This window comes from Pseudomonas fluorescens group sp., assembly GCF_020093335.1.
Lineage (GTDB): Bacteria > Pseudomonadota > Gammaproteobacteria > Pseudomonadales > Pseudomonadaceae > Aquipseudomonas > Aquipseudomonas petroselini.
Genome location: NZ_JAIOKW010000018.1, coordinates 1 through 105,601 on the forward strand (window position 1 = coordinate 1; position 105,601 = coordinate 105,601).

Genomic DNA, 105,601 nt, shown 5'->3' on the forward strand with positions numbered 1-105,601 from the left:
CCGATGCCCCGATGGCGCTGAATCAGTCACCTGATGAATCGACTGACACACCGCTATCGGGGGCAAGCCCCCTCCCACATTTGCATCGCGGTCTAACCGTTAGATGCCGCTCGGCTGTCAGGCCGCCAGCGGGAAAATGATCAGTGGTTGTAGGCCCGCTCGTTATGCTCGGCCAGGTCCAGCCCCATCTCCTCCACCGACTCATGGGCACGCAACCCGACCAGGGCATTGACCACCTTGAGGATGATCCAACTGATCACAAAGCAGTACACCGTGGTCAGCAGCACTCCCTTAAGCTGGGCAACCACCTGCCCCCCCATGGTCACACCTTCCACCAGGCCCCCCATGGACGGTACGCAGAACACACCGGTCAACACCGCGCCGATCATGCCGCCGATGCCGTGCAAGCCGAACACGTCGAGGCTGTCGTCGTAGCCAAAGCGCCGCTTCAACACCGTCACGCTCAAGTAACAGAACACCCCGCACAGCAAGCCGATGGCCAACGCACCGCCGACGCCCACGTAGGCACACGCCGGGGTGATCCCCACCAGGCCAGCCAACGCGCCGCTGGCCAGGCCGAGGGCACTGGGCTTGCCGACCTTGAACCACTCGGTGAACATCCAGCCAAGAATCCCGGCGCAGGCGCCCAATTGAGTGTTGAGCATGACGATGCCCGAGGTGCCGCTGAGGCCGCCACCGGAGCCGATATTGAAGCCGAACCAGCCGACCCAGAGCATCGCCGCGCCGGCCATGGTCAGGCTGAGGTTATGCGCAGGCATTGGCGTGTTCTGGTAGCCCTTGCGCTTGCCGAGGATCAGGCACGCGGCCAGCGCGGCCACACCGGCATTGATGTGCACGGCGGTACCGCCGGCAAAATCAAGCACGCCCCAGTTATGCATCAAGGCCCCCGAACCGCCCCAGACCATATGCGCCACCGGGGCATAGACCAAGGTGAACCAGATGGCCATGAACAGCAGCGCCGCCGAGAACTTCATGCGTTCGGCAAAGGCGCCGGCGATCAGGGCCGGGGTGATGATGGCGAACGTCATCTGGAAGGTCACGAACACCCCTTCCGGAATATCCCCCACCAGGCTCTCCGGGGTCATGCCCGCCAGGAAGGCGCGGCTGAGGCCGCCGACAAAACTGTTGAAGGTCACCTGCCCTTCGACCATGCCGGTGGTGTCGACCACCATGCTGTAGCCGTAGATCACCCACAGCACACCCACCAACCCGGCGATGCCGAAGCACTGGGTGAACAGCGAAAGCATGTTTTTCGCACGGACGAGGCCGCCGTAGAACAGCGCAAGCCCCGGCAAGCACATGAACAGCACCAGCACGGCGGCGGTGACCATCCAGGCGGTGCTGCCGGTGTTCAAGGTGGGTGCATCAGCGGCGTACGCCAAGGGTGCAAAGGCACCGGCCACTAATAAACCGAAGAGGGATTTGCCAAGAAGACGATTGACCATGTTCAAAGCTCCTGCAAAAGAAATGGGAAGTACCTGGGTGTAGTGAGCGGGCTTGCCCCGCGCTGGGTGGCGAAGCCGCCCTTAAACCAACCGCCGCATTTCTACCTCAATGAATGCGGCGGCTTTATTGGGGCGGCTTTGCCACCCGGCGCGGGGCAAGCCCGCTCACTACAGGGGCCCGCTAGTAACCGGAGCCCGGCACCCAACGGGTCCCCGCCAGCGGTACCCGGGCCATGGCGGCCGACTCCACGGTCAGCGCCACCAAGTCCTCGGGGTCGAGGTTGTGCAGGTGCGATTTGCCGCACGCACGCGCCATGGTCTGTGCCTCCAGCACCATCACCCGCAGGTAGTTGGCCAACCGCCGCCCGCCTTCCACCGGGTCAAGGCGCTTGGACAGCTCCGGGTCCTGAGTGGTGATGCCCGCCGGATCGCGGCCGTTCTGCCAGTCGTCGTAGAAGCCGGCGGCCGAGCCGATCTTTTTCAGTTCCGCGTCCAGCCGTGGGTGGTTGTCGCCCAGGGCAATCAGCGCCGCCGTGCCGATGGCCACCGCGTCCGCGCCCATCGCCATGGCCTTGGCCACATCGGCACCATTACGAATCCCGCCCGACACGATCAACTGGACCTTGCGGTGCATGCCCATCTCTTGCAAAGCCTGTACCGCTTGCGGGATGGCCGACAAAATCGGGATGCCCACATGCTCGATAAACACTTCCTGGGTCGCGGCAGTACCGCCTTGCATGCCGTCGAGTACGATCACATCGGCACCGGCCTTGACCGCCAGCTTCACGTCGTAATACGGCCGGCTCGCGCCGATTTTCACGTAGATCGGTTTTTCCCAATCGGTGATTTCACGCAGCTCGGCAATCTTGATCGCCAGGTCATCCGGGCCGGTCCAGTCCGGGTGGCGACAGGCGCTGCGCTGGTCCACGCCGATCGGCAAGGTGCGCATGCCGGCCACACGCTCGGTGACTTTCATGCCGAGCAACATGCCGCCGCCGCCGGGCTTGGCGCCCTGGCCGAGGACAATCTCGATGGCGTCAGCCTTGCGCAGATCATCCGGGTTCATGCCGTAGCGCGACGGCAGGTACTGATACACCAGGTGCTGAGACTGGCCGCGCTCTTCCGGGGTCATGCCGCCGTCACCGGTGGTGGTGCTGGTGCCGGCGATGGTCGCGCCACGGCCCAGGGCTTCCTTAGCGTTGGCCGACAGCGCACCGAAACTCATGCCAGCGATGGTCACCGGAATCTTCAGGTGGATAGGCTTCTTGGCGAAGCGATTGCCGAGGATCACATCGGTGCCGCACTTCTCGCGATAGCCTTCCAGCGGGTAGCGCGACACGCTGGCGCCGAGCAGCAGCAAGTCATCGAAGTGCGGCAGCTTGCGCTTGGTGCCGCCACCGCGAATATCGTAGATGCCCGTTTCGGCGGCACGCTGGATTTCCTGGATGGTCAGGCGGTCGAAGGTGGCCGACTCGCGCAGGACCGGAGGGGTTTGTTCAGTCATGGTGGAGCTCCTGATCAGTACGCGGAGGCGTTATCGACTTTGAAGTTGTAGAGTTGACGGGCCGAGCCGTAGCGCTTGAAATCTGCCGCCTGGTGGGCAAAACCGGCGCGGTCGAGCAGTTCCTGCAGCTCGTGCAGGTGTTCGCTGCGCATCTCTTTTTCGACGCAGTCCGAGCCCAGGGACTCCACCGTGCCTTTCACGTAGATGTGGGTTTCGTAGAGCGAATCGCCCAGCGCATCGCCGGCGTCGCCGCACACCACCAGACGCCCGGCCTGGCCCATGAAGCAGCTCATATGGCCGATGCTGCCGCCGACGACGATGTCGATGCCCTTCATGGAAATCCCGCAACGCGCGCCCGCGTCGCCCTCGATCACCAGCAGACCGCCATGGGCCGTGGCCCCGGCCGCCTGGGACGCGCTGCCTTTGACGCGCACCGAGCCGGACATCATGTTCTCGGCGCAGCCCACGCCGACATTGCCGTGCACGGTGATCGAGGCCTGTTGGTTCATGCCTGCGCAGTAATAACCGGCGTGGCCCTCGATATCGATGGACACGGCCTGGTTCACGCCCACGGCGAGGTTGTGCTTGCCGTTGGAATGGGTCACGCGCCACTCGTTGTCGATGGCCTGGGCGTGCAACGCCTGGTTGAGGTCACGCACGGTGGCGGTGGAAAGATCGATAGTTTTCATGTGTGCGCTCCTTAAGCTGCTGACTCGCGTTCCCAGATGTACAACGTGGCCGGTGCCGGCTCCCAGATCCGCGCATTCTCGATGCCCGGCAGGCTCGACAGCGCCTGGTACTCGGAGGCCATGGCGACGTAGTCGTCGGTCTCGGCGAGGATCGCCGGCTTGCACGCAATCGGGTCGCGGATCACCGCAAAGCCGTTGCGCGTGCCGATGGCGAAGGTGAAGAAGCCGTCGAGGTCTTCCAGGGAATGGTCCAGCGCCTCTTTGAGCGAATCACCCTGTTGCAGGCGCCAGGTCAGGTAGCCGGCGGCAACTTCGGTGTCGTTGTCGGTTTCAAAATGGATGCCTTCGCGCTTGAGTTCCTGGCGCAGGCGGAAGTGGTTGGACAGCGAGCCGTTGTGCACCAGGCACAGGTCGGCGCCAGTGGAAAACGGGTGGCTGCCTTCCATGGTCACCGCGCTTTCCGTGGCCATGCGCGTGTGGCCGATGATGTGGCTGCCCTGCATGTTTGCCAGGCCGAAGCGCTGGGAAATCTCCTGGGGCAGGCCCATGCCCTTGAGGATCTCGATACTCTGCCCGGCGCTCATGATGCGCACGCTCGGCGCCAGTTCGGCCAGGGCCAGGCGTACCGGGGCTTCATCGGCGTGGATCTTAAGTACCGCGGCGCTGGCGTTCTGGAACCAATCCAGGGAACAGCCGAGGCGCCCTTCCAGCTCGCCCATCAAGCCTTTCCAGTCGAAGGCTTCGGTGGTGGCTTGCAGGGTCAGCTTGACCCAGCCATCGGCGACTTCATCGCCGTAGATGGCGAAACCGGCGCTGTCCGGGCCACGGTCGGTCATGGCTTGCAGCATGGGTTCAAACAGCTTGCCGAGCTGGGGTTCCAGCTGCGGATTCTTCAGGTACAGGCCTACGATTCCACACATAACAAGTCTCCGTCACACGGTGTCAGAAAAATTCGGTATAGCGCTGGATTTCCCAGTCGCTCACATGGCGGCTGTACTCCACCCACTCCATGCGCTTGAGCTTGATGAACTCGCCCACGATCTGCGGGCCAAGCACTTCGGCGAACAGCGCGTCGGCTTCCAGCGCGTCGCAGGCTTCCTTGAGGGATTGCGGCAGGGTCTTGATGCCGCGCTCGGCGATCTGCTCGAGGCTCAGGCTGTAGAGGTTTTCGTTGCAGACGTGGTCGATTTCCAGCTGGCGATCGATACCGTCCAGGCCCGCGGCGATGATCGCGGCGCTGACCAGATAGGGGTTGCAGCCTGCATCCGGCAGGCGAAATTCCAGGCGACCGTACGGCACGCGCACCATGGCCGAGCGATTGTTGGCGCCAAACGCGATAAAGGCCGGGGCCCAGGTGGCGCCGGACAACGAGTTGCCGACCACCAGGCGCTTGTACGAGTTGACCGTGGGCGCGGCGAACGCACACAGCGCCGGGCCATGGGCAAGCAAGCCGGCGGCGAAGTGATAGGCAAGTGTCGACAAGCCCATGCCGCTCGGGTCGCTGGCGTCATGGAACAGGTTTTTGTTCTCGGCGCTGCTGATCGACAGGTGAAAGTGCATGCCATTGCCGGCGCGTTTCGGGTCGGGCTTGGGCATGAAGGAGCAGATCATGCCCAGGTCATTGGCGATCTCGCCGGCGGCCATGCGGAAGAAGGTGAAACGGTCGGCGGACGTCAGGGCGTCGCTGTAGGTGTAGTTGATCTCGAACTGGCCGTTGGCGTCTTCGTGGTCGATTTGATAGACCTCGAAATCCACCGCCTGCAAGGCTTCGGTCAGGCGTTCGAGGAACACCCGCGAACGCGACAGGCCCTTGTAGTCGTAGCAAGGCTTGTCGAGGTTGTCGCTGGGGTCGACCAATTGCAACGTGCCCTGCTCGTCACGGCGCATCAGGTTGAACTCGGGTTCGAGGCCGGTGTTCAGCGTCCAGCCCTTGTCCTGCAGGCGCTGCACTTGTTGCTGCAACACGTAGCGGCTGTCGTAGGGGTGGGGTTTGCCGTCGACATGGCCGACACACACCACACGCCCATAACCTGGCTGCCAGGGTACCGGGGTCAATGTCGACAGATCGCCGCGCGCCATGAAGTCCGGACCGTGGGGCTCCATGCCCATGCCGCTGATGGCAAACCCGGCAAACCCCGCGCCCTCTTCGGCCACTGTCTTGAGCCCGCAGATGGGCACCGACTTGGTCTTGGCCGCACCGTGTATATCCACAAACTGCGCAAGCACGTACTTGATCCCGTGCTTGTCGATGATGCGCTGGGTTTCTGCTGGCAACATTGCGTGTCACTCCTCGCGAAAGGCAAAACCGTGTGGGTGGGCCTAGGCTGTCTTTTTATTCCTAAAAAGAAAGTTAGTTTCCCTACAGGAATGCAATACCCTTGCCAGATTCGCGGACGGCTGTTTGATGTGCCGGTGAAAGCGCTTTTGTGCTGTATATATGGGAAAATTCTTTTCCCTGCAGGAATACGTACAGCGGGGTGGCCTTTAAGCGCCAGACTTTGCACTTTCCCAGTGCGAAAATAATATTACTGAACGGAAACCGTGCAGGAGCCGATGATCATGTCCACCGAAACCGCCCCGCGCCTCAAGCTCGAGCAATACCTGGGGCTGCAGATCAAACGCCAGCGCCAGGCCCAGGACCTGAAGCTATCTGACGTGGCAAAAATTGCCGATATCAGCCAGGGCATGTTGAGCAAGATCGAGAACGCCCAGGTCTCTACCAGCCTCGATACCTTGAGCCGCCTGTGCGATGTGCTCGGGCTGCCGCTCTCGAAATTATTCAGCGAATACGACCAGCAGGATGGCAGCGCCTTGCTGGTCAAGGCCGACCAAGGCATGGAAGTGGTGCGCCGGGGGACGGAGAAGGGGCATACCTATCACCTGCTCAACCATACGCGCGGGCCGAAGAAGAGCTTCGAGGCGTACATGGTGAGCATGGATGACGCCAGTGAGGAGTTTCCGACGTTTGCGCACCCAGGGACCGAGTTTCTGCACCTGCTTGAAGGGGAGCTGATTTATCGCCACGGCAACCAGCTGTATCGCATGGAGGCCGGGGACAGCCTGACGTTTGAGGGCGAGATTCCCCATGGGCCGGAGGAGTTGGTGCGGGTGCCGATTCGGTTGTTATCGATCATGAACTACGGCAACGACAAAGAGTGATGCACGAACGGCGCATGAGCACCTTGTAGTGAGCGGGCTTGCCCCGCGCTGGGCGGCGAAGCCGCCCCAAACCAGGCGACTTGGTCTTATCTGGAACTCGGCGATGTCTTTATGGGGGCGGCTTCGCCGCCCAGCGCGGGGCAAGCCCGCTCACTACAGTTTTGCAGAGACCTGTGACCAGCGCAGGCAAGCCAGCGCCCACCTTTGATCGCATTCGACCTTCCCGTCGCCCCCGAAAAAAATTCCCCCCAGTTAAAAATCTTTCCCAAAACCCCTAGACGCCCCGCCCTCATTCCCCTATAAAGCCACTTCAGGAATATTTTATTCCCCACAAGAAAACGCGCTCAAGGAATGAGCCTGCTGTCCTCAGACATTTTTTCGCTATGCGATGAGCTGCCGCCATCATCCCGAGGACGTGTCATGCAACACGAAAAAAACCATTTCATCATCAAGGTCACTTGTCCCGCGGTGTCCGGCATTGTCGCTGCCGTCACCACTTACCTGGCGGACAAGGCGTGCTACATCGGGGAGATGGCGCAGTTCGACGATGACTTCAGCGGCCGCTTCTTCATGCGTGCGGTGTTCCGCTTCAACGATGGCCATGCGGGCAACCTGCAAGAGATCAGAGACGGTTTCGCCGATGTCGCCCAGGCCTTCGACATGCAGTGGGAGCTGCACGACACCCGCGAGCCAATGCGCGTGATGCTGATGGTGAGCAAGTTCGACCACTGCCTCACCGACCTGCTCTACCGATACCACAAGGGCGAGATGGACATGACCATCACCGCCATCGTCTCCAACCACCTCGATCTGCGGCCGATGGCCGAGCGCGAGGGCATTCGCTTTATCTACCTGCCGGTGTCCAAGGACAACAAGGCCGCGCAGGAAGCCGAGTTGATGAAGATCGTCGACGACACCCGCACCGAACTGGTGGTGTTGGCGCGCTACATGCAGATCCTCTCCGACGACCTGTGCCGGCAACTGTCGGGGCGGGCGATCAATATCCACCATTCGTTCCTGCCCGGTTTCAAGGGTGCCAAGCCCTATCACCAGGCTTATCAACGCGGCGTGAAGTTGATCGGTGCCACCGCGCACTACGTGACCAGCGACCTGGATGAGGGCCCGATCATCGAGCAGGAAGTGCAGCGCGTCGACCACGTGTACAAGCCTGACGACCTGGTCGCCATCGGTCGCGACACCGAAACCGTGGCCCTGTCCAAGGCGGTCAAGTACCACCTGGAGCACCGGGTCTTCCTCAATCAGGACAGAACGGTGGTGTTCCGGTGAACGCGCATAAACTGATCGACGGCAAAGCCGCCGCCGCACGGGTGCTGCTGCAAGTGCGCGAAGACGTGGCGCGCCTGCATGGGCAGGCTATTCAACCGGCGCTGGCGGTGATCCTGGTGGGCAACGACCCGGCCAGCCAGGTGTATGTGCGCAACAAGATCCTGCGCGCCGAAGAGGTGGGCATCCGCTCCGTGGAGCATCGCCTGCCCAGCGATACCAGCACCGAACAATTGTTGATCCTGATCGGCCAATTGAATGCCGACCCGGCGATCCACGGCATCCTCCTGCAATTGCCGTTGCCGGCGCAGATGGACGAACTGCGCGCCCTGGAGGCCATCGCGCCGGACAAGGACGTCGACGGTTTTCACAGCCAGAACGTCGGCGGCCTCAGCCAGGGGCGCGCGGTGCTCACGCCGTGCACGCCGAGCGGTTGCCTGTACCTGCTGGAACACACCTGCGGCGACCTGCGCGGGAAGCACGCGGTAGTGATCGGCCGTTCGAACATCGTTGGCAAGCCCATGGCCGCGCTGCTGCTCAAGGCGGATTGCTCGGTGACCGTGCTGCACTCACGCAGCCACGACGCCCAGGCCCTGTGCCGCCAGGCCGATATCGTGATCGCTGCCGTGGGCCGCGCCCGCTTGATTGACGCGAGCTGGTTGAAACCCGGCGCAGTGGTGATCGATGTCGGTATCAACCGCATCGACGACGACGGCCGCAGCCGCCTGGTGGGTGATGTCGACTTCGACAGCGCCCTGCCCCATGTCGCCGCCATCACCCCGGTGCCCGGCGGTGTCGGGCCGATGACCATTGCCTTCCTGATGAAAAACACCGTGGCCGCCGCCCAGGCGCAACACCACGCCCTACGCAGCCAATCGGAGGCCGTATGCCATTCAATCTATTGAAATACGGGCTGAGTTCCGAGTACCCGGTGGAGGTGGATTTGCCATCGCCCAAGGCTCTCAAGTCGAGTTACGACGTGGTGATCATCGGCGCCGGTGGCCATGGCCTGGCGACGGCCTACTACCTGGCCAAGTACCACGGCATCACCAATATCGCGGTGCTGGAAAAGGCCTACCTGGGCGGCGGCAATACCGCGCGCAATACGGCGGTGATCCGCTCCAACTACCTGACCAGCGAAGGCGTTCGTTTCTACGCCGAGTCGGTGAAGATGTTCCAGTCGCTGTCCAACGAATTCGATTTCAACATCATGTACTCCGAGCGCGGCCAACTGACCCTGGCCCACACCGACGCCACCGTGCGTTCGTTCCGCCAGCGCGCCGAGGTCAACAAGCACTTCGGCGGGCGTACCGAGATGATCGATCGCCAGCAGATCCGCGAGCTGGTGCCCAGCCTTAACCTCGACCCCGGCCACTTGCCGGTGATTGCCGGGCTCTGGCATATCGACGGCGCCACCGCGCGCCACGATGCCGTGGCGTGGGGCTACGCCAAGCAGGCAGCCAAGCGCGGCGTGGAGATCCACCAGCTCACTGAAGTGCAGGACCTGATCATCGAAAACGGCGCCATCACCGCGGTGAAAACCAATCGCGGCACCATCAAGTGTGGTTGCGCGGTGCAGGCGATTGCCGGGCACAGCTCGCTGCTGATGGCCAAGGCCGGCATCCGCTCGCCGATCCAGACGTTCCCGCTGCAGGCCATGGTCACGCAGCCGTTCAAGCCGTTCCTCGATCCGCTGGTAAGTTCCTCGGCGCTGCACTGCTACGTGCAACAAACCAGCCGTGGCGAAGTGGTGTTCGGTGGCGGTTCCGATCCCTACCCGCTGTTCAACACGCGTTCGACCCTGGACCTCAAGGAAAGCCTGCTGGCCCATGCCATCGAGATGTTCCCGTTCCTGGCCAACGCCAAGTTGATGCGCCAGTGGGCCGGGATCACCGACATGACCCCCGACTACAGCCCGATCATGGGCCTGTCGCCGGTGAAGAATTACTACCTCGACGCCGGCTGGGGCACCTGGGGCTTCAAGGCCACGCCGATCTGCGGCAAGACCATGGCCGAGCTGGTCGCCAGCGGCGGCAAGGTGCCGGACTTGATCAAACCCTTCGGCCTCGAGCGCTTTTCGACCTTCCAGCAAGTCAACGAAATGGGCGCCACAGCGGCCAGCCACTGACGGAGAGCAGACGATGAAAATCATGATTTGCCCGCTCAACGGGCCGCGCAATATCAGCGAGTTCACCTACGGCGGTGAATTCAAACCGATGCCCGACCCGCTGACCTGCAGCGATGCCGAATGGGCCGACTACGTGTTCAACACCGACAACCTTGCCGGCGTGGTGCGCGAATGGTGGATGCACACGCCGTCCAGCTACTGGTTCCTCGCCGAGCGCCACACGGTCACCGACGAGATCGTGCGCACCTTCGATCCGCGCGAAGTGTTCACCACCCGCGTCGACTTCACCACCGCCAAGGAGATCGCCGGATGAACCGCCTCCCCGCCCCCATGGGCCTGCTGATCCAACGTGACCAGCCACTCGACTTCAGCTTCGACGGCCTGCCCTACCAAGGTTTGCAGGGCGACAGCATCGCCAGCGCCCTGCTCGCCAACGGGCGCTTCCTGATGTCGCGCTCGTTCAAATACCACCGCCCACGCGGCCCGTTGACCATGGCCGGCCAGGACGCCAACAGCCTGGTGCAACTGCCTCGCGAACCCAACGTATTAGCCGACGCCCACGCGCTGTCCGCCGGCTTGGCGGTGACGGCGCAGAACGTCAACGGCTCGCTGGACAACGACAAGGACGCCTACCTGGGCAAATTCTCCAAGTTCATGCCGGTGGGCTTCTACTACCGTTCGTTCTACAAGCCCAAGGGCATGTGGAAAGTCTGGGAGCCGATCATTCGCAAAAAGGCCGGCCTGGGCGTGCTCGACCTGACGTTCCAACCCGAGTACTACGACAAGGCCTACCTGTTTACCGACCTCGCCGTGATCGGCGCCGGCCCCGCTGGCTTGCAGGCCGCGCTGACCGCCGCGAATGCCGGCGCCAAGGTGCTGCTGATCGAGCAGCAACCGATCCTCGGCGGGTCGCTGACCTACGCGCGCTTCGATATTGCCGGCACCCGTGCCGACACCCTGCGCCGCGAGTTGCTGGGCGCGGTGCAGCAACACGCGAATATCCAGGTGCTCACCGACGCCACCTGCAATGCCTGGTTCACCGACAACTACCTGCCGGTGATCCAGGGCAAGCGCCTGTACAAAGTGCGCGCGCAGCAGTGCCTGGTGTGCAGCGGTTCGTTCGACCAACCGGTGGTCTTCCGCAACAATGACCTGCCGGGGGTGATGCTCACCAGCGCGGCGCAACGCCTGATGAAGCTGTATGCGGTCAAGCCCGGCAAGCGCGCGGTGGTGCTCACCGGCAACGATGACGGCTACCTGGCCGCCCTCGACCTGCATGACCAGGGCGTGGACGTGGCCGCCGTGATCGACCTGCGTCACGCCCCGGCGGACAAAGCCCTGCCGAGTGCCCTGGCCCAGCGCAAGATCGCGTGCCTGAGCAACAGTACGGTGTTCGAGGCCCTGCATGAAAAAGGCCTGCGCCATGTGAAGGGCGTCGACGTGCGCCAGATCACCGGCCAGGGCCAGGTCAGCGCCAGCGGGCAAGTGATCGACTGCGACCTGCTGTGCATGTCGGCCGGTTATATGCCGGTCTATCAGTTGCTGTGCCAGGCCGGTGGCAAGCTGGCCTATGAAGACTCGCGGGCGGAGTTCAGCCTCAGTGGCCTGCCGCGCAATCTGGGCGTGGCCGGTTCCGTACACGGTCGGCATCAACTGGACAATGTGCTGGCGGATGCGACCAACGCCGCCGCCGACAGCCTGCTCGCCCTCGGATTGAACAGCACCAGCCCGCCTGCAGCGCTGCGCCCTGAAGCGCAGGTCAACTTCCATTGGCCGATCTTCCCGCACCCCAAGGGCAAGGATTTCGTCGACTTCGACGAAGACCTGCAGGTGGCGGACATCGTCAACGCCACCCGCATTGGCTACCGCGATGTGCAATTGGTGAAGCGCTATTCCACGGTCGGCATGGGCCCGTCCCAGGGGCGCCACTCGGCGCTGCCGACCGCACGGCTGGTGGCCTGGGCAACCCAGCGCACTATCAGCGAAACCGGGGTCACCACCGCACGGCCGCCGTTCGTGGCGGAGAAACTCGCGCATGTCGCGGGACGCGCCTTCGACCCCTACCGCCAAACGCCGATGCACGCGCGCCATGTGCAAGCCGGGGCGAAGATGATGCCCGCCGGTATCTGGCAGCGCCCGGCCTATTACGGCAAGGCCCAGGACCGCGAAGCGTGCATGCAGGCCGAAGCGCTGCACGTGCGCAACAAGGTCGGGATGATCGATGTGTCCACACTGGGCGGCCTCGACGTGCGCGGCCCGGACGCCGCCGAACTGCTTAACCGCCTCTACACCTTCGCGTTCCTCAAGCAGCCGGTGGGCCGTTCGCGTTATGCGCTGATGACCAACGAACACGGCGTGGTGATCGACGACGGCGTGTGCGCGCGGCTGGCCGACAACCACTTCTACGTCACCGCCACCACCAGCGGCGTCGATCGTATTTACCAGCAGATGCTCAAGTGGAACGCGCAGTGGCGCCTGGACGTGGACGTGACCAACGTCACCGCCGCGATCTGTGCGGTGAACGTGGCCGGGCCGGACTCGCGCAAGGTGCTGGCGCAGGTGTGCAGCGATCTCGACCTCAGTGCCGAAGGCTTCCCCTACCTGGGCGTACGCCAGGGCACAGTGGCCGGGATCAAGGCACGCCTGCTGCGGGTGGGTTTCGTCGGCGAACTGGGCTATGAAATCCACGTACCGGCACGCCACGGCCTGGCGTTGTGGGACGCGTTGATGACGGCCGGCAAGGCCTTTGACATTCGCCCCTTCGGCGTCGAGACCCAGCGCCTGCTGCGCCTGGAAAAAGGCCACGTAATCATCAGCCAGGACACCGATGGCATGACCCACCCGGCGGAAATCGACATGGGCTGGGCGGTCAGCCGCACCAAGCCGTTCTTCGTCGGCCGCCGCTCGGTGGACATCCTCGAAGCCCAGCCGCTGAAACGCAAACTGGTGGGCTTCAGCCTGCCCAAGGGCAGTGTGCAACCGCTGGAAGGCCATCTGGTACTCAACGGCGCGGACATCAGCGGCAACGTCACCTCCTGCGAATACTCCACCAGCCTGGGCCGCATCATCGGGCTGGCCTACGCCGGGATCGACCAAAGCACACCGGGGCAGCGCATTCCGATTCGCGTCGAAGGCGGCATCGTCGTCCAGGCCGAGGTGGTGCAACTGCCGTTCTTCGACCCCACTAACCAACGCCAGGAGGGTTAAGCCATGACCAGTCTGAAGGCCCACGAACTGTTCACGCCGCCCTGCCAACTGCAGGACCAGACCGACCTGCCCCGGGTCGGCTTTCGCGGCGCACAGAGCGCCGAGTACCTCACGGCGCGCGGCTTCACGTTGCCGGGCGGGCCCAACCAAGCCTGCGCGCAAGCGGACGGCAGTTGGGTGGCGCGCCTGTCGCAGAACGAATACCTGGTGCTGGGCAGCCCGCAGGATCAGGGGCAACGGATTGCCGATGAAGAAGCGCGTTGGGAACTGGACCACCGCGCCAACTACCTGCTGCCGCGCCAGGACAGCCATGCCTGTGTGCGGCTCAGCGGGGAGGTGATTGCGCAGGTGATGGCGAAGCTGTGCGGGGTGGATCTCAGTTTCCCGGCCTTCAAGCCGGGGATGGTGGCGCAGACCTCGGTGGCGCGGGTCAATGCGATTGTCATCCACACAGGCAGTGGGGAACTGCCGGCGTTTCATATCCTCTGGGATCGCGCCTCGAAGGCATACTTCGAGGGCGCGTTGCGGGATGCGCTGGAGGAGTTCGGCGGGGTGGGTCAGTCGGTGTAGCCCAACCGCGCCGCCCTGACCTTTTGGGTGTGTTGACGTGTCGCCAGGCAGTAATACAACGGGCACGTCACCACCAACCCCACCAGCCACGACAAGTCCGCGCCTTCCACCAGGTTGGCCCACGGCCCCACATACAGCGACGTATTGGCAAACGGCAGTTGCACGATGATGCCGATGAAGTACGCCACGATCGCATGCAGGTTGAAACGCCCATACACCCCGCCATCGGCCTGGAAGATCGAGGCAATGTCATAGACCCCGCGCTTGATGATGTAGAAGTCGATCAGGTTGATTGACGCCCACGGCACCAACACCAGCAACAGCGCGAGGATCAGGCCGATAAATTGCGAGATGAAGTCCGCCGACGCGCCCAACGCCACCACGCAGCAACCGGCCAGGACCACGCCCGACAGCGCCACGCGCACCTTGATGCTGGGGGTCCAGTGGCTGGCGAAGGTCTGGACCGAGGTGATGATCGACAGCACCGCGCCGTACAGATTCAGGGCGTTGTGGCTGATGATATTGAGCAGGAACAGCACCATCAGGATCGGCCCCAGCCAGCCGGTGGCGTGCTTGACCGCGACCATGGCTTCGGTGCCTTCGGGCGTGGCCAGTGCAGCGACCAGGCCAAAGGCGAAGGACAGGATGGTGCCGAGGGTCGCGCCCAGGTAGGTGGCGAGGAACGGCCGGGTGATGCCAATGTCCGCCGGCAGGTAGCGCGAGTAGTCGCTGGTGTAGGGCGAAAAGCTGATCTGCCAGATCACCCCCAGCGACACGGTAGCCAACCAGCCCGCCGCGTTGAAGCCGCCACGGGTAAGGAAATCTGCCGGCAGGTCATGGGCAAAAATGTAGATAAAACCGGCCAGCAAAGCGCTGCCCATCACCCAGGTGCCGATGCGGTTGAGGGTATGGATAAAGCGGTAGCCGATCACGCCGATGGCAGTGGCGCTGAGGGCGCCGATCAGGATGCTCGCCGGCACCGGCACCGACGGCACGATGCCGACGATGGACTTGCCGGCCAGGACGATATTGGAGATGAAAAAGCCAATGTAGATCAGCGCGGCGAAGAACACGATCAGCAGCGCGCCGTAACGGCCGAACTGGCCACGGCTCTGCACCATCTGCGGGATGCCCATGCGCGGGCCTTGGGCCGATGCGAGGGCAATCACGATGCCGCCGAGCAGGTGCCCGAGGGCAATCGCCAGCAGCCCCCACGCCAGATTGAGATGGAACACCTGGGCCACCATGGCGCCCGTGACGATCGGCAGCGGCGCGATGTTGGTGCTGAACCATAAGGTGAACAGGTCGCGGGCCTTTCCATGGCGCTCTGCGAGGGGGACGTAATCGACCGTGTGATGCTCGATCAGGGGGTCTTGCCGGGACATCTGGGGCATGGAAATGAACTCGCGTTTGTCTGATCTTATAGTTGTTTGACGCCAAACCGGGGGAGCTCTTTGGCCGCCCCTCAGATGAACACCATATTATGGTATTCCAACATTTTCACAAGACTGATCCGTAGTCTTAGCGCGCATCTGATCCGCAAGTGTGCCACAGCGCACTCCGTTATTTCCCGCCATAGCTCCCGTATTTATGGGTGATAAACCCGAGAATTGACGTTCATCGGGCGATTGAAAAAGCGGTTGCATCGACTGTATTACGGTATACCATCAGACCTACAAACTCATAAAAACCGCTTTACCGCAGAGGACCGTCCCATGATCGATGCCGCTATCTACAAACAAGTGATGGGTTCGTTTCCGTCCGGTGTCACCGTGATCACCACGCTCGATGACGAGGGGCAAATCGTCGGGTTGACCGCCAGTGCCTTCAGTTCACTGTCCATGGACCCGGCCCTGGTGCTGTTCTGCCCCAACTACAGCTCCGACTCGTACCCGGTGTTGATCAAGAACAAGCGCTTTGCCATTCATGTGCTTTCCGGTGGGCAGCAAACCGAAGCCTATGCCTTTGCGCGCAAAGGCAAGGACAAGGCCCAGGGCATCGAATGGACGCTCAGTGAGTTGGGCAACCCGATCCTGGCCAATGCCACGGCGGTGATCGAGTGCGAGTTGTGGCGCGAATATGAAGGCGGCGACCACGCGATCATGGTCGGCGCGGTGAAGAACCTGATCGTGCCCCGGCAGAACGCCGGGCCACTGGTGTATTGCCACGGCAAGATGGGTGCCCTGCCACTGCCGGCCTGATCCCCGACACCGTTCTGAAAACACCGAAGATCAAATGTGGGGCTTGCCCTAATGCCAGTCAGTTAAGGCAAACACTGTACCTGTGGCGAGGGAGCTTGCTCCCGTTGGGCCGCGAAGCGGCCCCAGCTCTTTGTTTAAAACGACTGGGACTGCTACGCAGTCCAACGGGAGCAAGCTCCCTCGCCACAGGTTACTTTTCGCTCTTGCTGCTTCTTAGCTGACTGGTCTTAGGGCTTGACCGCTCCCTCATTCGAACGTCCCCCAAAGGGCTGCGGTGCCAGTTAAGTGCGGAAGCGGATGACCAGCTGATTCAACGTCTGCGACAACGCCGTCAATTGCTGCGCATCCTGGCGTGTAGAGTCGGCCAGGCTTGCCACTAATTGCGCATCCCCATGAATCTGGCTGATATGCCGATTGATGTCTTCGGCCACCTGGTGCTGCTCTTCGGCGGCGGTGGCGATTTGCGTGTTCATGTCGCGGATCACGTCGACCGACTCACGGATCAGGCCAAAGCTGGCCCGTGCGTCGTTGATCGACACCACCGTTTCCTGGGACACCTCCAGGCTCGCATGCATCTGCTTGCCCATCTGGTGAGTGCGGCGCGCCAGGTTGCCGAGCAGCCCGTCGATTTCACCGGTGGAGTCCGAGGTGCGCTTGGCCAGCGCGCGCACCTCGTCCGCCACTACCGCAAACCCACGGCCCTGCTGGCCCGCCCGCGCGGCTTCGATGGCGGCGTTCAGGGCCAGCAGGTTGGTCTGCTCGGCAATGGAGCGGATGGTGCCGAGGATCGACTGGATGTCATTGCTGTCTTTTTCCAGCTGCTCCATGGCCTGGGCGGAGTGGCCGATTTCCTCGCTCAAGCGCCCGACACTGCTCACCGCTGCGTCGATCTGCTGCTGCCCGGTGTGGGCCTGGCGCTGGCCGTTATCGGCCGAGTCGGCAGCCTGGCTACAGGAGCGAGCGACTTCGTTGGAGGTGGCAACCATTTCATGAAACGCCGTCGAAACCATATCCACCGCTTCGCGCTGTCGCTCGGCGACTTCGGCCATTTCCACCGAGACTTCGGTGGCACTCCCGGAGCTGCTGTGGATCTGCCCGGCCGCCTGCCCGATGCGCTGGATCAGCGTGCGGATCGCTTCGAGGAACTGATTGAACCAGCCGGCCAGTTGCGCCGTCTCGTCACGCCCCTTCACTGCCAGGCGCGCGGTCAAGTCACCTTCACCTTGGGCGATGCCTTCCAGGCCGCTGGCCACGCCGCGAATCGGCTTGACGATCAGCCCGGCAAACCAGGCCCCCGCCACCGCAAACAGCACACCACACACCAGCGCGATGGCTGCAATCAGCCAGGTCAGGCGCGCCGCGCCGGCCATCACTTCACTCTCGCGCACCAACCCGACAAACCGCCAGCCCAAGGCCTTGGACGGCCACACCAGCGCCATATAGCGCTCACCCGCCAACTCGACCTGCACCAGGCCTTGGTCGGCTTCGCTCAACTGACGATAGCCATCGCCCAGTTGGCCGAGAGGCTTGAAATTATGGGACGGGTCATTCGGGTCCACCAGCACCGTGTTGTTGGCTTCCATCAGCATCAGGTAGCCGCTTTCGCCCAGCCTGATCTGCTTGACCAGGTCGGTCAGTTGCTTGAGGGACACGTCGATGTTGACCACCCCGCTCACCTTGCCCTGGCGGTCGTTGAAACTTTGCACGGTGCTGACCAGCACCACATCGTCGGCAGCCCAGTAATAGGCCTAGGTGCGCAGGGTCTTGCCCGGCTGGGCCATGGCGGTCTTGTACCAGGGGCGTGTGCGCGGATCGTAGCTGGCCAGCTTGGGGTCGCCGGGCCAGAACACATAACCGCCGTCCTCGGTGCCCAGGGACAGGTAGGTGTAGGCCGAATGACTCTGGGCCAAGCCTTCGAACAGCTTGAACACCTGCTCGTCGCGCTCGCCGGGTGCGACTTGCGCGGCATCGCTGGCCAGGTAGCGTTTCACATCACCCTTGATACTCTGCAGTTGCGGGTGCGCGGCCAGGTAGCTGACGTTCTGGCTGATGCCTTCGAAAAACAACTGCATCGCGTTGCCGACCTGGCGGATCTCGCGCCCACTGCTGTCGATAAAGCCATCCCGTGCCTCATGACGCACATTGAGGATGATCAGCACAGCCACCAGCATTACCGGCAGGCTGGCGATCACCGCAAAGGCCAGGATCAGTTTTTGTTTTATGTTCATCTAGCTCGCTTTCCTTGTGAGGTGACGGTGCGACCGTTGGAGAGAAAAGTTTTGCGGATATTCCGTATTATGGTATACCAACAATCAATCCGCCGAACAGCTGTCATCACTGGCACGCTTCAACGTGGCGAGAGTACTTAAGGGCCCGCAGCCGACAGGCCGATCACAATAGATCCGAGGTAAGCGTCATGAAGTTTTCCCTGTTCGTACACATGGAACGTTGGGACGAAAGTGTCAGCCACCGGCAGTTGTTCGAAGACTTGACCGAACTGACCCTGATGGCCGAGGCCGGCGGTTTCAGTACCGTATGGATTGGCGAACACCACGCCATGGAATACACCATCTCGCCGAGCCCGATGCCGCTGCTGGCTTACCTCGCGGCCAAGACCACCACCATTCACCTGGGCGCCGGCACCATCATCGCGCCGTTCTGGCACCCGTTGCGGGTGGCGGGTGAATGCGCCTTGCTCGACGTGATCAGCAACGGGCGCATGGAAGTCGGCCTGGCCCGTGGTGCTTACCAAGTCGAATTCGACCGCATGGCCGGCGGCATGCCCGCCTCCAGCGGCGGCCAGGCGCTGCGCGAGATGGTGCCGGTGGTGCGTGCGTTGTGGAAAGGCGACTACGCCCACGACGGCGACATCTGGAAATTCCCCACTTCCACCAGCGTGCCCAAGCCGATCCAGCAGCCCAACCCGCCGATGTGGATCGCCGCCCGCGACCCGGACTCGCATAACTTCGCGGTGGCCAACGGCTGCAACGTGATGGTCACGCCGCTGATGAAGGGTGACGAAGAAGTCCTCGACCTGAAAAACAAATTCCAGGCCGCCCTCGACAACAACCCTGGCGTACCACGCCCGCAACTGATGGTGCTGCGCCACACCCACGTGCATGCCGCCGATGATCCGGACGGCTGGAAAGTCGGGGCCAAGGCGATCTCGAAGTTCTATCGCACCTTCGATGCCTGGTTCGGCAATAAAGAGGTACCGGTGAATGGCTTCCTGGCGCCGAGCCCGGAAGAAAAATTCGCCGCCCGCCCGGAGTTCGAACTGGAAAGCCTGCACAAGACCGCGATGATCGGCACGGCCGAAGAAATCATCCCGCGCATCCGCTACTACCAGGAACTGGGGGTGGATGAGTTCAGCTTCTGGTGCGACAACAGCCTGCCCCATGCCGAGAAGAAGAAGTCGCTGGCGCTGTTTATCGAGCAGGTGGTGCCGGCGTTTCGTTGAGTCAGCCCAGCCGCAGGCCACTGGTTGCTTTCAACCACGCCTGCGGCCCAAGTGCCAACTGACCAACTGATAACCCCCCAACAAGCTCCCCGCCAGCAGCAATGTCCATTGCACGCTCAGCGCCGCCGCCAACAGGCCGGCCAACAACCCGCCGATGGCTTCAAAGCCGAAACGCATGGCGATGTAAAACGCGATCACCCTGCCCCGCAGCGTTTCCGGCGCGGCGCTTTGCAGGGTCATGTTGCTGCTGACATTACTGACCGTAATCCCGAACCCCAGCCCGGCGAGCGCCGCCAGGGTGAACCCCAACGGCGGGTTGGCGGCCACCGCACACAGCGACAGCGCACACACCAACGTACCCAGCACGATGATGCGGCTGAGCCGCGAGTGACTGCCGGCGAACGCCAGGAAAATCGTGGCCACAAACGCACCGGCACCCGCCGCGCCCCATAACCAGCCGAGGGTTTGCGCATCGCCGCTGAACACGTGCTTGGCCAGAATCGGCAGCAGCACCGTGTAGCAGGAGGCCAACAGGTTGACCATCACCACACTGATCAGCAGCCGCCGGATTGCCAGCGTGCTCCAAAGGTAGTGCAAACCTTCGCGGAAAATTTGCGCCGTGGAACCTTGGGCCCTGGCCTGCGCCCGGCTTTGCACCTTGCCCAGGCCAATCAGCAACATGCCGAAGGCGATGGACGTCAGCAGGAAGCAACCGGCCTCGCCGCTCCAGTTGATCAGCAAACCGGCCAACGGCGGGCCGATAAAACGTGCGGCATTGATCAGCATCGCATTGAGCACAAGGGCGTTGGGCAGGTCTTTGGGATCGTCGACAAAACTGGCGATCAAGGCTTGGCGCAGCGGCGTTTCCAGGGCGTTGAGCAACCCCAGCAACAGCGCCATGGCGATGATCACTTCGCGGCCCATCCACTGCTGCCACGTGAGCACGGCCAAGGCCAGGGATTGCAGGGCCAGCGTGGCCTGCACGGCCATCAGCAGGCGGCGCTTGTCGTGGCGGTCCGACCAGGCCCCCGCCAGCGGCCCCACCAGCAACTGCGGCAACAGCGTCAGAAACGCAATCGCCCCCAGCAGCACGGCCGAGCCCGTCAGGTGGTAGGCCAGCCACGACAGCGCGACCTGTTGCACCCACTTGCCGAGGGTGGAGAGGCCCTGGCCGACGAAGTAGATCTGGAAATTGCGATGGCGCAGCGCGCGTACAGGCGCCGGCCAGCGGGAGGGGGAAGCAGGATTCAAATAAACTCGCAGCCCTTTTGTGTGAGCGATTTCAGGACCCAGGTGCGGTCGTTCTCGCCCAGCGCGATCTGTTCAAGCTGCTTCTGTTCAGCGGCATGCTTGGCGTAGGCGCGATCATACACCTCGCCGACCTGATCGAAAGGCACGCAGAGCAAGCCGTCTTCATCACCGATCACCAGGTCTCCGGGCTCGATGACCATGCCACCGAGCGCAATCGGCACATTGACCTCACCCGGACCATCCTTGTAAGGGCCGCGATGGGTGATACCGGCGGCGAACACCGGAAAGTCACCGGCCCCGATGCTCGCCGCATCGCGAATCGCGCCGTTGATCACAATGCCGGCCACGCCCTTCTTGATCGCGTACGCCACCATCATTTCGCCGATGAGCGCGTTGCTCAGGTCACCGCCGGCATCCACCACGATCACGTCACCGGGCTGCGCGATATCCAGCGCGTGATGCAGCATCAGGTTGTCGCCGGGGCGCGCCTTGACGGTCAGCGCTGGCCCCACCAGTACGCCCTTGTGGTGCATCGGCTGCAGGCTGGCGCCACCGGCGGTCATCCGATTCATCGAATCGCTGATGTTGGCGACCGGCACGCTGCGGTAACGCTCGACCCACTCGGCAGCGACCTTGCGTTGCTGCTTGAGCACTCTGAATCCGATGGACATGGGGCATTCCTCTGGTGGTTTTTATTAAGTGTTATTTGTTTAAAATGAAACGCTATTTCAAAATTAACACCACCTTTTAAAACTGACAAGACACCCTTCGCAGCCATTCGGCAGGCGACGAGTGGCACAAATCGCACCTTAAACTCTATATACCATGGGTAATCACTGGGTCGCAGACAACCGTAATAGTGAGTTTTTTGTTTCAGAGCAAAAATTATTTATTGAAACGCCATTTCATTATGGTAGCTTTCAATCACTGTTGAGCGCTACGACGAGTCCTCAACTGCACACAGATAAGAAAACCAAGGTGCGCACAATGACCCGAACCCTGCTGCTGACCGGCCCGGAACTGACCCCCGAAGCCATGGCCCACGCCGCCTCCCACGGCGTACGCGTGATCCCCACCACGCCCTATGCACCTGCCGACGAACTCACTGCGATCATTGCCCGCGAGCAACCCGACGCAATCATCGTGCGCCAGGGCAAACTGACCCGAGCAATGATCGACGCATCGCCCGCGCTGAAGATCATCGCCAAGCACGGCGTGGGCTACGACACCATCGACATTGCCGCCGCCGCCGAGCGCCGCATCCCGGTGACCATCGCCCTGGGCGCCAATGCGCAATCGGTGGCCGAGCACGCACTGGCACTGATGTTCAGCGTGGCGCGCCAGACCGCACTGCTCGATGCGCGCATGCGTGACGGGCATTGGGACAAAGCCACCAGCGTCGGCATCGAGCTGTCCGGCAAGACCCTCGGGCTGGTCGGCCTGGGCGCCATCGGGCGAATCCTGATGGACCTGGTGACCCCGCTGCGCATGACCGTCAAGGTGTTTGACCCGTACCTGAGCAGCCTGCCGGACCTGCCGAACGTCGAGCGCGCCGAGGACTTCGACGCCTTGCTGGCGAGCTGCGATATCATCAGCCTGCATTGCCCGCTGACCGAGCAGAACCGCAACCTGTTCGGCGCGGCACAGTTCAAGCGCATGCGCCCGCGCAGCATCCTGATCAATACCGCGCGCGGTGAGCTGATCGACACCGAAGCGCTGGTGCAGGCGCTGAGCACCGGCCAGATCGCCGGCGCCGGCCTCGACACCTTCAACCCCGAACCGCCACCGGCTGACTCCGCGCTGTGGGGCCTGCCGACCCTGGTGGCCACCCCGCACGTGGGCGCCAACACCGCCGAAGCGCGGGATCGCGTGGGCCTGCTGGCCTTGCAACAAATCATCGATTTCTGGGACGGCAACGCGCTGGAACCGCGCGCAGTGGTTAATCGCCAACTGTTCGCAGACTGATTGAACGCACATCGCCCGGCCTTCGCGTAAAGAAGGACGGGCTCATCACGCTTCTCCAAAAAAAACAAAATGGGAGAGAGTCATGTCTACCAGTTCCACCGACATCAGCGCCATTGAGCGCTCAACCATGCGCAAGGTGGCGTGGCGGCTACTGCCGTTCCTGATCCTCTGCTACCTGCTGGCAATCATTGATCGCGGCAACATCGGCATGGCCTCCCTGCAGATGAACCAGGACCTGGGCCTCACCCCGGCGATCTTCGGCTTTGCCAGCAGCTTGTTCTTTGTGTCGTATTTCCTCGTGGAAGTCCCCAGCAACCTGGCCTTGCAACGGTTCGGCGCGCGGGTATGGATTGCGCGGATCATGATCACTTGGGGGATTATTTCCGCCGGCACCGCGTTTGTGACCGGCGCCAATTCCCTGTACGTGATGCGCTTTTTGCTGGGCGCGGCCGAAGCCGGGTTTTTCCCGGGCGTGCTGCTGTACCTCACCTACTGGCTGCCGGCGGCATACCGAGGGCGCATGGTGGCGATTTTCATGGTCGCCATTCCCGGTGCCAACTTCATCGGCTCGCCGCTGTCCGGACTGCTGTTGAGCCTGGATGGCTGGTTTGGCATGCGAGGCTGGCACTGGCTGTTCATCATCGAAGGCATCCCGGCGGTGCTGCTGGGTATCGCTTGCCTGTTCGTGCTGACCGATCGCCCCGAGCAGGCCAAATGGCTGAGCAGCGAGCAACGCGGCTGGCTCACCGGCCGTCTCGATGAAGAGCGCAGCCGCAAGACCGCCATCGGGCATATCTCTCTGTGGAAACTGCTGCGCCACAAGCACATCTGGGTGCTGGCGCTGATCTATTCGGGCGCCTCGGCGGCCGGCAGCACCATGAGCGTCTGGGCCCCGCAATTGCTCAAGACCTTTGGCCTGAACAACCTGGAAATCGGCCTGGTCAATGCCATCCCCTACGGGCTCGCATCGATCCTTATGATTCTGTGGGGGCGCAGCTCCGACAAGACCGGTGAGCGCCGCTGGCACACCGCGACCACCTTGCTGTTGATCACTGCGGGCTTGCTGCTGGCGTTGGTCACGTCGTCGCTGGTGGCCACGGTAATCATGCTGTCCATGGTGCTGATTGGCGCGTATTCGATGAAGGGGCCGTTCTGGGCGCTGGTGTCGACCTGGCTCTCGTCCTCCACCGCCGCTGCCGGCCTGGCCGCCGTGGGGGCAATGGCCAACCTGATTGGCGGGGGCGTGATGGTCAACGTTTACGGCACGATTCATCACGCCACCGGCAGCTATGCCCTGGCACTCTTGCCACTGGCAGCACTGTGTGCGGCCGGCGCGGTGATGGTGTTGTTGATGGGCCGCAAGCAGATGAAGGAATTGGCCGGCGCGCCGGCTTTGTCCTGAAATCGCTGCGCAGTCAATTGCTTGGCATTGCCCCTCGCGGGCAATGCCAGTATTTTGCAGCGTACCCGCCCAACCACAAGGAGCAACCCCATGGTAAAAACCCGCCCGCGCCCCGCAGTCACCGGGGTTGCTTCGGCTGATCGGGTGCTGACCGTGCTCACGGCGTTCAAAATGGGCGATACCGCGCTGGAACTGGCCGAGCTGGCGGCGCGCACCGGGTTGATCAAAAGCACCATCATGCGTTTGATGGTGTCCCTGGAAGACCACGGCCTGATCACGCGCCTGGCCGATGGCCGTTATCAGCTGGCCACCGAGATCATGCGACTGAACACGGTGTATCAGGACGGCCTCGACCTGGAGCGCCACATCACCCCGCTGCTGCACCGCCTGACCCAGGAAACCGGGGAAACCGCCTCGTTCTATGTGCGCCATGGCGCCTACCGGATGTGCCTGTACCGGGTCAATTCGCCCCACCATCTGCGCCTGCACCTGCAACCGGGCGACACCCGCCCCATGGATGGCGCCGCCGGTGCCGAAGCCTTGCGCACCCCCTACTCCCTGGCCGCCAGGATGATCAAACCGATCTTCTCCCACGGCGCCACCGACCCCCACGCCTCGTCGATGGCCCTGCCGATTTTCGGCCCCGGGGAAAACCTGATCGGCGCCCTGGTGCTGTCCGGTCCGGCCAGCCGCCTGACTGCAGAACAGGCGCAAACCCTGCATCCGCTGTTCCAGCAGGCCGCCGTTGAGCTGACCCGCAGCCTGGGTGGCGATGCACTGGCGGGTGGAGAACCCCCACAGAAAAAACCTCGCAGCAAAAAAACCACCACGGGCTGAAGCCCTACCCGGCTCAAATGTGGGAGGGGCCGTGCCCCGATGACGGTGTGTCAGTCAACTTATTGGGTAACTGAGCCATTGCCATCGGGCGCCAGCCCCCTCCCACATTTTCCTCCAAGCTTGCCTACACTCTCTCAACACACGCGACATTTAGCCTCAGCCTACCCTCACAGAACCTGTAATAGTCTATTGCAGGACTCTAATGTACTAACCAGTTACTTATCTTGCTAAAATCGCGTCTTTGCCCTCTCTCACTCGAGTCTTTTCGATATGAAACGAGCATCGCGCGCCACTGGCGTCTCTAGATTCTTACTCCTGGGCCTGGGCGTGATCATCGCCTTGCTCGGCCTCGCGCTTGCCGTCGGCGGCGTTAAACTGGTCAGCCTGGGAGGTTCCTGGTACTTCCTGGTCGGCGGTGCGGTGATGGCCGTTTCCGGCCTGCTGATTGCCCTGCGCAAACCGGCCGGCGCGTGGTTATTCGCGGCGTTTCTGCTGGGCACCGCGATCTGGGCCGTGGCCGACGTGGGCCTGGTGTTCTGGCCGCTGTTCTCGCGGGTGTTCATGTTTGCGGCCATCGGTATGGTGGTGGCGCTGGTTTATCCGCTGCTCGTCAACAAGCCTGCCCGTGGCGCCTATGGCGTTGCCGCCGTGCTGGCAGTGGGCGTGGCGGTGGCAGCAGGCAATATGTTCGTTGCCCACCCAAGTGTCGCCCCGACCGGTGCCGGCCCTGGCATCACCCCCGTAGCCCCGGCCGATGCCCAGAAAGACTGGGCCCACTACGGCAACACCGAAGGCGGCAGCCGCTTCGCAGCGCTGGACCAGATCAACCGTGACACGGTCAATAAGCTCAAAGTAGCCTGGACCTACCACACCGGTGACGTGGCGATCAGCGACGGCAACGGTGCCGAAGACCAACTCACGCCCCTGCAGATCGGCAACAAGGTGTTTATCTGCACACCGCACAACAACCTGATCGCCCTCGACGCCGACACCGGCAAAGAACTGTGGAAGAACGAGGTCAACGCCAAATCGGCGGTGTGGCAGCGTTGCCGGGGCATGGCATACTTCGACGCCAGCGCGCCGATTGCCCAGCCGACCCAGCCCAACAGCTCGCCGATCATTACCGCCAGCGTTCCTGCCGGTGCGCAGTGCCAGCGTCGCTTGCTGACCAACACCATCGATGCACGCCTGATCGCCGTGGATGCTGACACCGGCAAGTTCTGCGAAGACTTCGGCACCCACGGTCAAGTGGATTTGAAGGCCGGCCTGGGTAACGTGCCGGACAGCTACTACCAACTGTCCTCGGCGCCGTTGATGGCCGGCACCACCGTGGTGGTGGGTGGCCGCGTGGCCGACAACGTCCAGACCGACATGCCGGGCGGCGTGATCCGTGGCTTCGACGTGATCACCGGCCAGATGCGCTGGGCTTTCGACCCGGGCAACCCGGAAGACAAAAAAGCCCCGGCCGACGGCAGCACTTATGTACGCAGCACGCCGAACAGCTGGGCGCCGATGTCCTATGACCCGCTGATGAACACGGTTTTCCTGCCGATGGGCAGCTCGTCCACCGACATCTACGGCGTGGAACGCACCCAGCTCAACCACAAATACGGCGCCTCGGTACTGGCGCTGGACGCCTCCACCGGCACGGAAAAGTGGGTGTACCAGACCGTCCACAATGACCTGTGGGACTTCGACCTGCCGATGCAGCCAAGCCTGATCGATTTCACGCCGCCAGGCAGCGACAAAGCCGTGCCGGCAGTGGTGATCGGTACCAAGGCCGGACAGATCTACGTGCTCGACCGCGCGACCGGCAAGCCGCTGACCGACGTGCAGGAAGTCCCGGTCAAGGCCGCCAATATCCCTAACGAGCCCTACTCGCCCACCCAGCCAAAGTCGGTCGGCATGCCACAGATCGGCGCGCAGACCCTGACCGAGTCGGACATGTGGGGCGCCACGCCGTTTGACCAGTTGCTGTGTCGCATCGACTTCAAGGGCATGCGCTACGACGGCCTGTACACCGCGCCAGGCACCGATAAATCCCTGAGCTTCCCGGGCTCGCTGGGCGGCATGAACTGGGGCAGCATCTCCACCGACCCGGTGCACGGCTTCATTTTCGTCAACGACATGCGCCTGGGTCTGTGGATCCAGATGATACCGTCGCAAAACAAGGCCCAGGCCTCGTCCGGTGGCGAAGCACTGAACACCGGCATGGGCGCCGTACCGCTCAAGGGCACGCCGTATGCGGTGAACAAAAACCGCTTCCTGTCGGTGGCCGGCATCCCGTGCCAGGCGCCGCCGTTCGGCACCCTCACCGCGATCGACATGAAGACGCAAAAGGTCGCCTGGCAAGTGCCGGTCGGCACCGTTGAAGACACCGGCCCGCTGGGGATCCGCATGCACCTGCCGATCAAGATCGGCCTGCCGACCCTCGGCGGTACCCTCTCCACCCAGGGCGGCCTGATCTTCATCGCCGGCACCCAGGACTTCTACCTGCGCGCCTTCAACAGCGGCAACGGCGATGAAATCTGGAAAGCCCGCCTGCCGGTCGGCAGCCAAGGCGGTCCGATGACCTACGTGTCGCCGAAAACCGGCAAGCAGTACATCGTGGTCACCGCCGGTGGCGCACGTCAGTCCACCGACCGTGGCGACTACGTGATCGCCTACGCCCTGCCATAACCCTCTCCAGGCGCGGTGCCCCCAGCACCGCGCCTTCTGCTTTGGAAGACCCCGCATGACCCCCTCTTCTCATCTTTCCCTTGGGCGCCTGTTGCTCGGCCTGGCCCTGGGTGCCGCCCTGCCTGTGCAAGCGGATGACACCACCCTGACCGGCGACTGGGGCGGCCTGCGCCGTGAGCTCGACGAGCAAGGCGTGCGCTTCACCGGTGACTACAGCGGCGAAACCGCCTACAACGCCCACGGCGGCCAGCATCGTTCGGCGCGCTACTCGCAGAACGTCAAGCTCGGCGTGCAGTTCGACCTGGGCAAGCTCTATGGCTTCAACAAGGGTGACCGCATCCAGCTCACCCTCAACGACCGTCGCGGCAACAGCGCCTCCGAAGACCTGGTGGGCAACCGCCTGCCGATCCAGGAAAACTACGGCGGCCTCTACACGCGCCTCACCGAGCTGAGCTACGAGCGCACGCTGTTCACCCCGGAGCTGAACCTCAAGGTCGGCTACATGGCCATGGGCAACGACCTCGGCGGCCTGGACAGCGGCATCCTGTGCAACTTCATGAATGCCGGCTTCTGCGGCCACCCGCTGAACATGTCCGGCGGGAGCGGCTGGACCAACTACCCCAACGCACGCCTGGGCGCACGGGTCAAATACGACTTCTCGCCTGCCTGGCAACTGCGCGTCGCCGCGTTCAATGTCGACCCGGACAGTAACGGCGACTCCAGCCGCGCCTGGCACCTGAGCCCCAAGCACACGACTGGCACCGTAGTACCCATCGAGCTGGTGTACAAACACGCGGGCAGCCTGCCGGGTGAATACAAACTGGGCTATTACTACGACAGCTCCGACGTGAAACGCATTGGCAGCAACAAGTCGGTCAGCGGTCGCGGTGGTCACTACCTGCTGGTCGACCAGGCGGTGTGGGCGTCCGACTCATCCGCCGGCCGCGTGCTGCATGCCTTCGGCCAATACTCGGCAGCCAGCGAAGCGGCCTCGCCGTTCAGCAAGTGGTACGGCGCGGGCGTAGTGCTCTACAAGCCGTTTGAGGGACGGCCACGCGACACCCTGGCCTTGGGGTATGGGCGTGCCGTACCCAACCCCCGCAGTCGCGACGTGCAGGAACTGGCCGCCTTCAACGCCGGGACCGATTATCCCAACCTGAACAATGCCGAACAATTGATCGAACTCAGCTATGGCTACCAGGCCACGCCGTGGCTCAACCTGCGCCCGGATGTGCAATACATCATCGAGCCAGGAGCGTTCTCCGGCGCGGATATCGACAACGCGCTGGTGGTCGGCCTGCAGGTCAAGGCAGTGTTCTAAGCGCTCAGCCCACTCCCACATTTCATCTCTCGCATTCAGTCTGAATACGAGGCCCTAGGCCGCACCCTGCTGGTACTCCCGTGGCGTACAACCGAACTCACGGCGAAACACCGTATGCAAGTACTGCGCGGAGGTGAAGCCGCAGCTCGACGCAATGTCGGCAATGGCCAGGTCGGGGTCGGCCAGGCCCTTGGCGGCGGCGGCGAGTTTGAAGCGCAGGATCTCGTCATGCACGCTGCAGCCGCGCACTTTGCGAAAGTGCGCTTCCAGGGAGGAACGCGACACGCCGACGTAGGCCGCCACCTGCGCGGTCTTGATGCCCTGGCAGGCGTACTGCCGGATAAACAGCAACGCTTGCATCACATAGGGATTGCCCAAGGGTTGATGCAAGCTGGAGGCCTGCACATTGATCGCATCCGGCGGCACCAGGATCTGCGTCCCGGCGCAGGGTTTGCCGTGCAGCATCTGGTGCAGCAACGCCGCGGCGGTGCGGCCCATGGTTTCGGTGCCCTGGATCACCGAACTCAGCGGCACCCGCGTAAGGGTGCGGGTCAGCGGGTCGTTGTCGATGCCGATCAACGCCACCTCCTCCGGCACGGCGATGCCGGCGGTGAGGCAGGCTTGCAGCAACTGCCGGGCGCGGGCGTCGGTGACGGCGATGATACCGATGGGCTTGGGCAGGCTGTGCAGCCAGGCGATCTGTTGTTCCACCGCGCTGTCCCACAACGGCGCACTGGTGCCCAGGCCGCGATACACCTCGACGTGCAGGCCATCGCGTTGCAGCAGACGGCGAAAGGCTTTTTCGCGCTCCTGGGCCCAGCGATTGGCCTGGGCCTCGGGCAGGCTGAAACAGGCAAACCGCGTCAGGCCCGCTTCGATCAAATGTTCGTAGGCCAGCTTCATCAAGGCGTGGTTATCGGTGGCCACATAAGGAATGCCCTTGGGGTAGGCGCGCGCATCCTCATAAGAGCCCCCCACCGCCACCACCGGCAGCGTGCTCCCGGACAACGCCTCGCCGATCAGCGGGTCGTCGAAGTCGGCGATGATGCCGTCGCCCTGCCAGCGCTCGATGCCTTTGAGGCGACAGAGAAAGTCCTCTTCCAGGAACAAGTCCCAGGACGCGCGGGTGCTGCTCAGGTAGTTGCCGATGCCGGCGATGATGCCGCGGTCGTAGATTTTGCTGCCGTTGAAGAGCAAGGCAATGCGGTGCACGGGCGGTAGGGTTTTCATTGTTGTTGTCCTGGGGCCAGTCGCCACAGACTAGACCCTGCCACTCAAAATCGCACTGTCCTTTGGTGATTTTCATAATCGGCAAGGCCGATGCCGTTGCTAGTATCGAGACACCGCCAAGAACAATAAGGAAAACGCCATGCCGTACTTCCCCGGTGTCGAGAAGGTTCGCTTTGAAGGCCCCAGCAGCGACGCCCCCCTCGCCTTTCGCCATTACGACGCCAACAAGATCATCCTCGGCAAACCCATGCGCGAACACCTGCGCATGGCAGCCTGCTATTGGCACACCTTCGTATGGCCGGGGGCGGATATGTTCGGTGTAGGCACCTTCAAGCGGCCCTGGCAGCGCAGCGGCGACCCGATGGAACTGGCCATCGGCAAGGCCGACGCGGCGTTCGAATTTTTCTCCAAACTGGGCATCGACTACTACAGCTTTCACGACACGGACGTCGCCCCTGAAGGCAGCTCGCTCAAGGAGTACCGCCACCACTTCGCGCAGATGGTCGATCACCTCGAGCGCCATCAGGAACAGACCGGGATCAAGCTGCTCTGGGGCACCGCCAATTGCTTCAGCAACCCGCGCTTTGCCGCCGGCGCCGCGAGTAACCCGGACCCGGAGGTGTTCGCCTACGCCGCCGCCCAGGTGTTCAGCGCCATGAATGCCACCCTGCGGCTCAAGGGCGCCAACTATGTGCTGTGGGGTGGCCGTGAAGGCTATGAAACCCTGCTCAATACCGACCTCAAGCGCGAACGCGAGCAACTCGGGCGCTTCATGCGCATGGTGGTGGAGCACAAGCATAAGATCGGCTTCAAGGGCGACCTGCTGATTGAGCCCAAGCCCCAGGAACCGACCAAGCACCAATACGATTACGACAGCGCCACGGTGTTCGGCTTCCTGCATGAGTACGGGCTGGAGCATGAGATCAAGGTGAACATCGAGGCCAACCACGCCACCCTGGCCGGGCACAGCTTCCATCACGAGATCGCCACGGCCGTGTCCCTGGGTATCTTCGGCAGCATCGACGCCAACCGCGGCGACCCGCAGAACGGCTGGGACACCGACCAGTTCCCCAACAGCGTCGAGGAAATGACCCTGGCCACCTATGAAATCCTCAAGGCCGGCGGGTTCAAGAACGGTGGCTACAATTTCGACTCCAAGGTGCGCCGCCAAAGCCTGGACGATGTGGACCTGTTCCACGGGCATGTCGCGGCCATGGATGTGCTGGCCCTGGCGCTGGAACGTGCGGCGGCGATGGTGCAGAACGACCGCTTGCAGCAGTTCAAGGACCAGCGTTATGCCGGGTGGCAGCAACCGTTGGGCCAGGCAGTGCTGGCCGGAGAGTTCAGCCTGGCATCGCTGGCCGAGCATGCGTTTGCCCATGAACTGAACCCGCAGGCGGTGAGTGGTCGTCAGGAGATGCTTGAAGGCGTCGTGAATCGCTTTATCTACACCTGATAGGGGTAAACACTGGCACGTGTGGTGAGCGGGCGTGCCCCGCGCTGGGGCGCTTAGCGCCCCCCCCTACAGGCGATGTGTTTTTACCTGACACGCTGAGGTGCCTGGTTTTGGGGCTGCTTCGCAGCCCAGCGCGGGGCAAGCCCGCTCACCACAGTAAGCCTACTCACCACAGTTACAGTGTTCGTCTAGAGTCTTCCAACAACAATAAAAGGACGCACCACCATGAAGTCATTCAAACGTACCCTGCTCGCCACTGCCCTGGCCTTGCTCGCCCTGCCGGTCATGGCTGACCCCGCCCACCCGAAGATCGGTTTCTCCATCGACGACCTGCGCCTGGAGCGTTGGTCCCGTGACCGGGATTACTTCGTCGCCGCAGCGGAAAAACTCGACGCCAAGGTCTTCGTCCAATCCGCCGATGCCAACGAGCAAAAGCAGATTTCCCAGATCGAAAACCTGATTTCCCGTGGGGTCGACGTCATTGTGATCGTGCCGTTCAACGCCACCGTGCTCACCAACGCCGTCGCCGAAGCCAAAAAGGCCGGGATCAAAGTGGTGTCCTATGACCGCCTGATCCTCAACGCCGATATCGACGCCTACATCTCCTTCGATAACGAAAAAGTCGGCGAGATGCAGGCCAACGGCGTGCTGCAAGCGGCGCCCAAGGGCAACTACTTCCTGCTGGGCGGCGCGCCCACCGATAACAACGCCAAGGTGCTGCGCGAAGGCCAGATGAAGGTGCTGCAACCGGCCATCGACAAGGGTGATATCAAGATTGTCGGCCAGCAGTGGGTCAAGGAGTGGAACGCCACCGAAGCCTTGAGCATCGTCGAAAACGCCCTGACCCGGAACAACAACAAGATCGACGCCATCGTCGCCTCCAATGACGCCACCGCCGGCGGCGCGATCCAGGCCCTGGCCGCGCAGAAGCTGGCGGGCAAGGTGCCGATCTCCGGCCAGGACGCCGACCTCGCCGCGATCAAACGCGTGATCGATGGCACCCAGACCATGACCGTGTACAAGCCGCTCAAGCTGATCGCCTCGGAGGCGGCCAAGCTCTCGGTGCAACTGGCACGCAACGAGAAGCCGACATACAGCTCGCAATACGACAACGGCAGCAAGAAGGTCGATACCATCCTGCTCACGCCGACGCCGTTGACCAAGGCCAATATCGACCTGTTGGAGAAGGACGGGTTCTACACCAAAGAGCAGCTTGCCGGGCAATGACCGCCATGGCCGACTACTTGCTGCAAATGAACGGCATCGTCAAAAGCTTTGGCGGTGTCAACGCGCTCAACGGCATCGACATCAAGGTACGACCGGGCGAATGCGTCGGCCTGTGCGGCGAGAACGGTGCCGGTAAATCCACCTTGATGAAGGTGCTGTCGGCGGTCTACCCGTATGGCACCTGGGAGGGCGAAATCCTTTGGGACGGCCAACCGCTGAAGGCCCAGTCCATCAGCGAAACCGAGGCGGCCGGCATCGTCATCATCCACCAGGAACTGACCCTGGTGCCGGACCTGTCGGTGGCCGAAAACATCTTCATGGGCCACGAACTGACCTTGCCGGGTGGGCGCATGAACTACCCGGCGATGCTCCACCGTGCCGAAGCCTTGATGCGCGAGCTCAAGGTGCCGGACATGAACGTGGCGTTGCCGGTGTCGCAGTACGGCGGCGGTTACCAGCAATTGGTAGAAATCGCCAAGGCCCTGAATAAACAGGCGCGCCTGTTGATCCTCGACGAGCCCTCCTCGGCGCTGACCCGCTCGGAAATCGACGTGCTGCTGGACATCATCCGCGGCCTCAAAGCCAAGGGCGTGGCCTGCGTGTACATCTCCCACAAGCTCGATGAAGTGGCGGCCGTGTGCGACACCATTGCGGTGATCCGCGACGGCAAGCACATTGCGACCACGGCCATGGCCGACATGGACATTGCGCAGATCATCACCCAAATGGTCGGCCGCGAAATGAGCAACCTCTACCCCACCACGCCCCATGCGGTGGGCGAGGTGATTTTCGAGGCGCGCCACGTCACCTGCTATGACGTCGACAACCCCAAGCGCAAACGCGTGGACGATGTGTCCTTTGTGCTCAAGCGCGGGGAAATCCTCGGCATCGCCGGGCTGGTGGGCGCCGGGCGTACGGAGCTGGTGTCGGCGCTGTTCGGCGCCTACCCCGGCCGCTACAGCGCCGAAGTCTGGCTGGAAGGCCAGGTGATCGACACGCGCACACCGCTCAAATCGATCCGCGCCGGGCTGTGCATGGTGCCCGAAGACCGCAAGCGCCAGGGCATCATTCCCGACTTGGGCGTGGGCCAGAACATCACCCTGGCGGTGCTCGACACTTACGCACATATGACCCGCATCGACGCCGAAGCCGAACTGGGCAGCATCGACCAGCAGATCACGCGCATGCACCTCAAGACCGCCAGTCCATTCCTGCCGATCACCAGCCTGTCCGGCGGCAACCAGCAAAAGGCCGTGCTGGCGAAAATGCTGATGGCCAAGCCCAAGGTGCTGATCCTCGATGAACCCACGCGTGGGGTGGACGTGGGTGCCAAGTATGAGATCTACAAACTGATGGGCGCCCTGGCGGCCGAAGGCGTGTCGATCATCATGGTCTCCTCGGAGCTGGCCGAAGTGCTCGGCGTTTCCAACCGCGTGCTGGTGATCGGCGAAGGCCAGCTGCGGGGCGACTTCATCAACGAAGGGCTCACCCAGGAACAGGTACTCGCCGCGGCGCTCAGCCAACACAATAATAATGACCGGAAGACCGCGTAGATGAATCAGCTCAAACAGCTGTTTACCCGCTACAAAATGCTCGCGCTGGTGATCGCCGTGGCGGTGATCTGGCTGTTTTTCAGTTGGCAGACCGAGGGCGGATTCCTCACGCCGCGCAACCTGTCCAACTTGCTGCGGCAGATGTCGATCACCGGCATCCTGGCGTGCGGCATGGTGCTGGTGATCATCAGCGGCGAGATCGATTTGTCGGTGGGGTCATTGCTCGGATTATTGGGCGGCCTGGCGGCGATCCTGGATGTGGTGTATCACATCCCGCTGCTGGCCAACCTGAGCCTGGTGGCGCTGTGCGGCTTGATGATCGGCCTGGCGAACGGCTACATGACCGCTTACCTGCGGATCCCGTCGTTTATTGTCGGCCTGGGCGGCATGTTGGCGTTTCGCGGGATTCTGCTGGGAATTACCGGCGGCACCACCATCGCGCCGGTGTCGCCGTCACTGGTGTATGTGGGCCAGGGTTATCTGCCGCATTCGGTCGGTATCGGCCTCGGGGTCTTGCTGTTTGCCCTGACCCTGTTCCTGACCTGGAAACAACGGCGCAACCGCGCACTGCATGGCCTGGCCGCTCACTCGCGGGTGCGCGATGGCGTGCGTGTGGCAGTGATCGGCGCGGTGCTGGCCGGGTTCGTCACCACCCTCAACAGCTATGACGGCATCCCGGTACCGGTGCTGCTGTTGCTGGTGCTGCTCGGCGTATTCAGCTACGTCACCAGCCAGACCGTGTTCGGCCGCCGCGTGTACGCGGTGGGCAGCAACATGGAAGCCACACGCCTGTCGGGCATCAACGTGCAGGCGGTGAAACTGTGGATCTTCGGCATCATGGGCGTGATGTGCGCCCTCGCCGGCCTGGTCAACACCGCGCGGCTGGCGGCTGGATCACCGTCGGCGGGGAACATGGGCGAGCTGGATGCCATTGCGGCGTGCTTTATCGGTGGCACCTCGATGCGCGGCGGCTCGGGCACGGTGTATGGCGCGTTGCTCGGGGCGTTGGTGATCACCAGCCTGGATAACGGCATGTCGATGCTGGATGTGGACAGCTACTGGCAGATGATCGTGAAGGGCAGCATCCTGGTGCTGGCGGTGTGGGTGGATGTGAGTACGCGCACGGGCCGGCGCTGAATCCACGCCAACGAACACCACAAATCCCCTGTGGGAGGGGGCTTGCCCCCGATAGCGGCAGATCAGTCAATATCCATTTACCTGACCCACCGCTATCGGGGAGCAAGTGGAATCATCGCACCGCCCCTCCCACATTGATCGCGTTCCATTGTTGGGTTAGTGGCGTTTGGTCATGGTTTGTAAAGGGCCAGCAAGGCAGGTCCCTTTTAATCGCAGGACGTTTCCTAGACAATCCTCGCCGCCTTGTGCCTGTTGGAATCGCTGGCTAGTCTGCGGTCCGTCACTGCTCATCAGTGATCGGGTTTAGTCGCCCGGATTCAGAACAGGCGCACGTCTCCCATGAAGCTTTATGGTGGCTGTGCGCAGGGCGCCCTCGGGCGCGCCGGGTTCCTGTTCTGACCGGTCGACTAACCTGCGTACAGCCGCCACCTTCGTTTAGTCGCAAAGCGTGTCGGCTCCTTGATATTCAGACAGGAAAGACACCATGAACAAAGTCCTACCCGATCCACCCCATGATCCCGCAAAAGGCCGCGCCGCCTTCAACCGCGCCATCGACCACTACCTGCCCACCCACGGCTTCCACTGCGTCAGCGACGACCTGAGTTTCGAAGATGCCCTTCTCTACACCGCCAGTTTGCTCGACAGCGCCTCCGCCACCGCCCTGGACTGCGGCGAGCTGCTGCAAAGCCCCGAGCGGGCGAAAATCCTGGCGGTGTGGCATTTGCTGGAGATTGCCAAGACCACGGTGGATCGCTCCATCGAGTGCCTGAACGGCACCAAAACTCCTGCCTGAACGCGGTTAGAAATGTGGGAGGGGGCTTGCCCCCGATAGCGGCAGATCAGTCAATATCCATTCACCTGACCCAAAGCTATCGGGGAGCAAGTGGAATCATCGCCCCCCCTTCCACAGTTGACTGCATTCCAACGTTGGATCGAGGGGGTCAGTCCTATTCAAACGCCTGTCGATTCTCAGGCGTGATCAACTTGAACGGCACCCAGACCACGGTTGACTCCAGCACCTCGCCGCGTACCAGGCGTAGCGCGGTGTCCACTGCGCCACCGGCCTGGCCGGCGGCATCCTGAAACACGCTGACCGCCATCTTGCCCTCAGCCATCAATTTCAAACCGTCCGGGGTGCCGTCGATGCCGCCGACCCAATAGTCCTTGGCCTGCTTGCCGGCCTTTTCCAGCCCCATGATCGCGCCGATCGCCATTTCATCGTTATTGGCCGCAATGATCGAAAAATCGACGCCCTGCTTGACCCAGTCAATGACAATCGTGGCGGCCTGGCTACGTTCCCAGTTGCCGACTTTTTTCTGTACGACTTTCATATCGGGGTATTTGGCGACGACTTTCTCCACGTCCTCGGTACGCATCAAGGAGGATGCGTTGGCCGGGTCGCCGACCAGGATCACCACGTTGCCCTTGTAACCGGCACGGCGCGCCAGCTCTTCCATCTGCAACGTCCCCGACTCCAGCTCGTTGGAGCCGACAAACGCGGTCTGCGCCGGCCACTTTTCCGGGTTCGGATTGCGGTTGACGAATACCAGCGGAATCTTGGCGTCCGAGGCCAGCTGCATCATCTGCGCCGCACTTTTGCCGTCAACCATCGCGACGATGATCGCATCCACCTTGGCGTTGACCAGGTTGCGGAACTGGCGCATCTGCAAATCGACGCTGTCCTGCCCGTTTTCCATAAAGATGTCGACGTTCATGACGCCGGCCTGTTGTTGCACCCCGTTGCGCAGCAGGGTCTGGAAGTTATCGTCGTACTTTGCCATGCCCACACCCAGCAAGGGCGTGGCGGCCTGGGCGGGGCCCGGAATGAGCAGCGTCGCCCCCAAGGCGAGCATTAACCATGTTTTCATGTTCTGACTCCCGCGGCTCAAACGCTGAAATGATGGAGCAGCTCGCGCTGCACTTTGGCCATGTCCGACAGCTCGTGGCTGCTGATGGCCGACTGCTCGGCGCCCTGTGCCGTCTGCTGGGCCGAATCGTTGATCTGGATGACCATCCGACTGGTTTCCTGCACCGTGGCGCTCTGCTCCTCGGTGGCGGCGGCGATCTGAATATTCATGTCGCGGATACTGTCGACCGAGTCGCTCATCGACAGCAGCAAGTCACCAGCGCCCGAGGCCAGGGACACGCATTGGGTGGACTGCGCCTGGCTCTCGTTCATCACGTGCACCACCGAGTGAATCTTTTCCTGCATGAGCCCGATCATGTCCTGAATTTCGCTGGTCGAGGTCTGGGTACGGCTGGCCAGGGAGCGCACTTCATCGGCCACGACCGCGAAACCGCGTCCCTGCTCGCCGGCACGGGCCGCTTCGATCGCCGCATTCAGGGCGAGCAAGTTGGTCTGTTCGGCAATGGTGCGAATGGCGACAACAATGCCCTCGATATTCTGCCCGTACTTCTGCAACTCATCGGTCACCTGCGTGGCCTTGTTCACCTGGTCGGCCTGCTGGCGGATATTGACGATGGTCTCGGCCACGCGCGCCTGCACCTTGTGCGTCAGCTCACTGGTGTCGTCCACGGCCTGGCGGGTGTCCTGCGCGCGCCGGGCCACCTCTTCCACCGTGCTTTCCATCTGCGTCATGGCCGAGGCGGCCGATTGCAAGCGGTCCTTCTGCTCATCCACCACACGGGTGGTCTGCTCGCTGTTCAAGGCGTTGCTCCCGGCGGTCACGGCCAGCGCATCGGCAGAGCCGATCAATTCACGGAAGGTTTTGCGCAGGGCCGCGGTCAGTTCGTTCAGGTAACCGCCCAACTCACCGAACTCGTCTTTACGGCTGACATCGAAACTGACCCGCATGTCCCCCGCAGTGAGCGTCTTGAGCACTTCGCGAAACGCCGCCAGCGGACGCCGCAAGCTGAAGGCGACCCACGTGCCAATCAACACCGCCGCCAGCACCGCCAGCACACACGCGATCAATAGCAAGCTGCGGCTGGTGCCGATGGTGGCATTGGCAGACTGACTGGCCTGGTTAGCGACCTCCAGGGACTGGCTGCCAAACTCGCCAATCCGGTCCAGGGTGGCTTTCAGCGCTGCCTCAACCGCATTGCGTTGCTGCTGCACCTGCGCGGCCAGTTTCGCTTCCACCTGATAAGCCTGGAACAGGCCGTCAGCGGCGGTCAGGTCAGTCAGCAGGCGATTGACCATGACGCCGGCAATACGCCCGACCCTGGGGTCAATCGCCGTCAGGGCCTGCGCGCGGGTGCTGATCACTTCGTCTTGCAGGTTGAGCACACGCTGTAATTTATCAATGGCGGGCGTCACGGTGTGGGCCGCGAAGCCATCGTAGGATTTGTTGACTTCCAACAGCAGTTTTTCAGCTGCGGCCACCTGTTGCGGTTCGCCGACACTGCGCGCATGCGCGATGTAATCCCGCAAGTAGCTGGTCAGCTGCATCGCCTGCGCACTGCTGTAGCCTTGCAGTTTGCGCGTCAGCGCCAACTGCTGCACATGTTGCATGTGGGACGTCATCAATGCCTGTGCCTGTTCGGCGTAGGCCGCTACCTGTTGGCGCTGCTGCGCCAGATTCGCCCGCAGTGCCTCATGCTCGCCGGTGTAGGCAGCGGTGCTGTCGAGCAACTGATTGAACTGGGCGATGCTCTCGGTAAACGGTCGCTTACCGTCCTCGATCTGCTTGGGGTCGGTGCTGATCTGAATGGCCAGCAAGGCCTGGTTGGCGCGCAGGATATGCACGTAGAGTTCACTGGCGGCCCGGCTCAGAGGTGCCGACTGGCCGGTGATAATGGTCAAGCGACTGCTGATGGACTGCGTGTTCTGATAGCTGATCCCCGCCATGATCAGCAATAACAGCACCAACACCGCAAATCCGCCGATCACACGCTGCAATATGGTCATGGCCACCCCTTTTGATTTTTATTCGTTGACCTGAGCGACGACCAGGCGTGCACCTACGAGTCCGGGATCACTCATGATGCTAGTGCCTGTATCGGCTTGGGGGGCCGGGACTTGAGCATCGAACACAGGCTGCTGGTCAAAAAAAAGTGGGAGGGGGCAAGCCCCCTCCCACCTACCTGATGAAATCAGGCTGGGTTTTGCACTGCGATTACTGGCTCAACACCACATCGCGCATCGCCGGGATGTAGCCGTAGTCATAAGCCTCCTGCACAAACGAACGATCGCCCTTCAACACAATCCTGACCGTCGGCGCTTCGGTGCCGCCGATACGGTAGTCGTCGCCGGTGGTGGGCACGCTGTCGATAAACGACGTCACCAGGCCATTGGGCATCACGCAGTGGGAGTACGTCTGGAAGGGCTGTGACGGCGGATTGCCGAGCACCAGACCGGAGGCATTCATCAGTGTGTAAGGGCCGAACAGCTGATCACTGACGAACCCATAAACGCCATCCGGCCCCGTCACGCCATCCGCATAGGTGAACTTGTGACTGATGGTGAACAAGTAGTACTTGTTGTCCTGGAACACATAGTGCGGCCGTTCGGTCTGGTCGTTCACGCCAACGGCCGTCACCAGCGGCGGCAAAATCTCCCACTCGTCACCGTTGAGGTCTTTGGCCACCGCGATGCCGATACAGCCGACCTGATAACGCGCACCGCCGACATCTTCATGCCCAGGCGGCACCAGGCCAATTTCATTCGGGCCCACTTCGTGCGTCCCGCGCTCGCCGGCAACGTTGCCTTCGAACACCATGTACAACTTGCCATCTTTTGGATCGATAAAGGGGCTGGGATCGCGAAAGTTCCAGGTCGAATTTTGCGCTTCGGTTTGGTAATAGATGCCGTCGGCATCAAACAGCGATTTGACCTGATCAAAGCCCTGCAGGGTAACGCCGGTATCCGACGTAACCACTTGGCCCCTGACTTTGGCAATGGTGGCGCCCGGTGTGACGCAGGTGTAGTAAAGGTCGATATCACCGTTGTTATTCAGCAGGATCGGTGTGCCTGCCCATTCACGCGTGGTCGGCGATACGCCTTCGGCCATGACACGGCCGCCGAAGATCCAGTCCTTGCCGGTGCGCGAGTACCAGTAGCAGATACGCGCATGGCCATGGCGGTCTTCCCAATCGCGCTTGATGTCGTAACGGCCATCGGCGTTGATGAATTGTGGATCATGGGGACGACGGTCGGCAGTCAGGGTGAAGATCACTGACCAGCCATTGACCGATACCACCGTGCCATCCAGTTCACGCAAGGGCATGGTGTCCCAGATAAAGACCGTGTCACTCATGACAGGAAAGTCAGGACTCACTAACGGCTGTGTCGTCGTCGGGTCATTCTCATTAACTTTCAGCGCATCGGCCCGTGTCCAGCGAGTGGGTGTGTGATTCGCGTGTTTCATGATGATGTCCTTTTGCTGACGCTTAAGTGACAAGCGAAGATTAAATAGCACATGACAGCCAACAACTTAAGAGTGGCTGAAAGAGCAAGAGATAGTTGGCTCTGCAAGTGCGAAACAAGGTTTAACATGGAAGCCTGCCTGTCGCAACATGAAGAATTATTTAGATTACAAAGGCCATCACTGTATTTATATCCTTGATATAAATACAGTGGCACCCGTATTAAATGATCGTTAAGTAGAAAGCTAGCTAATCAACTACCAAAGATCAGGGCTACCGACTGGGCGCCGGCATTCTTCTGGGTAAAGTCCTTGGCTTGTGCGGCGGTCTTCAAGGTATAGCCATAGTTGGAAAGGGCCGTCCATTGCGCTTTAGGCGACTTCTGGTTGGTGATCGGCGGGACACTGTTGGTATCGGTGAACGTGCCAGTGCCTTTGTCGTCCAACATGCCTTTATTTTGGCTGCCTTCGCCAAAATAGTTACTTTCAGAAAGGATATTGGCGTTTTGTGCCAGGGTAAAACCGAGGTGGAAGTTATTGATGTAGTTGTTGTACACATGAAAATAACCGTAACGCATCAAACCAGGCGCACGCACTTCCATGTTGTCGAAGCGGTTATGGCACAGCGTCAGGCGCGGGTAACCATTGAACTCCGCTTTATTATCATCCGCCGGGTGGCCGAAGATCAGGCCATACTTGTGGCTGCCAAAGAAGCAGTTGCTGATGGTGGCATAATCGGCCTTTTCACCGATATACAGCAGTTTATCTTCACTGCCGTCAGTGGTGGACCAGCTGTGCCCGACGAAAGAGCAATGGTCAATCCAATACTTGCTGCCGTAGTTCAAGTAGACCTGGATATCGTCATTGGCCTTGATACTTGCCGAATGCTTGAAGATAAGATTCTGCAGAATAATGTTCTGCGACTGCGCCGTTGCACGCAGGTGAATATTCTCCAGGGTGCGGTTCTGGAACGAGCCAATCAGGGTCTTGTTGGCGCCCATGTTGACTTTGGTCAGGCTCGACGCCGAGATATTACTGTTGATCACCAGTACCCGTGGGGTGGTGTCGCCGATATTGGCCTTGAGTTGATCGAGTGTGGTGATACTGACCACAGGGCCGGACCAGCCACCTGTCACTTTTGCCGCTTGGGCGAAACCGATCAAACCGGTGAGTTTGCTTTCTGGATAGGACATGAGTTCCCTCTCTATCAATAAAATGGCTCGGTAAGACGAGCCTGTGCATCAAGTTAATCCGTTAACTTGCACACAGTGTTTGGCAGGACTGAGGTTGCCGGGTGTTGGTCGATCAGCGCTTAAACACTGTGTTTATGTACAGTATTCTTGATTGACTGGATCGTCAACCCTTACGCAGACAAAAATGTGGGAGGGGCTTGCCCCCTCCCACAGTTGCCCTGCTGTGTTCTTTTGGCCGTTACTTGGACACAGGCATCGCAAACTCCGCGCCCTGCTCGATGCTCTCCGACCAGCGCTGCATGATCGATTTCTGCTTGGTGTAGAAGCGCACGCCCTCAGTGCCGTAGGCATGCATGTCGCCAAACAGGCTCTTCTTCCAGCCACCAAACCCGTGCCACGCCATCGGCACCGGAATCGGTACGTTGATGCCGACCATGCCCACTTCGATCCGGCGTGCAAACTCGCGGGCGATGTTGCCGTCGCGGGTGAAGCAGCTGACGCCGTTGCCGAATTCGTGGTCGTTGACCAGCTTGATCGCTTCGCCGAAGTCATTCACGCGCACGCAGGCCAGCACCGGGCCGAAGATTTCTTCGCGGTAGATGCTCATCTCTTTGGTCACATGATCGAACAACGTCGCGCCGAGCCAGAAACCGTTTTCCAGGCCCGCTTCGGTGGGCACGTAGTCACGTCCGTCAAGCAGCAATTGCGCGCCGGCCTGCACGCCTTGTTCGATGTAGCCGCTGATGCGCTCCAGCGCCGCACGGGAAACAATCGGGCCCATCTCGGCTTTCAAATCGCGACCGTCGGTGATGCGCAATTGCTTGGCGCGCTCAGTCAGGGCGGCGATGACTGTGTCACCCACATCGCCCACCAATACCGCCACCGAGATGGCCATACAGCGTTCGCCCGCACTGCCGTAGGCGGCGCCCATCAGGGCGTCGACGGTTTTTTCGATATCGGCGTCGGGCATCACCACCATGTGGTTTTTCGCGCCGCCCAGGCCTTGCACGCGCTTACCGTTGCGTGCGCCGGTCTCGTAGATGTACTGGGCAATCGGCGTGGAGCCGACAAAGCTCACGGCCTTGACGTCCGGGTGTTCGATCAGTGCGTCCACCGATTCCTTGTCGCCCTGCACCACGTTGAACACGCCTTTGGGCAAGCCAGCTTCACGCAGCAGCTCGGCCATGAACAACGACGCGCTCGGGTCGGTCGGGCTTGGCTTGAGGATGAAGGTGTTGCCCGCCGCGATGGCGATTGGGTACATCCACATCGGTACCATCACCGGGAAGTTGAACGGCGTAACACCGGCCACCACGCCCAGCGGCTGGCGCATCGTCCAGTTGTCCATGCCACGGGAGACCTGGTCGGAATGCTCGCCCTTGAGCAGGTTAGGAATGCCGCAGGCAAATTCGAGGATGTCGATGCCACGGTCGACTTCGCCCTGGGCATCGGTGAAGACCTTGCCGTGTTCGGCGACGATGATGCGCGCCAGGTCGTCCTTGCGCTCGCGCAGCAGGTGCAGGTATTCGAACAACACACGGGCGCGGCGGATCGGCGGCGTGTCGGCCCAACCGGCGAAAGCGGCCTGGGCAGCGGCGACCGCCTCGGCAACGGTCTGGCGGCTGGCCAGGGCGACACGGCCGGTTTTTTCGCCGGTGGCCGGATTGTAGACGTCCTGATAGCGATCATCGCGGCTCACGCGCTGATCGTTGATGTAGTGCTCGATTGTCGTTGTCATGGCAGTAGATCCCAGGTGGGTAGCGTTGGGACACACGATAGACTTTCGGTTTGTTCCAAACCAGAGCAGAATCCAGAACTTATTGTCCATAGACGCGAACAATAGACCCATGGAAAAATCCGAGATAGAAGGCCTGTGGACCCATATCCACTGGCTCTCCGTGCTGCAGGAACAAGGCACCTACACCGCCGCTGCCGCGCGCCTTGGCGTGAGCAAGTCGGCCGTCAGCCAGCGTATTTCCGACCTGGAAAAAGCCACCGGCACACGGCTGGTGACGCGAACAACGCGCAGTGTGCGGCTGACCGATGCGGGGCTGTCGTTGACGCGAGAGGTGCGCAGCGCCTATGAACAGATCGCCCGCAGCTTCTCGTCGGTGCGCGACTCGGCCGGGGAGATTCGCGGGCTGGTGCGCCTCACCGCACCCGTGGCGTTCGCCCGTCAGCAACTGGTGCCGCACCTGTCGGAGTTCTTGCAACAGTACCCGCAGGTACGTATTCAACTCGACGTGTCGGACGCCCTGAGTTCATTGGCCGCCGAGGGCTACGACCTGGCCGTGCGCCACGGCTTCCAGGTCCCGGAAACCCATGTGGCCTGGAAACTGTGCGACACCGGCTCGGTGCTGGTCGCCACTCGGGACTACCTGCAACGCCACGGCGAGCCACGCGAGCCCGGTGACTTATCGGCCCACAACTGCCTGTTCTACCCACGCGGCACCGACCAGCCCGCCTGGACCTTCGAACGCGGCAGCAAAAACGTCGAGCGCCTCACCGTGCCCATCGCCGGCAGCTTCGCCACCAATAACAGCGAGGCCTTGCGCGACTCGGCGCTCAACCACCTGGGCATCGCCCTGCTCCCGGACTTCAGCGCCCATGCTGCCCTGGCCAGCGGCACGCTGGTGCAGGTGCTCACCGACTGGACGCTAAAAGGCGCGTTTGCCGATGAGATCTACCTGATCCGCCCTTACTCGCCCCATGTGCCGAAGTCAGTGAGTGCATTGGTCAGCTATTTGAAGGAGAAATTGTCAGGCGGGTTTCGATACACCGGCGGTTAATCACTGCTAGGTGTTGGGGCTGCTTCGCACCCCAGCGCGGGGCAAGCCCGCTCACTACAACAGCTCTAGCTGGGCATGGGGCGGGCGACAGCCTATAAGCACCTGGAGCAACTCAAGGGCTGACCTGCCATTGCGGTTTCGGAAGCGCTTGTGGTGAGCGGGCTTGCCCCGCGCTGGGGTGCGAAGCAGCCCTGATCCAGTCAGCGCATTTTTTCAGACAAACATCACGGCTAGGTTGTGGAGCGGCAGACGATCTACAAGCACCTGAAAGCACTCAAGGACTGACCTCCTATTGAGGTTTCGGAAGCTCTTGTAGTGAGCGGGCTTGCCCCGCGCTGGGGTGCGAAGCGACCCTGATCCAGTCAGCGAATTTTTTCAGGTAAACATCACGCTAGGTGTTGGGGCTGCTTCGCACCCCAGCGCGGGGCAAGCCCGCTCACTACACCCATCACTTTTTTGCACAACGCTCGGGTATTTTTGGGCGTTCTGCTCTGATTTATGCGTGCCTATACTCGGTCCAGCCTCTCGGCCCAGCCGAGGGGCAGTCCCACAACAATAATTAAGGACACCCACCATGACCCAGCCCTTCCTGGCCGCTCGGGATTTCCTGCTCGCTCACCGCACCGACTACGCCACTGCCGTACGGGATTTCCGTTGGCCGCAACTGGGCGAATTCAACTGGGCCCTGGACTATTTCGACGCCATGGCCGAGGGCAATCCGGCCAATGCGCTGTGGATCGTCGAAGAAGACGGCAGCGAGCAGCGTTACAGCTTCCAGCAGTTGGCCGCGCGCGCTAACCAGGTGGCCAACCACCTGCGCGCCCTCGGCGTGCGGCGTGGTGATCGCGTGCTGTTGATGCTCGGCAATGATGTGGCACTGTGGGAAACCATGCTCGCCGCGTTCAAGCTCGGGGCGGTGGTCATCCCCGCCACGGCCCTGCTGAACGCTGATGACCTGCGCGACCGGATCGAGCGCGGGCAGGTGCGTCACTTGGTGGTCGGCGAGGCGCATGTCAGCAAGTTCGCCGGCCTGGCGGACGGTTGCAGCCGCATCTGCGTGGGTTCGGCGCCTGCCGGCTGGGTCGCGCACAGCGCCGCCTTTGCATACCCCGAACACTTCGAGGCCGAAGGCCGCACCCTGGCCACCGACCCGATGCTGCTGTATTTCACCTCCGGCACCACGTCGAAGCCGAAGATGGTGCTGCACAGCCACCAGAGCTACCCGGTGGGGCACCTGTCGACCATGTACTGGATCGGCCTGCAACCGGGCGACCTGCACCTGAATATCTCGTCGCCGGGCTGGGCCAAGCATGCGTGGAGCTGCCTGTTCGCGCCGTGGAATGCCGGCGCGTGCATCTTTATCCATAACGTCGCGCGTTTCAGCGCACCCACCCTGCTCAGCACATTGGAACGCTACGGCGTGACCAGCCTGTGCGCGCCGCCCACGGTGTGGCGCATGTTGATCCAGGAAGACCTGGCCAGCTACAAGCCGCGCCTGAGCCTGCGCGAACTGGTCGGCGCCGGCGAGCCGCTGAACCCGGAAATCATCGAACAGATCCAGCAGGCCTGGGGCTTGCCGCTGCGCGATGGTTTTGGCCAGTCGGAAACCACCGCGCTGGTGGGCAACACCCCTGGCCAGTTGCTCAAGCCCGGTTCCATGGGCCGCCCGTTGCCGGGCTATCAAGTGGCCTTGCTCGATCCCGACGGCAACCCCGGCACTGAGGGCGAAGTCGCCCTGCCCCTGGACGTGCGCCCGCTCGGCCTGATGCTGTGCTACGAAGACAGCCCGGAAAAAACCGCCGAGGTCATGCGTGACGGCTACTACCGCACCGGCGACACCGCGCAAATCGACGCCGACGGCTACATCACCTTCGTGGGCCGCGCGGATGATGTGTTCAAGGCTTCCGACTACCGCATCAGCCCTTTCGAACTGGAGAGCGCGCTGATCGAACACCCGGCGGTGATGGAAGTTGCCGTAGTGCCCAGCCCCGATCCCTTGCGCCTGGCGGTGCCCAAGGCGTTCCTGATATTGGCCCACGACGCCCCCGGCAGCGCCGAACTGGCCCGGCACATCCTGGCCTTCGCCCGTGAGCATTTGGCGCCTTACAAGCGGGTGCGGCGTATCGAGTTCGTCAGTGAACTGCCCAAGACCATCTCCGGCAAGATCCGCCGGGTGGAACTGCGCCAGATGGAGGTGCTGCGCCGCCAGAGCAATACACGCGGCGAGCAGGAACATTTCGAGGAAGATTTTGGCTGAAAAAAAGCCCGGCGACCTCACAAGGCATCGCCGGGCAACGTGAAGCGACCAGCTTCAGAAACGCGGTTTGACGGTCTTCCAATCCGGTTGGTAACGCTGCATCTGTTTCACGTCATCGCGCTGGCGGATGCCGCAACTCAGGTACTGGTCATGCAGCTTGCCCAGTTGATCATGATCAAGTTCAAGGCCCAGCCCGGGCGCGCGGGTGAGCGTCACACAGCCATCGACAATCGGCACTTTGCCGCCCTTGATCACCTCCTCGTCCGGTTCCTGCCAGGGGTAATGGGTGTCGCAGGCGTAATCGAGGTTGGGGACCGACGCGGCCACATGCGCCATCGCCATCAGGCTGATGCCCAAGTGTGAGTTGGAGTGCATCGACACGCCCAGGCCGAAGGTCTGGCACATTTTCGCCAACGCTTGAGTGTCGCGCAGGCCACCCCAGTAGTGATGGTCGGCGAGTACGATCTGCACGCTGTCCTGGGCCACGCTGCGGCGGAACTCGTCAAAGTCGGTGACCACCATATTGGTCGCCAGGGGCAAGCCCGTACGTGTGTGCAGTTCGGCCATGCCCTCCAGGCCTGGGGTCGGGTCTTCGTAATACTGCAGGTCATCGCCGAGCAGTTCAGCCATACGAATCGAGGTCTGCAGCGACCAGTTGCCATTCGGGTCAATGCGCAGCGGCACACCGGGGAAAGCCTTTTTAAGCGCCTTGATGCAGCGCACTTCATGTTCAGGTTCCAGGGCACCGGCTTTAAGCTTGATGCTTTTGAAACCATAGGCTTCGATCATCCGCCTCGCCTGGGCGACGATCTGCTCTTCGTTGAGCGCTTCGCCCCAGCTATCGGGCTTGTAGGGAGAGTCGATGTGTTCGGCGTACTTGAAAAACAAGTAGGCACTGAACGGGATCCGGTCACGGATCGCCCCACCGAGCAAGTCCACCAGCGGCACGTTCAAGGCGTGGGCCTGGAGGTCGAGCAAGGCCACTTCGAACGCCGAATAGGCATTGCTCACCGCCTTGCTGGCATGAGAACCCGGCGCCAGTTCCGCGCCGCTGAGGCTCGCGGGTTTGTGCGCGGCCACCGTGGCCTGGACGATGGCGCGCAGCCCATTGAGATTGAAGGGGTCCAGGCCGATCAGTTGCGGCTGCACCAGCTGCTTGATCGCCAGCGCCGGGGCATCGCCGTAGCTTTCGCCGAGGCCGATGTAGCCGGTGTCGCTCTCGACTTCGATGATCGAGCGCAGTGCGTAGGCTTCGTGGATACCGCTGGCGTTGAGCAACGGTGGGTCGCGAAAGGCGATAGGTGTGACGGTAACGCGGACGATTTTCAAGAGGCGGCTCCCTGTGGGCCTGGACGCAAGGCGTGTGGGTGAGTAGTCGGTGTGGACGTAGGCGGCACTGCGCCGCGCGGTGCGGTACGGGCAAAAAACACCACCACCGCCGCCACCAGCGATGTGGCGGCCAGGCCATACAGCCCGCCTTCGATGGAGCCGGTGGTCTGTTCCAGCAAACCGAAGGTGGTGGGTGCGACGAAGCCGCCCAGGTTGCCGACCGAATTGATCAAGGCAATCACCGCCGCCGCGATCCGCGCATCCAGATAACCCTGGGGGATCGGCCAGAACAAGGCAGAGGCGGCCTTGAAGCCAATCGCGGCAAAACAGATGGCGATAAAGGCAAACACCGGCCCGCCGGTGGTGGACATGAACATGCCGAAGGCGGCGATCACCAGCATCAGCGCAACCCACGCCTGCTGATGTTTCCACTTGCTGGCCAGGGCGGCGAACGCGTACATGGCGACGATGGAAATCAACCACGGAATCGAGTTGAACAGGCCCACCTGGAAGTCGCCCAAATCGCCCATTTTCTTGATCATGCTGGGCAGCCAGAAGGTGGCGCCGTAAATGGTCAGGGCGATGGAAAAGTAGATAAAGCAGAACAGCGCGATCTGTTTGTCCGCCAGCAACTTGAACATCGACGGCCGGGTGACCTGGGACGCTTCACGGGCCTGCTGTTCAAGGTCGATGGCGCTGACCAGCGCCTGTTTTTCTTCGTCGCTGAGCCACTTCGCCTGATGCGGATGGGATTGCAGCCAGAACCACACAAACCCGCAGAGCAGGATGGAAGCAAAGCCCTCAATCAGGAACATCCACTGCCAGCCATGCAGGCTCAAGCCGTTGACGTGCAGCAGCGCCCCCGACACCGGCCCGGAAATCACCGAGGCAATCGCCGAACCACTGAGGAAAATCGCCATCGCCTTGCCACGCTCGGCCGCCGGCAGCCACTGGGTGAAGTAGTAGATGATGCCGGGGAAAAACCCGGCTTCGGCAGCGCCAAGGACAAAGCGCAGGATATAGAAACTGGTTTCACCTTTGACGAAGGCCATGGCCATCGCGGCCGCGCCCCAGGTGAACATGATGCGCGTCAGCCAGGCCCGTGCGCCGTAGCGCTGCAACAGCAGGTTGGAGGGCACTTCGAAGATCGCGTAGCCAATGAAGAACAACCCGGCACCCAGGCCATAGGCTGCCGCGCCAATGCCGAGGTCGGTCTCCAAATGGCTGCGCACAAAGCCGATATTGACCCGGTCGATGTAGTTGACGATGAACATCACCACAAACAACGGCAAGACATGACGCTTGACCTTGGCGGCCGCGCGGGCGAGCACGCTAGGGTCTGGCGGATTCTGGAGGGTATCCAAGGGCAACTCCCACTCATTATTGTTTTAGGGACGCTTGAAGCATGGACGCCAGAGATTGTTCCCGTCTAATCTAACTTGGCATTCGATTGATACCAGGATTAGATCAATGTTCGAGCTGACTCAACTGCGCTGCTTCACCACCGTGGCCACCGAGCTGAATTTTCGGCGCGCGGCCGAACGCCTGAACATGACCCAGCCGCCCCTCAGCCGGCAGATCCAATTGCTCGAGCATCACTTGGGGGTCGAGTTGTTTACCCGCACCACTCGCAGCGTGGCACTCACCGCCGCCGGCCGGGCGTTTTTCATCGAGGCGCAGAACCTGCTGGAGCGCGCCCAGCAAGCGGCCGTCACCGCGCGCCGCTTCGCCGAGGGCGATATCGGTACGGTGAACATCAGCTTCGTCGGCAGTGCGGTGTATGAGTTTTTGCCCAGGGTCATCGCCGAGGCGCGGCTCAAGCAGCCCCACGTCAAGATCGACCTGGCGGAAATGAACACCTACCAGCAATACGAAGCCCTGCGCGCCCGCCGCATCGACCTGGGTATCGTGCGCGCGCCGTTGCTGGAGCCGGGGTATGCCACCGAATGCCTGGTGCGCGAACCCTTCGTGCTGGCGGTGCCGAGCAGCCACCGGCTGGCCAATACCGAGACGGTCAGCGTGCACGACCTGGACGCCCAGCCCTTCCTGATGTACGCCCACTCCGCCTACCCGCCGTTCAACGAACTGCTGACCGGCCTGTTGCGCTCGGCCCGCGTTGCACCGGAGTACGTGCAGTGGCTGGGCTCATCCCTGACCATCCTGGCATTGGTCAACGCCGGCATGGGCCTGGCGCTGGTGCCGCGTTGCGCCAGCAGCGTGGTGTTCAAGAACGTGGTGTTCCGCGATATAGACCTGGGCGAAGGAGCACAGAGCGAGCTGCACTTGATCTGGCGCGAGAACAATGACAACCCGGCGTTCGCGATGTTGCTGGACGGGATTCGCAACGCCGTGCGCGACGGCTGGGCAGACTGACTGCGCACGCCCGACGCCCCGGTGCTGCACGCGTCGGGCAAGGGCCGTCACCGGGTCAACGTCACGCGCGGCAGACAGGTCAACGCGGCGGCGGCTGCACGGCCTCAAACACCAACCCATGGCTGTCACTCACCTGCCATGGGTTGGCAGACCCAGTCTGGCTGAATACCACGTGGTCGAAGCGCGAGTCTTTCAACCCGTCAATGCGCGCCTTGGCCGCGCCACTGAACCGCACGCGCTCGAACACCAGGCCCTGATGATAGGCATTGTGCTGGGCGTCGCCCTTGACTTCGATCGCAGCGCCCTGGGCATTCTCGACGCTGACATCACTGACGCGGATGTCCTTGAACTGCCCTGCCACCGTCGAGCGTTGGTAGTCGAGCTTGGCGTTCGGGTCGTTGTAATCCAGGGTAAAAATGAACGCCTGCTTGACGGTGTTGCGGATCGCCGAGTCGCGGAATGTCACGTTGCGCGCGCCGCCGCCCATGAAGTTGGTGCTCTTCATGCGCAACCCGGCATCGGTGCCGTCGGACACGTTGTCTTCGGCCAGGATGTTCTGGATCCAGGCGCCGGTGTGGCTGCCGGCAACCACCATGCCATGGCCCTTACGGAAGTAGTTATTGAAGATCCACGCATCCTCCTGCGGCCGTTGGTGCACCGCGTCGGCCCCGGTGCCGGCGGCAAAATTGACGCAGTCATCGCCGGTGTCGAAGAAGTTATTGAACACCATCGCGCCCTTGCTGTTGGCGAACTCGATGCCGTCACCGTTGTTGGCGTCATACGTGGTGTGAGTGGTGTTGGCCAGCACCACGTTTTCGGTCTCCAGGTTCATGATGCCGTGGAACGCTGGGTTCAATACGGTAAAGCCACCGTAAAACACGTTTTTCACGTTGCGCAGGGTGATCAGCGAAGAGCGCATCTGCCCGTAGGCGTCCTTGACGTTCATGCCCCGCGCCACCGCTTGCTCCACTTGAGCCTTGGCCAGCAGGCCATCCTGCAGGTAGCGCGTGTTGTCGCTGGGCACATAGAACGGCAGGGTTTGCCCGCGTTCGTCGCGTACATCGGCGTTGCGCTTCCAGCCGTTGCCGTCGAGGGTGCCCTTGCCGACGATACGGATGTTCTCGAACGTTTGGTGCTGACGCGGATCGCGCGGCAGTGCGTTGATCAGCGAGGCCGGACGCACGGTGCTGGAATACGGGTATTGGATGTACCCCGCGAGCGGGTAATCCTCGGCGCGCTCGGAACCCAGCAGGGTCGCGCCGTCGGCGATCTCCAGGGTCATGTTGCTCTTGAGGTAGAGCGCCCCGCTTTTGTAGGTGCCTTTGGGCAGCAACACTTTGCCGCCCACCGTGCAGGCATCAATAGCGCGCTGGATCGCCAGGGTGTCGAGATGAATACCGTCGCCCTTGGCGCCATAGTGCTTCACGTCGAACACCACCGGGACCGGCGTGGTGCGTTGCAGCACGGCGGCACTGTCGGCCGATTCCTTGCCGCTGCTGTCGACCGAGCGCACGGTAAACCGGTACGGGGTGTCCGGCTTCAGGCCTTGGGCGGTGTAACTGTGAATGCCGATGCGATGGTGAAAGTTCGCCCGGTCCTGTTGGTAGAAATGGTCAATGTAGGGTTTGGCCGGCGACACCTGGTCGTTGTTGGCGTTGGCGCTGCCCAGTAAGGCGCCGTTGGCGTAGACCCGGTAGTCCTTGATGCCGTCGTGCGCGAGGGGTTTTTCCCAGACCAGGATGATCTGCTGGTCGTCATAAGCCAAGGTCGGCACTTGCAGCTTGGACGGTGCCTGCAGCGCCCATGACAGCGGACTGCAACCGAGGGCCGCGATGGCCAGCAGCCAACGGGTCGAGGTTTTTTGCGAGGGTTGATGCGGCATGTTGTTCTCCTTGTTTTTGCCGGTTATCACACCGAGGGCGTTAAGCCTGCCGCCCGGCTTCTTCGAGGTATTGACTGCGATTGACGAAGGTCTCTCGAGGCATTTCCCGCACATCCATGGACAGCGCTTCAACCTGCGGCAGCACTTCGATCAGGGCGCCCAGTGTCGCCGAAGCGAGGCTGCGTTGCTGCTCGGCGCTGCGCCCGGCGAACAGGTACAGCGCCACATGCACGAAGTCATCTTGCGTCGCGCCGCAGCGGTAATGGGTGAAGCCGTTGAGTCGCACTTTGATGTCGCCCGGCTTGAATAGGCCGAAGCTGTCGAGGGCATCGTGCACGGTGGCCAATAGAGCTTGTTCGCCGATGCGCTGGGCCAGGGTGGCAGGGCAATCGATGATGCAATGGGGCATGGTGGATCCTCATGGTGGACTGTGGAAGCCGTCGAGCTTCAGCGATGCAAGCGGGGCTCGACAGCGCCCACAGTTGAGCCTCGCAGTGGCTTTACTGGGCGCCGAGGGCCTTGATCAGCACGTCGAGTTGCTCCACTTCTTCAGGCAACAGGTCGGTCAGCGGCGCGCGCACCGGGCCGGCGTCGTGGCCGACCAGGCGTGCGCCGGCCTTGACGATGCTCACGCCGTAGCCTTCACAGCGGTTACGGATGGCCAGGTACGGCAGGAAGAAATCATCGATCAAGCGCCCCACCGTGGCGTGATCGTCGGCAGCGACGGCGTGGTAGAAATCCATGGCGGTTTTCGGGATGAAGTTGAACACCGCCGAGGAGTACACCGGCACGCCGAGGGCCTTGTAGGCCGCCGCGTAGACTTCGGCGGTCGGCAGCCCACCGAGGTAGGTCAGGCGATCACCCAGGCGGCGACGGATCGACACCATCGACTCGACCTCGCCAATACCATCCTTGAAGCCGATCAGGTTAGGGCAGCGCTCGGCCAATTGCTCCAGGCTGTCGGCGTTGAGGCGGCACAGGTTGCGGTTGTACACCACCACGCCGAAATCCACCGAGTTGCACACCTGCTCAACGTGGGCCACCAAGCCTTTCTGGCTGGCTTCGGTCAGGTAGTGGGGCATCAGCAGAATCCCGGCGGCGCCCAGGCGCTCAGCTTCCTGGGCATAGGCGATGGCCTGGCGGGTCGGGCCCCCTGCCCCGGCAAGGATCGGCACCTGGCCTTTGCAGGTGTCGACGGCCGTCTTGATGATCTGTGTGTATTCCTTGGCTTCCAGGGAGAAAAATTCCCCGGTGCCGCCGGCGGCGAACAGCGCGCTGGCGCCGTACGGCGCCAGCCATTCCAGGCGGCGGGCATAGGTGTCGGCGCGGAAGTCACCGGCCGCGTCAAAGTCAGTAACAGGGAACGACAGCAAGCCGGAAGACAGGACTGTTTTTAGTTCTTGTGGCGTCATGGTTCGCAAACCTCAGATCGAAAATGAAGGGATACCTTAAGAGGTACGTCATCGTACAACTATATAAATACTTAAGCCAACGAGATATTTCACCTAACGGTAATTTGCGGAAATCATCAATAAAACATGACAATTACTGCCGGACGCACAGGAGTACGCCCAGCAACTCAATGATCATGTTGTACGATGACTTTGCCTTATTAGCTGGCTTGACGCCGCTCGGACGCCTGACTGAAGTCTCGACTGGCCTGCACCAGCATCCGCGTATAGTCGTGTGCCGCCAGGTCCTGGCTCAGGCCCTGACTGTCGAGGAGTTCGACAATCCGCCCCTGCTGCATCACCGCTACGCGGTCGCACAGGTGCGTCACCACCCCCAGGTCGTGCGTCACCATCAGGTAGGTCAGCTTCTCCTGCGCGCGCAGGTCGGTGAGCAGGTTGAGGATTTCGGCTTGCACGGAAACGTCCAAGGCCGAGGTAGGCTCATCCAGCAACAACACGCGAGGCTCAAGGATCAGCGCCCTGGCGATGGCCACGCGCTGACGCTGGCCGCCGGACAATTGATGCGGGTAACGGAAGCGGAAGCTGTCATTCAGGCCGACCTTGCGCAGGATCTCGTCGATCCGGTCGTCCTTGTCCCCTACCCCATGGATAATCAACGGCTCACGCAAGGCGGTATCGATAGTGTGCCGCGGGTGCAAGGAGCCGTAGGGGTCCTGGAAGACCATCTGCACTTTGCGAAAATGCGCCTTGGGAATCTTGTGTTGCAGCGGTGCGCCGGCAATGCTCAGCTCACCGCTCCACTGCCGGTATTGCCCGGCCAGGCAGCGCAGCACGGTGGTCTTGCCCGAACCGGACTCCCCCACCAGGCCAAAGGATTCGCCGTCGGCAACACTGAGGCTGACATCGTGCAGCACGTGATTGAGACTCGCGCCGGTGCCGAAACTCAGGTTGAGCGCGTGGGCTTGGATCATGGGCATGGTCAGGTTCCTCAGTGGGTCAGCCAAAGCGGGTCGCGCTGGAGCACCGGCAGGTGCACGCGGCGGTTGTCCATGCTTGGCAATGCGGCCAGCAGGCCACGGGTGTAGGGATGTTCGGCGTATTGCAGGTCGCACGCCGCCAGGGATTCCACCACGCGTCCGGCGTACATCACCAGCACGCGGTCGCAGTAGTTGCGGACCAGGTTGAGGTCGTGGCTGACGAAGATCAGGCCCATCTGCTGCTGCTCCACCAACTCCTCCAGCACGCTGAGCACTTGCTGGCGCACCGAGACGTCGAGGGCCGAGGTGGGTTCATCGGCAATGATCACCTCCGGGCGGGTGATGACCATCATCGCGATCATGATGCGCTGCCCCATGCCGCCCGAGACTTCGTGGGGGTACAGGTTGTAGACCCGCTTCGGATCGCGGATATGCACCTGTTCCAGCATCTGCATGACCCGCTCACGGGCCTCGCTGCGGCTGGCCTTGTGGTGGGCCAGGTAGGCTTCGGCGATCTGGTCGCCCACCTTGACCACCGGGTTCAACGAATACTTGGGGTCTTGCATGATCATCGAAATGCGCTGGCCGCGGATCTTCTGCATGGCTTTTTCGCTGGCCGAGAGCAGGTCGACCTCACCAAACGCCATGGCCTTGGCGCTGATCCTCGCGCTCGGCGGGTGCAGCTTGAGCAGGCTGCGGCCGACCGTGGATTTGCCCGAACCGGACTCGCCGACGATCGCCAGCTTTTCGCGGCCCAGGGCAAACGATACATCGCGCACGGCATGGGTTTCTTTCTGGCCGTTGAAGAAGCGCACGTTGAGCCCTTCGACGTTCAATTTGATGGCGGACATAGGTGTGGCTCCGTTATTCGCTACGCGGATCAAGAATGTCCCGCAGGCCGTCGCCCAACAGGTTGAATGCCAGGCTGACCAACATGATTGCCGCCCCCGGCACGGCGACCAGCCACCAGCACTCGAGCATGTAGCGGCGCCCGGTGGAAATCATCGCGCCCCACTCGGGCAGCGGCGCCTGCGCGCCCAGGCCGAGGAAGCCCAGGGCTGCCGCCGTGAGGATGATCCCGGCCATGTTCATGGTCAGGCGGATGATCACCGACGACAGGCACATCGGCACGATATGGCGCAGGATAATCCGCGCCGGCGACGCTCCTTGCAGCTCCACGGCCACAACGAAATCGGCATTGCGCAGCGACAGGGTTTCCGCCCGCGCCAGGCGTGCGATGGGCGGCCAGGAGGTCAACGCAATCGCCACCACGGCGTGTTCCAGGCCAGGGCCGAGAGCGGCGATAAACGCCAGGGCCAACACCAGGCTGGGGAAGGAAATGAAGATGTCGGTCAGGCGCATGAACACCGTATCCACGGCGCCGCCGAAGTACCCCGACACGGTGCCGATAAACAGGCCGATGGGGCCGACGATCACCGTTACCAACGCAATGATGTACAAGGTGATGCGCGAGCCGTAGACCAGCCGGCTGAAAATGTCCCGGCCATATTCATCGGTGCCGAACCAATGTGCTGCGCCCGGCGCCTGCAAGGCGTTGGCGAGGTTCTGCGCGACCGGATCATGCGTAGCGATCCACGGCGCGAACGCCGCCACCACGATCAGCAGCAACGCCACCAGCAGGCCGGCCAGGGTCATGGGGTTACGCAACAGGTGGCGCAAAATCCGCACGCCGCTCTTGCACAAGGCATCGAAGCTGGAGCCGGGCGTACGCTCGGCCCGCCGCTTCAGGGTGGAATCAATCGAAGACAGGTTGGCATTCATCAGCATGTTCTCTGTGTGAATTCAGGAGTGCCGGGCGTACCCGGCCCGACTCAGCGCGCCTTGTAGACACCCAGGTAGCGGGTGGCCTCGGCGTCGTCACCGCTGAAGCCCTTGACATCGGCGGCGCTGACCACGGTGTCGGTCATTTGCGAGATCATCAGGATCGGCCCGACCTGTTGGTCATAGAGGGTCTGCGCCTGGTGATACAGGCTGATGCGCTGCGCCGCGTCACGCGTCACGCCGGCCTTGTCGATCAGGCTGTTGAGCGGCGGGCTGAAGAACGAGGCGCGCCAGCCCTGGAAGTTGGGCAAACCGGCGTCGTCACTGTTGTTGGGGTTATAGGCGAACGTGCGCAGGCTGAAATACGGATGGGGATAACGCTCAGCCCCACGCGCCACAATGATCTCGAAATTGCGCGCCCGCATCGCGCCGTAGACCTGGTTGCCGGTGCCGGTGACGATGCTCGCCTTGATCCCGCCTTCGGCCAATGTCGCTTGCAGGCGCGCGGCGATATCAATGAACGGCGGCTCCGACAGCGTGCGGATAGTGGTTGTGAACCCCTCGGGATACCCCGCCTCGGCAAGCAGCTTTTTCGCCTTCGGCACATCCATGTGATAGCCCGGATCCGGCAAACGCGCCGCCAACCCCAACTGCATCGGCTGCTGATTGAGCGTGCCGTAATACGGCATCACCTGCTCATCCAGGCCCTTGTAGTCGATCAAGTTGCGCACTGCTTCACGCACCTGGGCCTTGGCGAACTCGGGTTGCTTCATGCTCATGGCGACGTAGTACATCGTGCCGCGCGGCAATGACTGCACCTGGATCTTGTCCGAGCCGTCGATGGCGCGAATGTCCGGTGCGGCCATGCCATACGCCAGGTCGAGGTCGCCGCGCTCAAGCATCAGGCGCAGCGACTGGGACTCGGTCATATGCCGCACCACCACGCGCTTGAGCTTGGCCGCGCCGCCCCAGTAGCCGTCGAACCGGGTCAGCAACAGCGAGTCGTTGGCGTTCCATTTGGTCAGCACGAAGGGGCCGCTGCCCGCCTCATTGGTCACCAGCCAACCGGCCCCCAGGTCACCGTTTTTCTCGTGGGCCAGGGCGGTCTTGCGGTCCACCACCACGGCGCTCGGCGAGATGGCCAGCGAGTCCACCAGCAGCAGCGGGTCCATGGTCTGCGGCAGGTCGATGACCAGCGTGTGGGCATCCGTGGCGCGGATCAGCGACTGAATATTCTCGACGCTGTAGCCGTAGGCTTTCCAGGTGGTGGCCAGGCCGAAATTGAGTTTCATCACCCGGTACAGCGACCAGGCCACATCCTCGGCGGTCAGCGGGTTGCCGGAGTGGAACTTCACGTCCTGGCGCAGATGAAAGGTCACTTGCTTGCCGTCTTCGCTGATGTCCCAGCGTTCGGCCAGTTGCGGCAGGTGCTTTTCCGGGTTGCCCTGGTCGCGCTTGATCAGTGTGTCGTAGAGATTGGCGTTGACCCCGGAAGCGTCGAGGCCGGGCGCGTTGGCCGGGTCGATGGAGAACAGGTTGACCATGCTCATGCCCACGATCAGTTGATCGGCCGGGGTCTTGGCCTGGGCCAGCGTCATCGGGCCCAGCGCCAGTGCGGCCGCCAGCAGGCTCAGGCGCAGTGTTGAAAATGCAGTCGTCATTGAAAGAATCCTTCTTTTTATAGTTTTATCGGTACTGCGAAGCGCTTAACGGGTGCGCGGGTCGAACACCTTGTAGAGGGCATCGCTGATCAGGTTGAGCGCGACAAAGATCAAGCCGATCACCAGCACGCACCCCATCACCGCGTTCATGTCCCCCAGCATCAGGCTACTGGTGAGGTACTGGCCAAAACCGGGCCAGGCAAACACGGTCTCGATCAGCACGGCGCCTTCGAGCAGCGAGCCGTAGGCCAGGGCCACCACCGTCAGCAATTGCACGAGGATGTTGCGAAAAGCGTGGCCCCACACCACCTGGCGCCGGGACAAGCCTTTGACGCGAGCGGTGATGATGTACTCCTGGGACAGCTGCTCCAGCATGAAGCTGCGGGTCATGCGGCTGATGTAGGCGACCGAATTCAGCCCAAGGATCAGCGCCGGCAGCACGATATGGCGCAAGGCACTGGTAAAGGCCTCCCAGTCGCGGGCGAGCGCCGTGTCGATCAGCAACAGCCCGGTCACGTCGGGCACCATGCCGTCGTACGCCAGGTCGATGCGCCCTGCCCCGCCGGCCCAACCGAGCCAGGCGTAGAACACCAACAAGCCCATCATGCCCAGCCAGAAAATCGGCGTGGAATAGCCGAACAAGGTGATGACCCGCGCCACGTGATCGCCCATGCGCCCCTGGTTACTGGCGGCACACACGCCCAGCGGCAGGCCGATGACGATGCCGAACAGGATCGCCAGGGTCGCCAGTTCGATGGTCGCGGGGAACACCCGGCGGATGTCATCCAGTACCGGGTGGCCGGTCAACAGTGCGTTGCCGAAGTTACCGTGCAACAGGTCGTTGAGGTACAGGCCGAACTGAGTCCAGATCGGCTTATCCAGCCCCATGGCCCGGTACACCTGGTCGTAGGTGGAGCTGTCGGCGTCTGGCCCGACCACGGCCAGCACGGGGTCGAGCGGCATGACCCTGCCGATGATGAACGTCAGCGCCAGCAGGCCGAGCAAGGTCACCAGGACCGTACCGGCACGCCGGGCTGTGTTGGACGCGCGAGCGCCCATTACCGAGGCAGTCATAACAAACATGGGAAGCTCCTGTGCAGTCGGCATCCGAGGATGCGCGGCCTTAGCGCGTCTTGTAGACGTCCTTGTAGCGGGTAGTGGCGGCCGTGTGCCCCTGGAAATCCGTCACGTCGCTGTAGACCAGCACGGTGTCGGTCATCTGGGATACCGGCAGGATCGCGCCCACTTGCTCGTCGAGCAGTTGCTGGACCTGCCGGTACTGGGCCAGTTGCTTGGCGCCATCGGGCTCGACCTCGGCACGTTCGATCAACTGGTTCAACTCGGGGCTGTAGAACGAGGTGCGCCAGCCTTGGAAGTTGCTCAGTTTGGCTTCGTCACGGTTGTCCGGGTTGTACACCAGGGTACGCAAGCTGGAATGCGGGTGGCGCTCGGCCCCGCCGCCGCCGCGGCCGACGATGATGTCGAAGCTGCGCTCACGCATCGCGCCGTAGATCTGGTTGCCGGTGCCGGTGATGATGCTGGCTTCGATCCCGGCCTGGGCCAGGGTCGATTGCAGGTTGGAAGCGATATTGATGAACGGCGGCTCGGCCAGCACGCGAATGGTGGTCTTGAAACCGTTGGGGTAGCCGGCCTGCGCCAGGAGCGCCTTGGCTTCCTCGACGTTCAGGCGATAGCCCGGGTCCGGCAGGCGCGCGGCCAGGCCCAGCGGCAGTGGGCGCTGGTTGATCAGGCCGTAGTGCGGCATCACCGTCTGGTTGATGCCCTGGTAATCGATCAGCGAACGCACGGCTTTGCGCACGCGGGCGTCGGCGAACATCGGCTGCTTCACGCTCAACGCCACGTAATACAAGGTGCCGCGCTGCAGGGTCTGGGTGCGTACCTTGGGGTTACCCTGCAAGGCCTGGATATCGGGTGCGGACATGCCTTTGGCGATGTCCAGGTCGCCGCGCTCGATCATCAGGCGCAACGACTGGGACTCGGTCATGTTGCGCATGACGATCCGCTTGAGTTTGGCCGGGCCACCCCAGTAGCCGTCGAAACGGGTCATCAGGATCACGTCGTTGGCGCGCCAGTCGTTGAGCACGAACGCGCCGCTGCCGGCCGCGTGGGTGACCAGCCAGGCGGCGCCCATGTCGTTGTTTTTCTGGTGTTCGAGCACGGTTTTACGGTCGAGGATAAACGCACTGGGCGATGTCGCCAGGGTGTTAAGCACCAGTTGTGGGTCGGTCGGGCGTGGCAGTTCGATCACGAAGGTGTTGGGATCGGTGGCGCGCATGTAGCGCTCGACATTGTCGGCGCTGAAGCCATAGGCCTTCCAGGTGGAAGCCAGCGCCAGGTTCAGCTTGAGCACCCGCTGCAATGACCAAGCGACATCATCGGCACTCAGCGGGTTGCCGGATTGGAATTTCACATCGGTGCGCAGGTTAAAGGTGAGGGTCTTGCGGTCATCGCTGACCTGCCAACGCTCGGCCAGTGCCGGCACCAATTGGTCGGGCCTGGCCACGTCCTGCACCAGCAACATGTCATAGAGATTGGCATTGATCTCCGACACATCCAGCCCGGTGGCCGCGGCCGGATCCAGCGACAGCAGATTGATCATGCTCATGCCGACGATCAACTGATCAGCCGGGGTCTTGGCCTGCACCACAGGGACTGCGCCAACCACCAGGGCCGCCGCCAGCACCCGCGCCCACAGCGAAGGAAGAATGCTCATAGTAAAACGCCTTTCTTATATTTATAGGGCTCGTGGGTGTCCCGGCCGCGGCCGGGAGACCTCAGTTCACATCAAAAGCGGTTAAGCGTGTTGGCCTCGACAAATTCGAAATCGATGTCTTCGCCCAGGCCCGGCAAATCGGACAGGTGCACAAACCCATCGCTGTCCATCGGGTCGACCAGGCGCTTGAGGTAGGCCGGTACTTCGTCGTAATCCAAATACGGGTGCAGCAACCCACGCTCGTACCAGGTGCAGTTTTTGATCGCACCGACCACGGCCAGGTTGGCCGCGCCATTGCCGTGAATTTCACAATCCATCCCGAACGATTCGGCCATGTGCGCCACCTTCAGGCACGGGCCGATACCGCCGACGCCGGCGACCCCGGCACGCAGGATGTCGCACACATCATTCTTCACCCAGCTGGCGCGACTCAAGTGTTTGCCGGCCAGGGTTTCCGGGCCCAGTACCGGGATGTCCAACTGGCCCGCCAACCAGGCATAGGATTCGGCGGAGTCTTCCATCATCGGTTCTTCGAACCAGGCGAAATCGAGCTTCTGCAGCTCGCGGCCGATATACAGGGCGTCGGTTCGGTTGTACCAGTGATAGCCGTCGAGCATCAGCGCGATGTCCGGACCCACCGCCTCGCGCACCGCCGCGCAGGCTTTGACGTCAATGCGCGGGCTCGGGGCAAAGGACACAGGCGGCATCCAGGTGTGCAACTTGATCGCCTTATAACCGCGCTTGACCAGGGTCTCGGCAAACCGCCCATAGTCGTCGGGCGTGGCCAGGCCGCCGGGCAATTCATCCCCGCACATGGTCGAGCCGTAGGCTGGAACCTTGTCACGAAAACCGCCGATCAGCTTGTGCACCGGCACGCCCAGCTTGCGCCCGGCCCAGTCCCACAAGGCCTGCTCCACCAAGGCCAGCGCGCGGTCGGTCAACTGGCTGGCACTGCCGCGCTGCCAGTGTGCGAGGTCGTGCCAGATTTTTTCTCGATCAAAAGCGTTCTGCCCGACCAGCACCTTGCGCACAAACCCATCGAGCACATAAGGGCGGATCAATTCCGGCGGCCCGAACGCGTAACCCTCGGTACCCTCCTCGGTCTGGATACGCAACAGGGCCATCTTGGCCTGGGCGACTTCGCCGGGATGGGCGTGGCCGGCACTGTCTACTGCGCGGCGAGTCGGGTAGGAAAACACCTGGACGTTGACTGCGGTAATTCTCATGGACGTCTTTAGCCTTCTTATTGAATTTGTGACAGGAGCGTCGCCTGCTGAGAATGATCATAGGTCATCGTACAACATTTGAAAAGCCAACCACTCCGCGCCGCAAATCTCACTAAAACCCCCGAAACCCCTCGCTTTTAAAGACAACTCAAAATAACAAGACACGAGAATAACCCAGTATTCATTGCGCATATTTGTAACCAAGTGTTTCAAAACGACCGATAACACGTAGACCACTGCATAGTCATACGATAACGTATGTCGGCGCGCAAAACGTAACAGGTTCGTAACAACTGCCGGCGTCAGGCCGGTAGAACATTCCAACAAAAACAATAAAAGAAGACCGTATGAACACCACCCTACGCACGCTTTTGACTGTCACTGCGCTCGGCCTGCCCTTCTGTGTCAACGCCGACTCCGCCAACATCAACTACCGCCATCAGTTCACCGAAGACGACAGCGCCCACGCTGACCGGATCAAACTCGGCTACCGCATGGACAGCGGCCTGGGATTCGAGGGGGAGTTGAAATACCGCACGGCCGGCGATCGTGAAGACGTCGCCTACGACAACATGATCAACAACGGCCACGAGTTCACGGTGAGCTACAACTACAAGCTCAGCCCGCAATCGACCCTGACCCCGGCGTTCCAGATGGACAGTTCGAAGGACTCGACAACCTACAAGGTCGGCCTCAAGTACAACTACAAGATCAACGACGCGTTCTACGTCGCCACGCGCTATCGACTGGACGCAAAGAAGCTCGACCGCGACCAGATCAACGAGGACATGCCGGATCGCGCCAAGGACAACCAGCACACCAATCGCTTCGAAGGCTGGCTGGGCTATACCCCGGCCAGCAAGTGGGCCTTTGAATACCAGTACATCTATTTCAAGACCGACTACATCCGCTACGACAACAAGAAGAGCGATTACGAACAGAACATGATCGTCAAATACAAACTGACTAAAGAGTGGGCCCCGTTCATGGAAATCGGGGACGTGAAGGTCAACGCCACCAGCGAAGACCGCCAGGCCCGCTGGCGCCTGGGGGTGCAGTACAACTTCATGTAACGCTTATTGGCACTGCAGTCGCGAGTTCGCTGTGGCGGGCTCGCGCCTACACCTCGACAAGGAAGATTCAACGTGACCACAACCAAACCCTTCAACCGCATTCTGTTGACCGGCGCCGCCGGCGGCCTGGGGCAAATCCTGCGGGAAACCCTGCAAGCCCACGCGCATATCGTGCGCGCCTCCGACATCAGCCTCCTGACGCCCAGCGCCGGCGCCCATGACGAAGTCGTGCAGTGCGACCTGGCCGACAAAAAGGCCGTGCACGCCCTGCTCAAGGACGTGGATGCCATCGTGCATATGGGTGGAATTTCCGTTGAGCGGGCGTTCGAAGCGATTCTCGACGCCAATATCCGCGGCACCTTTCATCTTTATGAAGCGGCGCGCAAACACGGGATCAAGCGCGTGGTGTTCGCCAGCTCCAATCACGTCACCGGTTTTCACACACAGGACCAACCCCTGGATGCCCACAGCGAGCGACGCCCGGATGGCTATTACGCCTTGTCCAAGGCCTACGGCGAAGACTTGGCAAGCTTTTACTTCCAGCGTTATGGCATTGAAACGGTCAGTTTGCGCATCGGCTCTTCATTCGCGCAGCCGCGCAACCGACGGATGCTGTCGACCTGGCTGAGCTACCGCGACCTGGACCACTTGATTGAGCGCGCCCTGCTCGCGCGTGATGTGGGGCACACCGTGGTCTACGGCGTTTCCGCCAACCGCACGACCTGGTGGGACAACCGCCATGCAGCGCACCTGGGCTTTAACCCGCAGGACAGTTCGGAGGCGTTTCGCGACACCGTCGAGCGCCAGCCGGAGCCTGGCGAGAACGATCCCGACCGGCTGTTTCAGGGCGGCGCGTTCACCGCAGCCGGGCCGTTCGACACCGATTGAGCGGCGCTGGCCGCCGCGTAAGACCGGCGCATCCGCTCACGGCTGTTGGACAAGTGCAAGCGCATGGCCGCGCGCGCTGCGTCGGAGTCGCCGCGCGCAATGGCCTGGTAGATCGCCTCGTGCTCGCGGCTCAAGCGCTCTACATAGGGTTCTTTGTCGTTGTTGGCCTGGCGCGTGGAGTGCATGCGCGCACGGGGAATAATGCTCACCTCAAGGTGCAGCATGATGTCGGTGAAGTAGCGGTTGCCGGTGGCGAGGGCGATCTGCTGGTGAAACTGAAAGTCCGCGGCCACCGCATACTCGGCACTGATGGCACTGGATTGGAGAATATCCAGCGAGTCACGCATCAACTGCAACTGCTCCGGGGTGCGCCGGTGGCTGGCCAGGCCGGCGGCCTCCACTTCCAGGCTGATGCGCAGCTCCAGCACCGCCAGTACATCCTCCAACGTGACAATGCTGGCCGGGTCGATACGAAAACCACTCGCGCTGGGGATGTCACACACAAACGTCCCGACGCCATGCCGGGTTTCCACCAGCCCCGCCGCCTGCAGGCGCGAAATCGCCTCGCGGACCACCGTGCGGCTGACGCCATGCTCCTGCATGACCTGCGACTCGGTCGGCAGTTTGGTGGCGCACGCCAACTCGCCGGCGTGGATGCGCCGAGATAACTCGGCCACCAGGTCCTCGGCCATGCTGCGGTGCTTTCGACGTGCACTGGGTTGGACGTTCGGGTAGTCCATCGGGCGCGTTATTCTCGGTTTGCGAATGAACCCTCATCATAGCTCAAGCAGTTGTACGACAACATAGCGCCTTGTACAGGCCTATCGGCGGGCTGAGCCACCGATATCGGGAGCAAGCGCCCTCGCCCAAGGTTTCCTGCATGGAGGTGGTCGCACGGTCCGAACCGGTTTGCAGGTTGCTGATCATCCGCTGGATGCTTCCGGTGGATTCCTACGTCTTCTGGGCCAGCACCCGCACCTCGGACGCTACCACCGCGAAGCCACGCATGGTTCACATTGACGCCTGCACGCCAAAATAGCGGCATGATGATATCACTCGTAAAAACGAGTCGACCTTGTCCCGCAGCGGCTCATGGGCGCCAATCGGCGTTGTACTGACCTAGATCAACAGTCGGTCAGAAACAGCGCAGCCGATCCATACGCTTAAGCCATCGCTCAATCCTCTTGAATACTTGCCTAATCCTCCGACTTATCGGATTTCGGATAGATAGCCCTTGTGCGCTGGTCTAGAGTTCGACAATGAGCGGCCGCCGCACTCTCAATACTAAAAATGGCCGCCTCCACCGATGATGAGCAGGTGAGCGATGGAATTACGCATCAACCAAAAAACCTATCAGGTCGACGCCGACGCCGACACGCCCCTGCTGTGGGTGATCCGTGATGACCTGGGGCTGACCGGCACCAAATACGGCTGCGGCCTGGCCCAATGCGGCGCCTGTTCGGTGCTGGTGGATGGCAATGTCGTGCGCAGTTGCGTCACGCCGGTAGCCGGGGTGGTCGGACGCGAAGTCACCACCATCGAAGCCATTGAAACCGATGACGTGGGCAAGCGCGTGGTCGCGGCCTGGGTCGAGCACCAGGTGGCGCAATGTGGTTACTGCCAGTCCGGGCAGGTGATGGCCGCCACCGCGCTGCTCAAGCACACCCCTGCGCCCAATAAGGCGCAGATCGACGCCGCTATGATCAACCTGTGCCGCTGCGGCACGTATAACGCCATTCACACGGCCGTCGACGAGTTGGCCAAGCAGGAGGGCGTCTGATGAACACGCGCCCTGAACTGCTCGACCTGTTATCCGGTGAACCCGTCAACCTGTCGCGCCGCCGCTTTCTGGCGAGTACTGCCGTGGGTGCGCTGGTCATCGGTTTCGGCTTGCCACTCGGCTCGGCCAGGGTGCAGGCCGCCGCCACCGTAGAACGTGGCACCCAAGTGCCGGCGTTCCTGGAAATCCGCCCGGACGGCAGCGTGCGCCTGCTCAGCCCCTTCATGGAAGGCGGGCAAGGCACGCACACCGCCATGGCGCAGATTGTCGGTGAAGAACTGGACGCCGATCCCGCCACCTTCGTGGTCGAGGCCGCTCCGCCCGGCGAAGCTTATGTGGTGATGGAAAACGGCATGCGCATTACCGGCGGCAGCATGTCAGTGCGCATGAGCTACCCGACCATGCGCCGCCTGGGCGCCCTCGCCCGCGCGATGTTGCTGCAGGCCGGTGCCGAGCAGCTCGGTGTACCGCTGGCCGAACTGACCACCCAGCCGGGCCGGGTGGTACACGCCGCGTCCGGCCGCTCGCTGGGCTACGGTGAGTTGGCCGGTCGCGCCCTCGACATGCCGGTACCCGACCCGGCCAGCATCACCCTGCGCGACCCGAGCCAGTTCCGCTGGATCGGCAAGCCGGTCAAGCGTCTGGACGCCTATGACAAATCCACCGGCAAGGCGCTGTACAGCATCGACCTGAAGGTCGACGGCATGCTCCACGCTGCCGTGCAACACGCGCCACGCCTGGGCATGACCGTGGGCGGCGTGCGTAACCAGGCGCAGGTCGAAGACATGAAAGGCGTGCACTCGGTGCATGTACTGCCCGGCGCAGTGGCCGTGGTCGCTGAACGCTGGTGGCACGCCAAGCGTGCAGTGGAAGCGATCCAGGCCGACTGGCAGGAAGCGGCGCCTGACTCGACCGTGCGCGTGATGCCGGCGGACTTTTCCAGCGATGGCTTCCGCGATTTTCTCGCCGCCCAACAAGGCCCGGCCCGCGACGACGAAAACGAAGGCGACGTAGCCGCCGCCTTGGCAGGCGCCAAGACCACAGTCGACGCCACCTACCACAACCAATACCTCAACCACGCCCAGCTGGAGCCGCCATCGGCCCTCGCACGCTACAACGCCGACGGCACGCTGGATATCTGGCTGCCCAACCAGGCGCCGGACATGTTCCGTGCCGACATCGCCAAGCGCGCCGGTCTCGACGTGGCGAAAATCAACCTGCATTCGCCCCTGCTGGGTGGCTTTTTCGGCCGGCATTTCCTGTATGACTCGGCCAACCCGTATCCGCAGGCCATCGCGCTGGCCAAGGCGGTGGGCCGTCCGGTCAAGGTGATCTGGAGCCGCGAGGAAGAGTTCCTGCGTGATGTGCTGCGCCCGGTCGCGGTGGTCAAGTTCCGCGCCGCGCTGGATGACAAAGGCCTGCCGGTGGCCATTGAAGCCGTGAGCGCCACCGAAGGCCCGACCGAAGCCATCGCCGGCAAACAGGGCGAAAAGCTCGACCCCACCGCCCTTGAAGGCTTGTCGGGCAAGGCGTACGCCATCCCCAACAAACGCATCGCACAGATCTACGTCAAAGGCCCGGCGATGCTCGGCTACTGGCGTTCGGTGGGCAATTCGCTGAATGACTTCTTCTATGAAGCGTTCCTCGATGAACTGGCAGACAAAGGCGGGCACGACCCCTATGAGTTGCGCCTGCACCTGCTGCGCGACAACCCACGGCTGACCACCCTGCTGCAAGCGGCGGGCGAATTGTCCGGTGGCTGGAAACGAGGCCCCTTCACCGCCGAGGACGGCAGCCGACGTGCGCGTGGCGTGGCCATGGCTTCGCCGTTCGGCTCCCACGCGGCAGTGATCGCGGAAGTGTCGATCGAAAACGGCCAGGTCAAGGTGCACGATATCTGGCAGGCCATCGACCCCGGCAGCATCGTCAACCCGGCAATCGTCGAAGCGCAGGTGAATGGCGCGGTGGCCTTGGGCTTATCCCAGACCTTGCTCGAAGAAGCGGTGTACGTGAACGGCCTGCCACGGGCGCGCAACTACGACCTCTACCCGATCCTGCCCCCATCGCGCATGGCGCGGGTGCACGTACGGGTTGTCGAAAGTGGCGAAAAGATGGGCGGCATCGGTGAACCGCCGCTGCCCGCCGTCGCGCCTGCGGTGGCCAATGCGGTGGCGCAACTGACCGGCCAGCGTATTCGCAGCCTGCCCATGAGCCGACACACCTTCAGCTGACTTTCAGGAAACGCCCATGAACACCCGTCGATTCGCAAGAACCGCAGGCTGGCTGGCGCTGCCCTGCCTGGTCGCGGCAGGCCTGCTGGCCTGGTATGTCACCCGTGAGCCTGCTACACCGTTTGAAAAGGAACAGGCCGCCGCCTTCGAGCCCGCAGTGGTCAGTCGCGGCGAGTACGTCGCCCGCTTGAGCGATTGCGTGGCCTGCCACAGTTTGCCCGGCAAGGCGCCGTTCGCCGGCGGCCTGGAGATGGCCACGCCGCTGGGAGCGATTCACGCCACCAACATCACCCCGGACCGGGACACCGGCATCGGCGCCTACACGCTGGCCGACTTCGACCGGGCGGTGCGCCACGGCATCGCGCCGGGTGGCCGGCGGCTGTACCCAGCCATGCCCTACCCGTCTTATGTGAAGCTCAGCGACGACGACATGCGCGCGCTGTACGCGTTTTTCATGCAGGGCGTGCAACCGGCCAAGCAGCCGAATATCCCCAGCGCTATTCCCTGGCCGCTCAACCTGCGCTGGCCGATCGCGCTGTGGAACGGGGTGTTCGCGCCGACCGCCCCTTACGCCGCCAAGCCCAACCAGGACGCACTGTGGAACCGCGGTGCCTACATTGTCCAAGGCCCCGGCCACTGCGGCAGTTGCCACACGCCACGCGGCCTGGCGTTCAATGAAAAGGCGCTGGACGAGTCCGGAGCGCCGTTCCTCGCCGGCGCCCTGCTCGACGGCTGGTACGCCCCCAGCCTGCGCCAAGACCCCAACACCGGATTGGGCCGCTGGAGCGAGCCGCAGATTGTGCAATTCCTCAAGACCGGGCGCAACGCTCATGCCGTGGTCTACGGCTCGATGACCGAGGCCTTCAACAACTCCACGCAGTTCATGCAGGACGACGACCTGGCAGCCATCGCCCGCTACCTCAAGTCGCTGCCCGGCGACCCGCAGCGTGACGGCGCGCCGTGGCAGTATCAGGCGGTAACCGCAGGCCAGGACACACCCGGTGCCCACACCTATGCGACGCGCTGCGCCTCCTGCCACGGCCTCGACGGCAAGGGCCAGCCGGAATGGATGCCCCCCCTGGCCGGCGCCACCTCGGCACTGGCCAAGGAAAGTGCATCCGCGATCAATATCACGCTCAACGGCTCACAACGCGTAGTCGCCGCCGGCGTGCCGGATGCCTACCGCATGCCGGCGTTTCGTGAGCAATTGTCCGACCCGGAAATCGCCCAGGTGCTGACCTACATGCGCAGTACATGGGGCAACAACGGTGGCGCGGTCGACGCGAAAGCGGTGCGCGAGTTGCGCGGGCATACGGACCCGGCGAGCAGCAGCCCGATCATTTTGCATATGCGCTGAGGGGCGATAGTCCTAAAGTCCCCTGTGGCGAGGGAGCTTGCTCCCTCGCCACAGGTACAATGTTCTGCCTTCCGAGATGAACCGGTAGACGCACGAAAACCGGTCAAATACGGCTATTTGCCAACGTCCAACTGAACCTCAGCTGAAGACAATCGCTATCGCGATTAAACCGTTTGATTAATACCCATGGGTGTTCGGATCATGGCCGGCCTGTTTAACAAGGCCTGGCCGCCTGGAATGAACCACTCAGGACAACGCCGTTGCCCCTCCGGAATCCCTTTGTGCGGTACCTGTCAGCCTCCGTGCTGTCGGCCTCTTTGCTAACACCACAGTTGGCCCTGGCGGCAAGTCGTCCCGACGGTTTTGCCAAGGCCGTAACCGGTGGTGGCGAAGTTGCGGCCGTGCATCCCGCCACGGCGGCCGAACTGAAAAAAGCACTGTGTGCACGCTTCGACACGCGCGGCAATTGCACCGATGACACTCCGCGCGTTATTGCCTTGGACCATGTCTTCGATTTTCGCAATTCGGTGGTGACCGATGGCAGTGCCCACGTCACAGAGGCCGGGTGCATGGCCAACGCCTGTCCCCATGGCGGTGGACAATGGGCAATCGACGGTGCCAACCATTTCTGCCAGTCGAAACCACCCGCCACGGTGACCTATGACAAAGCAGGCTTGCAGCGCCTGAAGGTCGGCTCGAACAAGACCTTATTGGGCGTGGGGGCCCATGCCGGTATCCAGGGCATGGGGTTGTTCATCGGGAGCGGCGCGCACAATGTCATTGTGCGCAACCTGACCCTGTCGGACATCAACCCACGCGTGGTCTGGGGCGGCGATGCACTCACCCTGGACGATGCCGATGGCGTGTGGATCGACCACGACACCTTTGCGCGTATTGGGCGGCAGATGATCGTGACCGGTTGGGGCAGCGCGACCCATGTGACGATTTCCAACAACGAATTCGACGGCCGCACGCCCTACTCCGCGACCTGTGATGGTCATCATTACTGGGTGTGGCTGTTTCTGGGCCATCACGACACGCTGACGCTGCTCAGAAACTATGTGCACGACACGTCGGGCCGGGCGCCCCATTCGGGCGGCATGGGCGATGCCGAGGTGCGCGCGCAACTGGTCAATAACCTGTTTGCCCACCTGACATACCAAGGCGCGATCATGTCCCGTACCGCCAGCTCCCATTTGCTGGTGGAAGGCAATGCGTTCGAAGACGTGACACACCCACTGTTCAACGATACCCGGCAACCGGGCACGGCGTACGCGCTCTTCGATCCCGTCGCGCAGTCGGCCACCGACACCTGCCAGGCCGCGCTAGGCAGGCCCTGTGTGGCTAACCTGCAGCACCTGAGTGGCGACGACTATCGTCCCCAGGATGCCGCGGCACTGGAGGCGTTCAAGGCATACCGTCAATACCTGGTTACCCCGCAGCCCGCCGATAGTGTGCGGATTGAAGTCCCACGCGACGCGGGTGCGGGCCACCTCAATCCAGGCAGCCACTGATGCGACGATTCCTGCTGATGGTGTTTTGTACGCTTGCGGCCCAGGCACACGCCGCCAGCTTCGGCTTCACGCGCACCGACGCCCGAATCGACGTCGACACCGGTACAGACCTGCTGTTCAGCGTGGACACGCGCAATGGCGACCTGGTCTCCATGCGGTACCGCGACAGTGAATTGCAGACCACCGAGCCCAAAGCCTCGCAGCTTGCATCCGGCCTGGGCAGCGCGCAAGTAGACGCGCGCACGGTAGCGGACGTGATTGTCATCAGTGCTCGCGCGGGCAATGTGATCCACTACTACCTGGCGAAAAAAGGACGCGCAGCCATTTACATGGCGACCTACGCGCCAACCCTGCTACCGGTGGGCAAGCTGCGCTTTGTTGCGCGACTCAACGTCAGCAAGCTGCCCAAGGCCGATCGCGGCACCGACTCCAACGTCGGCACGGCGGTCGAAGGCAAGGATGTGTTTCTGCTGCCCGACGGGCGCACCAGCTCCAAGTTCTATTCGGCACACGCGATGATCGACGACCCCCTGCACGCGGTCAAAGGCCCGGGCGTGGCGGTCTACATGTTGATGGGCAACCGTGAGCTCAGTGCTGGAGGGCCGTTTTTCAAAGATATCGCCACCCAGAAAACGCCGATCACCCACGAGCTGTACAACTACATGTTCTCCAATCACACCCAGACCGAAGCCTATCGCGGCGGCTTGCACGGGGTGTACGGGCTGTTGTTTACCGACGGTGGCGCGCCCTCCGACACCGTGAAAGACCTGAGCTTCGTCAACGATAACCTCGGCCTTGCCGGCTTCCTGGGCAGCACAGGACGAGGTGCGCTGGCCGGTCAGGTTTCGGGCGTGGCCAGTGCATTGCCGGCGGTAATCGGCTTGAGCAATGCCGGCGCCGAATATTGGGCCCGTGCCGACGACAGCGGCCGGTTCCAGTTGACGGGGATACGTCCAGGAAAGTACCGGGTAACGCTCTATCAGAATGAGTTGGAGGTGGCGCAGCGCAGCGTTGATATCAACGCGGGTGCCACCACGCAGACGCGCCTGCAGGCGCAACCGTCGACAGGCCAAGTGAAATGGCAAATCGGCACACCTGATGGCACTCCGGCAGGGTTTCTTAACGCGCACCTGCTCGCCTCCGCTCATCCCAGCGACTCACGCATGGCACCGTGGAAGCCGGTCACCTACACCCTCGGCACCAGCCGCCCCAACGAGTTTCCCGCCGCACAATGGCGTGACATCAACACCCCCACGCGCATCACCTTCATGCTGGCCGCCCACCAAGTGCGCGACGCTCGCCTGCGCCTGTTCATTTCCCTGGCTCAAGCTGGTGGGCGCCCGCAGGTGAGCGTCAATCAGCGCTGGCAGGCGCCCGTGCCACCGGCGTCGAACCAGCCGGACAGCCGGGGCATCACCCGTGGGACTTATCGGGGTAATAACGTGGTGTTTGAGGTCAGCATCCCCGCCAGCGCGTTGCAGGTTGGCGCGAACACACTGGAGATCGGTGTTGCATCGGGCAACACCGGTAAAGGCTTTCTGAGCCCGGGTTTTGTGTTCGATAGCGTGCAGTGGGTACAGTAATAATCACCGGCACTCGGTCAGTCCATTTCACATCAGCAAAGGCGTGTTCTGCGGCGTTTCAAGCGGGATATCGAGGGTGAAGGTTGCGCCCTGTCCAGCCCCGTCGCTGTGCATGGTCAAGCGGCCACCCATTTCCTGCGCGGCGAGCGCGCAGCTGTGCAGGCCAAAACCGTGACCGTCTTTGCGCGTAGTGAAGCCATGCGAAAAGATACGCGCCAGGTGCTCAGGCGCAATCCCGTTGCCGTTGTCGGCCACCGACATTCGCAACACTGATCCGTCAACGAGGGACGCATCGAGGGTGATGCACGGGTTGCGATCGACCACGCCGTCCATCGCCTGCCTGGCGTTGCCGATCAGGTTCACCAGAATCAGCAGCACCCGGTGCCGGTCCAGAGACAGCAGGGGCAAGTCGGCAATCTCCTTGACCACCGCCACCTCCTGGCGCGCCAGTGATCCGGCGCTCAGGCGCAAGGCATCCTCGATTAACGCTGGCACCGAGACTGTTTCGACGACACTGACGGCAACGGCATAGGACTGCTGGGCAGCGACAATGGCTTTGATGTGATCAACGCCCTTGGTGAGTTGCTCGAGTTCTTCGATGATGCCCTGTTGCTCCGCCGTCACCACTTCCGCCAGCTTGAGCAGGTAGCCGGGCAGCATCTTTCCTTTGGGGTCGCTGGAGAGAAAATCGCTCAGGTCATCGACGTGTTCGTTCATCATCTGAGCCACCTTGCCCAGCCCTTGGGCTTTGGAGGTGCGCATCTGGCTGCTGACCAGTTCCGCCGATACGTTCACGCTGTTGAGGACGTTACCGACGTTGTGCAGCACCGTCGTGGCAATTTCGGCCATGCCCGCCTGACGGGATTTTGCCTGCAGTTCGGTTTGCACTTGGCTCATGCGTAGCGCCGCGCGTACGCGCGCCTTGAGCTCCAGCGGCGAGAACGGTTTGGCGATATAGTCGTCGGCGCCACTCTCCAGCCCGGAGACGCAGGCCTCGCTGCCGCCGCGGGCGGTCAACAAGATCACGGGTAAATGGGCGAAGCCGGCGCTGGCTTTGATTCTGGCTGTCAGGCCAAAGCCGTCGAGCTCCGGCATCATTACATCCGAGAGGACGACATCGATGGGCCGACGCTGCAGGAGTGCCCAGGCCTGCTCGCCATCAGCTGCGGTGGCGACGATGTAATCATCGTGCAAAAGCTCGCTGAGGTAGCTCAGCATTTCCGGGCTGTCGTCGACCACGAGCACCCTGGACTGCGAGGCGTGTTCCAAGTGCTGCTCGTCGTCTGCGCCTTGCATCGAAACGCGGTCGTTGCCGCTGCTTTGGCGACCGTGGTCGAAACGCAGGTGGCGCTGCTCGGTGGTGCTCGTTGTGCTCGCCAGTGATCGCTCGTGCATATCGCTGGCTTCGGTCGGCAAGGTGTCTTGCTCATCCCCCAGCGGAAGTCGAACGAAGAAGCACGAGCCTTGTCCGGGCTCACTGTTGACGCCGACTTCGCCCCCCATCAGTTCGACCAGATACTTGACCAGGGCAAGACCGATGCCCGTGCCGCTGTAGTGGCGCGTGGCGGAATTGTCGATCTGGGAAAAACGCTGGAACAGCAGCGGCAGTTTGTCTGGCGCAATGCCAATGCCCGAGTCTTGCACCGCGAGTTCAAATCGATCGCCATCAAGCGCAGTGACGGCCAGGTGCACGGTGCCGCCAGCGGGCGTGAACTTGATGGCATTGCTTACCAGGTTGAGGAGAATCTTCTCGAAGTGTCGGGGGTCCAGGAACACCGTACCGAGGGCGGGATCGATGCTGCAGGTCAAGGTGCAGCCTTTGCCCTCGGCCACCATGGCGGCATCTTCCGCCAGCACACCCACCATTTTGTTCAGGTCAATGGGCGCCGGACACAACTCAAACTTGCCCGCTTCGGCCTTGGAGAAATCGAGGATGTCGTTCACCCGGTTCATCAAGCGCAGCGCGTTGCGTTGGGCGCGGTCGATTTGCACACGCCAGTCCGCCGGCGGGAGGGTCGCCGCCGAGAGCTGCTCCAGGGGGGCGAGAATGAGGGTCAGGGGGGTGCGCAGTTCGTGGCTGACCGTGGCCACAAAATCGCTCTTTGCCTGGTTAGCCGTCTCGGCCTGGTTGCGCGCTTGAATCAGCTCGACGGCCTGCGCCTCCAGCACCTCGGTCTGTTGGTGCAGCGTGTCGGTGCGTTCGGCGACCATTCTTTCCAAAGAGGCCTGGACTTGCTGCCGTTCGGCTTCAGCCTCGGCCTCCAGTACCCGAATACGCAGGGCATTTTCCTGGAACACCCGTACGGCGCGGGTCATGATCCCTATCTCGTCGCCGCGTCCAACGCTGGCAATCGCGGCGTTCAGGTCGCCGGCCGCAAGCCGGCGCATGGCCGAGGCCAACGCCACGATGGGCTGCGCGACAAACCGCGACGTGCTCCAGGCGATGGCGCTTGCGAGCAGGATGGCAACGGTACCCGCGACCACCGTCGCAAGCATTCCGCGATCATTGTGAACCAAGGCCTCGGAGCGCGCTTCACCCGCGAAGCGCGCAACCAACAGGCCGGCGCTCCGTGCCTCATTGCGAACCTGGTCGCGCGCGCCGCTCAAGGAGTTGCTCGCCTGATGGAATCTGGCGAATGCCGCCCGGTAACCGGCGATCTGATCGTAGACCGTCAGGGCCGTAGCCTTGGTTTGCAACCCTACGGACGAAGGGAGAACGCGCGAGAGACGGGAGAGTTCGTCCAGGATGGCGCCGACCGCGCTGGCGACCTCGGGCGACGGTGACAAGCGAAACGACAAGGTCTGCGCCTCAAGGGTGGCAACACGCTCGGCGAAACGCTTGGACAGCGCGGCTGCATTTTGCAGCAAACCCGTGGCGGCCTGAATGTCGTTGGCGTCATGGGCAACGTGCTCGTCCAGTTCACCCAACATCGCTTCAAGGCGCTCGGCCACATCCCCAAGGACGGCGAGATGCCGCAACGCCTCGCCTCCCCGGAGCTTGGGCGCCTCGCCAAGGTGCTCGACCGCCAGGCAAGCAGCAGCGACTGCCGTCGTCAACTGATCCAGGGTCTCAACCTCCTGCGGCGCCGCCATCACCTCGCGCAATTGCTCGACCACGGGCGGCAGTGCCGCGCAGGTGTCCCGCGCCGCGATGCCGGCCGCACGATCACCGGTCACCAGCATCTTGGCCAGATTGGCGGTGATGATCCGTTCGCTGTTGCGCAGGATATCCAGGATGCGGTGGGCGCTTTCGAGGTTGCTCACCCGCACCTGATGGTCGGCGGCACGGGAAGCAATCTCCTTCAGCCCGTCGGCGATGCCCTGTTCGACAAGGATCGTCGCCTCTCGCATCCGGCCGTAGTGGGCGGTCATGTTCTCCGTTTCGCCATCCATGGTCAGGGTCGCCGCCCGCAAGGTAGCGATCGCCGCGGCAAGCCTCTGCAGACTGCCCTTGAGCGATTGCGCCTCTGCCACCGGAATGGCGGTGAGGCCGACGATAGCCGTCGCCACCATGCCTTCGGCCTGGATCAGGCTTTTTTGGTCGCGGGTGGCGATAAAATTTTCCACTCGACCAGTAGCCGCGTTGACCGACGCCAGGATTTCCGCAGAATGGCTGGCCGAATCCACTGCACGTACCATGCCTCGCAGGCCGTAGAGGTTCACCAGCGATACCGCCAGCATCAGGAACACCAGCGCAGCGACCGCCAGGCCAATTTTGACGGCAATGGGCCTGTCCCTGAAGGGTTTGAATGTCAACATGGCACCCCGCATCCCCGCCCGCCGCTACGGCTTCTTCACCTCTGGCAAAGGCGCGGGCGCCACCGTATTGTTGATGGCCGCGTCGATCATCCCCACAACGGACGCTTGGCTGTAGAGCGGATTGGCAGCGCCGCCCACGGGCATAGTGGCGAGCCAGGCGTCCAGGTCTTTCGCATCGATGCGCACCAGCGGTACCTCGACGAACTTCGGCACCTGCTTGCCCGCCAGAATCTGCTGGGCCACCCAGAAACCCACCTGGGAGACGCTCGGGGAGGCGGAGACCGAGACGGTCTCGTAGCCGTTGGCGTCGCGTTCCTGTTGCCACAGGGCGAGTTCGTCTTGACGGTTCCCCATCACAATGATCGGCAACGGGCGTCCCGCCGCCTTGAACGCCATGGCAGCGCCATAACCGTCGCCCCCTTGAGTAGCGACGGCATCAATGCGGGGCAGCGACGCCAGCGCCAGCGCCACCTCCTTGCGTGCGACGGACGCCGTCCAGTTCCCGTATACGGTCTTGGCGAACTTCAGGCCAGGGTAATCGCTGGCGGCCTTGCGAATGCCGTCGCTGATATTTTTATCGGTGGCGTCGCCGGCAATACCGCGGATCTCTAACAGCGTTCCGCTGCCCTTGAGGCGCTCGGCGATATAGTCCATTTCCACGCGGCCCATGGCGGACCAATTGTAGTCCACGGTATAGACGCAAGGTTCGGTGACCAGGCTGGCCATGACGACCACCACGATGCCGGCATTGCAGGCATCGCGGATCACTCCGTTGAGGGCCGTGTCGGACGCGGCCAGGATGACGATCGCGTTGACGCCCTTGACGATCATGTCTTGGATCTGGGCTGCTTGTTCCGACGCCGAGTTATTGGCGCTGACCACTGGGGCCTCTCGGATCACGCCATCCTTTTGCGCTTGGAGCGCAATCTCCTGCCAGTTGCGCACCATCACCTTGCGAAAATCGCTGCCCGCATAGGAGTTGCTGAAGGCAATGCTATGACTGGCGGTTGAGTCGCCGGCGGCGTGGGCTGGATTGGCAACCACCATCACCAGCCCGGTCACGCAGCCGGCGAAGCGCCATAAGATTCTGTGAATTGATTTAGCGTTCATGCTGTTCTCCATCGTGCATGGGATTTACCAAAAAGTAATCCACCAGCACCCGGCGACAGCCTGGATCGACTGCTTGGTCTGGTTGGAGCAGTCGCTCATAGTCGGGAAGGCGCTTGCCTCTCTGGTTGCTCCTGGGTTTGCACGCCATCGACGCTCAAACCAATGCGAACATCGCGGGCGAAACTGATGAGGCAGAATGGGTCGCAGCAAGCCCAGATCACAGCAGTGCCGACGAAAGCCACTGCGATAATGCCTGCACTGGCATGAGCATAGTATCAAAGTGCCCTATTCGCGCGCGGCCATGGCGGGTTTCGGCCCACTGAGCGTCCCACAAGGTAACACCGACGACGACACTTGGGTGGGGGCGCGCGGTGAAAGCCAAAGAAGAGGTTTCTTTGGGCGAAAAAATAGCCCTCGGGGTTAGCAAGGCCACTCAAACGAGTGTCGTCACGTGAGCCTACGATTTCAGGTTTTTAACGCTGGCAAACGTCAACTCCCCCCGTGCCTGCTCCAAGGTGTTCATCGGGATGGACACCGGAACGACCTGAAGAGTCGGTTTCAGCACGCTGGCTCGCTCACTGGACGTCACCAGCCGCTCATCACTGGGCGGCACGCCAAAGTACTCCCGATAGCATTTGGAGAAGTGCGGCGTGGACACAAACCCACAGAGCAAGGCCAGCTCCACGATCGAGATGGGCGTTTGCTTGAGCAACTGGCGCGCGCGAATCAGCCGCAACCGAAGGTAGTACCGCGAGGGTGAACAGTGCAGATACTTCTGGAACATTCGCTCAAGCTGTCGGCGCGATAAGGCCACATACTCCGCCAGTTGATCCAGGTTGATCGGCTCTTCCAGGTTGGCCTCCATCAGCGTGACGACTTCCTGCAACTTCGGTTGCTGGGTGCCCAGCATATGCTTGAGGGGCACGCGCTGGTGGTCTTGCTCATTGCGCATGCGCTCGTACACAAACATGTCCGAAATCGCCGCCGACAGCTCGTGACCATGATCATGACCAATCAGATGCAGCATCATATCCATCGGCGCGGTGCCCCCCGAGCTGGTGAGGCGATCCCTGTCGAGGGTGAACACGCTGGCACTGAGGGTCACCCGTGGGAAGGCTTCCTGCATGGCCGCCAACCATTCCCAATGCACACTGCATTCAAATCCGTCGAGCAACCCCGCGCGAGCCAACACCCAACTGCCGGTACAAATACCGCCCAGGCGCTTCGAATAACGCGCCTGGGTGCGCAGCCACTTCACGAGCTCGCCGGTCACCGTGTTCTGAATGCTCGTACCGCCGCACACCAACACGATATCGGCAGCCGGCGCACTGCCTGCCGAACAGTCAGGTGTGATGGGCATGCCATCGCTGGCCCATACGGGATTACCGTCGACACTTGCGGTGTGCCAACGATAGAGCTCCTGACCCGACAGCTGGTTGGCCATGCGTAGCGGCTCGACCGCAGACGCCAAGGAGATCAGGGTGAACTGGTCCAGCAGCAAGAAAACCAGACGGGTAACAGGCCGGGCGTTCATGGGCGCGAAGCGACGGGCATCGGCTTCTGCGCGCTGTCGGGTTGCCGTGCCGTGATGACGCCGACCAGGGAAATCAACAAGGCCAACCCGATGGTCGAAGACACCTCAAAGCGATGCTCAGGCGTCAACAGCATCACCGCCAATGCGGTGCAAATGAAGGCGATGACCAACCAGGTCAACCAGGGAAACAGCCACATTTTGAACGTCAGCGTGACGTTGCGGCGTTGCAGGACCTTGCGCATGCGCAGTTGTGAAACCGCGATCACCAAGTACACCAGCAAGGCGATGGCGCCCGAGCTGGCCAGTAGAAACTGGAACAGCCCCGCGGGCATGAAGTAACTGAGCAAGGTCACGCCAGCCCCCAAGACCGTACTGGCGATGACTGCGGCCCTCGGCACGCTCGCTGCCGATGTCTTTTTCATCAGCGTGGGCGCATCCCCCCGCTTGCCCAGGGAGTACAACATGCGCGACGCAATGTAGATGGACGAGTTCATGCAACTGGCGACGGCGATCAGCACCACCACGTCCACCAGTAGCTTGGCATGGGGAATGTTCATCAACTCCAGTGCGCGCTGATAAGAACCGACCGACGCCAACAGCGGGTCATTCCAAGGCACAACGGAAATAACCACAAAGATCGACAGCACGTAAAACACCCCGATGCGCCACATCACCGAACGCGTAGCCCGGGCGATATTCTGCGCCGGGTTATTGGACTCTGCGGCCGCAATGGTGACGGCTTCCGTGCCGATAAAGCTGAACATGATGGTAATGAATGCCCCGACCACCGCAGACAAGCCATTCGGTGCGAACCCGCCGTGCTCTTCCATCAGTCGACTCAAGCCGCTGGCCTCCCGCTCCGGGATCCAGCCCATCAATACCGCTCCCCCCAGACCGATGAAACCAATGATCGCCACCACCTTGGCCATGGCAAACCAGAACTCGAATTCGCCGTACTTGGAGACGCTGAACAAATTGGTGACCACCAACAAAAAGATCGACAACAAGGCAAACAGCCAAGCGTCGATCTGCGGGAACCACTGGTTCAGGATATGCCCGGCAGCCAGCGCCTCGATGGGAATCACCAGCACCCAGAACCACCAGTACAGCCAGCCGATCGTAAACCCGGCCCAGCGCCCGATGGCTTGGTCGGCGTAGGTTGAGAAAGAGCCGGTGTCCGGGTTGGCCACCGCCATCTCCCCCAACATACGCATGACCAGCACCACCAACAGCCCGGAAAACAGATACGCCAGCATCACGGCCGGCCCCGCCGCCGCAATGGCATGCCCGGAGCCGACAAACAATCCCGCACCGATAATGCCTGCGATGGAGAGCATGGTGACATGACGCGGCTTGAAGCCCTGCGCCAGCTGGCCGTTTGAATCCTTGGAACTCAGGCTATTCATCGTTGTTTTTATTCTCTGTGATCGACGCCAGGACGCACTGACTGAAGGGTCAGGTGATCATCTTTTTTTAATGACGGGTCACAGTACGCGGCATTCCCGCCGCGAAAATAGCCTCATAGCGGCACACAAGCGCCTGATATCGACATGGGCCAAAGCGGCTCATCTGTCTGTCTGACCCATTGCGTCAATGTCGGCAAGCGATGTAAAAAAGAGGGCGAGCCCTTTTTTCAGAAACGCGGTCTGATCCTTTTTTAACTGAGTCGGTATTCAATCTAACAGCGAAGCGTTCTTGAGCAGATCGGATAGCCCTTCAGGTACTAAGCGGGACGTCGCGGTGAAACTGGAGCTGTTATGCCAAATGGCTTTGAACGCTGCACCGTCACTTTCACAACCGTCTAGCCAAGGCTGCTCATAGACCGTTACGTCGTCAAACCTTGCATCGTAAATTTGGACAATCTCGTGTCCTGGCTTCCCCGCGTAGATGAAAATGCTTTCCAAAGTGCCAATCAGCCGAATGTCGCTGATCGATAGGCCCAGCTCCTCCCGCACTTCTCGGGCGATGGCATCGATACCCCTTTCACCAAACTCAATGCCTCCACCAATAGGGCGAAAAAGAGTCTGCCCGTCACAGGCGTCATAGAATTGGTTGACCAGTATTTTTCCGCGATTATGAAAAATGCAAAGAGCAAGAGGCCGAATGTATGACTCTGACATGAATAAAACGCCCTTTTGGATTGTCGAGCAGTAGGTACTGTGTACGTCAGCGCAAGGCTCAGTAGCTGTCAGACGGCACGCATGATACGCCATGTGTGAACTGACATTTATGCCTACTGGACTTCAATGCATAGGCTTGATGAATGATCCTGGGAGGTAAGCGACCCAAAAAAATGACAATCAGTACCAGGGGCTATGCTTGCTCCCCTTATGCTGCTCGACTCACATAAGGATGATTAAAAAAGGTGTGGCGGTATGACAGCAGATAAATCTTGTCCTGTGGTTCTGCGAGCCCGCGAACGCCTATCGCGGCGCCGTCCTGATGACTCCCCCGAGCCGGATCACGTCACCGTTCAGTATCGGGTTACGCACGATGCTCTCAACTATTAGGGCATATTCAGATGGTTTGCCAAGCGTGAGGGCGCGTGCCGATGGGGCCCCGCAACGATGAAAAACACGCGACGCCAGTCGCATGCGCCTAAAAAACCTATACACAAGCAAAAAAAATGTACAGCTTTCTAAATGGATGCCGATATAGAAAACACGGGGTGTAAGCGTCGCGACGCCCGCCCCATGAAGCAACCAAACAAGCTGCCGGGATGATGATCCTGTAAGTATAAAACTCATATATATCTCCCGTCGCAGGAGAGATATAACAACACGCGGATGATACAAAAAAGACATTTAACTATCGCAGTAGCTTTGGCCATTTTAAAAATCAAAAACATGATGGTCGATATTTATGTATGAAACGCCTTTCCCATGCCAAAAAAACAAAAAGCCCCTCTATATATGCCAAGGACAGGTACGTTTCAGGAAAGATGATCATGTTCAATAAGCTAAGTATTTCGCAAAAACTGTATGTGAGCTTCACGGCAGTCGTCGTATTAATCGGTATGCTAGTGGCGAGTGCCTATAAAGGCTTCGAAGCGGTAGAAGATGCAACAACGAGTAACGTTCATACCTATCAAGTCATCAGCGCAGCTCAGTCAGCGCTCGAACAATTGATCAACATCGAAACCGGCATGCGTGGTTTCGTCATCTCGTCAAAAGATACGTTTCTGGATCCGTTGGTTGCCGGCGAAAAGCGCTTTTCAGAGCAGCTGGATTTGCTGAAACGTTTGACAGTGGATAATCCTGCGCAGCAGCAACGGTTGGCCTCCTTGGGCGACACGCAAAAGCGCTGGCTCACTGAAGATGTCGATCCCATCATCGCCCTGCGCAGAAGCCTGACGGCGCGCAACCTGCCCGACGATGAACTGGACACTCGCATCACTTCCGGCGCCGACAAGGCCAAGATGGACAGTATGCGTACGACGTTGGCCGAAATCACCGCTACCGAGGCCGCTCTGCTGGCGGCACGAAGCCAGGAAATGGTCGATGCCAAGCAACTCGCCCTCACGATCCTGATCCTGGGTGGAGCATCGGCGGCAGTGCTCTCGCTGATTCTGGCGACTACGTTGGGGCGCAGTACTACCAGGCGGCTGCAATTGGCGATTGACGCAGCCACTGCAATTGCCAACGGTAAACTCGATACGGTGATCGACACCAGCAGCCATGATGAGCTGCCCAAAGCCTTCGACCGCATGCAGAAGCGCCTGCGTGAAATGATTCAACAGATCAACCAGGCCGCGAATCAGCTGATGGTCTCTGTGCAACAAATTTCCGGAGCCTCGGAGCAATTGTCCGGTGCGATTCAGGAGCAGTCGACTTCTGCGTCGATGATGGCCGCCACCATCGAAGAGTTGACCGTCAGCATCCATCACGTTTCCGAGAACGCTGATGAGGCCCACCAGCTCGCCAGCCGTTCGGGCCAGCAATCCAAAGACGGTGCGCGGGTCATCGAAAATACGCTGACCAACATGAACGACATTGCCAGGACCGTGCAGCACTCCTCTACCCAAGTCGCAGGGCTGGGTCAGCACTCCGAACAGATTTCTTCAATCATCAGCGTGATTCAAGGCATTGCCGATCAGACCAATCTGCTCGCGCTGAACGCCGCCATCGAGGCGGCCCGGGCCGGCGAGCAAGGTCGCGGATTTGCCGTGGTGGCCGATGAGGTGCGCCTGCTCGCGCAGAACACGGGCAAGTCGACGCAAGAGATCGCGGTCATGATCGAGAAAATCCAGACAGGCGTGCGGGACACCGTCGAAAGCATGCGTGGTGGTGTCCTGGAAGTGAATCAGGGCGTGGAAACGGCAGGTACCGCCGGTCAAGCGATCATCGAAATCCGTGACAGCTCGGACAAGGTGCTGCACGTGGTCGATCAAATTTCGTTTGCCTTGCGTGAGCAAACCGCAGCCAGCCAGGACGTTGCTCGCAATGTCGAGCGCTCGGCGCAAATGGCGGAAACTAACAACGTTTCGGTCCAGGAGTTGCTCAAGACCAGCGGTGGTCTAAAGAGCCTTGCCATCAGCCTTCAGCAGGAGGTGAGCAAGTTTCAGTTGTAAGCAACCTGCTCAAGGTTATCCACCTCATAAGCCATGAATGGCAAAGTGTCGGCTCAGTCACGGGAAGGATCGAATGAAAATATTCGGGACGTTCGCACTGATCGTTGGCGTGCCGGATGATCTTCGCGCTGAGCTTATGGTATCCGCCCTTCGTCGTGCCACCATTGAGCTGGCAGTCCTGGCGATTGCCAACTGGCTGTGCTGATGGATCAGCGCCCCAAGTGTAATAGAGAGCCCGCACCGTGCGGGCTTTCCTAACCGTACGGCCAAGTCATCTGCGTGACTGGCCTGCTCGGCATGCTGGCTAGCTCAAATCATGCAGGTCTCGCCCGAGAGGCTGGCTCAAAGACCATTCAAAAAACTTTACCCTCAACCCTTGCCGCTCCGGTGTGCAACACATAGGGCCAACCGTATAGCTTTCCGCGTCTGGAAATGGAGCAAGCCTGAGCAATGGCCAAGTCATGCCGTCTGTGGAGTATTGCAAGCGCAGCACTCCGTCGGAAACGGTCACACGAAGCCAAAAATCGGTTGGGTCACCAGAAAAGTAGCTGGGCGCCCAATCCGACGTGCCTTGTGTCAGCACGCTACTGATCATTGGCATTCCATCGTTATATTCTATCCCTGCCTTGAGCCAGGTCTCCTCATTGAGCCTGACCATAATTCCCGCTTGATCATAGAGCTCACGAAAATCGGCATTAACTCTGACTTGAGCGGTAAAGCCTCCAGCGGTCTCAAATCCAAGGAAATGTCCGCTGTCTCGAATGAACCCATAATGAGTTTCACGCCAAAAATCGGTTTTAAAGTCAGTAAAAATCTCTAAAGAGTGGTCAGCACAACTTTGGTAAAGGCTCGGTTCATTCAGCCATTTAGCAGCTTGCCAAATTGACACTTCAACGTTCTGACTGGCCACTTCAATCTGCTTTTTGTCCACGATGTTACCCCCTCCATTGAATTGCTGAACCCTGCGTTGCAAACCAATTCCCTCTCATGACCCTCTCGCCGCGCAGTTTCTATCAAACTCATAATCGCCGCCGCTCGATTGTCGGCGCAAGCGAATCCATTTGTGGGCGAGGTTTGCGTTGAGGCTATGGCTGAGTGCGACGCTGGCGATCGAAGCACAGGGTTGGGTAGATGACTTGGCCGGACGGTTAGGGCAGCACCTCGCCGCGACAATGCGCGGCGGCGGCATTTAATGGGAAATCGGAGCAAGCTTGGGCCATCAGTGAGATGACTTCCCATCCTTTGCAAGCAGTTCTCTTGCCATCTCCATCGCCTGCTGACGTGAAGCAGCCAGAAGCAGAGGGTAGCCCCAGAACTTGGCAAAAACGACCGCGAAGGCCCTGAAACCAAGACGCTTTGCCGAGTTGGGTTCGACCAGAATCATTGCCAGAACCCATTTTCGCAATTCAATCTTGTGCTTTTTCATCCAGAGCGCAGTGCGTTTCTTTTCTTCCGGCGAGTGCTCATGGTCTTCGGCAGGTGCTGTATCAGTCAAAAGCACGAAGGGCTCCCCGCGCTGCAAGTTGGCCTCGAATTCGGCGAAGTCCTTTTGGTGATCGTGTCCGGGCTCTTGCGTAAGGCTCATCCAGACAAAAGGGAAGTCAGAACTATTCACCGACATGGCTGACTCCTTGGCTTTTGATGCAACGCCAGGTGGCCGCGATGGCGAACAGGCCGGGCAACGTAATGAAGAACACGGCCGAAAAAGCAACGTGCCAACCGTCGCGCAACCCGTCGGAGATTCCCCCGAGGGTATTCAGGACGACAGGGCGAGCTGGTCAGGCTGTATCCGCAAATGGAGCCTGACCATCTCGAGGTCATACTGGTGCGCTGGTTGGGTAACCGCAACACGCAGGCGCAAGCGTTATGGGCGCGTCTCGCGGGTGCTTGATTGCGGATAGCTGAAGATGTTCCCTCCAATAAAGCAGTGCATCCAGCGCGAATCATTAACGATCGCCGAAGCTACCCGGGACTTATCACTGTTGAAGTAAACTCGTTGCACATGCGAAGGGTCACCATAGCCTATGGGTAAAGGTTAAGGCACCCGGGGCAAGAAACAGGACCACGATGTCTTTCTCCCCCCTTCGCTTTGCATTTCTTTCAGGAGCTCAAGACCCTGATGGGAGACTCCCTGTGGTGCTTTCCGAACATGCAGGATGGCGGGCGTGTGGCCGTGAAAGTGGTGAGCAAGCAGGTAGGCGATTGCCAGGCCCGGTTCAAAAACCGCAAAGCTCTCTCAAGACGGCTTCATGACGATATGCTGGTCCTTGCGAAGTTGCCGAGGGTCAGAACGGCGACTGGACTCCGCATGACCTGCGCGGTACGGGGGCCACCATTATGCAAGCCTTAAGCGTTAGCCTGGGTGTCATCGATCGCTGCCAAAATCGTGTACTGGCAGGCTCCTGCGTGAGGCGCCATTACTTGCACCACGACTATGCCGAAGAGAAGAAAAACGCCTCGAACCTGTTAACCGATCGACTCAGTGCTGTGCTGCCCTCAACTTACGAGCACACGCCAGACGAGTCGATGCTGTCTTTTCCAGCGTACGTGGCGACTCAGAAATAGGTTTTATTTAACGTGCCGCGTTTCCTTGGAGGGCCTGTATCCGAAGTACGAGCTATAGCATTTGCTGAAATGACTTGGCGAAACAAAGCCACAAGCAACCAGCACATCGACTTGGGAGAGCTCCGTGTGTTGAAGTAATCGACGCGCTTCTGTGATGCGTAATTCCAGGTAATAACGTTGTGGTGTAGTCCCAAGCTGATCCCTGAACAAGCGCTCGAGTTGCCGGCGTGAGCGGCCAGCGTAGACCGCCAGTTGCTCCAACTCCAAAGGTTCTTCGAGGTTGGCATCCATCAACTTGACCACCTCTCGTAAAGGCGCGCTCAAACAAATATTTTCAGTAGGTTTTATGCGCCGGTAACGAGACTCTTCGAAAGAAAGGATGTTCTCAATACCCTCTACAAGTGCCTTATCGTACAGTCCCTTGATCCAGTCCAATGCCATATGGAACGCCCCAGAAGGACTGGAAGCCGTAAGCCGGTCTCGATCAATGACATAGGGCTCACTGCTGACCTGCGTCGTCTTGCAGAACTCGGCGAGCGCGGGACGATGTTCGGGGTGAACCGCGCAACGGTAACCGTCAAGCAATCCTGCACGTCCCAGGAACCACGCACCATTCCACACCCCGGCCAGACTGATGCCCAAGTCTGAAGCAGCCCTTAACGCATGGATGAACTCATCTGTGGCCTTGAGCTCAGTCCTGTAGCCGCCGCAAATAACTAGCAAATCCAAGTCTTTAATGACTAAACAATCGATACGAGCATCTGGCCGAATAACCAAGCCCAGATCGCTGACGACGTCCCCATCGTTCAAACCGAACGTTCGGGAACAGAACGACTTGGGTCGCATAAGATTCGCGGTGACAATCGTATCCAGCACTTGGGTGAACGCGGGCAGCGAGAAATGTTCGAGTAGCAAAAATCCTGCCCGAACCGTCAGAGTACTCTCACCGGGGCTCTGAATAAGATAGCGTAGGTTTTTCCCCTTCATACCTCCGCTAAATTGGCGTCGTTCGATCAATCCTGAGCCCACTATTTTACGTTTGAGAAAACGTCATTTGACTGGTGAACTAGCTGCCTCTCGGTAATCGTTTATCCTACCGCGTAGCGATATTCGTCTCATGCTGCCCCCCTTTAAAACTGCGTCTATCGCGGCGCCATCCTGATAGCCCCGTCGAGTCTAATCACCTCGCCGTTCAGCATCGGGTTACGCACTATGCTTTCGACCATCAGGGCATATTCAGATGGCTTTCCGAGGCGAGAGGGATGAGGAACCTGCGCCCCCAGCGAATCCTGGACATTCTGCGGCAAGCACTCCAGCATGGGGGTAAGGAAGATCCCCGGCGCGATTGTCATCACGCGAATCTTGTGCTGCGCCAAATCACGCGCGGCAGGAAGTGTCATGCCAACGATGCCTCCCTTTGACGCAGCATAAGCGACTTGCCCTATCTGCCCGTCGAATGCCGCGACGGAGGCAGTGTTGACGATCACGCCTCGCTCGCCGTCAATTTCTTCTGCCGCGGCGGCGCGCGCCGCGAATTTGGCGATCATGTTAAACGTGCCAATCAGGTTAACTTCAATCGCGCGTCGATAGACATCAAGTGTATGCGGCACGAACTCCTTGCCGACGGTCTTCATGATTTGCGAGACGCCCGCGCAGTTGACGAGGATGCGGGCGACGCCATGCGCACGCTCGGCGATGCCAAGGCCTGCTTCAACACTGGGCTCATCTGCAACATTCACCTTAACGAAAATCCCGCCGATCTCATCAGCAGCTTTGTGCCCGGCCTCTTCATTGAGGTCGAACAGAGTGACATGCGCGCCCTCGGCTGCAAGTTTTTTGGCCGTTGCGAACCCCAAGCCCGATGCGCCGCCCGTAACGATAGCGGCAAACCCTTTAATCTCCATTTTCTTTTCCTTACGATGACTAATCAGAGTTAGCGTTGTAACGCGAGGGTGCCGAGCGCCACATATCCAAAAGCTCGCTTGCAATGCGGGGGTACTGAATTTCACCAGGTGTCCGTGAGAAACGCGGGGCGGGAGCGCATTGAGCGTCGCCATCCTTTTCGACATAGATAGAACGCGCTTTCATATGGTGATGATCTTGCACTTCGCTCAGCTTGATGACTGGCGTGACGCAGACATCCTTCCCTTCGAGCAGGGCCATCCAGTCGGCGAGGTTTCGTTCCGCGAAAATTTCCGCCAACCGTTCCGCGCGATCCTCCCAATTTGAACAGTCATATTGCTTGGCGAGAAAATCGGCAGGCGCGCCGATCATGGTGATTAATTGTGTGTAGAATTTTTCTTCAAGGGCGCCCACGGCGATTTCGCGTCCATCCTTGCATAGATAGGTGCGATAAAAGGGCGCGTTGCCCGCTAGGACGAGCCTTCAAAACAAGATTGTCGGGTTTTGGCAATGTCGGAATTATCTCCTCAAGCCATATCTCCATCCTTCCTCCTACCACCAGAGGTGGACGCGATTTTGCTTAAGGCGTCGCGGGTCAGGACGTTGGTGAAATCTGAGGCAGTGTTCCCTCAGGGCTCTGAACCATTGGGAATGTTTCGCGTGCTTGATGGCACCTTAGGCGTCCATAGCCTAGGCGCTAGTGGACGCCAACTCTTTCTTACCCAATTGGCGTCTGGAGATTGGTTCGGCGAAGTACCACTTCTAGATGGCTTGCCGAGAACGTATGACGTTCGAGCAGCCTCGCAGGCGACTATTGCAGTTCTTCCTGCAAGCGCGTTCTGGCAGATCATTGAGACTCGACCAGATGTTCTCCTGGCCATAACTCGTTTGGTCTGCGGCAGATTTCGAATGGCACTCGATTGGGCCGGAAGCGCGATCCTTAATCCCCTACCTGTCCGGTTGGCTAACCGACTCGCGTCATTGATCAAACGTTCAGGTGTCGACGACGGCCTCTGCCTGAAGGTAAGCCAAGAAAAAATTGCGCAACAGCTTGGTGTTTCTCGTCAGAGCGTCAACCGCCAGCTGAAAATTTGGGAGACGGAAGGCTTATTGGTTGTTCGATACAGCGCCGTTACAATTCTTGATCTACAAAAACTCAGAGAGACAGCAGGCGGCGAGTAGGTACCCAGCTACCCAACTACAAGGGAGGTCTGAATCGCCCCGAGCAAGGTCCCTTAATCCGTGCTGCAGGGGAACGTATAGCCAGACGGCGTGACGGCTCGGTCCGATGGAGATATACCGCAAAGGTGTCCCATGGTAGAGGAAGAGATAGCCTCGACATGATGCGCCCGGCTTCGCCACGGTGGTAACCGCTGTGCGTGACAAGGTGGATAAGCATCTCCTCTCTCGACATGCGCCCCTTGTCGCCATCCGTGAACACGAAGGGGATCGACTCTGACAGCTGCTCCGTCGTCACCGTTTCCAGGTAGTTCCGGTACCACTGATCGGATGCCATCAGAGCTACACGTAGATCCTGCAATAAGGGCGTTTCCGTTGTGTTGTCCGCAGTCAATCCGTGATCGATGCCAACGAGGTGCGCCGCGAAGATCTGATCGACGACGAGGGTATGGTTCAACAATCGCAACGCTGTCTCTCGATCCAGTTCGTGAAGGTCGGCATCGAATCCCTCCATTTTCTCTAGGAGTTCAGCGTTGGCCCAAGCGCGGTAGTTAAACAGGGTGCGCAGCAGTGCAAGGGAACTCATCTGTCGGGTATCCTTTTCCTGTTCGAGAATGTGAGTACGATGTACACATTCTTGTGAGGATCGTTCCAGATGTCTACTCGCGTTCCAACGCCACGGCCTTCTATGCGTAAAGAGCCACGCCAGGCGCGCTCCCGGGCCACCGTCGAGATCATCGTTCGCGCCGGGGCTCGCGTTTTGGGCGACCGTGGTTGGGCGGGCTTCACCACCAACGAGATCGCTGAAGTTGCGGGCGTTAGCATCGGATCTCTCTACCAATACTTCCCTGACAAGCTTGCGCTTGTCGACGCCATCCGCCACCGCCACCTCGACGACGTGCTGGCCGTTATGCGAGGCCTTGGCCAAGAAGGGCAGCCGCTGGATCAGCTCGTCGATGAACTCGTGGATGGCATGATCGCGGCACACGGCGTTCACTCTGCCCTTCATCGCGTACTGCTCGATGAAGTGCCGGTGGATGCAGGGCAGCGGCTCGCGGATCACGCCTTCGAAGCCGAATATCTGGAGCGGTATAGAGCACTCGTTGTGCTCTCCGGTCGTCGAGACGATCCGTCGTTGGAGGTGGTCGTACAGGTGCTTTCCGCGGCAGTGGAGGGCGTGATTCACAAAGCTGCCCGGACCAAGACATTGAAGTCTGCAGAGTTGAGGCGTGAACTTGTGGCGATGATCCACTCGTACCTGTCTCAAGCTCATCCCTGATAAAAGTGCGATGCGTGATACAAGCCCATCCCCATGCATTTTTTGTGGACTGATGAGCAGCATCAGGGCAGCGGTATTGAAGGTCATGCTCGGTCCTCCGATGGGTTCAGGAGGCGAGTTTTATCATCACCAGACCGCTGGCGATCCGGACGGCAGCGATAAGGAGCATGGTGCTGGCGGCTTAGCCCAGCAAGAGATGCATTTTCAGTAATCGACGTACTTCACGCACATTGCACTAGAGTGGAATAGCCGAACATGGCCCATGCGCGCCGTAAATTCTTCGACCTGCATAGCGCCTTTTCTTCATCATCCGAAACTATACGAAACGAAGCCAAGGATTTAGCCTTGTTGTATAAATCAAATCGGCGCGATTAAGGTAGGAGCAAGCTCGCCTCCACACCTAGTTAAAACAGATAGCCGATGTAGATCGCCGCACCGCCACCGGCCTGCAAACCAGCGTTCACACCCGCCATGACCACCGCCCCCTTGGCCGAGCGCGCCAGTTGCCGGCTGACCGTGGCCGAAGCGATGAGCGAAGTTGCCGGATTGGAGCTCAGGGCCACCGACAAAGCCAGCAACTTGGGATCGAGCCCTAACAACAAGGCCGTGGCCGAACCACCGAACAACAGGCCCCCACCCACTTCGGTATACATGCAAGGGCCGGTAATGTCGTCGCTGGTCAGGTCGCGATTGACCAAGGCGTCACTGACGAACACCTTGCCGGTGCTGGGGAGCGCTTCTGCCGCACCGGCGGCACTTACGCCCTTCCCTTTGATCTGGATATTGATCTTGCCGAAACGCGGCAGCCGTGCGCCAAACCCGCCCCCCACACCGACCCCGCCATAGCGGTAGCTGACGTCCTCGCCCTGGGGCGAACGCAGGATAATCGAGCCGCCGCTGCCCGCCACCATGACCACAGTCAGGCCGCCGCCGCTGGCAGTCTGGTACTGCCAGCGACTTTCATTGACCGGGAGTGGGATGTTGTAGCTCATACGTTCATATTCCTTTATGTGGATGAGCCGCACCGCGGCCGCGTTGACGGAAGGCTTTTAGCAGGCCGACTAGGGTGAACACCAGACCCATCACTCCCAGTACTCCGGAAGTGCCCCACAGGGCGGCCGGAGCATCGACGATGGCGCTGCCGGCCGGCTGCTCGGGCAGGTAATGCACCCGCACCGGCTGGTCTTTTTGATAGCCAAAGATAAAGCCACCCTGGGGATAGGAAATCTTTTCACCGCTGACTGTGGTGAAGGCGATCTCAGGATGCGAACCACCGGCATTCAAGTGGCTGACGATGCCATCGGCGGTCTGTGCCCGGGCGAGGAAGTCGCGTCGGTCGAGGGAGATATTGACGGCAATGCCCAACAAGCCAATGCCAATCAGGGCAAAAAGCAGGCCCAGCAGAATCGTCCCGATGCGTGACGAGGTGTCGTTAGCCATGGTTTGTTCCGATACTCATCCATGAAAGAAGGCAGCGACGATAACAAAAAGCAGGCTATGTCGTAATGGTATTCACATGCTCAAACCTCAGTTTGTTCTACCCGCAACTTGTACATCATCGTCGTTCTTAGCACGGGACAATCCATGCTCGTACTTCAAAAGTACGTGCGGAATAATGCCGTTGAACAAACCAGGCGCCTCGGCACCAGCATGACCGCGATCTTCTCCTGCCCCTGGGGAAAAGACGGTCTCCCCAGCCCACGCGTCCTCCCAAAACAAATTGGCGTAGATGACCGCTGTGGCGCGTCGTGCAAGTCTCGCGAACCGGGCAAGAACGGACTACTGTTGCGGATGCTAAGCTTTGTCCGCACACACTTTAGCACTTCAAACGCAGCATACCAGAGCAAACGTCACGGCTGTATTGAGAGGATATTCCGCATTTTGTCGCAAGCGGCTTCTGCCCGCTCACGTCGGCGATAGATTCCGAATTCGACCCTGCCAGCGGACGTACGAAGGAGACAGCGATAGATTTTTCCACCTTCATTATTATCGCTTTCCTTTTCAATCGCGGGCATCGGCAGAAGCTGACGATTGACGTATTCTTTTTGAACTTTCCAAAGCCATCGGCGGACGATTAGCCAATTATCACAGCTCTCCGCCCAAGTGGAACATACAGATTTTTTCCACGATATAGAGTATTAACGTATTAACGAATGCTCGTGCTATCGCTTGTTCTCGTCAGGACGCTACCTATCGCTGGCAACGCCCTGGCGAGTTGGCATGTAAGGGAACGGCTAACGTGCTCCTTTACATGCACGCAAAAGCCCCAGCCCAAATCAGCCGTCACCGCCCCCCCCGCAGGCAATCAGCTCAATAAGGCCCATTTGATACCACTTGTTCTGGCAACTCCATCCATGCTCAAAAGTAAAGGCACTGGCCGTGCCGCTGAACGCAAGACCCACTGAAAGCGCCAGCGCCATTCCAATAGTCGAACGAACTTTCTTCATGTTGTTTTTCACGAGAACCACCTCTATCACTTGATCGCTGGTCCGAGCCGGGGCGCGGTTTTCAAAATCAACCACCCTTCCTTTGGCAGGGACATCCTTTGCTTCATTGAACGGCATCTCAATCAGACAGCGCAGGACAGTGCTCCACCTAATCAATCTCGATCGAGTGGAGCGCTCGCCTCAGGCCCATTAGATGACGGCGAGCCAGCCACATCAATACGACAGATGACCTATTACCAGCGCAAAAAGACAGGTAAAACCGTACTCCAGCTAACCAACTTACCTGGCGAAATGCTTGGTGAGTTCGAGCAAGGTCGCTCGCAATTCGGGCGGACGTACGGGCTTGGCGAGGATCGAGATATTCATATCCGTCAACATGCTGCGGATACGCTCGATTTCATGGCCGGTCATGATCATCGCCGGCACTTCCCAACCACGCTGTTCGCGTATCGCGGCGATACACTCGGAGCCTGAAATCTTAGTGCCCAGGTCAAAATCGGCAATAATGATGTCGCAGTCGGTGATCACGTTCAGTCCCTCGCTGTGCGTCTCCACCTCGCACCCCCATTTTTCCAGCAAGGCCGAGGTCGCCATCAGCACGTTGGAATCGTCTTCCACCAGACACACCCGCAGGCCCTGCAGGCGGCTTTGCATGGTGACCGGCCGTTGCTCCTCGGGGCGCGGCATGATGCGCTCCAGCCCCCGAATAGTGGCGCGTGTACCCTGGCCGAGTCGAGAGTCCAACTGGATATCCAGGGCAATCAACTCACTTATGCGCTTGACGATGGAAAGGCCCAGCCCCAGGCCCTCAACGTCCTTGTCGCGGGCGTGACGCACCCGGTAGAACTCCTTGAAAACCTGTGGCAAATGTTCGGCGGCGATGCCGCGGCCCTTGTCGTAGATGACAATGGCCAAGCCATCGCCCCTAGGACGCACCCCCATCAATACCGGCCGGCCGGAGGCATATTTGAGCGTATTGGAGACCAGGTTCTGCACCATGGTGGCCAACAACCCGGAATTGACATTCACCCACTGCCGGCAAGGGCGCAGACGCAGCTCGACCCCTGCCCAGCGCGCGGCCTCGGTGTTCTGTTTGACCACGTCCTCCAGCAGCGCGCCCAAGTTCACCGGCTCCGATTGCGGCTCCAGCTTGCCGTTGTCGAGGGTATAGATATCCAGAATCGAGCGGAACAGCTGGGAGACGGTATGCAGCGAGCGGTCGATGTTGTCCACCAGCCGCAGTTCTTCGCCACCCAGGTTGGCGTCGCGCAGGCACGCGGTGAACAGGCCGATGGAGTGGATCGGCTGGCGCAAATCGTGGCTGGCCTGGGCCAAGAAGCGCGACTTTTCCTGGTTGGCGGCGATCGCCTCTTCCGAGGCAATGCGTGTCCGCTTGAGCAAAATATGGGCGTAGGCCGGCACCACAATGGTGGTCACGATCAGCATCAGGAACATGTAGGGCTGGCCGCGCCAGAACGGTGTCAGCACGAAGATCATCACTAGCATGCTCAATGCAATGAGTGTCGCCGCGGCCAAATAGCGCGAGCCGAAGCGCATGCCGTTGCCCAACGTGACCCAGAGCAAGGCGGCGTACACCGGCAACGCGCCCTCCCCGCCCACGATCATGGCGAAAGCGATGCCGCTGTAGTCATGGGTCATGGCGAACAAGCGGCGCCAGAAGAAGTGTCCTGGCCAGCACTTGATCGCCATGCGCAACGGCACCGCCACGCTGATAAAAAACGCCATGTACCACATGATCGGCACATAGGTGGAAAAATCACTGGAAGGTAGAAATGCCACCACAAAAATATATAGCGAGGCACAGGTGCTGACCGTCAACCGCAACGTTGCCTGATCCAGCTCGCTGTTCTTTTCCGTCATGTTCATTGCGACTCTCCAGCGTGAAAAAGCTGCTTCAAACTTGAAACAGAGCGTAACAATTTGGGTTAGGATGCGCTGATAAGCAGGTGCCATGGACCTTGAGCATGACGCATAGAATCATAGTGGCAGATGACCACCCTCTGTTTCGCGAAGGTATGCTGAGAACCATTGAGCGGCTTATACCGACGGCGATCATTGAACAGGCGGGCAATCTTGATGAAGTCCTGGCATTGGCGCGGTCCGGCGCGGAAGTCGATTCGTTGATTCTGGATCTGCGCTTCCCCGGTATCACGTCGATGCAAGTCATCGGCCAACTGCGCAATGAGTTCAAACGCACGTCGATCATCGTAGTGTCGATGATCGACGACCTGGAGATTATTTCTCAGGTCATTGCGCAAGGCGCTGATGGCTTTATCGGCAAAAATGTTGACCCGACCGGCATCGCCGAAGCCATCATGGCGATTCGTGAAGGCGAAGTGGTGGTCAAATACAATCCTGAAAATCCGCTCCTGGACCCCAGCCTTTCCTCGCTCACCGCACGCCAAAAGCAAGTGCTGGGCCTGATCGCGGCCGGCAAAACCAACAAGGAGATCGCCAGGCAACTGGGCATCTCGCCGTTCACCGTACGCATCCATGTTTCAACGCTATTCAAAACCCTGGGTGTGCCCACCCGTGCGGCAGCGGCGGCTCAATTCAGCAACTTTCCCGGCGCCAGCAGGTGGGCGGGCAAACTCGAGACATGAGTCGCCACATAGAGGTATCTACACAGCCTTGATTGATCGTTCACACGCTCTGCGTGTGAATGCCGCTTGGGACGGCCCGCGTCCCGCCGAACAACGTGACGCAGGGCGTCACGGGATGCATTACCACGCGTAGCGTGGGAATGATCAACCTTTGGACGGTGTGTATGTCGTTTGATAAAAATGGCTCATGCCCCTAGCGCTCAGAAGCGGACCTGCACACCTAGACAGCATCACAATGGGTAAAACGGTTATCCAGAACTTTATACTTCCCCCCTTGCTTAGAGAATGCGCGATCACAAGAAACTTGCGATCGCCTTGCTGTGCCTTCGTGGCCAAGCTGAATAGAAAGTGTTGAGCTTCAAGATTCGTTCGCTACTACCCTGTAGAGTCGCACAACACTTGTATTTTCACACTAGCACACCTGTACTATTGCCAGCATATTTTGAATAGCTTTAAATCACTGAACATCTTAAAGTTTATTTCATCCAACGACACACGCGCCCATACCTGCTTGTGTCTCGTGTAAACAATCTATTATCCATGCATATTGCATCCATGGGCGCACACGCTATAAGGGAACTATGACTGTGACAACTTCGAGCAATTTGAAATATTTTCGTAATGTCGCTGTGGCGCTTGGTGTCGCAATAACCTTATCAGGCTGCGCGGGCCAGGGGGATCAGCTTGGAGATTTTATGGGCGATCCACTTGGAAGCCTCACTGGAGGGGGTGGGGCTAAGTACACGCCCGCTTTTGTTAAAGCCAATCTCATTAAAGGAAAAACGACGATCGCAGAAGTGCGTCAAAAGTTTGGTGCGCCTTATGAAGTCCATCGGAGTCTAGAAGGGAATGGCGAGGCTGAAGACTGGAGTTACAAGAAAGGCGAAGAAGGCATGAACGCAATGCTAAAAATGTACCGTAAGTACGCACCTACCCAAAACTCACTCGACTCTTACAATCAGGAAGCGAAAGTAGGAAAAGCGTATGACGTAATGGACGATGTCGGCACTGTAACTGGAACTAAGACAACGGAGAAAAAGTCAAGCTACGATTTCTTGCGAGTTCGATTTGTAAACGGCGTGGTTAATAGTTATACCCTAAGTTAAGTCTGACAGATGCTTTTCGCCCCCAAGAATTAATGGGATTTACAGACCGGCGTTAATGATATAGAAAAGCAGACGGCAGTCATACTGCCGATTGCTATTGCTGGGAGCTCTTCCTTTTATGAGGGGCTCCCGTGCTTAATCTGGACGCGCCCATGCAGCAGAGCAGGCAACCCGTGCTCGTTGAGGCATCAAGGCTGCTGTCCGCCCTCGCGCGGCGCGCGGCATAGGCACTGCTGGCCCTAACCCTGTGTACAGTATTGCTGGAATCCCAAAGGACCTCGAAATTTTGGCTGTCATGCACATTGGCAGCGCTTAACTCGCCAGCTTCCGCTTCGCTTAGTATGGCAATGGCCTACTCTTCAGCACACACTCTTTCATGTCTAATCTCACCTAGCAGAGAGTTGCACTCCAAATAAGTTTGCCACTCATAAACCGGGGCAGGAGGTCGGTAACTATAGAGTGGATTCGTACACGGTTTACTAATGCGTCCCGCGCGCGATAATGCACGCAGTGTCGTTTGGTGTCAGAAGAGATTAATCACGTGGAAAAGAACAGCGAACTCGACCAGGCGACGCTGCGATTGACCGTCAGCGCCTGCGCATGGTTCTACATGGTCATACTGACCGCCCTGCACCCCGGCGACATCGCGACCTATACGCCCATTATTGTGTATATCTCGACGTTCATCATTGCGTCGATATTCCTGCGCATGGCGATCAAGCGCTGGCCAGGGCACTTCTTCTGGCGCCGCTTGTTCTCCATGCTGCATGACTATACCGGTATCGCATTCGCCATGGTCCTGGGAGGCGAAGGTGCGTTGCCTATCTACGCCGCGCTGCTCTGGGTGACCCTGGGTAATGGCATGCGCTTCGGCTCACACTATCTGGCCCTGGCAACCGTGATCGCGTTGTCTACCCTGATCGTTATCTTCTGGTTGAATCCGTTCTGGCGCGCCCAGCCCTTCATGTTCCTGATGCTGATCGTGACCACCATTGTGGTGCCGGCCTACGCCCATATTCTGCTCAAGCGGACACGCATTGCCTCGGAAGAGGCAATCGCCGCCAACCAGGAGAAGTCACGCTTCCTGGCCCAGGCCAGCCATGACCTGCGCCAGCCGATCCACTCCATCGGCCTGTTCACCGCGTGCCTGCGCGACGCTAGCCTGAGGGGTGAAGAACTGCGGCTGGTGGACAACATCGACCGCTCGCTGCATACCGTCTCCCAGCTGTTCCGCTCGATTCTGGATATCTATACCCTCGACAACCGAAAGGTCGAGCCGCAATCGGAGCCGGTGAACCTCGGCGCGCTACTACAGGAGGTGGTCAAACAGAACACCGAGGCCGCGCGCTGGGCCGGGATCGAGCTGCGCCTGCGCCCTTGCCGGCAGTGGGTCGACATCAATCCCGGACTGTTGACCACTATGGTGCAGAACCTCGTCTCCAATGCGATCAAATATGCCGCGGGAGAGCCGGTGCTGATTGGTGTCCGCCGCCAGGCAAAGGGCTTGGCCGTGGTGGTTTACGACAAGGGCTGCGGGATTGGCGCCGAACACTTGCCGCAGGTTTTCAAGGAGTTCTATCGGGTGCGCCATGTACGCGACAAGGATGTCGAAGGGCTCGGGCTGGGCCTGTCCATCGTCAAGCGTATCAGCCAGTTGCTCAATGTGGACGTGCATATCCGCTCCACTCCCGGACGCGGCACCCAAGTGGCAATTGCCGGTTTGCAGCCAGCAGCCCCCAGGGCCACGGCGCCTCGGGTGAAAAGCGTCCATGAGCGCCTGACCGGGTTGCGGATCTGCTTGATAGAAGACGACACCAATGTGTTGATGGCGACCAAGGCCCTGCTCGAGAAATGGGGCTGCGTGGTCGAAACCCACGGCGATGCGGATACCCTGAGCAGCGATTGCGACATCATCATTGCCGACTTTGACCTAGGCACCAGGGTCTCGGGGGCCGAATGTATCGCGGCAATACGCGAGCACCGTGGTCGCGAGGTGCCTGCCTTGATCATCACCGGGCACGAAATCGAGGCCATCCGCCAATCGCTGAACACACTGAATATCTCGGTACTGGCCAAACCCGTGCGACCGCCGGAGCTGCGTAGCGTGCTGTTTGAACAGATCAAGTCAATCGAACGCACGGCGACTTAGCCGTGGATCAATCGCTGGCCTAGCTATAGCGCCCTGCGAAGCGTGCCGCGGCGACCGCTCGATTAGGGACATTCAACACACGGATCAGCGAAGACACATGAACACGCACGGTATACGGAGAGATTTGCAGTTCAGCAGCAATTTCTTTATTGGTTTTACCTTGTGCAATCAAGTGCCAGACTTCCCTCTGCCTCGACGTCAGTTTGCTCATCGCTTCATCACCTTCGAAAGACGGTGACTCATCGGATTCGTACTTGACCACTACTTGGCCATTACGAATGTCGTTGATCGCACTGCGTACTTCTTCGGCTGAAATATTCTTGCCAATAAAGCCATTCACGCCCGCCTCCATGACACGCGCAATGACCACACCGTCATCCAGTGCCGACACCACAATGATTGCAGTATCGCCTTTTTCCTTGCACAGTTTTGCCAGCTCTTTCAGGGAGCACAGCCCCGGCAAACGCACTTCAATAAACAACATCGCGACAGGCTGCCAACGCTCCAGAAAGATGCAGACTTCTTCCAAATTTCCCGCTTGCCTTATTTTTGCTCCAGGTATTAAACACTCGAGTAACCCTATCATCCCCTCTCGGTAAAGCGGGTGCTCATCCGCCACGACAATTCGGCAACTCATATCAGGAAGCACAACCCGTTCAGAAATGAAAACAAGCACCGATCATGTCCGAGTCATACAACTTATGAAATAGAACACCTGAACTAGTACACCTGTACTAGTTATCCGAAACACTGGGCATTCAGAAACTTCCCTCTCCATAGAAACATCACGTTGGCAGCGTTAGTACAACCTCGCCCTCCAAAAATAACTGCCTGTTTCAGGACAAAATGGATCTAGTTGGCGCGCGTTTCATAACGCATCTTGACCACTTCAACGATGCGTTCCTGCCCCTGCGTACCCGAGGGGCTGACTGACCTGATTGACTGCCCGCGGTATGGCCCTTCGACAGGAAACCAATTCTGCACCACCACCCTCTGTTTCGGTTGTTCACCGGATGCCGGTCCCGAGGAAATTTCATTGGTGAACCGACAGGTCTCGAACGTCCCGAGCGGCGTCTTGATCGTCTCACGGCCGTGATAGGTCAGCTTTTCCGTCACCTCGAAACCCACCGTCACACCGCCGCTACCGGCCTGGCTTTTGTAACTGACGCTGACGGTCTGCCCGGGCTGCAAATCCAGCGGTGTGGCCGGAGGCGGCGTGTAAAGGGTGGTAGTCAACGAGGCGCCGGCGCCGTGCTGATCGCCATAGCGAATCAACTGGCCGTCCTTGATTTGCGCGTAGGTGGTTGTGAGAAATACGGGTGAATTATTCATGAATGTGGTGTGCAATGAAGCCACCGGCCTGGTTCCCGCGAAGTCTTTACGGCCAAGCGTTTGAGTTTTACTGCGGCTAGTTACCGGCGACACGTTGTCGCGACTCTCATAATCCACCACGGTGCCTGGCTGGAAATCCGCTTCATTGGTGCAGGGTGCCGATGAAGCCGTGCCGCCCACCGCTGCGGTGGTCCAGGTAGAGCCTGCGAGCATCATCGCGGTCAAGGCCATCGCCAGCGGCACGCCGCACGGAGTGTTCGCTTCAATTCTTCCGGTCGGTATATTTTTCAAAAACAGATCCTTGTTCACGTTCGATCAGAAACGATCAATGGCGTGGAAGTTGAATGCCGAGGACGGATCAACGGCAGAGCCACTGTGATCCCACGCTAAAGGGCGAGGCAATAGGACAGCTGTGCTATTGCGTGATCCTGATCGCACCGGTTTTATAAGGTTTTATCGAGCGCTCGGAAAAAAGATGCCTTTATTGAAAAAAACAGCAGCGGCTACCCTGACGCTAGCTATCACCCTGAACCTTAGTATTCAGGCCTCGTCAACCGTGCAGGCAGCAGACAACAAGGCTTTCAATGCCGCCAGCCTGCCCGTGTCGGATGCGCCGTTGGGCGCCTTTCCCTACATTGCGCTGCCCACTGGATATGTCAGCGCAACCACGCCCGATGTCTCCGAATTCGATCAGGTGCCCTTCTGGACCGGCGATCGCCTGCAAGCGGTGGAAGGCAAGGTCTGGTCGGCGCATATCGACGCGGCGCAGGGTAAGGCATTCTCCAATATCGAGTTGCAGCGTAACCTCGAATCAGTGGTGTCGTCCTTGGGCGGCAACAAGATCTTCGACGGCAGGATTGCGCAAGACGCTGCTCAGAAAATCCAGGAATGGCCACGGGATTTCGCGCTCAAATACAACAGCGGCCTGGGCGACATCTGGAACAATGCCGCGCAAGTCTTCGTTATCCATCGAGCCGACCGCGACATCTGGATTCATTTGTGCAGCTACTCGTTTGGCGGCGGCCTGCTCATCGCAGAAACCAAACCTGTTCAGATAACCGCCGGTCTGTTGCCGGCCAGTGAACTGAAAGCGCAGATAGATAAAACCGGCAAGGTGGCATTGCACGTCAACTTCGCGACTGACCAGACCCGCATCCTTCCCGATTCGCAACCGCAAATCGAGCAACTGTCGCAGTTACTCAAACAGGATGCCTCGTTGAAATTGGCCATTAACGGCTACACCGACCGCACCGGTGATCCCGCGCACAATAAGACACTGTCATATGACCGCGCCAAGGCTGTCGTCGCCGCCATCACCGCCAAGGGCATAGACGCGGCCAGGTTGTCGGCTGCTGGCTTTGGAGATGCTGACCCGGTGGCCGACAACGTCACCGAAGCGGGCAAAGCGCAAAACCGCAGGGTCGAGTTGGTCAAGCAGGACTGAGGGGCCTCCAGGCGGCAGAGCACATCGATTGGCGAACGCCCCTTCAGTCGCTCATGAGGCTCAGAAACCGTCCGATAAAGCCTCCATGCATCGACATCCGGAAACCGCGCTAACGCAGCAAGTACCAACTTGTACCGCAGTGGATCAAGTTGCCAATCGGGAATGCGCTGACCGCGATTCCCCAGACTAAGGGATAGCAGGCGCCGAGCCTCGATATGGGGGTTGATCTGATCTCGGGATTTTCCTGCCAGTTTGGCGAAGACAAGCAGCGGCAAATTATTCGAAGCTTCATAGGTGGCCAGCATCTCGGCGCGCAGACGTTGTATCTCAGATACTTGGGGTTCGTGCAGCTGTTCAGTCTGCGTTGACGCAGGTAGGACGGGTGAATACTGAGCCGGGTTAAGGACCGGTTCGTTGCTTACGGACTTTTTAGAGGCTGGGACCGTCGTCGCTGGGAAGCCACTGCTGTACAGAACGGCGTTTGCGTTCGCGCTTTGGCAGCCACGACCGCGATGAGCTTGCACCGGGTCTACGCAGCTATCACCTCATCTACTCACGCCAGCAGGCTAACCCCCCCATGGAACGGTCAAAAGCCCGCGCCTTATCGTGTTCTATCGCGTGGCAAACGACGACGTGATCGAGGTCGTCCGACTCCTTCATGACGCAATGAAAGTGCAACTGCACCTGCCCAGCGACTGATCACCGACCTAGCCCAAAAGCTTAACTGGCCATGAACAGCGAAGGTCTGGCGCCCCCTCTACATCTCAACCTGAGCGCCCTCGCTCTCAGCCGACTCGGCGGCCAATTGAAGCGGGAGGTTCTGGGCCCGGACGGACTATCGAGACCCACGACAACTGCCGATGGACACGCGGGTCGATGCCCTTGGCGACCAGGACCCTTGCAATATCACATAGAGCACGAGCATCTCGTAAGCTAATTTCAGGATAGGCACCAAGAGAAATACGGGGTTGCTTATCCGCCCAGGAAAAGCGGAAGTGCCAGCACTTGGCGCCTTTCGTATTAACGAAAAGGGCGAGGCCGTTGTAGTCAGGGAGGGTGTTGTCCTTGGCACGGGGTTTGGCGTGCCGGACTGCCGTATTGGTGAGAGCCATCGTACAATCTCCGTCTCGTTTGAATAGAGGAGATTTGTACGGTTTCCAGAGAGGCGAGTCCCACGAAAAAATGATCGACCAAGCACCGGATTAATGTACTAAAAAACGTGGCTGGTAGTGCTTTCGAGTGGAACTTACTGGAACGAAAAAAGAGGCCGAAGCCTCTTTTTCAGTTTCTGCAGACTTCAATAGTAGCCTGTAGAACAATAATTGGAGCGGGAAACGAGACTCGCATCTGGCGTCCGACCCATTGAAATCTAAGGGGTTTCTTTTCTTGCCGAAGCAGGAAAAGACTTAATTCTGGACTCGTTTTTGGGGAATATCAAGGGCCAAGAAAGCGTGATTCCGGGCTGTGCCATTTGCTTCTACCGATAGCCAGCCGGACGGCAGCGTCCGGTCTGGACAATACTCACTGACTTCTTGGATAACTAGAGGGCGGCCTGAATCTGCTCCTACTGTAGCGACCCATCCAGCTACTCAGTTCAGTAGCCTTATAAATCGTTCTTCTGTAATGAACAGCACCGTCTGACCCAGCTCGGCCCAGATACGCAGGGTTTCTTCATTCATGCTGTTGCGGCTGATGGCATCCAGCGCGGCGACTTCGAGCCCACCGGCAAACTGCCGTCAGAAGCGGAGTTGGGCGAACGCTTTGCGGTGAGTCGCGTTACGGTGCGTCTGGCGGTGGGCAAGCTTTGCGATGACGGAGTGGTGGAACGCAAGCAAGGCAAAGGCACCTTCGTGGCGGCCAAGCAGGTTCGACATGGGCTGGATGCGTTGCGCAGCTTTCATGAAGCCTTGTTGCTGCAAGGGCTCAAACCGAGCATGCGCGTCATCAATCACGCGTTGCAGCCAGTACCGGAGGATATGCGTGGGTTGTTTGAAGCCTCGGATGATTGCCTGCTACTGGAACGACTGCATTTTGTCGACGACGACCCCATCGCACTCGGGCGCAGCTATTTGCCGGCTGAACTGGCCAGCGTGGTGTGGACCGATGTCGAGCACCAACCGATTTACTCGATTCTGGAGTCGATCACCGGCATGGCGGTCACTCGCGCCGACCTGGCGATCCGCGCGCAGGAAGCCGACAAAACCCTGGCTAATGCCCTGCACATCAAACGCGGTGCAGCACTGTTAGTCATGGAGCGCACTTCGTACTTCGCCAACGGCCGCTGCTGCGACCGCACCAGGTTTTTCATCCGGCCGGAACGCTATGCCTTTGTCCTCAGCGGGGTGTTCAAATCCCCAAGCGCCCGTTGAAACGAGCGCTTGTTCGCCTTGGCGGGTTTACCCCAGAGCGGCAAATCCCCTTTGCAGATCCTCAATCAACGCCCCGACATCCTCGAGTCCAATGTGTAACCGCAAGACCGGATTCAATTGGCGATCCGAGACGCTATTGCGATCCGATGGGTCAGCAACCGTAACGAGGCTTTCGTAGCCTCCCCAGGAAGCCCCCAGACCGAATACCTGCAGCGCATCGATGAAGCGCTCGACGCCGGTGACCTCATCATTTCGCAGTTCGAAGGACAGCAATCCGTTGCTGCCAGCGAAGTCCCGCCGCCACAGTGCGTGATTGGGATGATCGGGCAACGCCGGGTGGAAGACCCGTTTCACCTGCGGCTGTGCTTGCAGCCAGTGAGCGATATCCAGGGCCTGGCGTTCGTGCACCTCCATGCGTGCCGCCAGGGTACGTGCGCCGCGCAGCACCAGATAGGCGTCGTCGGGACTGACGGCAATGCCAACGGTATCGCTCATGGATGCCAGTGGCTGCCAGACGTCTTGCCGGGTGCAGACGCTGCCCATGACCACATCACTGTGACCGCACAGGTACTTGGTCAACGCCATGATTGAGATGTCCGCGCCCAGTGCCAGTGGTCGATACAGATAGCCCGAGCCCCAGGTGTTGTCCACGGCTAACAGGATGTCCCGTGGTTTACACAGCGCCGCGATGGCCGGCAAGTCGCCGAGTTCATACAGCAATGAACCGGGTACTTCGGTGTAGACCATTTTCGTGTTGGCTTGCAGTTGCGCCTGCAAGTCGCTGCCGTCAGGCGCGAAGTAATTGACCTGGATTCCGAACGGCTCAAGCAGGTCCCGTGCCAGACGCCGCACGGGAGCGTATACCGCGTCGGTGATCAGCACATGGTCGCCGGGCCGCAGGTACGCAAGGAACGTCTGTGCCACCGCCGCCAGCCCGGTACCGAACAGGCGGGTACGGTAACCGCCCTCCAGCTCCGTCACCATATCTTCCAGGGCAAACGCCGTCGGGTTGCCCCGGGCGCCATAACTCAGAACGCGCTCGGTATCACGGCGAGCACGGGCGTCGCGCATTTGCGTCAAGTTGTCGAAAATCACCGTACTCAACCGGCTGACCGGAACGTTGACGCCCCGCCCGCCC

General features: G+C 60.6%; 82 protein-coding genes and 10 pseudogenes. 39 read left to right on the forward strand and 53 right to left on the reverse strand.

What is annotated here, in order from left to right:
* Window positions 1-140: 140 nt before the first annotated feature.
* The 5 genes from K7431_RS18775 to glnT all read right to left on the reverse strand — a co-directional run bounded on the left by K7431_RS18775 (window position 141) and on the right by glnT (window position 5,936).
* Entirely contained in the window at window positions 141-1,466 is a 1,326-nt protein-coding gene (locus tag K7431_RS18775) for an ammonium transporter (protein ID WP_043205169.1), read from the reverse strand.
* A 181-nt stretch (window positions 1,467-1,647) separates the two neighbouring features.
* Window positions 1,648-2,970, reverse strand: coding sequence for an FMN-binding glutamate synthase family protein (locus K7431_RS18780; protein ID WP_012723552.1), 1,323 nt, complete (start codon window positions 2,968-2,970; stop codon window positions 1,648-1,650).
* A gap of 14 nt (window positions 2,971-2,984) precedes the next feature.
* On the reverse strand, window positions 2,985-3,659 hold the full coding sequence (locus tag K7431_RS18785) for a protein glxC (protein ID WP_012723551.1): 675 nt from the start codon (window positions 3,657-3,659) through the stop codon (window positions 2,985-2,987).
* Between the two features lie 11 nt (window positions 3,660-3,670).
* Window positions 3,671-4,579, reverse strand: coding sequence for a class II glutamine amidotransferase (locus tag K7431_RS18790; protein WP_012723550.1), 909 nt, complete (start codon window positions 4,577-4,579; stop codon window positions 3,671-3,673).
* 22 nt (window positions 4,580-4,601) lie between these two features.
* A complete protein-coding gene (gene glnT / locus K7431_RS18795) occupies window positions 4,602-5,936 on the reverse strand; it encodes a type III glutamate--ammonia ligase (RefSeq protein WP_012723549.1) in 1,335 nt (444 codons plus the stop codon).
* 282 nt (window positions 5,937-6,218) lie between these two features.
* Between glnT and K7431_RS18800 the strand changes: the two genes are divergently transcribed.
* The 7 genes from K7431_RS18800 (at window position 6,219) to K7431_RS18830 (ending at window position 14,007) form a co-directional block, all read left to right on the forward strand.
* The gene (locus K7431_RS18800) at window positions 6,219-6,818 is read left to right on the forward strand and encodes a helix-turn-helix domain-containing protein (protein ID WP_027603577.1); all 600 of its coding nucleotides are present in this window, start codon (window positions 6,219-6,221) and stop codon (window positions 6,816-6,818) included.
* 420 nt (window positions 6,819-7,238) lie between these two features.
* Entirely contained in the window at window positions 7,239-8,105 is an 867-nt protein-coding gene (gene purU / locus K7431_RS18805; RefSeq protein ID WP_012723547.1) for a formyltetrahydrofolate deformylase, read from the forward strand.
* A complete protein-coding gene (gene folD, locus K7431_RS18810) occupies window positions 8,102-9,007 on the forward strand; it encodes a bifunctional methylenetetrahydrofolate dehydrogenase/methenyltetrahydrofolate cyclohydrolase FolD (protein ID WP_012723546.1) in 906 nt (301 codons plus the stop codon). The genes purU and folD overlap by 4 nt, the downstream gene beginning before the upstream one ends.
* Window positions 8,989-10,230: an FAD-dependent oxidoreductase gene (locus K7431_RS18815; RefSeq protein WP_012723545.1), complete on the forward strand. Its 1,242-nt coding sequence runs from the start codon at window positions 8,989-8,991 to the stop codon at window positions 10,228-10,230. Before folD ends, K7431_RS18815 begins: the two co-directional genes overlap by 19 nt.
* Before the next feature lie 13 nt (window positions 10,231-10,243).
* Window positions 10,244-10,543, forward strand: a complete 300-nt coding sequence (locus tag K7431_RS18820) for a sarcosine oxidase subunit delta (protein WP_012723544.1) — start codon at window positions 10,244-10,246, stop codon at window positions 10,541-10,543.
* Complete coding sequence (locus K7431_RS18825; RefSeq protein WP_012723543.1) at window positions 10,540-13,437, forward strand: 2Fe-2S iron-sulfur cluster-binding protein; 2,898 nt, start codon at window positions 10,540-10,542, stop codon at window positions 13,435-13,437. The genes K7431_RS18820 and K7431_RS18825 overlap by 4 nt, the downstream gene beginning before the upstream one ends.
* A gap of 3 nt (window positions 13,438-13,440) precedes the next feature.
* Window positions 13,441-14,007: a sarcosine oxidase subunit gamma gene (locus K7431_RS18830; RefSeq protein ID WP_012723542.1), complete on the forward strand. Its 567-nt coding sequence runs from the start codon at window positions 13,441-13,443 to the stop codon at window positions 14,005-14,007.
* Here the strand turns inward: K7431_RS18830 and K7431_RS18835 are convergent.
* Window positions 13,995-15,401, reverse strand: coding sequence for a purine-cytosine permease family protein (locus tag K7431_RS18835; protein WP_012723541.1), 1,407 nt, complete (start codon window positions 15,399-15,401; stop codon window positions 13,995-13,997). The two genes, K7431_RS18830 and K7431_RS18835, sit on opposite strands and share 13 nt — an antisense overlap.
* Window positions 15,402-15,722: 321 nt before the next feature.
* On the opposite strand from K7431_RS18835, the gene K7431_RS18840 reads away from it, so the two are divergent.
* The gene (locus tag K7431_RS18840; RefSeq protein WP_012723540.1) at window positions 15,723-16,208 is read left to right on the forward strand and encodes a flavin reductase family protein; all 486 of its coding nucleotides are present in this window, start codon (window positions 15,723-15,725) and stop codon (window positions 16,206-16,208) included.
* A 281-nt stretch (window positions 16,209-16,489) separates the two neighbouring features.
* Here the strand turns inward: K7431_RS18840 and K7431_RS18845 are convergent, their stop codons facing one another.
* Together K7431_RS18845 and K7431_RS31440 are read right to left on the reverse strand one after the other, a co-directional pair.
* Entirely contained in the window at window positions 16,490-17,932 is a 1,443-nt protein-coding gene (locus K7431_RS18845) for a methyl-accepting chemotaxis protein (protein WP_442081902.1), read from the reverse strand.
* 290 nt (window positions 17,933-18,222) lie between these two features.
* Window positions 18,223-18,436, reverse strand: a pseudogene (locus K7431_RS31440) (methyl-accepting chemotaxis protein); the annotation flags it as partial.
* A 188-nt stretch (window positions 18,437-18,624) separates the two neighbouring features.
* Here K7431_RS31440 and K7431_RS18850 point away from each other — a divergent pair.
* Window positions 18,625-19,668 carry an LLM class flavin-dependent oxidoreductase gene (locus tag K7431_RS18850; protein ID WP_012723539.1) on the forward strand — a complete coding sequence of 348 codons (1,044 nt, stop codon included), beginning with the start codon at window positions 18,625-18,627 and terminating at the stop codon, window positions 19,666-19,668.
* A gap of 30 nt (window positions 19,669-19,698) precedes the next feature.
* Here K7431_RS18850 and K7431_RS18855 read toward each other — a convergent pair whose 3' ends face one another.
* Entirely contained in the window at window positions 19,699-20,919 is a 1,221-nt protein-coding gene (locus K7431_RS18855; protein ID WP_012723538.1) for an MFS transporter, read from the reverse strand.
* Complete coding sequence (locus tag K7431_RS18860; RefSeq protein ID WP_012723537.1) at window positions 20,916-21,590, reverse strand: RraA family protein; 675 nt, start codon at window positions 21,588-21,590, stop codon at window positions 20,916-20,918. Before K7431_RS18860 ends, K7431_RS18855 begins: the two co-directional genes overlap by 4 nt.
* 316 nt (window positions 21,591-21,906) lie before the next feature.
* Between K7431_RS18860 and K7431_RS18865 the strand changes: the two genes are divergently transcribed.
* The 5 genes from K7431_RS18865 to K7431_RS18885 all read left to right on the forward strand — a co-directional run bounded on the left by K7431_RS18865 (window position 21,907) and on the right by K7431_RS18885 (window position 29,123).
* On the forward strand, window positions 21,907-22,884 hold the full coding sequence (locus tag K7431_RS18865) for a hydroxyacid dehydrogenase (RefSeq protein WP_012723536.1): 978 nt from the start codon (window positions 21,907-21,909) through the stop codon (window positions 22,882-22,884).
* Between the two features lie 82 nt (window positions 22,885-22,966).
* Complete coding sequence (locus K7431_RS18870) at window positions 22,967-24,286, forward strand: MFS transporter (protein ID WP_012723535.1); 1,320 nt, start codon at window positions 22,967-22,969, stop codon at window positions 24,284-24,286.
* 90 nt (window positions 24,287-24,376) lie between these two features.
* Window positions 24,377-25,123, forward strand: coding sequence for an IclR family transcriptional regulator (locus K7431_RS18875; RefSeq protein ID WP_012723534.1), 747 nt, complete (start codon window positions 24,377-24,379; stop codon window positions 25,121-25,123).
* A 270-nt stretch (window positions 25,124-25,393) separates the two neighbouring features.
* Entirely contained in the window at window positions 25,394-27,802 is a 2,409-nt protein-coding gene (locus tag K7431_RS18880; RefSeq protein ID WP_012723533.1) for a glucose/quinate/shikimate family membrane-bound PQQ-dependent dehydrogenase, read from the forward strand.
* Window positions 27,803-27,857: 55 nt separating this feature from the next.
* Entirely contained in the window at window positions 27,858-29,123 is a 1,266-nt protein-coding gene (locus K7431_RS18885) for a carbohydrate porin (protein ID WP_012723532.1), read from the forward strand.
* A 54-nt stretch (window positions 29,124-29,177) separates the two neighbouring features.
* On the opposite strand, the gene K7431_RS18890 is transcribed toward K7431_RS18885, so the two are convergent.
* Window positions 29,178-30,353, reverse strand: a complete 1,176-nt coding sequence (locus K7431_RS18890; RefSeq protein WP_012723531.1) for a XylR family transcriptional regulator — start codon at window positions 30,351-30,353, stop codon at window positions 29,178-29,180.
* 139 nt (window positions 30,354-30,492) lie between these two features.
* Here K7431_RS18890 and xylA point away from each other — a divergent pair, with 139 nt between their 5' ends.
* The 5 genes from xylA to K7431_RS18915 all read left to right on the forward strand — a co-directional run bounded on the left by xylA (window position 30,493) and on the right by K7431_RS18915 (window position 36,519).
* Window positions 30,493-31,809: a xylose isomerase gene (gene xylA, locus K7431_RS18895; RefSeq protein ID WP_012723530.1), complete on the forward strand. Its 1,317-nt coding sequence runs from the start codon at window positions 30,493-30,495 to the stop codon at window positions 31,807-31,809.
* 225 nt (window positions 31,810-32,034) lie between these two features.
* Window positions 32,035-33,036 carry a D-xylose ABC transporter substrate-binding protein gene (gene xylF / locus K7431_RS18900; protein ID WP_012723529.1) on the forward strand — a complete coding sequence of 334 codons (1,002 nt, stop codon included), beginning with the start codon at window positions 32,035-32,037 and terminating at the stop codon, window positions 33,034-33,036.
* Window positions 33,033-34,589: a D-xylose ABC transporter ATP-binding protein gene (gene xylG, locus K7431_RS18905; RefSeq protein WP_012723528.1), complete on the forward strand. Its 1,557-nt coding sequence runs from the start codon at window positions 33,033-33,035 to the stop codon at window positions 34,587-34,589. The genes xylF and xylG overlap by 4 nt, the downstream gene beginning before the upstream one ends.
* Entirely contained in the window at window positions 34,590-35,726 is a 1,137-nt protein-coding gene (locus tag K7431_RS18910; RefSeq protein WP_012723527.1) for a sugar ABC transporter permease, read from the forward strand.
* A 484-nt stretch (window positions 35,727-36,210) separates the two neighbouring features.
* Complete coding sequence (locus tag K7431_RS18915; protein ID WP_012723526.1) at window positions 36,211-36,519, forward strand: DUF6124 family protein; 309 nt, start codon at window positions 36,211-36,213, stop codon at window positions 36,517-36,519.
* Window positions 36,520-36,673: 154 nt separating this feature from the next.
* Here the strand turns inward: K7431_RS18915 and K7431_RS18920 are convergent, their stop codons facing one another.
* The 6 genes and pseudogenes from K7431_RS18920 to K7431_RS18940 form a co-directional block, all read right to left on the reverse strand.
* Window positions 36,674-37,594 (reverse strand): substrate-binding domain-containing protein, encoded by a 921-nt coding sequence (locus K7431_RS18920; protein WP_012723525.1) that lies wholly within the window; start codon window positions 37,592-37,594, stop codon window positions 36,674-36,676.
* Between the two features lie 17 nt (window positions 37,595-37,611).
* Window positions 37,612-38,325 carry a methyl-accepting chemotaxis protein gene (locus tag K7431_RS31205; protein ID WP_370636130.1) on the reverse strand — a complete coding sequence of 238 codons (714 nt, stop codon included), beginning with the start codon at window positions 38,323-38,325 and terminating at the stop codon, window positions 37,612-37,614.
* A 144-nt stretch (window positions 38,326-38,469) separates the two neighbouring features.
* Window positions 38,470-39,597 (reverse strand): annotated as a pseudogene (locus K7431_RS31210) (HAMP domain-containing protein); the annotation flags it as partial.
* A gap of 208 nt (window positions 39,598-39,805) precedes the next feature.
* The gene (locus K7431_RS18930; RefSeq protein ID WP_012723523.1) at window positions 39,806-41,056 is read right to left on the reverse strand and encodes a glycoside hydrolase family 68 protein; all 1,251 of its coding nucleotides are present in this window, start codon (window positions 41,054-41,056) and stop codon (window positions 39,806-39,808) included.
* Window positions 41,057-41,307: 251 nt separating this feature from the next.
* A complete protein-coding gene (locus K7431_RS18935; protein ID WP_012723522.1) occupies window positions 41,308-42,246 on the reverse strand; it encodes a pectate lyase family protein in 939 nt (312 codons plus the stop codon).
* A 238-nt stretch (window positions 42,247-42,484) separates the two neighbouring features.
* A complete protein-coding gene (locus tag K7431_RS18940; protein WP_012723521.1) occupies window positions 42,485-43,984 on the reverse strand; it encodes a CoA-acylating methylmalonate-semialdehyde dehydrogenase in 1,500 nt (499 codons plus the stop codon).
* Between the two features lie 109 nt (window positions 43,985-44,093).
* On the opposite strand from K7431_RS18940, the gene K7431_RS18945 reads away from it, so the two are divergent.
* Entirely contained in the window at window positions 44,094-45,035 is a 942-nt protein-coding gene (locus K7431_RS18945; protein ID WP_012723520.1) for a LysR family transcriptional regulator, read from the forward strand.
* A gap of 574 nt (window positions 45,036-45,609) precedes the next feature.
* Window positions 45,610-47,292 (forward strand): AMP-binding protein, encoded by a 1,683-nt coding sequence (locus K7431_RS18950; RefSeq protein ID WP_012723519.1) that lies wholly within the window; start codon window positions 45,610-45,612, stop codon window positions 47,290-47,292.
* Window positions 47,293-47,346: 54 nt separating this feature from the next.
* Here the strand turns inward: K7431_RS18950 and K7431_RS18955 are convergent, their stop codons facing one another.
* Window positions 47,347-48,621, reverse strand: coding sequence for a glucarate dehydratase family protein (locus K7431_RS18955; protein WP_012723518.1), 1,275 nt, complete (start codon window positions 48,619-48,621; stop codon window positions 47,347-47,349).
* On the reverse strand, window positions 48,618-49,985 hold the full coding sequence (locus tag K7431_RS18960) for an MFS transporter (protein WP_043206203.1): 1,368 nt from the start codon (window positions 49,983-49,985) through the stop codon (window positions 48,618-48,620). The genes K7431_RS18955 and K7431_RS18960 overlap by 4 nt, the downstream gene beginning before the upstream one ends.
* A gap of 106 nt (window positions 49,986-50,091) precedes the next feature.
* On the opposite strand from K7431_RS18960, the gene K7431_RS18965 reads away from it, so the two are divergent.
* Window positions 50,092-50,994: a LysR family transcriptional regulator gene (locus K7431_RS18965; protein WP_012723516.1), complete on the forward strand. Its 903-nt coding sequence runs from the start codon at window positions 50,092-50,094 to the stop codon at window positions 50,992-50,994.
* 79 nt (window positions 50,995-51,073) lie between these two features.
* On the opposite strand, the gene K7431_RS18970 is transcribed toward K7431_RS18965, so the two are convergent.
* From K7431_RS18970 to K7431_RS19015, 10 genes are all read right to left on the reverse strand, one after another.
* The gene (locus tag K7431_RS18970) at window positions 51,074-52,876 is read right to left on the reverse strand and encodes a glycosyl hydrolase family 28 protein (protein ID WP_012723515.1); all 1,803 of its coding nucleotides are present in this window, start codon (window positions 52,874-52,876) and stop codon (window positions 51,074-51,076) included.
* Window positions 52,877-52,916: 40 nt separating this feature from the next.
* A complete protein-coding gene (locus tag K7431_RS18975) occupies window positions 52,917-53,285 on the reverse strand; it encodes a 5-carboxymethyl-2-hydroxymuconate Delta-isomerase (protein WP_012723514.1) in 369 nt (122 codons plus the stop codon).
* A 91-nt stretch (window positions 53,286-53,376) separates the two neighbouring features.
* Window positions 53,377-54,288 (reverse strand): 5-dehydro-4-deoxyglucarate dehydratase, encoded by a 912-nt coding sequence (kdgD, locus tag K7431_RS18980; protein WP_012723513.1) that lies wholly within the window; start codon window positions 54,286-54,288, stop codon window positions 53,377-53,379.
* Window positions 54,289-54,488: 200 nt separating this feature from the next.
* Window positions 54,489-55,265 carry an ABC transporter ATP-binding protein gene (locus K7431_RS18985; RefSeq protein ID WP_012723512.1) on the reverse strand — a complete coding sequence of 259 codons (777 nt, stop codon included), beginning with the start codon at window positions 55,263-55,265 and terminating at the stop codon, window positions 54,489-54,491.
* Between the two features lie 11 nt (window positions 55,266-55,276).
* Entirely contained in the window at window positions 55,277-56,116 is an 840-nt protein-coding gene (locus tag K7431_RS18990; protein WP_012723511.1) for an ABC transporter ATP-binding protein, read from the reverse strand.
* A gap of 13 nt (window positions 56,117-56,129) precedes the next feature.
* Complete coding sequence (locus K7431_RS18995; protein ID WP_012723510.1) at window positions 56,130-57,047, reverse strand: ABC transporter permease; 918 nt, start codon at window positions 57,045-57,047, stop codon at window positions 56,130-56,132.
* A gap of 50 nt (window positions 57,048-57,097) precedes the next feature.
* Entirely contained in the window at window positions 57,098-58,708 is a 1,611-nt protein-coding gene (locus K7431_RS19000) for an ABC transporter substrate-binding protein (RefSeq protein ID WP_012723509.1), read from the reverse strand.
* A gap of 45 nt (window positions 58,709-58,753) precedes the next feature.
* Entirely contained in the window at window positions 58,754-59,791 is a 1,038-nt protein-coding gene (locus K7431_RS19005) for an ABC transporter permease (RefSeq protein ID WP_012723508.1), read from the reverse strand.
* Between the two features lie 40 nt (window positions 59,792-59,831).
* Window positions 59,832-61,442 carry an ABC transporter substrate-binding protein gene (locus K7431_RS19010; RefSeq protein WP_012723507.1) on the reverse strand — a complete coding sequence of 537 codons (1,611 nt, stop codon included), beginning with the start codon at window positions 61,440-61,442 and terminating at the stop codon, window positions 59,832-59,834.
* 71 nt (window positions 61,443-61,513) lie between these two features.
* Window positions 61,514-62,668, reverse strand: coding sequence for a mandelate racemase family protein (locus tag K7431_RS19015; protein WP_012723506.1), 1,155 nt, complete (start codon window positions 62,666-62,668; stop codon window positions 61,514-61,516).
* Window positions 62,669-63,015: 347 nt separating this feature from the next.
* On the opposite strand from K7431_RS19015, the gene K7431_RS19020 reads away from it, so the two are divergent.
* Both K7431_RS19020 and K7431_RS19025 read left to right on the forward strand, forming a co-directional pair.
* A complete protein-coding gene (locus K7431_RS19020; RefSeq protein WP_012723504.1) occupies window positions 63,016-63,741 on the forward strand; it encodes an oligogalacturonate-specific porin KdgM family protein in 726 nt (241 codons plus the stop codon).
* A gap of 72 nt (window positions 63,742-63,813) precedes the next feature.
* A complete protein-coding gene (locus K7431_RS19025) occupies window positions 63,814-64,629 on the forward strand; it encodes an NAD-dependent epimerase/dehydratase family protein (protein WP_012723503.1) in 816 nt (271 codons plus the stop codon).
* On the opposite strand, the gene K7431_RS19030 is transcribed toward K7431_RS19025, so the two are convergent.
* Window positions 64,584-65,369 carry a FadR/GntR family transcriptional regulator gene (locus K7431_RS19030; RefSeq protein ID WP_012723502.1) on the reverse strand — a complete coding sequence of 262 codons (786 nt, stop codon included), beginning with the start codon at window positions 65,367-65,369 and terminating at the stop codon, window positions 64,584-64,586. The genes K7431_RS19025 and K7431_RS19030 overlap by 46 nt on opposite strands.
* Before the next feature lie 121 nt (window positions 65,370-65,490).
* Window positions 65,491-65,634 (reverse strand): annotated as a pseudogene (locus K7431_RS19035) (methyl-accepting chemotaxis protein); the annotation flags it as partial.
* A gap of 319 nt (window positions 65,635-65,953) precedes the next feature.
* Between K7431_RS19035 and K7431_RS19040 the strand changes: the two are divergent.
* The 5 genes from K7431_RS19040 (at window position 65,954) to K7431_RS19060 (ending at window position 73,094) form a co-directional block, all read left to right on the forward strand.
* Window positions 65,954-66,409, forward strand: coding sequence for a (2Fe-2S)-binding protein (locus K7431_RS19040; protein ID WP_012723501.1), 456 nt, complete (start codon window positions 65,954-65,956; stop codon window positions 66,407-66,409).
* Window positions 66,409-68,640, forward strand: coding sequence for a xanthine dehydrogenase family protein molybdopterin-binding subunit (locus K7431_RS19045; protein WP_012723500.1), 2,232 nt, complete (start codon window positions 66,409-66,411; stop codon window positions 68,638-68,640). The genes K7431_RS19040 and K7431_RS19045 overlap by 1 nt, the downstream gene beginning before the upstream one ends.
* Before the next feature lie 16 nt (window positions 68,641-68,656).
* Complete coding sequence (locus tag K7431_RS19050; RefSeq protein ID WP_012723499.1) at window positions 68,657-69,997, forward strand: c-type cytochrome; 1,341 nt, start codon at window positions 68,657-68,659, stop codon at window positions 69,995-69,997.
* A gap of 281 nt (window positions 69,998-70,278) precedes the next feature.
* Window positions 70,279-71,511 (forward strand): pectate lyase family protein, encoded by a 1,233-nt coding sequence (locus K7431_RS19055; RefSeq protein ID WP_052308652.1) that lies wholly within the window; start codon window positions 70,279-70,281, stop codon window positions 71,509-71,511.
* Window positions 71,511-73,094: a rhamnogalacturonan lyase B N-terminal domain-containing protein gene (locus K7431_RS19060; protein ID WP_012723497.1), complete on the forward strand. Its 1,584-nt coding sequence runs from the start codon at window positions 71,511-71,513 to the stop codon at window positions 73,092-73,094. Before K7431_RS19055 ends, K7431_RS19060 begins: the two co-directional genes overlap by 1 nt.
* Window positions 73,095-73,121: 27 nt before the next feature.
* Here K7431_RS19060 and K7431_RS31215 read toward each other — a convergent pair whose 3' ends face one another.
* The 7 genes and pseudogenes from K7431_RS31215 to K7431_RS19085 all read right to left on the reverse strand — a co-directional run bounded on the left by K7431_RS31215 (window position 73,122) and on the right by K7431_RS19085 (window position 81,617).
* Complete coding sequence (locus tag K7431_RS31215) at window positions 73,122-73,991, reverse strand: sensor histidine kinase (RefSeq protein ID WP_370636131.1); 870 nt, start codon at window positions 73,989-73,991, stop codon at window positions 73,122-73,124.
* A pseudogene (locus K7431_RS31220) lies at window positions 73,992-74,489 on the reverse strand (response regulator transcription factor); the annotation flags it as partial.
* 51 nt (window positions 74,490-74,540) lie between these two features.
* Window positions 74,541-76,865 (reverse strand): annotated as a pseudogene (locus K7431_RS31225) (sensor histidine kinase); the annotation flags it as partial.
* Window positions 76,866-76,877: 12 nt separating this feature from the next.
* The gene (locus tag K7431_RS19070; RefSeq protein ID WP_043205163.1) at window positions 76,878-77,963 is read right to left on the reverse strand and encodes an ABC transporter substrate-binding protein; all 1,086 of its coding nucleotides are present in this window, start codon (window positions 77,961-77,963) and stop codon (window positions 76,878-76,880) included.
* A gap of 457 nt (window positions 77,964-78,420) precedes the next feature.
* Window positions 78,421-79,497 (reverse strand): GlxA family transcriptional regulator, encoded by a 1,077-nt coding sequence (locus tag K7431_RS19075; RefSeq protein WP_012723494.1) that lies wholly within the window; start codon window positions 79,495-79,497, stop codon window positions 78,421-78,423.
* Entirely contained in the window at window positions 79,494-80,903 is a 1,410-nt protein-coding gene (gene gabP / locus K7431_RS19080) for a GABA permease (protein WP_012723493.1), read from the reverse strand. Before gabP ends, K7431_RS19075 begins: the two co-directional genes overlap by 4 nt.
* 267 nt (window positions 80,904-81,170) lie before the next feature.
* The gene (locus tag K7431_RS19085; RefSeq protein WP_012723492.1) at window positions 81,171-81,617 is read right to left on the reverse strand and encodes an NUDIX hydrolase; all 447 of its coding nucleotides are present in this window, start codon (window positions 81,615-81,617) and stop codon (window positions 81,171-81,173) included.
* Window positions 81,618-82,444: 827 nt separating this feature from the next.
* On the opposite strand from K7431_RS19085, the gene K7431_RS19090 reads away from it, so the two are divergent.
* Window positions 82,445-84,067 (forward strand): methyl-accepting chemotaxis protein, encoded by a 1,623-nt coding sequence (locus K7431_RS19090; RefSeq protein WP_012723491.1) that lies wholly within the window; start codon window positions 82,445-82,447, stop codon window positions 84,065-84,067.
* A 304-nt stretch (window positions 84,068-84,371) separates the two neighbouring features.
* Here K7431_RS19090 and K7431_RS19095 read toward each other — a convergent pair whose 3' ends face one another.
* Together K7431_RS19095 and K7431_RS19100 are read right to left on the reverse strand one after the other, a co-directional pair.
* Complete coding sequence (locus K7431_RS19095; RefSeq protein WP_198409089.1) at window positions 84,372-84,950, reverse strand: DUF1349 domain-containing protein; 579 nt, start codon at window positions 84,948-84,950, stop codon at window positions 84,372-84,374.
* Window positions 84,951-85,286: 336 nt separating this feature from the next.
* Window positions 85,287-85,688, reverse strand: a complete 402-nt coding sequence (locus tag K7431_RS19100) for a hypothetical protein (protein WP_012723489.1) — start codon at window positions 85,686-85,688, stop codon at window positions 85,287-85,289.
* Between the two features lie 418 nt (window positions 85,689-86,106).
* Between K7431_RS19100 and K7431_RS19105 the strand changes: the two are divergent.
* Window positions 86,107-86,632 (forward strand): annotated as a pseudogene (locus K7431_RS19105) (site-specific integrase); the annotation flags it as partial.
* Window positions 86,633-86,635: 3 nt separating this feature from the next.
* On the opposite strand, the gene K7431_RS19110 reads toward K7431_RS19105, so the two are convergent.
* The 3 genes and pseudogenes from K7431_RS19110 to K7431_RS19120 all read right to left on the reverse strand — a co-directional run.
* Window positions 86,636-87,619, reverse strand: coding sequence for a GlxA family transcriptional regulator (locus K7431_RS19110; RefSeq protein WP_043205161.1), 984 nt, complete (start codon window positions 87,617-87,619; stop codon window positions 86,636-86,638).
* Window positions 87,620-87,774: 155 nt separating this feature from the next.
* On the reverse strand, window positions 87,775-88,536 hold the full coding sequence (locus K7431_RS19115) for an SDR family NAD(P)-dependent oxidoreductase (RefSeq protein ID WP_012723487.1): 762 nt from the start codon (window positions 88,534-88,536) through the stop codon (window positions 87,775-87,777).
* Between the two features lie 19 nt (window positions 88,537-88,555).
* Window positions 88,556-88,987 (reverse strand): annotated as a pseudogene (locus tag K7431_RS19120) (CoA transferase); the annotation flags it as partial.
* A 57-nt stretch (window positions 88,988-89,044) separates the two neighbouring features.
* Here K7431_RS19120 and K7431_RS19125 point away from each other — a divergent pair.
* Window positions 89,045-89,716, forward strand: a complete 672-nt coding sequence (locus K7431_RS19125; protein ID WP_052308648.1) for a Crp/Fnr family transcriptional regulator — start codon at window positions 89,045-89,047, stop codon at window positions 89,714-89,716.
* Window positions 89,717-89,732: 16 nt separating this feature from the next.
* Here K7431_RS19125 and K7431_RS31230 read toward each other — a convergent pair whose 3' ends face one another.
* Window positions 89,733-90,299, reverse strand: coding sequence for a DinB family protein (locus tag K7431_RS31230; RefSeq protein ID WP_052308646.1), 567 nt, complete (start codon window positions 90,297-90,299; stop codon window positions 89,733-89,735).
* Window positions 90,300-90,401: 102 nt separating this feature from the next.
* Here K7431_RS31230 and K7431_RS31235 point away from each other — a divergent pair, with 102 nt between their 5' ends.
* The gene (locus K7431_RS31235) at window positions 90,402-90,992 is read left to right on the forward strand and encodes a TetR/AcrR family transcriptional regulator (RefSeq protein ID WP_043205159.1); all 591 of its coding nucleotides are present in this window, start codon (window positions 90,402-90,404) and stop codon (window positions 90,990-90,992) included.
* A gap of 404 nt (window positions 90,993-91,396) precedes the next feature.
* Here the strand turns inward: K7431_RS31235 and K7431_RS19140 are convergent, their stop codons facing one another.
* From K7431_RS19140 to K7431_RS19155, 4 genes are all read right to left on the reverse strand, one after another.
* The gene (locus tag K7431_RS19140) at window positions 91,397-91,984 is read right to left on the reverse strand and encodes a hypothetical protein (RefSeq protein WP_012723484.1); all 588 of its coding nucleotides are present in this window, start codon (window positions 91,982-91,984) and stop codon (window positions 91,397-91,399) included.
* Between the two features lie 4 nt (window positions 91,985-91,988).
* Window positions 91,989-92,432 carry a DUF3592 domain-containing protein gene (locus tag K7431_RS19145; protein WP_012723483.1) on the reverse strand — a complete coding sequence of 148 codons (444 nt, stop codon included), beginning with the start codon at window positions 92,430-92,432 and terminating at the stop codon, window positions 91,989-91,991.
* 836 nt (window positions 92,433-93,268) lie between these two features.
* Window positions 93,269-93,556: a hypothetical protein gene (locus K7431_RS19150; protein ID WP_224265924.1), complete on the reverse strand. Its 288-nt coding sequence runs from the start codon at window positions 93,554-93,556 to the stop codon at window positions 93,269-93,271.
* Between the two features lie 162 nt (window positions 93,557-93,718).
* Window positions 93,719-95,326 carry an ATP-binding response regulator gene (locus K7431_RS19155; protein ID WP_012723480.1) on the reverse strand — a complete coding sequence of 536 codons (1,608 nt, stop codon included), beginning with the start codon at window positions 95,324-95,326 and terminating at the stop codon, window positions 93,719-93,721.
* A gap of 98 nt (window positions 95,327-95,424) precedes the next feature.
* Here K7431_RS19155 and K7431_RS19160 point away from each other — a divergent pair, with 98 nt between their 5' ends.
* From K7431_RS19160 to K7431_RS19170, 3 genes are all read left to right on the forward strand, one after another.
* Window positions 95,425-96,063 (forward strand): LuxR C-terminal-related transcriptional regulator, encoded by a 639-nt coding sequence (locus K7431_RS19160; RefSeq protein WP_043205157.1) that lies wholly within the window; start codon window positions 95,425-95,427, stop codon window positions 96,061-96,063.
* Window positions 96,064-96,650: 587 nt separating this feature from the next.
* Window positions 96,651-97,169, forward strand: a complete 519-nt coding sequence (locus K7431_RS19165) for a hypothetical protein (protein ID WP_012723478.1) — start codon at window positions 96,651-96,653, stop codon at window positions 97,167-97,169.
* Between the two features lie 541 nt (window positions 97,170-97,710).
* Window positions 97,711-99,318: an ATP-binding response regulator gene (locus tag K7431_RS19170; protein ID WP_012723477.1), complete on the forward strand. Its 1,608-nt coding sequence runs from the start codon at window positions 97,711-97,713 to the stop codon at window positions 99,316-99,318.
* Window positions 99,319-99,337: 19 nt separating this feature from the next.
* On the opposite strand, the gene K7431_RS19175 is transcribed toward K7431_RS19170, so the two are convergent.
* Together K7431_RS19175 and K7431_RS19180 are read right to left on the reverse strand one after the other, a co-directional pair.
* Window positions 99,338-99,955: a LuxR C-terminal-related transcriptional regulator gene (locus K7431_RS19175; RefSeq protein WP_012723476.1), complete on the reverse strand. Its 618-nt coding sequence runs from the start codon at window positions 99,953-99,955 to the stop codon at window positions 99,338-99,340.
* Window positions 99,956-100,170: 215 nt separating this feature from the next.
* Complete coding sequence (locus K7431_RS19180; RefSeq protein ID WP_012723475.1) at window positions 100,171-100,959, reverse strand: hypothetical protein; 789 nt, start codon at window positions 100,957-100,959, stop codon at window positions 100,171-100,173.
* Window positions 100,960-101,068: 109 nt separating this feature from the next.
* Here K7431_RS19180 and K7431_RS19185 point away from each other — a divergent pair, with 109 nt between their 5' ends.
* Together K7431_RS19185 and K7431_RS30900 are read left to right on the forward strand one after the other, a co-directional pair.
* Complete coding sequence (locus K7431_RS19185) at window positions 101,069-102,094, forward strand: OmpA family protein (protein WP_224299456.1); 1,026 nt, start codon at window positions 101,069-101,071, stop codon at window positions 102,092-102,094.
* Window positions 102,095-102,584: 490 nt separating this feature from the next.
* A pseudogene (locus K7431_RS30900) lies at window positions 102,585-102,793 on the forward strand (type II toxin-antitoxin system RelE/ParE family toxin); the annotation flags it as partial.
* Window positions 102,794-102,879: 86 nt separating this feature from the next.
* Here the strand turns inward: K7431_RS30900 and K7431_RS19190 are convergent.
* Both K7431_RS19190 and K7431_RS31240 read right to left on the reverse strand, forming a co-directional pair.
* Window positions 102,880-103,206, reverse strand: coding sequence for an Arm DNA-binding domain-containing protein (locus tag K7431_RS19190; protein WP_080567177.1), 327 nt, complete (start codon window positions 103,204-103,206; stop codon window positions 102,880-102,882).
* A gap of 501 nt (window positions 103,207-103,707) precedes the next feature.
* Window positions 103,708-103,803: pseudogene (locus K7431_RS31240) on the reverse strand (ABC transporter ATP-binding protein); the annotation flags it as partial.
* On the opposite strand from K7431_RS31240, the pseudogene K7431_RS19200 reads away from it, so the two are divergent.
* Window positions 103,792-104,463: pseudogene (locus K7431_RS19200) on the forward strand (GntR family transcriptional regulator); the annotation flags it as partial. The pseudogenes K7431_RS31240 and K7431_RS19200 sit on opposite strands and share 12 nt — an antisense overlap.
* Before the next feature lie 27 nt (window positions 104,464-104,490).
* Here K7431_RS19200 and metC read toward each other — a convergent pair.
* Window positions 104,491-105,601 (reverse strand): cystathionine beta-lyase (metC, locus tag K7431_RS19205; protein WP_224316749.1); only part of this gene is annotated, 1,111 nt, incomplete at its 5' end.

What these genes read in the sequence shown, in the direction of transcription:
- K7431_RS18775 (WP_043205169.1), bottom strand. Translation starts at nt 1,466, where the DNA reads ATGGTCAATCGTCTTCTTGGCAAATCCCTCTTCGGTTTATTAGTGGCC.
- K7431_RS18780 (WP_012723552.1), bottom strand. Translation starts at nt 2,970, where the DNA reads ATGACTGAACAAACCCCTCCGGTCCTGCGCGAGTCGGCCACCTTCGAC.
- K7431_RS18785 (WP_012723551.1), bottom strand. Translation starts at nt 3,659, where the DNA reads ATGAAAACTATCGATCTTTCCACCGCCACCGTGCGTGACCTCAACCAG.
- K7431_RS18790 (WP_012723550.1), bottom strand. Translation starts at nt 4,579, where the DNA reads ATGTGTGGAATCGTAGGCCTGTACCTGAAGAATCCGCAGCTGGAACCC.
- glnT (WP_012723549.1), bottom strand. Translation starts at nt 5,936, where the DNA reads ATGTTGCCAGCAGAAACCCAGCGCATCATCGACAAGCACGGGATCAAG.
- K7431_RS18800 (WP_027603577.1), top strand. Translation starts at nt 6,219, where the DNA reads ATGTCCACCGAAACCGCCCCGCGCCTCAAGCTCGAGCAATACCTGGGG.
- purU (WP_012723547.1), top strand. Translation starts at nt 7,239, where the DNA reads ATGCAACACGAAAAAAACCATTTCATCATCAAGGTCACTTGTCCCGCG.
- K7431_RS18815 (WP_012723545.1), top strand. Translation starts at nt 8,989, where the DNA reads ATGCCATTCAATCTATTGAAATACGGGCTGAGTTCCGAGTACCCGGTG.
- K7431_RS18820 (WP_012723544.1), top strand. Translation starts at nt 10,244, where the DNA reads ATGAAAATCATGATTTGCCCGCTCAACGGGCCGCGCAATATCAGCGAG.
- K7431_RS18825 (WP_012723543.1), top strand. Translation starts at nt 10,540, where the DNA reads ATGAACCGCCTCCCCGCCCCCATGGGCCTGCTGATCCAACGTGACCAG.
- K7431_RS18830 (WP_012723542.1), top strand. Translation starts at nt 13,441, where the DNA reads ATGACCAGTCTGAAGGCCCACGAACTGTTCACGCCGCCCTGCCAACTG.
- K7431_RS18835 (WP_012723541.1), bottom strand. Translation starts at nt 15,401, where the DNA reads ATGCCCCAGATGTCCCGGCAAGACCCCCTGATCGAGCATCACACGGTC.
- K7431_RS18840 (WP_012723540.1), top strand. Translation starts at nt 15,723, where the DNA reads ATGATCGATGCCGCTATCTACAAACAAGTGATGGGTTCGTTTCCGTCC.
- K7431_RS18850 (WP_012723539.1), top strand. Translation starts at nt 18,625, where the DNA reads ATGAAGTTTTCCCTGTTCGTACACATGGAACGTTGGGACGAAAGTGTC.
- K7431_RS18860 (WP_012723537.1), bottom strand. Translation starts at nt 21,590, where the DNA reads ATGTCCATCGGATTCAGAGTGCTCAAGCAGCAACGCAAGGTCGCTGCC.
- K7431_RS18865 (WP_012723536.1), top strand. Translation starts at nt 21,907, where the DNA reads ATGACCCGAACCCTGCTGCTGACCGGCCCGGAACTGACCCCCGAAGCC.
- K7431_RS18870 (WP_012723535.1), top strand. Translation starts at nt 22,967, where the DNA reads ATGTCTACCAGTTCCACCGACATCAGCGCCATTGAGCGCTCAACCATG.
- K7431_RS18875 (WP_012723534.1), top strand. Translation starts at nt 24,377, where the DNA reads ATGGTAAAAACCCGCCCGCGCCCCGCAGTCACCGGGGTTGCTTCGGCT.
- K7431_RS18880 (WP_012723533.1), top strand. Translation starts at nt 25,394, where the DNA reads ATGAAACGAGCATCGCGCGCCACTGGCGTCTCTAGATTCTTACTCCTG.
- K7431_RS18885 (WP_012723532.1), top strand. Translation starts at nt 27,858, where the DNA reads ATGACCCCCTCTTCTCATCTTTCCCTTGGGCGCCTGTTGCTCGGCCTG.
- K7431_RS18890 (WP_012723531.1), bottom strand. Translation starts at nt 30,353, where the DNA reads ATGAAAACCCTACCGCCCGTGCACCGCATTGCCTTGCTCTTCAACGGC.
- xylA (WP_012723530.1), top strand. Translation starts at nt 30,493, where the DNA reads ATGCCGTACTTCCCCGGTGTCGAGAAGGTTCGCTTTGAAGGCCCCAGC.
- xylF (WP_012723529.1), top strand. Translation starts at nt 32,035, where the DNA reads ATGAAGTCATTCAAACGTACCCTGCTCGCCACTGCCCTGGCCTTGCTC.
- xylG (WP_012723528.1), top strand. Translation starts at nt 33,033, where the DNA reads ATGACCGCCATGGCCGACTACTTGCTGCAAATGAACGGCATCGTCAAA.
- K7431_RS18910 (WP_012723527.1), top strand. Translation starts at nt 34,590, where the DNA reads ATGAATCAGCTCAAACAGCTGTTTACCCGCTACAAAATGCTCGCGCTG.
- K7431_RS18915 (WP_012723526.1), top strand. Translation starts at nt 36,211, where the DNA reads ATGAACAAAGTCCTACCCGATCCACCCCATGATCCCGCAAAAGGCCGC.
- K7431_RS18920 (WP_012723525.1), bottom strand. Translation starts at nt 37,594, where the DNA reads ATGAAAACATGGTTAATGCTCGCCTTGGGGGCGACGCTGCTCATTCCG.
- K7431_RS31205 (WP_370636130.1), bottom strand. Translation starts at nt 38,325, where the DNA reads ATGACGCAGATGGAAAGCACGGTGGAAGAGGTGGCCCGGCGCGCGCAG.
- K7431_RS18930 (WP_012723523.1), bottom strand. Translation starts at nt 41,056, where the DNA reads ATGAAACACGCGAATCACACACCCACTCGCTGGACACGGGCCGATGCG.
- K7431_RS18935 (WP_012723522.1), bottom strand. Translation starts at nt 42,246, where the DNA reads ATGTCCTATCCAGAAAGCAAACTCACCGGTTTGATCGGTTTCGCCCAA.
- K7431_RS18940 (WP_012723521.1), bottom strand. Translation starts at nt 43,984, where the DNA reads ATGACAACGACAATCGAGCACTACATCAACGATCAGCGCGTGAGCCGC.
- K7431_RS18945 (WP_012723520.1), top strand. Translation starts at nt 44,094, where the DNA reads ATGGAAAAATCCGAGATAGAAGGCCTGTGGACCCATATCCACTGGCTC.
- K7431_RS18950 (WP_012723519.1), top strand. Translation starts at nt 45,610, where the DNA reads ATGACCCAGCCCTTCCTGGCCGCTCGGGATTTCCTGCTCGCTCACCGC.
- K7431_RS18965 (WP_012723516.1), top strand. Translation starts at nt 50,092, where the DNA reads ATGTTCGAGCTGACTCAACTGCGCTGCTTCACCACCGTGGCCACCGAG.
- K7431_RS18970 (WP_012723515.1), bottom strand. Translation starts at nt 52,876, where the DNA reads ATGCCGCATCAACCCTCGCAAAAAACCTCGACCCGTTGGCTGCTGGCC.
- K7431_RS18975 (WP_012723514.1), bottom strand. Translation starts at nt 53,285, where the DNA reads ATGCCCCATTGCATCATCGATTGCCCTGCCACCCTGGCCCAGCGCATC.
- kdgD (WP_012723513.1), bottom strand. Translation starts at nt 54,288, where the DNA reads ATGACGCCACAAGAACTAAAAACAGTCCTGTCTTCCGGCTTGCTGTCG.
- K7431_RS18985 (WP_012723512.1), bottom strand. Translation starts at nt 55,265, where the DNA reads ATGCCCATGATCCAAGCCCACGCGCTCAACCTGAGTTTCGGCACCGGC.
- K7431_RS18990 (WP_012723511.1), bottom strand. Translation starts at nt 56,116, where the DNA reads ATGTCCGCCATCAAATTGAACGTCGAAGGGCTCAACGTGCGCTTCTTC.
- K7431_RS18995 (WP_012723510.1), bottom strand. Translation starts at nt 57,047, where the DNA reads ATGAATGCCAACCTGTCTTCGATTGATTCCACCCTGAAGCGGCGGGCC.
- K7431_RS19000 (WP_012723509.1), bottom strand. Translation starts at nt 58,708, where the DNA reads ATGACGACTGCATTTTCAACACTGCGCCTGAGCCTGCTGGCGGCCGCA.
- K7431_RS19005 (WP_012723508.1), bottom strand. Translation starts at nt 59,791, where the DNA reads ATGTTTGTTATGACTGCCTCGGTAATGGGCGCTCGCGCGTCCAACACA.
- K7431_RS19010 (WP_012723507.1), bottom strand. Translation starts at nt 61,442, where the DNA reads ATGAGCATTCTTCCTTCGCTGTGGGCGCGGGTGCTGGCGGCGGCCCTG.
- K7431_RS19015 (WP_012723506.1), bottom strand. Translation starts at nt 62,668, where the DNA reads ATGAGAATTACCGCAGTCAACGTCCAGGTGTTTTCCTACCCGACTCGC.
- K7431_RS19020 (WP_012723504.1), top strand. Translation starts at nt 63,016, where the DNA reads ATGAACACCACCCTACGCACGCTTTTGACTGTCACTGCGCTCGGCCTG.
- K7431_RS19030 (WP_012723502.1), bottom strand. Translation starts at nt 65,369, where the DNA reads ATGGACTACCCGAACGTCCAACCCAGTGCACGTCGAAAGCACCGCAGC.
- K7431_RS19040 (WP_012723501.1), top strand. Translation starts at nt 65,954, where the DNA reads ATGGAATTACGCATCAACCAAAAAACCTATCAGGTCGACGCCGACGCC.
- K7431_RS19045 (WP_012723500.1), top strand. Translation starts at nt 66,409, where the DNA reads ATGAACACGCGCCCTGAACTGCTCGACCTGTTATCCGGTGAACCCGTC.
- K7431_RS19050 (WP_012723499.1), top strand. Translation starts at nt 68,657, where the DNA reads ATGAACACCCGTCGATTCGCAAGAACCGCAGGCTGGCTGGCGCTGCCC.
- K7431_RS19060 (WP_012723497.1), top strand. Translation starts at nt 71,511, where the DNA reads ATGCGACGATTCCTGCTGATGGTGTTTTGTACGCTTGCGGCCCAGGCA.
- K7431_RS31215 (WP_370636131.1), bottom strand. Translation starts at nt 73,991, where the DNA reads ATGAGCCAAGTGCAAACCGAACTGCAGGCAAAATCCCGTCAGGCGGGC.
- K7431_RS19070 (WP_043205163.1), bottom strand. Translation starts at nt 77,963, where the DNA reads ATGAACGCTAAATCAATTCACAGAATCTTATGGCGCTTCGCCGGCTGC.
- K7431_RS19075 (WP_012723494.1), bottom strand. Translation starts at nt 79,497, where the DNA reads ATGAACGCCCGGCCTGTTACCCGTCTGGTTTTCTTGCTGCTGGACCAG.
- gabP (WP_012723493.1), bottom strand. Translation starts at nt 80,903, where the DNA reads ATGAATAGCCTGAGTTCCAAGGATTCAAACGGCCAGCTGGCGCAGGGC.
- K7431_RS19085 (WP_012723492.1), bottom strand. Translation starts at nt 81,617, where the DNA reads ATGTCAGAGTCATACATTCGGCCTCTTGCTCTTTGCATTTTTCATAAT.
- K7431_RS19090 (WP_012723491.1), top strand. Translation starts at nt 82,445, where the DNA reads ATGTTCAATAAGCTAAGTATTTCGCAAAAACTGTATGTGAGCTTCACG.
- K7431_RS19100 (WP_012723489.1), bottom strand. Translation starts at nt 85,688, where the DNA reads ATGTCGGTGAATAGTTCTGACTTCCCTTTTGTCTGGATGAGCCTTACG.
- K7431_RS19110 (WP_043205161.1), bottom strand. Translation starts at nt 87,619, where the DNA reads ATGAAGGGGAAAAACCTACGCTATCTTATTCAGAGCCCCGGTGAGAGT.
- K7431_RS19115 (WP_012723487.1), bottom strand. Translation starts at nt 88,536, where the DNA reads ATGGAGATTAAAGGGTTTGCCGCTATCGTTACGGGCGGCGCATCGGGC.
- K7431_RS19125 (WP_052308648.1), top strand. Translation starts at nt 89,045, where the DNA reads ATGTCGGAATTATCTCCTCAAGCCATATCTCCATCCTTCCTCCTACCA.
- K7431_RS31230 (WP_052308646.1), bottom strand. Translation starts at nt 90,299, where the DNA reads ATGAGTTCCCTTGCACTGCTGCGCACCCTGTTTAACTACCGCGCTTGG.
- K7431_RS31235 (WP_043205159.1), top strand. Translation starts at nt 90,402, where the DNA reads ATGCGTAAAGAGCCACGCCAGGCGCGCTCCCGGGCCACCGTCGAGATC.
- K7431_RS19140 (WP_012723484.1), bottom strand. Translation starts at nt 91,984, where the DNA reads ATGAGCTACAACATCCCACTCCCGGTCAATGAAAGTCGCTGGCAGTAC.
- K7431_RS19145 (WP_012723483.1), bottom strand. Translation starts at nt 92,432, where the DNA reads ATGGCTAACGACACCTCGTCACGCATCGGGACGATTCTGCTGGGCCTG.
- K7431_RS19150 (WP_224265924.1), bottom strand. Translation starts at nt 93,556, where the DNA reads ATGCCGTTCAATGAAGCAAAGGATGTCCCTGCCAAAGGAAGGGTGGTT.
- K7431_RS19155 (WP_012723480.1), bottom strand. Translation starts at nt 95,326, where the DNA reads ATGAACATGACGGAAAAGAACAGCGAGCTGGATCAGGCAACGTTGCGG.
- K7431_RS19160 (WP_043205157.1), top strand. Translation starts at nt 95,425, where the DNA reads ATGACGCATAGAATCATAGTGGCAGATGACCACCCTCTGTTTCGCGAA.
- K7431_RS19175 (WP_012723476.1), bottom strand. Translation starts at nt 99,955, where the DNA reads ATGAGTTGCCGAATTGTCGTGGCGGATGAGCACCCGCTTTACCGAGAG.
- K7431_RS19190 (WP_080567177.1), bottom strand. Translation starts at nt 103,206, where the DNA reads ATGGCTCTCACCAATACGGCAGTCCGGCACGCCAAACCCCGTGCCAAG.